Here is a 115,343-nt window from a genome sequence, read left to right as displayed (position 1 = left end):
CGAGGTCGTAGCAGGTGACGTTGCGCGCCTCGAACACCACTTCGCCGGGCGTGCGTTCGAGCGTCGGATACATCTGGCTCATTTCGCGGCCCACCATCTGGGCGATGATCTGGTTGACGTCCATGCGGTCCATCGGCGTGGTGGCGATGTGCTTGCCGTCGCGGATCACCACGATGGTGTCGCAGATCGCTTCCACTTCGTCGAGCTTGTGCGAGATGTACACGCACGCCACGCCCTTGGCTTTCAGGCCGCGCACGATGTCGAGCAGTACCTTGATTTCGTTGGCGGTGAGCGACGACGACGGCTCGTCGAGGATCAGCACGCGGGCGTTCTTGTTGAGCGCCTTGGCGATCTCGATCAGCTGCTGGTGGCCGCCGCCATAGGTGGAGACCGGCAGCACCACGTTGACGTCGTGCAGATTGAGTTCCTTGAGCAGCGCTTCGGCGCGCTGGTTCATGGCGGGATAATCCATGCGCCCGCCGGGCAGCGTGATCTCGTTGCCGAGGAAGAGGTTTTCGGTCACCGACAGCTCGGGCACCAGCATCAGTTCCTGGTGGATGATGACGATGCCGGCGGCCTCGCTCTCGCGGATCGACTGCGCTTCGAGCGGTTTGCCGTCCATCAGGATCTGGCCGTCCCAGGTGCCATGAGGGTACACGGCGGACAGCACTTTCATCAGCGTCGATTTGCCGGCGCCGTTCTCGCCGCACAAGCCGATGCACTCGCCTGCCTTCAAGGTCAGGTCGATGCCGTCGAGCGCGGGGACACCGCCAAATTTTTTGGCGATGCCCTTCATTTCTAGCAAATAGCCGGACATACAAAGTTCTCGCAGAGGTGGTGATGGGAAGGCATGCGGCGCATGCCCTCCGGGCGCAGGCAGCGCCCTGTGGTTGCTACAGGTAGTGACTGCGGCTTACTTGGCGGCCAGCTGGGCCTTGGTGTAGAAGCCGTCGGTGACGACGGTATCCACGTTGGCTTTGGTCAGCAGCGTTGGTTCCAGCAAACGGGTATCGACCTGCTTGAAGCCGTTGTTGATCTTGGCGTTGAAGGCCGGCTTCTCGCCGCGCACCAGCTGGATCGACAGGTTGGCCGCCTCGGTGGCGATCAATTTCAACGGCTTGTAGACGGTCATGGTCTGGGTACCGGCGATCACGCGGCGCACGCCGGCCAGATCGGCATCCTGGCCCGATACTGCCACCTTGCCGTCGAGCTTTTGCGAGGCCAGCGCCTGCACCGCGCCGCCGGCGGTGGCGTCGTTGGACGCAACCACGGCATCGAGCTTGTTGCCGTTGGCGGTGAGCGCATTTTCGATGATCGACATCGCCTCGGACGGGCTCCAGTCCTTCACCCACTGCTTGCCGATGACCTTGATGTCGCCCTTGTCGATCAGCGGCTGCAGCACGGCCAACTGGCCTTCGCGCAGCATCTTGGCGTTGTTGTCGGTGGGCGCGCCACCGAGCAGGTAGTAGTTACCCTTCGGTTTGACCGCCAGCACGCCCTTCGCTTGCAGCTCGCCGACCTTCTTGTTGTCGAACGAGATGTAGGCGTCGACATCGGCGTTGAGGATCAGGCGGTCGTACGACACCACCTTGATCTTGGCTTTTTTCGCTTCGCGGATGGCGTTGTTGAGCACAGTGGCGTTGTACGGCACGATCACCAGCACATCGACACCGCGCGAGATCAGGTTCTCGATCTGGGCGATCTGGCGCTGTTCGCTGGCGTCGGCCGATTGCACGAACACCTTGGCGCCCTGCTTCTCGGCGGCGGCGACGAAGTAGTCGCGGTCGCGCGCCCAGCGCTCGAGGCGCAGGTCGTCGATCGAGAAGCCGATTTTGGGATTCTTGGCGTCGGCCATGGCGTTGCCGCCTGCGCACACCAGCATGACCGCGACAGCGGCGGAAGTAAGCAGTTTTTTCATTGTTTCGTCTCCTGTGAATATTCGGTAAGTGCCGGGTCTCTGCCCGGCTGAATTACTTAATGGTTATGGCGCGGCAGCGTATCGGCCACCGCCCGGTATGGTACGGCCAGTTCCATCACCGCGCCATGCTCCATCTGGCCTACCGTGCTGCGGTAGATTTCCTGCCACGGCGTCTGGCTGGCCGGATAGGCTGGAATCGGTCCTTTCTTGCGCTCTTCCCATTCCGCTTCCGGCACCAGCGCATCGCACTGGCCGGCGTTCAGATCGACGCGAATGCGGTCGCCGGTGCGCAGCCAGGCCAGGCCGCCGCCCACCGCGCTCTCGGGCGAGGCGTTGAGGATCGACGGGCTGTCCGAAGTGCCGGACTGGCGACCGTCGCCCAGCGTGGGCAACCAGTTGATGCCGCGCTTGACCAGCGCATCGGGCGGCTGCATGTTGACCACTTCGGCCGAACCGGGCCAGCCCACCGGGCCCGCGCCACGGATGACCAGGATGCAGTCTTCGTCGATAGCCAAGGATGGATCGTTGATGCGGGCGTGGTAGTCGCCGGAACCGTCGAACACGATGGCGCGGCATTCGAAAACGTTTTCGCGACCAGGCTCGCTAAGATAGCGTGCGCGGAACGCTTCCGAAATCACGGACGTCTTCATGATGGCGAAGTCGAACAGGTTGCCCTTCAAGACGAAGAAGCCGGCGTCGGTTTTCAGCGGCGCGTTGAACGGATAGATCACTTCGCGGTCCACGGTTTCGCGGCCAGCGAGGTTTTCGCGCATGGTGCGGCCGGTGACGGTGGCGCGGTCCGAGCGCAGCATGCCCTGCTGCTCCAGTTCCCACATCACGGCCGGCACGCCGCCGGCGCGGTGGAAACGCTCGCCGAGGAATTTACCGGCTGGCTGCATATTGAGCAGCAGCGGTACTTCGTGGCCGTATTCCATCCAGTCGCTCGATTTGAGTTCCACGCCCGCGTGGCGCGCCATGGCCACGATGTGCTGCTGGGCGTTGGTGGAGCCGCCGATCGCCGCATTGGTGACGATGGCGTCGAGGAAGGCGTCGCGCGTGAGGATGCTCGACGGCTTGATGTCGCGCTTGGCCATCTCCACGATGCGGCGGCCGGTCTCGTAGGCCATCTGGCCGCGCTCGCGGTACGGCGCGGGAATGGCCGAGCAGCCGGTCAGCGACAGGCCCAGCGCTTCGGCAATCGCGTTCATGGTCGATGCCGTGCCCATGGTGTTGCAGTGGCCGGCCGACGGCGCCGAAGCCGCCGCGATCTGCAGGAATTTTTCGTTGTCGATGGTGCCGGCAGCGAGCTGGCGGCGGCCCTTCCAGATCGCCGCGCCCGAACCTGCCAGTTCGCCCTCGAACCAGCCGTCGAGCATCGGCCCGCCGGACAGCACGATGGCGGGAATATCGACGGTCGATGCGGCCATCACCTGTGCCGGCGTGGTCTTGTCGCAGCCGGTGGTCAGCACCACGGCATCGATCGGGTAGCCATGCAGGATTTCGACCAGGCCAAGATAGGCCAGGTTGCGGTCGATGGCGGCTGTCGGGCGGCGGCAGTTTTCGAAGATCGGATGGAGCGGAAACTCCATGGCGATGCCGCCGGCGTCACGGATGCCGTCGCGCACGCGCTTGGCCAGTTCCAGGTGGATGCGATTGCACGGGCTGATGTCGCTGCCGCTCTGGGCGATGCCGATGATCGGGCGGCCCGAGCGCAGTTCTTCCGGCGTGATGCCGTAGTTCATGAAGCGCTCGAGGTACAGCGCGGTCATGTCGATATGATCGGGATTGTCGAACCAGTCCTGCGAGCGGTAGCGGCGCGGCGCTTCGCCCACGGTCCGCTGGCTCATGTCGTTCATGTCATTCAGGTCGCTCATTTGATTGCTAGTCTGATTGCTCATCGTGTTCAGGCTCCGTACCAGCCGGCATCGACATAGTAATCGCGGCCGCTGCAACGGCGCGCACTGTCGGACGCCAGGAACAACGCCAGCGCCGCCACGTCATCGACTTCCACGCGCGCCTTCAGGCATTGGCCGGCCAGGATACGTGCTTCCTCTTCCGGCGTGTGCCACAGCGCTTCCTGGCGCGGCGTACGCACGCCGCCGGGCACGATGCAGTTCACGCGCACATTGTGCTGGCCCAGGTCGCGGGCCAGGCCGCGCGTCATGCCTTCGATGGCCGCCTTGGCGGTCATGTACAGCGTCAGGTCCGGCAGCGCCAGGTGCCACGAGATCGAACCGAAGTTCAGGATCACGCCGTCGCCCTGCGCCTGCATGCCCGGCGCCACGGCCTGGGCGCAGAAGTACTGGTGGCGCAGGTTGACGGCCATGCGGTTTTCCCAGTACTGCGGGGTGACTTCGGCGAGCGAATGACGATCGTCGTTGGCGGCGTTGTTGATCAGGACATCGACCGGGCCGATGTCGGCGAATACTTTCGCCACGGTGGCGAGGTTGGTCAGGTCGCACGGCACGAACAGGGGCGGCACGGCCAGGCCGGCCAGCTTGGCCTGCAGCGCCTGCGAATCGGCTTCCGCGATGTCGAGGAAGTGTACGCGCGCACCCTGGCGGGCGAATGCCTCGACCATGCCGGCGCCGATGCCGCTGCCGCCACCGGTGACGACCACGCGCTTGCCGGCCAGGCTCGGGTAGATCGGCTGCTCGAAGGTGGTGTCGGGTTTCGGTTGCGCTGCGCTTGGCGTGGCAACCTCGGTACCCCGAGCCCGGTTCAGCAGCGCGCGGGTGCCGTAGGTCCACGGCGCGATCTGGTCGCTGCGCTGCACGGTGTTGACCAGCGCGCCCAGCGACGGCGTGGCGATGGTGACGCGGTCGCCCAGGTGGTGGGTAAAGCCGCCGCCGGCCGCATCGCGGTCCTTGATCGGCGAGAACATCGTCCCCAGGAACAGCATGAAGCCGTCCGGGTACTGGTGGTGCGGGCCGCAGGTCTGGGCGACCAGGTCGAGCGGATCGCGGCTAATTTCGCGCATGCGGCTGCTGCCTTCGAGGCGGAAGTCGTCGTCCTGGCCTTCGATCAGCATCCGCACTTCGGCGTTGCGCACAGTGTCGATGGTGAAGTGTTCGTCGAACAAACGGATGAACGGGCCGATCGCGCACGAGCCGTTGTTGTCCTTGGCCTTGCCCAGCAACAGGGCGCTGCGACCCTCGATGTCGCGCAGGTTGACGTCGTTGCCGAGCGTGGCGCCGCGCACCTGGGCGCGGCTATTGACCGCCAAAACGATTTCCGGCTCGGGGTTGTTCCATTTCGAATCCGGGTGCAGGCCGACGTCGGCGCCGCTGGCAACTGAGGCCATCGGCTGCGACTTGGAGAACACTTCGGCATCCTTGCCGATGCCGACTTCCATATATTGCGACCAGATGCCGCGCGCGATCAGGCTTTCCTTGAGCTTTTGGGCTTCGTCGGAGCCGGGGCGAATCGCCGACAGGTCGGAACCGATGATGGTCTGGATCTCGGCGCGCAGTTCGGCGGCGCGGGCAGGCACGCCCTTGGCCTGCTCTTCGATCACGCGCTCGAGCAGGCTCACGGCAAAGGTCACGCCGCAGGCCTTGACGGCCTGCAGGTCGCAGGGTGCCAGCAGTTTGGGGGTATCGTCATCGGCGTTGCGGGCCATCGCATCGGCCAGCAGCTGCTGCACCGGGCCGAGCGAGGCGCCCGGCGCGCTGCGCGCGATCTCGAGGGCGTCGTCGCGCTCGAGCAAATCGGACATGGTGGGTGCATGGGCCGAGATGTCGAACACCTCGCCGTTGCGTACCGCGACCACGCAGGGGCCATCTATACACCACACGCGGCCTACCATCACTGCCCGGCTCAAGTCGTCCGGCAGCATTGCTTTAATATTATTTTCCAAGGTCTCTCTCTCTCCAGGCATGCAGGCAAACTGCGAGAGGATTTTGACCCGATTCCCCGGGGGCGGCAATTATGAAACTCACCAAGCGCGGTCATGATTTACGCGCAGGCTTGCTCCCGGCCAGCCTTGGCCTGATCCTTGGCTTGATCCTTCGCCTTATCTTGGTAAGCGCGCGGCGTACACCCGAGCTCCCGCTTGAACACCGCGTGCATGTACTGCACCGACGTGAAGCCGCAGCTGAGCGCCACGTCCGAGATGGTGCGGTCGCCCTGCGCCAGCATCTCGGTGGCCGCATCGAGCTTGAAGCGCAGGATCACGTCGTGCACGCTGCAATCGAGCTCCTGGCGGAAGTACGACTCCAGCGACGAGCGCGAAATGCCCACGTATTCGGCCACCTGGTGGGTCTTGATGCCCTGGCACGCGTACTGGCGGATGAAGTGCCGGGCGCGCATCACGTGCGGGTGCTTGGCCGCTTCGTGGCGGGTGGAGGTCTGGATATTGATGCCGATTGGCGGCACCAGCACGCGCGTGCCCTGCAGGCGGGCGCCGTGCAGCATCTGGTCGAGCAACTGGGCGGCGGTGCGCCCCATCTCCTGCGCGCCCTGGATCACGGAACTCAGTGGTATGCGGGTGAGCATGCGCGCCAGCGGGTCGTTGTCGATGCCGATCAGGGCCACCTGTTCCGGCACCTCGATGCCGGCGATGATACAGGCCTGCATCAGCTGGCGCGCGCGGGCGTCGGTCACGGCGATGATGCCGACCGGCTTGGGCAGGCTGTGCAGCCACTGGATCTGCTGCTCCACCGCTTCGTCCCAGGCGGCGGCACTGGTGCCGAGGCCGCGATACACCTGCGCCTCCATCTTGTCTTCGGCCATCAAGGTGCGGAACGCCTTTTCGCGCTCCTGGGCCCAGCGGTTTTCCTGCGCCTCCGGCAGGCTGAACATGGCGAAATTACGCAGTCCGGCCTCGATCAGGTGGTCGCGCGCCAGCTTGATCAGTTTGAAATTGTCGGTGGCCACGTAGGGCACGCCGTCGGGATAGCTGCTGTCGTCGGCATACGAGCCGCCCACGGCCACGACCGGGATACGGCTGCGCGACAGGGCTGCCGCCACGGCAGGGTCGTCGAAGTCGGCAATGATGCCGTCGCCGTGCCAGCTCTCCAGGCCCGACAGGCGCAGGCGAAAATCCTCTTCCAGGAACAAATCCCAGGCGGCACGGGTACTGCCGAGGTAAGCGGCGACGCCCGCGATGATCTCGCGGTCGAAAATCTTGTTTGCGTTAAATAACAGTGCGATACGATGAGACTTCATCTGCATCTTCAACCACCTCTATCGGGACGACACAATCCAGCACGCCAGATTTTTGGCGCGACGAGTATTGTGACATGGTTCCGTCACGAACTGAGGAATTCAGGCGAAATCTTGTTACTTTTAGTACTTTTGTTACTTTGCACAAGCGCCTGGTGCAGGAGTCAGTTGGCTGGGGGCGGTTCTCCCTTGGCTAAAGGCCGGCCGAAGACGATGCCCCGGCCGGCAGTGCTCATGTAGACCACGCCGAAGGTATTGGCGTCGCCAATGACGAACTGGGCGTCGCCCGGGCCGCCGTACTGGTGCTGGTCGTCGTTGATGCGCAGCCAGGTCGCGCCGGTGTCGGTCGAGCGGAACACGCCGCGCACCCCGCCCACCGTGCCCCAGATGTACACCGTGGGATAGCTGGCGCCCGGCGCCGCCTTGCCGAAACCGACGGCGGCCGCGTAGCTCACGCCGGGCAGGCCCGCAAAGGAAACGCCGGCGTCGGTGGTGCGCGCCAGGCCGCCATCGTACAGCGGCACCCAGACGTCACCCGAGCGTCCCGGCGCCGCGCGCACCACGGCCCGCGCTTGCGTAGCCGATGCCAGCGTGGCAGCCGGTGCGAACGAGGCGCCGCCGTCGCGGCTGACCAGGAAGCTGGCGCCCCGCACCGCGTAAAACCGTCTGGCATCGATTGGATCGGCCACCGGCCGCGCGCCATTCAGGCCTGCTACCGGCAACCAGCTGTCGCCGCCGTCGCGGCTGTAGTAGCTGGTTGCGGACTTTTCCGGGCTGTGGACGATGGTGGCGCCGTCGCTGCCCAGCGCCAGCTGGCCCTTTTCGCCATGCAGTCTGGCGGTCTTTGTCCACGTCACGCCCATGTCGCGCGAGACGTACATGGCGCTGCCCACGCGCGCCACCACGTTGGGGTTTTGCGCCGCAAAATCCAGCCCCCAGGTGGTGCCCATGCTCGGCGTATGGATCGGCGAGTACTGCGTAACGTCGCTGTGGCGGAAGCCGTCGTAGTCGCCGATGGCCGAAATCACCGGGCCGCCAGGGATGCTGACCAGGTTGAGCGGTACCGACTCCTCGATACCATCATCGTCGAACTTCCAGACCGCGGGACTGGCGTGAATATCGGTGGACTTGAACAGGCCATTGCCCGAGACGACCATCAGCGAACGCGCATCGAACGGGTCGAACTCGATGCTGGCCGCCCAGTGCATGAAGCTGCCGCCGATCCAGCTCACGCCGTTCGGGTCGATTTTCACGCCCTGGTCGACGATGCTCTTCCAGCTGTTGCCGCCGTCGAGCGTCTCGAAGTACTGGTCGCCCATGCGGCCCTTGGAGTAGCGGTAGTAATTGATGGTCGTGACGATCATGCGCCGGGGATTGCCTGGATCGACCGTGATGCCGGCATAGGCGCGGTTGAGCGGCGGCGAGATGTCGCGCCAGGTGCCGGCGGCGATATCGTAGCGCCACACGCCGCCCTCTTCCAGCCCCTCGCCCTTGGCGACGTCGCCCCACGGACCGGCGCCCTTGGCAAACGTGACCACCAGGGCGCCATCGGCCAGCACCGCGCGGTGCGGCATCAGGTGCGCCGGGCCACCCGCCATCGGCTGAAAGGTGCGGCCGGCGTCGTCGGAGACGTACATGTTCGGACCGTTCTTGCCGAAGCGCGAGACGCCGGCGAACAGGCGCTGGGTGGCCCCGTCTTTTTTGCTGGCCGGCTTAGCGGACGAATCGAGCACCACGAAGCTCACGCCATTGTTGTTGGGCGGCGTGGTGGTCACGTCCAGGCCGGGCAGGTGCTGCCACGTCAAGCCCTCATCGACGCTCTTGAACATGCCGTTGGCGCGGGTACCGATGTAGAGGATTTTGCCGTTGGCCGGATCGACCTGCAGCTTTTCGCCATTGCCGCGCCCCATGCCGTTGCCGTGGATCTTGAACTGGCTGGTGACGTCGATTTTTTTGAAGGTATTACCGTAGTCGTCGGACTTGAGGATGGCGCTGGCGCCGCCGTTCAGGTACTCGACGCCGGTGGACAGATACAGCTTGTTGGGCGCGGCAGGATCGGTGGCGATCGACTCCACGCCGAGGATGCCGGTTTCCTGGTCCGACACCCAGTCCGTCAGCGCCACCCAGCGGCCGTTGGCGGTGTCGCGGCGGTAGGCGCCGCCGACGTCGGTGCGCAGGTAGATCAGGTCTTTTCGGGTTTTGCTGGGGATGATGCCGGAGATGAAGCCGCTGCCGCCGATGGCGACCGGGCGCCAGGCGTAGCTGGATCCGGCGCCAGGAGCCGCATTGGGGCTGGCGCCTTGCCCGCCCAGCAGCCGGTCGAGCGTCGGCGCCATTTCCCGCGCCCAGATCTCGTAACCGTTCTGGTTCGGGTGCAGCAGGTCGGGCATGATGTCTTTCGACAGCGCGCCATCGGGCTGTAAGAAAGACCGGCCGATATCGAGGTAGAACACGTGGCGGTTGTCGGCAAAGCCGGCGATGATGGCGTTGACCTGGTCGTTCAGCCGCCGCGCCGGATCGTCGGCAGTGGCGCCGCGCGGGAAGATCGCCAGCAGCAGGATCTTGGTGTCCGGCAGGCGCTGGCGCAGTTCCTCGATATTGCGCTTGATGCCGGCCGCCGTGGTCACCGGATTTTCCTTGCGGTGGCCGGTGTTGTTGGTGCCGAACATGAGCACCGCGACTTTGGGCGCGATGGCATCGACTTCGCCGTGCTGCAGGCGCCACAAGACGTTTTCGGTGCGGTCGCCGCCGAAGCCCAGCGCCAGCGCATCGAGTCGCTTGTAGTACTGCTGGAAGACCGGAGCGCCGCTCTTTTCCCAGCCTTCGGTGATCGAGTCGCCGATGAACACTACCTGCGCCTTCTTGCCCAGCGCGGCGGCCTCCTTGAGCTTTTGCTCATGGCGGCCAGTCCACCACCCGACCGACCACGACTCGTTGAGTTTATCGGGCGTGACCGACGCGGTGCGGTAGTCGGGGCACGCCAGCGTCGGCTTTGCCGAGCGCAGCAAGCGCACATTGGAGATGGAGACCTTGCCGGCGCCAGTGGCCTCCAGCGCGAACGGCAGCTTCACAGCGGTGAAATCGGCGCCATCGCGCACAAAGCAGCTCAGCGCATACGACAGCTTTTGCCAGCCCTTGCCCTGCGCCGCGCGGGCCGGCACTACGTACGACACGGCGCGTTCGCACTGGTCGCCGCAACCGACCTTGAAGGCCAGGCCGCCGCTGGCCAGTTCATCGACCTTCACGTCCAGCGCCAGCACACCGCTTGCCATATACGGCCGGAGATCGAGCGGTTGGCCGCCGTCGACACGCAGCGCCGCGTACCAGGCGTTTTTCCATTGCAGCGACAGCTCCTTGCCGGTGCGGGTAGCGATGACCTGGCGCGTGGGCGTGCCGGGCGGCGGCGTGACCGAGGCGGTGGCGCCAGCGAGCACGGTGCTCGATTCGGAATCGGCGACAGTGACGTGGAAGCCGGCCGGCGGCGCGCCGTTGTAGAGCGTCAGTTGGCGGGCGACGGCAGCAAAGCCAGGGGTGGCGCAGGCGAACGCGCATGCCAGCGCGGTCGCAGCCAAGGCGCGCGCGCGGCGGGGGGAATACGTCATCGATTGTCTCGCTGGGTTTTATTTTGCGTTCATTCTGCAAGCAGCAAACAGCTGCCGCAATTGCGAAATTCACCAAGCGGACGAATGATATTGGCCGCGCCGCGTATCACGCGAGGCGGCCATGAAAGTTCAAGGGTTGATCGAAGCGATCACCAGCACGTCCGATGGATCGTTGCGGCCATTGGTGGCCAAGGTGAACGCCGCCACGCCGGCCGGTCCCGCACCGCCGCTGCCGGAGAGCAGGTTGAAGTCGCCGGCGCCGCCCTGCGCGTCGGGTGTGCCGTAGGCCAGGGCGCCGTCGCTGCCGGTCTGGCCGATCAGCGGCTGGCTGAAGTCGAGCGGGAAGCTGGCGTAAAACTGCACGGCATTGAAGTCGTCCTTGCCGAAGGTGCCGTTGCCGGCGCGGGCGCCCTGCACCGTCACGGTCAGATCCTGGACCTGGGCGATGGGGATGGTGTTGCCAGGGGCGGTGGTCACCAGGTCGGTGTCGAGCGTGATGACGGCGGTGGCGCTGCCAACGCTGCCGATGCCGGCGGTCCAGGTGGCGGTGAGCGTGCGGATGGCCATGGTAGTCCTTTCTTGAGACGCGCCGGGTGGCGAAGACTTATCAATATAGTATTTTCACCGTGGCTTGTAAATGCAGATTCGATACGAATTCTGCGAAGCTGCCGACATCATTTTGGCGAATTTCGTAAGCGCGAAAACGCATTTTCAATGTTGCAGCTGGCAGGCGTCTCTTTCAGAATGGTGCACCCCATGGACATGGTGCTACCAATGGAGAGAGACAAATGCAAACCAAAAAAATCGCACAGCTGATAGGTCAACTATCGCTGACCGCCGCCATGCTGGCGCCGGCCTGCGCCACCGCCCAGGACCGCGTCATCGACGTCAACGTCAGCCAGGTTGCCGGCCCGCTGCCGGCCACCTTCAATTTTGCTGTGGGCGCCGGCCGCGCCAACGAGGGCCTGCGCGCCGACTGGCAGCAGCAGCTCGCCGAGATCAAGCGCGACGCTGGCTTCAAGTACATCCGCATGCACGGCCTGCTCAGCGACGACATGGCCGTGTACCACGTCGATGCGCAAGGCAAGGAGCACTACAACTTCCAGTACATCGACGCGCTGTACGACTACCTGCTGAGCATCAAGATCAAGCCGTTCGTGGAGCTGGGCTTCATGCCGTCCCAAATGGCCAGCGGCGACAAGACCATTTTCTGGTGGCGCGGGAATGTCACGCCGCCCAAGAACTACGAGGCGTGGGAGCAGCTGGTAAAAGCGCTCACCGCGCACTGGACCGAACGCTATGGCGCCGACGAAGTGGCCAGCTGGTACTTCGAAGTGTGGAACGAACCTAACCTGGACGGGTTCTGGGCCGGCACCCAGGACGATTACTTCAAGCTGTATGCGCACGCCGCGCGCGCCATCAAGAGCGTCGATGCGCGCTACCGCGTGGGCGGCCCCGCCACCGCCGGCGCCGCGTGGATCCCCGAGACCATCGCCTACGCCGACAAGAACCGCGTGCCGCTCGATTTCATCAGCACCCATACCTATGGCGTGAGCCAGGGCTTCCTCGACGAATTCGGCAAGAAAGGCACGGTGCTCAACAAGGATGAAGGCGCGATCAGCGCCGACGTGCTGCGCAACCGCCGTGAAATCGGCGCGTCCGCCATGCCCACGCTGCCGCTGCACTACACCGAGTGGAGCTCGTCGTACACGCCGTCCGATCCAAGCCACGACAGCTACCACCAGGCCGCGTACATCCTGCAAAAACTCAAGCAGGTGGGCACTGCGGCGCAGTCGATGTCTTACTGGGTGTTTACCGATATTTTCGAGGAAGCGGGACCGCGCTTCGAGGCGTTCCACGGCGGCTTCGGCCTGATGAACACCCAGGGCATCAAGAAACCCGCCTATTTCGCTTACCAGTTCCTCAACCAGCTGGCGCCCAATGAATTGAAAAACACTGACGCCCGCTCGTACGCCACCACCGACGGCCAGGGCAATGCGCAAGTGCTGCTGTGGGATTACACCCATACCCTGCCCGAGAAGATCAACAACCAGCAGTACTTCATCCAGGACTTGCCGGCCAGGGACAAGGGCAAGGTAGCGGTCAAGGTCGCCGGCCTGAAACCGGGCGCGTACACGCTGACCGTCTCGCAAGTGGGCTACAAGCAGAACGACGCCTACACCGGTTTCATTGGCATGGGTTCGCCCAGGCAGCTGACCAGGCCGCAGGTGACGGCGCTGAAAGACATGGCCACCGGCAAGCCATCGGCGCAGAAAACGGTGCGGGTGGGCGCGGACGGGCGCTTTTCCACCAGCCTGCCGCTGAGGGAGAACGATGTGTATTTGCTCAATTTGCAGCAATCCCAACGTTGAGAAAATGGCTCCGCGTGCACAGCGCGGGGCATACAGACTCATCCATTTCTTGTCACCTGGAAATTAACTGTGTAAAGTGAGGCACACCAAGTAATTACCAGGCGCCCCAACCCGCCTCTGGCTTTGCATCACGCTGCCGTCCCCTCGCCCCCGGGATCTCGAACTTTTGATTTCCAACGGCGAACAATATGAATATCTCGAATCTCAAAATCGGTACCCGGCTGGCTGTCGGCTTCGGCATCGTGCTGCTGTTGCTCATTGCAGTGGCCTCCATCGCCATCACCCGCATCCATTCCATCAACGAGGACACGGACAATATCCTCGAGGACCGCTATGTGAAGGTGATGCTGACCAAGTCGATTGTGGACGAAGTCAACGCCCAGGCCAGGTTCCTCCGCAATGCCACCATCGGCGCCAATGACCCGGCCGAGGTTTCGTCGTCGCTGGCCAAGCTCGACGACTCGGTGCAGAAGAACAGCAAGCTGCTGGAGCAACTCAAGGGCATGATCAACAGCGAAACTGGCAGGACCGCATTCGCCAGCCTGGTCGAAGCGCGCACCGGTTACGGCCAGGCACGCGACATTGCCGCCAAGCTGCTGCGCGATGGCCAGGCCGAGGCGGCCGGCAAATACGTGTTGAAAGACTTGCGCCCGCCACAGAACAAATTCTTGGAGGCCCTCAAGGGCATGGTGTCGGTGCAGGAAAAGCTGATGCAGGCCTCGGGTGTCAAAGCCCACGAAGATGGCAAGGCTGCCATTGTGACCACGCTGGTACTGTCGGCCCTTGCCGCGCTGGCTGCCATCGTCATCGGCGTGATCATCACCCGCTCGATCACCATCCCTGTCAACCGCGCGCTGGAAGTGGCGCGCACCGTGGCGGCAGGCGACCTGACCAGCCGCATCACGGTCACCACCAAAGACGAGATCGGCATGTTGCTGGCCTCGCTGGCGGAGATGAACGACAACCTCAAGAAAATCGTCGGCGAAGTACGCTACGGCACCGAGGAAATCGCCACCGCCACCACCGAGGTTGCGAGCGGCAATATGGACCTGTCGTCGCGCACCGAGGAACAGGCCAGTGCGCTGGAAGAAACCGCCTCGTCGATGGAGGAACTGACGTCTACCGTCAAGCAGAACAGCGAGAATGCGCGCCAGGCCAATCAGTTGGCGCAGTCTGCGGCGGCGGTGGCCTTGCGGGGCGGCGACGTGGTGTCGCAGGTTGTCGACACGATGGATTCGATTAACACGTCCGCCAACAAGATCGTCGACATCATCTCGGTGATCGACGGCATCGCTTTCCAGACCAACATCCTGGCGCTGAACGCCGCGGTGGAAGCGGCGCGCGCCGGCGAGCAGGGCCGGGGCTTCGCGGTCGTGGCGTCGGAAGTGCGCAACCTGGCGCAGCGCTCGGCCAGCGCCGCCAAGGAAATCAAGGTGCTGATCGGCGACTCTGTGAGCAAGGTGGAAGCCGGTAACAAGCTGGTGGGCACCGCCGGCGTCACCATGAGCGAAGTGGTCGCGAGTGTCCAGAAGCTGACCTCCATCGTCGGTGAAATTACGACCGCCAGCCGCGAGCAGGAAATGGGGATCGAACAGATCAACGAAGCGATCACCTCCATGGACACCGTGACCCAGCAGAATGCCGCGCTGGTGGAAGAAGCGGCAGCCGCCACGTCTGCCCTGCAGGAACAGGCCGGCCGGCTGGCGCAGGCGGTGAGCGTGTTCAAGCTCGACGAGATGGCATCGCCATCGGCAGCACCGGTACGCACGATGGCGCGGCCGGTGGCGGCCGTCAAGCCGGCCGGCAAAGCGCCGGTGCGGCAATTGGCCAGCGTGCCCAGATCGGCGCCGGCTGCGTCGGCGGTAAAGGCTTCCGCCAAGGCCAACGAAACCGAGTGGGAAGAGTTTTAACTAATTTTTTAACTGACGTTTTAACTGATTCATGCCGCGCGGCGCCCGCCGCTGCGGCTTTTTTTTCGTTCCGGGCCCGGCTCCGAAAAAACAATATACAATTCAATATATTGTTTTTCCTGGAGATCCACGGTGTCCACCATTACCCCACCTGCCGCTATCGATCCGCAGGCCATGCAGGCGGCAGCGGCGCGTGCCTCGGCCTTGCTGAAGGCGCTGGCCAACCCGGACCGCCTGCTGCTGCTCTGCCAGCTCTCGCAAGGCGAGTACTGCGTGAGTGAACTGGCCGACGCGCTTGCCATCTTGCAGCCCACCTTGTCGCAGCAATTGTGCGTGCTGCGCGCTGAGCAACTGGTCGATACCCGGCGCGAGGGCAAGCAGATCTATTACCGCCTGGCGAGCGCGGAAGCGGCCGCCGTCCTGCGCGTGCTGTACACCTTGTATTGCCCCACTCCCCTCGAAAGCCCGACATGACCATCGACTGGATCAACTTCGCCCCCTGGACCGCGCTGGCCGGCGGCCTGCTGATCGGCACGGCCTGCGCCGCGCTGATTTTATTCAATGGCAAAATCGCCGGCATCAGCGGTGTGCTGGGCGGCTTGCTCGGCGGACTGCTGGGCGGCTTGCCTGGCACCAGGCGGTCATCGACCGGCGGCGACCTTGGCTGGCGCGTCGCCTTCATCGGCGGCCTGGTCATCGCGCCCCTGGTTTATGGGCTGGCCGCCTCGCTGCCCGCCGTTACGCTTGAAGCGGACACCACCGTGCTGGTCGTGGCCGGCCTGCTGGTGGGCATCGGCACCCGCTACGGCGCCGGCTGCACCAGCGGCCACGGCGTGTGCGGCCTGTCGCGCCGCGCGCCGCGCTCGATGGTGGCCACGGCCACCTTCATGCTGGCCGGCTTTGCCACGGTGTACGTCGTGCGCCACCTGCTGGCTTGAGGAGCACACCATGCAAAGTCTGATTGCACTATTGGTGGGCCTGGTATTCGGACTGGGCCTGATCGTCTCCGGCATGACCGACCCGGCGCGGGTGCTGGGCTTTCTCGACCTGGCCGGATCGTGGAACCCGTCGCTGGCGTTCGTGATGGGCGGCGCCATCGTCGTCGCGTTGCCGGCGTTTGCGCTTGCCGCCAGGCGCCAGCGCACGCTGACCGGGGCGCCACTGCAACTGCCCACCGCCACCCGCATCGACCGCCGCCTGGTACTGGGCGCGCTGGCCTTCGGCGTCGGCTGGGGGCTGGCCGGCCTGTGCCCTGGGCCGGCGCTGGCCTTGCTTGTCACGGGTAATGGCAAGGTGCTGGTGTTTGTGGCGAGTATGTTGGTGGGGATGGGGGTCTTCGAGGTGGTTGAGCGGTGGCGCCAATCGAACGGGAGGCCAGGAGGATGAACCGAATCGATCCCGAAAAAACCCAGCTGACGGTGGGCGACGTCGCCAGCCGCAGCGGCGTGGCGGTGTCCACCGTGCATTTTTACGAATCGAAGGGCCTGATCAAGGGCTGGCGCACAGAAGGCAACCAGCGCCGCTACGGGCGCAGCGTGCTGCGGCAAATCGCCGTGATCAAGGTGGCGCAACGCACCGGCATCCCGCTAGAAACCATCAGCGCATATCTGCAAAAGCTGCCGCAAGACCGCATCGTCAGCGCCAGGGAGTGGCGCAAGCTGGGCGAGAGTTTTCGCGCCGAGCTCGACGAACGCATCGCCCGCCTGACGCGGTTGCGCGACGAGCTCGATGGCTGTATCGGTTGTGGATGCTTGTCCACCACTGAATGCCCGCTGCGTAATGGCGGCGATGCCCTGGGTGCGAATGGGACGGGGGCGGTGTTGCTGGACCGGCCGTTCGAGAAATGACCATGCGCCGCCTACCCCGTTCGCTGCCGGTGCTGGAGACGAAGCGTTTGCTGCTACGCTCGGTAAAACTGGGCGATATCGCCGACCTGACCGCAATTTATGGTGATCCCGAGGTGATGCGCTACGCTTCGGACCCGGCCTTCACGATCGACGACGAGTATCTGCAAACAGTCGCCAGCATCGAGCGCAACCTGGTTGAAGACGTGGCGATCGAATGGGGCGTGGTGCTCAAGTCGAACGGCGTAATGATCGGCGTGGTCGGCCTGCATAATTTTGCAGGAGACCAGGCGGAGATTGGGTGTTTGCTGGCCAAGGCGTATTGGGGACGCGGATTGATGCGGGAGGCATTGCTGGCAGTGCTCGATGTTGCGCCGGGCGTTGGATTGGCAAGGCTGGGCGCGGACATCGATGTGGGGAATGGGCGGTCAGAGCGGTTGTTTTCGGGGTTGGGGTTTGTGCACATTGGAGGGGATGGAGAGTCGGCAGTCTGGATCAAGACTTTGTAGTCATCTTTATCTACGGCCGATATCGGCCTTGGTCTGCACCGCCATTCTCCCCTTGTCGGATCCGAATTACCCCAGCCCGAACTGCTTCCTCAAACTCGCATCCACCGGACCCGCCGGCATAAATCGGCGCAACTTGCTGAGCAGCGAAGCCGGACCGGGCGGCGTTTTGCGCATCTGCCACTTACCCAGAGCCGCCTCGACGATGGTCGCCGCCACGTTATCGGGCGGAGGCGCCTGGTTAATTTCACGCACCACCGCCGCCGCAGACGCCGTGCGCTCGCGGTCGTAGGCAGCGATGGTGGCTTGGGCGGTCGGCGAATTGGCCTCCAGGCTGGTCTTGGCATACGCCGGCTCGACCAGCGTGACGCGAATGCCGAACTGGCGCACTTCGTGATCGAGCGATTCGGACAGGCCTTCGAGCGCATGTTTCGACGCCGAATACAGTCCCATGTACGGCGCTGGCAAAAATCCGAGGACCGAACTGATGTTGACGATCCGCCCCGCCCGCTGCTGGCGCATCTGCGGCAGCACCGCCTGGATGGTGCGCATGGCGCCAAACACATTGGTCTCGAACATCACGTGCGCTTCCGCGATGCTGGTCTCCTCCACGGCACCGGTCATGTTCATGCCAGCGTTGTTGACCAGCACGTCGATGCGGCCGGCGCGGCTGATGATGTCGGTCACGGCGCGCTGCACCGAGTCGGTGTCGCGCACGTCCATCGCCACCAGGGTAACGCCCGGCAATGGCGCTGCCGTGGCCAGATTGCGCACGGTGCCGTACACCTCGCAGCCGCGCCGGGCGAATTGCTCGGCGGTCGTGCGGCCGATGCCGGATGAGACGCCGGTGACCAGTACAACTGTGGGGGTCGTCATAACATTTCCTTCTGATTGGATGAATTGAGGTCAACACAGAAATATGACGATCATCATATTTTTATGTCAAAAAAAGTGAGGATGCACTGCGCCTCACTTAAAATATGACGATCATCATATAATAGTTTTTGTTTCCGTGTATACCGAAATCTGGAGAGAGCGTGGACGGCGCCGACACCTCGCAGCCGCGTCGGACAAGCGCACTGCGGCGGCGGCGTTATGCGACGGCGCCAGCGGCAACATTCAACGTCAGCGAGAAGGTGCTGCCCTGCCCTGCTCCAGCGCTGTACGCCGCCACCTGGCCGCCGTGCAGGGCGACGATTTCCCGCACCAGCGCCAGGCCTATGCCCAGCCCACCCTGGGACCGGTCAGCCGACCGCTCGGCCTGGACGAACAGGTCGAAAACCTGGGGCAGCAGCTGCGCATCGATGCCGATGCCGTTGTCGCGCACCTCGATCGAGACGACCTCGCCATGCCGCGCAATGGTCACCTCGATACGGCCGCCGGGCGGCGTATATTTCGCGGCATTGTTGAGCAGATTGACGAGCACTTGCGTCAGCCGCACCGGGTCGCCGACGATGGCCGCGCCGCCGGCGTCGCCGCTGGTTGTCAGCACGTGCTGGTGGGCGGCGATCAGCGGCTGCGACTGCTCCACGGCGGCAGCCACGATGCCCATCGGGTCGATCACTGCGGTCGCGAGCTCGATCAGTCCGTGCGTCACGCGCGAGACGTCGAGCAAACTGTCCACCAGCGACGTCAGGTGGCGCACCTGCCGGCCGATCATCTGGCCCGACCTGCGCACCAGGGCTTCATCGGACGCCTTCAGGTGCAGCAGGTGCGCAGCGGAGGTGATCGGCGCCAGCGGATTGCGCAGCTCGTGGGCCAGCATGGCCAGGAATTCATCCTTGCGACGATCCTGCTCCTGCAATGAACAGTAGAGCCGGGCGTTCTCGAACCCGGTCGCGGCGATCGATGCCAGTTGCACCAGGATGGCCTCGTCCTCGACCGTGAAAGCGCCATCGATCTTGTCCACCGCTTCGATCATGCCCAGGTGATTGCCGGCACGGTCGATCAGCGGCACCGCCAGCCGACCGGCCGCCGGCACCGGCGCAGTCGGCGCGTAATGCGCCGATTCCGAGACGGCATGGACCGCCATCACGCCGGTGCCGGCATCGGCCAGCGCGACGATGGCCTGGTGCGCCTGGAGAATGTCGCGCACTTCCGCCACCAGCGTCTTGGCGATCTCCTCGGTCGAGAGGATCTTGTGCAAGGTGCGCGCCGCCTGCGCCACCTTGCCAAGCAGCGCGCTGGTGCGCTGCTCGCGATCGAGCCGCTGCGCCAGCGCCAGCTCGGCCATGACCATGTCGTGGATATCGGTGTTGGCGCCGATCCATTCCCGCACCGAACCGTCGGCCGCCAGGATGGGCACACCCTTGACGGCGGTCCAGCGGTAGCTGCCATCGGTGCAGCGTATGCGGTAATTGGTCTCGAACACGGCGCGCGCCGCGACGCAAGTGTGCCACAGCGCCTCGGTGGGCGCGCGGTCATCGGGATGCAGGGCGTCGAGCCAGCCGAATTCCTTCCACTGGTCGTAGGTCTGCCCCGTGAACGCGCGCCACGACGGCGAATCTTCGAGCACCCGGCCATCCGGCGTGTTGGTCCAGACGATTTGCGAGGTCGCCATCACGAGCGAGCGGAACCGTTCTTCGCGCAGCCGCAGCGCATTCTCGCTTTCCACCCGCTGGGTGATGTCTTCATGCATCAGCATCACCTCGACGATATTGCCCTCGCCATCCTTGATCGGATGCGCGCGCGCCGTCACCCACCGCGCCGGCCCCTCGCCGCCGAGCGCACTGACGTCATAGCGGGCCGATGGAATCTCGACCGACTCGCCTTCGAATGCACGCCGAAGCAGTGCCGCGATGCCGCTCTCGAGCAGTTGCGGATCGGTCAGCACGTTGTAGTCGGCGCTGAAAACGAAGTCCCGCAAGGCCGTGCCTTCGTGAATTTGCCAGAGGTTTTCCCATGCCTTGTTTACCCGGACGGTACGCCCGTCCGGCGCCAGGATCTGGATGCTGACCGGGGCTTGTTCGAAAAGCTCCTGGTAACGGCGCAAGGTAAATTGGGGCGTGGTGGTGGGCATGGTGCGCGGCTTCTAGGGTGGGGGTGCATGATGTCACAGATTGGGTGTTGGGGTATCAGGTTCAGCGTAACGCCGCTCACATAAGCTTCGATACGGTGTAGCGTCACGCCTCCGTAATCTCGGCAATTGTGGTGCGCAGTACAGCGATCTCCGGCCGCGAGTAGCGGAACGTCTGCAACGGAAGTTTTGCTCTACACTTCCCAACGCCCCTGTAGACCAACAGCGCCGGCGCAAATGGCATACTGTTCGCGCCAACAACCTGGCATCAATCCGCAAATGGAGATCTGGAAAACATGAATTTGAACATGATCGGCATTGCCACCACTTTCTCGCTCACCCTGCTCGCCTTGACCGCCCCGGCAGCCGCGAACGCACGGGCCAGCACATCCGCAACCGGCGGCCTGCCTTTCGAGGTCAAGCCGGTAGGCACATTCAAGAACCCGTGGGCCATGGCATTTCTGCCCAACGGCCACGTGCTGGTGACGCAAAAGGAAGGGACGTTGATCCTGTTCGATCCCGCAACCGGTACCAGGCGAACAGTGTCCGGCACACCCGCCGTCAGCAGCAAGGGCCAGGGCGCGCTCATGGACATCGTGCCCGCTCCCGATTTCGCGGCCAGCAAGCTGCTCTACTTCAGCTACTCCGAGGCGGGCAGCGGCGACAGCAGCCGGGTCGTGCTCGCCACCGCGACACTGGATCAGGCAGGCGGCACGCTCAAGGATACAAAGGCCATTTTCCGCGGCCAGGATGCTTCGACAGGCGGGCACTATTCGGGCCGCATCGGTTTTTCGCAGGATGGCAAGTATCTGTTCTTCACCAGTGGCGACCGCCAGCTTCTCGAGCCGGCACAGGATCCCAAGTCGACACTGGGCAAGGTGCTGCGCCTGAACCTCGACGGCACGCCGGCCGCCGGCAACCCGCTCGCGGCCAAGGGCTTCAATGCAGCCGTGTGGTCGTACGGCCACCGCAACCTGCTGGGCATCGCTTTCGACAAGCAAGGGCGCCTGTGGGAAATGGAAATGGGGCCGCGCCATGGCGACGAGATCAACCTGATCAAGCCAGGCCTCAACTATGGCTGGCCGAAGGTATCGAATGGCAGCCATTATGACGGCAGGGACATCCCCGACCACGCGCCTGGCGACGGCTTCGAGGCCCCGAAAGTATCCTGGAATCCGGCCATTTCACCGGGTGGCCTGGCCTATTACGATGCGGACCTGTTCCCGAAGTGGAAAAACTCCCTGTTCATCACCGGTCTCTCGGGCAAGTCGCTGGACCGCATCGCCCTCGACGGCGAGAACGCGACCAAGCAGGAACATTGGGACATGGGCGAACGGATTCGTGCCGTGCGCACCGGGCCGGATGGCGCGCTGTGGTTGCTGGAAGACGGTGCGAGTGGGCGGTTGCTGATGCTCACGCCGAAGAAGTAGGCCAGCGGACTTCAGATCGAAAAGCCTGATCGGGTGCACGCCGCGCACCCATAGCGCGCGAGGCCGCCGCTCGCGCGGCGGCAGATGGGCGATTCGAAGAGGCATGCCCGTGCACAGGGCGAGGCCTTCGAAGAAGGCTTGCCACGCTTGGATTCCTGCCTGAAAGCTCTGAAAATATGCCTTAATTATGCCCCGATAGGTTATCCGGGTCAGTTTTCGGTCAGCGCCAACAACACGGGATAAAAGGAAAGCCAAGCCAATCCGGCCGGGCCGGCTTTTCATTAACACGGTTTCCGTCCCATTGCTGCGAGTCGCCATACGGCGGTTGCGCCTTGTGCTACCATGTAATTACGTTGTAACACATAGGAGCAAGGGCATGAGCGAAGCAACTTTTACCTTCCGGGTCGATGAAAACCTGAAAGTCCAGTTCACGACAGCCGCCAAGGGGCGCGACCGTACCGGCGCCCAGTTGCTGCGCGACTTCATGCGTGACTTCGTTCGGCAGCAGCAGGAAGCGGCAGAACATGACGCCTGGTTCCGTCGCCAGGTGCAGAGCGGTCTGGACTCGGCCAATGCCGGCAACCTGATCCCGGCCGCTGAGGTTGAAGCCAAGTTCGCCGCCAAGCGCGCCGCCACACGTCGCCGACTGGACGCCGATGAATAATGGAATTGTTCTGGACACCAGAGGCGATTCGAGACCGCGATGACATCTACGAATACATCGAGGCCGACAACCCGGCCGCCGCGCTCGCCATCGATGAGCTGTTTGCAGAAAAGGCGAACCGCCTGGTCGATCATCCCGGCTTGGGCAAGCCTGGCCGTGCTGCCGGCACTCGTGAGCTGGTAGCGCACCAGAATTACATCCTCGTCTATGACACTGCCGGTGACGTGGTGCGCGTGCTGCGCGTACTGCACGCCGCCCGCCAGTGGCCCCCTTCCAGCGCTGACTCACAGAGCCTATACCTCGCAAAGAGGACTTGATTTAGAAGTAAAGACAAATGTTGCCAAGCCGTTGAGGGTGGCGGATCGCCTTTTGTTTGCGAATCACCCTAATCAGACTTGGGCGATTATCACAGCTATCATTGTCAGGAGAACACCAACCACGCCACCGAACACAGCAATATTCGATAGCGTTGTACGCGCTTTCTCCGGGGTTTCAAGGCGGTCGCCTATCTAGGCTTTTAAGGTTGTCATTTTACGCTCCCGTCGCGTGATCAATTTGGGATACGAAGGCAAGATTTATAGCGTTCGGACTCCAACAGTACCATAATGAACAAGCCCGAACAACACTGCGCTGGCAATCGTCAAGCCAACCGACTTAATGAGAATCTGATAATGCGTTCGCCAAGTAGCGCCAGTTGGCATTGGGTAGGCAACCGGCAGCATGGTTCCCACTGCTGCAATTACGCTTGAGGCCGCCAAGAAGACAATCGCCGCGCCGATGGCATACCCAGCCCCCGCCTCCATCGACATCGCTTTGCCTGCGCCGGGCTCAAAAATCTCGTAGAGCGTTGAACATGCAAAGCCAGCACCGACCCAACCAAGCTGGTCGTCTTTAATCAGTTGAATAACTTTCGGGGCACTAGGAAAAGCAAAGCCTTCAGCACCAAATAAAACAAAAAGGGAGAAAATATGGGCAGGAAAAGCGAAATGATTACCCAGCCCAAAATATCCTCGCAAAAATAAGTTGTCCGAGCTATGGAGACCCTGCATTTTCCTCACCTGTTACCCCACTTCCAAGCCATGCAGACCTGGAAACAGTCGACGTCATGCGTGACGGAGATATGGCGAAATCGAGTTGGGCTCTTCATATATGACAGACATGGCAGCCCGAAGTTCCGTCGGAGTTAACAGTCGGATAGAGCCCACTGCCGTCAACCAGTTTGCGCGGCCGGTCGCCGGGCAGATTCTGCTCTACCTGCTGCTCCGTCAGAGGTAAGATGATTTTTGGCATGGTAGTCTCCTCCGTCAGAACGTCGAAAACTACTTTAGATCTGGATATGGGGGCAAGGTTCCTGCGTGGGGGAGAGGCTGATCTGTATCAGGCCCCTAAAAAACCTGGATGCCCTCGCACAGCCCAGAACGCCACAAAACAAAAAAGCCGCTCTAGCAAGGGCTAAAGCGGCTTTTTGAGGGATTTCCCGGGACTTGCTGGGATCGCCTGATATGTATCCTTGGCGGAGAGAGGGGGATTCGAACCCCCGATAGGTTTGACCCTATACACGCTTTCCAGGCGTGCGACTTCAACCGCTCATCCACCTCTCCTGCAACTCTTCCCCTCTCGGAGAAGCCGCGAATTATAGCAAACAATCCACACAGCACCAACTTTATTTGGCAACTCCTTCAGTGCTAGTGATTTCATCAGCTACAATTACCCGGTCTCTGCCCGATGCCGCCCTGCGGCCCAAATTGCGCGGCTGCGACCCCGACCTCTGCCTGGTCCCTGATCCCGCCCTGGCTTACCGCTTGTCCGCGTTCCACCGCGCAAGCACGCTGCACCCAATACTTCTTACAACGTGACCGCGCGCCTTCGCTGGCGCCGGAGAACCTCGGGTTTCACTGATCAGATATGACGAGTTCGCTTTCCTTCCTCGATAACGGCGGCCACATGGGCGCCTTGATGCGTGCCCATGACTGGGCCGGCACTGCAATGGGCGATCCCCGCACGTGGCCGCAATCGCTGCGTTCTTCCCTCTCGGCCTGCCTCAACTCGCCCATTCTGGGCGCGGTGCTGTGGGGGCCGGAGTTGCGCATGTTCTATAACGATGCCTATGCCGAATCGCTGGTCGATCGCCATCCGGGCGCCCTCGGTCAGCCGGTCGCCGGCGTGTGGGGCAGTACCTGGGACAAGGTGGCGCCCGATTTTGACCGGGCCATGGCCACCGGCCTGGGCTTCTCGCACAACTATGTCGAGCTGATGGTACTGCGCCACGGCCAGCTTGAAAAAACTTTCTGGAACTTTTCCGCCACGCCCATCGTCGGCGAGGATGGTTCGGTGGTCGGCCTGCTCAACCAGGGCCAGGAAATTACCGAGCAGGTGCGCAAGGACCGCGAGGCGCACACGGCCCAGGCCACGCTGGTGCGCACTGTCGATGAGCGCACACGCGACCGCAACCGGCTGTGGGAACTGTCGGCGGACATCATGCTGCGCTGCAGTTTCCGTGGCCTGATCGACACCGTCAATCCGGCGTGGCTCGATGTGCTGGGGCTCGGTGAGAGCGAGCTGGTCGGCACCAACGTGCTCGATCACCTTCACCCGGACGATATCAAACGCACCGCCGATGCCGCGCGACTGCTGTCTGAAGGACGTGCGCTCACGCGCTTCGACAACCGCTACCGCCACAAGAATGGCACCTATCGCTGGATCTCGTGGTCGATCCGGCCCGATGCGGAGAGCATCTACGCGGTCGGCCGTGATATCACTGCGGAGAAGGAGCAATCCGAGGCGCTGCGCTCGGCAGAAGATGCGCTGCGCCAGGCGCAGAAGATGGAGGCGGTCGGCCAGCTTACCGGCGGGCTGGCGCATGATTTCAACAACCTGCTGGCCGGCATCCAGGGCAGCCTCGACATGATCGCCCAGCGCATTGGCCAGGGCCGCTATGGCGACATCAAGCGCTATGTCGAGGTGGGCAACGATGCGGCCAAACGCGCAGCCGCCGTCACCCACCGGCTGCTGGCCTTTTCGCGCCAGCAAACGCTCGATCCCAGGCCCACCGACGTCAACCGCCTGGTGCGTGGCATGGAAGACCTGGTGCGGCGCACCGTCGGCCCGGCCGTGCAGGTGGAGGCGCATGGACCCGACGACCTGTGGACTGCGCTGGTCGATGCGTCGCAGCTGGAAAATTCGCTGCTCAACCTGTGCATCAACGCGCGCGACGCCATGCCGGGCGGCGGCCAGATCCGCATTACCACCGCCAACCACTGGCTCGACGGCGAGGTGGCCGGGGCCGAAGCCGATGATTTGCCGGCCGGCGAATACCTGTCGCTCAGCGTGCAGGATACCGGCACCGGCATCGCGCCGGAACTGATCGCGCGCGTGTTCGAGCCGTTCTTCACCACCAAGCAACCGGGTGAAGGTACCGGGCTCGGCTTGTCGATGGTCTATGGCTTTGCCAAGCAGTCGGGCGGCCACGTGCGCATCTATTCGGAGCATGGCGCGGGCACTACCGTGTGCCTCTACCTGCCGCGCCACGACGGCGTGGCCGATGGTGCCGACATCCGCGAGAAGACCAGCACGGTTGCGCGCGACATCCGCAGCGCCACCGTGCTGGTGGTCGATGACGAGCCGAGCGTGCGTCTGCTGATCGCCGACATCCTGGACGACCTCGGCTGCACGGTATTACAGGCAGGCGACGGCGCCGCCGGCCTGGCAGTGCTGGAGTCGGGCGCGCCGGTCGATCTGCTGGTCAGCGATATCGGCCTGCCGGGCGGCATGAACGGGCGCCAGATGGCCGAGCTGGGCATGCGGCTCAAGCCGCGCCTGCGTGTGCTGTTCCTGACCGGGTATGCGGAAGCTGCCGTGCTGGGCAGCGGCAAATTGGCCGAAGGCATGGCCGTGATGACCAAGCCGTTCGATATCGATGTGCTCTCGGAGCGGGTGGCGGACATGCTCGCTGCGGTGGACGCGCCACCGCAGCGATAAAGCTTACGAAGCTTCTTTCAGTTGCTCCAGGATGGCCGGGTTTTCCAGCGTGGAGACGTCCTGGGTAATGGTCTCACCCTTGGCCAGCACGCGCAGCAGGCGGCGCATGATCTTGCCCGAGCGGGTTTTCGGCAGGTTGTCGCCAAAGCGGATTTCCTTCGGCTTGGCGATCGGACCGATCTCCTTGCCCACCCAGTTGCGCAGCTCCAGCGCCAGCTTCTTGGCGTCGTCGCCGGTCGGGCGCGCCTGCTTGAGCACCACGAACGCGCAGATCGATTCGCCGGTGGTGTCGTCGGGACGGCCGACCACGGCAGCCTCGGCCACCAGCGGATTGGCCACCAGCGCCGATTCGATTTCCATCGTGCCCATGCGGTGACCGGAAACGTTGAGCACGTCGTCGATGCGGCCGGTGATGGTGAAGTAGCCGGTGTCCTTGTTGCGGATGGCGCCGTCGCCAGCGAGGTACATCTTGCCGCCCAGTTCATCCGGGAAGTAGCTGGTTTTAAAACGGTCCGGGTTGTTCCAGATGGTGCGGATCATCGACGGCCATGGACGCTTGACGACCAGAATACCCCCCTGCCCGTTCGGCACGTCGGCGCCCGCTTCATCGACGATGGCTGCCATGATGCCCGGCAGCGGCAAGGTGCACGAACCCGGCACCATCGGCGTGGCGCCCGGCAGCGGGGTGATCATGTGGCCGCCGGTCTCGGTTTGCCAGAAGGTGTCCACGATCGGGCAGCGCTCGCCGCCCACCTGCGTGTAGTACCACATCCAGGCTTCCGGATTGATCGGCTCGCCCACCGTGCCCAGCAGGCGCAGCGACGACAGGTCGTAGTTTTTCGGATGCACTTTCGGATCGACGTCCGACGCCTTGATCAGCGAACGGATCGCCGTTGGCGCGGTGTAGAAGATGCTGACCTTGTGCTTGGCCACGGTGTCCCAGAAGCGGCCGGCGTTCGGGTAGGTGGGCACGCCTTCGAAGATCACCTGGGTGGCGCCCACGGCGGTGGGACCGTAGGCGATATAGCTGTGGCCGGTTACCCAGCCGATGTCGGCGGTGCACCAGTACACGTCGGCGGGCTTGATGTCGAACGACCATTTCATGGTCAGTGCAGCCCACAGCAGGTAGCCGCCGCTCGAATGCTGCACGCCTTTCGGGGTGCCGGTGGAGCCGGACGTGTACAGGATGAACAGCGGATGCTCGGCATCGACCCATTCCGGCTCGCAGTCGGCCGACTGGTCGGCCACCAGGTCGTGCAGCCACAGGTCGCGGCCTTCGTTGAAGGCAACGTTGCCGCCGGTGCGCTTATAGACGATCACGTCCTTGATGGTGTCGCAGCCGCCCAGCGCCAGCGCTTCGTCGACGATGGATTTCAACGGCAGTTGCTTGCCGCCGCGCAGTTGTTCGTCGGCGGTGATGACGGCCACGGCGCCGGCGTCGATAATGCGCTCCTGCAGCGACTTGGCGGAGAAGCCGCCAAACACCACCGAGTGGGTGGCGCCGATGCGGGCGCACGCCTGCATGGCCGCCACGCCTTCGACCGACATCGACATGTAGATGATGACGCGGTCGCCCTTTTTGATGCCGCGCGACTTGAGTCCGTTGGCGAACTTGCACACTTTTTCGTGCAGTTCCTTATAGCTGACATTGACCGCCTTGCCGTCGTCCGCTTCGAAGATGATGGCGGTCTTGTCGGCGTTGCCGTTGGTCAGGTTGCGGTCGAGGCAGTTGTACGAGACGTTGAGCTTGCCGCCTTCGAACCATTTGTAGAACGGCGCGTCGTCTTCGTTCAGGGTGCGGGTGAACGGCGTTTGCCAGGCCAGGTGTTCGTTGGCCAGGCGCGCCCAGAAGCCTTCGTAGTCGGCTTCGGCCTCCGCGCACAGCGCGTTGTAGCCGTCCATGCCCGAGACGGTGGCCTGGGCCACGAAGGCCTCGGGCGGGTTGAAGACGCGGGTTTCCTGTGGGCCTTGCTGGGTGGTAGTGCTGCTCATACTAGTCTCCGTTGTTGTATTCGTTTGCCACAAACATAAACGCCATCGCTTACTGCGCCCTTACATGCCGACACCGCATAGTTCAGATGATTCTATCAATATTTCTGCCATGGCATGACAGCCTCACGCAGCGGTGCCACAGCCGGGCTGCGCGTGTAGAATGTCGCCATCTTATAGTCTGCACCATTTTCCGGAGTCCCGCCTACATGTCCGAGCACAAGCCCAAGCTGCGTCCTCTACCCCACTTCATTTTCATGTCGCGCTGGCTGCAATTGCCGCTGTACGTGGGTCTGATCCTGGCCCAGTGCGTGTACGTTTTCCACTTTTGGGTCGAACTGAAAGACCTGATCGGCGCGGCCATGGGCAACGACGCCGCCCTGCAGCACATCATCCAGGCCGTGGCCGTCCCTAACGCCGTCGCCCCTACCCGCCTCAACGAAACCACCATCATGCTGGTGGTGCTGGGCCTGATCGACGTGGTCATGATCTCCAACCTGCTGGTGATGGTGATCATCGGCGGCTATGAAACCTTTGTGTCGCGCATGAACCTCGAAGGCCACCCGGACCAGCCCGAGTGGCTGTCGCACGTGAATGCGTCCGTGCTGAAAACCAAGCTGGCCATGGCGATTATCGGCATCTCGTCGATCCACCTGCTGAAAACCTTTATTAACGCCAATGCGTACGATGCCAAGGTGCTCATTGCGCAAACAACGATCCACATCGCTTTCCTGCTCTCGGCCCTGGCAATTGCCTACACCGACCGCCTGACCACGATGACGCACCACGACTCCAAGTCGCACTGATTCAAAAAACATCCCATCCACCACGCGAGAACATCATGACCATCATAAAGCAAGAAGACCTGATCGAATCGGTTGCCGCCGCCCTCCAGTACATCAGCTATTACCATCCAGCCGATTACATCGAGCACCTGGCGCGCGCGTATGACTCCGAGCAGAGCCCGGCCGCCAAGGACGCCATCGCGCAGATCCTGACCAACTCGCGCATGTGCGCGGAAGGCAAGCGCCCGATCTGCCAGGACACCGGCATCGTCAACGTCTTCCTGAAGATTGGCATGGGTGTGCGCTTCGAAGGCTTTAGCGGCACCGTCACCGACGCCGTCAACGAAGGCGTGCGCCGCGCGTACAACTTCGACGACAACAAGCTGCGCGCATCGATCGTGGCCGACCCGCACTTCGACCGCAAGAACACCAAGGACAACACGCCAGCCGTGGTCCACATGGAACTGGTCGAAGGTAACACCGTGGACGTCAAGGTCGCAGCCAAGGGCGGCGGCTCGGAAAACAAGTCCAAGATGATCATGATGAACCCGTCCGATTCGCTGGTGGACTGGGTACTGAAAACCGTGCCGACCATGGGCGCCGGCTGGTGCCCGCCAGGCATGCTGGGCATCGGCATCGGCGGCACTGCCGAGAAAGCCATGCTGATGGCCAAGGAAGTGCTGATGGAAGACATCGACATGTTCGAGCTGAAGCAGCGCGGCCCGCAGAACAAGCTCGAAGAACTGCGTATCGAACTGTGCGACAAGGTCAACGCGCTGGGCATCGGCGCCCAGGGCCTGGGCGGCCTGACCACCGTGCTCGACGTCAAAATCATGATGCACCCGACCCACGCGGCGTCGAAGCCAGTGGCCATGATCCCGAACTGCGCGGCCACCCGCCACGGCCACTTCGTGCTCGACGGCTCCGGCCCTGCCTACATGACGCCGCCACCGCTGTCCACCTGGCCTGATGTGTCGTGGGCGCCGGACACCGAAAAATCGAAACGCGTCGACCTCAACACGCTGACGAAAGAAGAAGTCGCCTCGTGGAAGCCGGGCCAGACCCTGCTGCTCAACGGCAAAATGCTGACCGGCCGCGATGCTGCCCACAAGCGCATCCAGGACATGCTGGCCAAGGGCGAAGAACTGCCGGTGGACTTCAAGAACCGCGTGATCTACTACGTCGGTCCGGTCGATCCGGTGCGTGACGAAGTGGTCGGCCCAGCCGGCCCAACGACTGCCACCCGCATGGACAAGTTCACCGACATGATGCTCGAGAAAACCGGCCTGATCGCCATGATCGGCAAGGCCGAGCGCGGCCCGATCGCGATCGAGTCGATCAAGAAGCACCAGTCGGCCTACCTGATGGCGGTTGGCGGTTCGGCCTACCTGGTCTCGAAGGCGATCAAGGGCGCCAAGGTGCTGGGCTTTGCCGACATGGGCATGGAAGCGATCTACGAGTTCGACGTGGAAGACATGCCGGTCACGGTAGCAGTCGACTCGGCCGGCACCTCGGTGCACAACACCGGTCCGGCGGAATGGAAAGCCAAGATCGAGCAACTGAACGTGGCCATCGTCACTGCCTGATGAACGCCCCGCGCCCACAGCCAGCCGAGTGCCCGATCGGCGTGTTCGACTCGGGTGTGGGCGGCCTGTCGGTGCTGCGCCATATCCGCGCGCAGCTACCGCACGAACACCTGCTGTACTTTGCCGATTCCGGCCACGCACCGTACGGCGAAAAAACCGAAGAGTTCGTGGTCGAGCGTGCATTGGCGGTGACAGCCTTCCTGCTGGACCACGGCGCCAAGGCGCTGGTCGTCGCCTGCAACACGGCCACCGTGGCCGCCATCAAGGCGGTACGCGCACGCTACCCGGAATTACCCGTGGTGGGCGTGGAGCCGGGCCTGAAACCCGCAGCGGCCGCCACCCGCAACGGCAAAGTGGGCGTGCTGGCCACGGCCCGCACGCTCAAGGGCGAAAAATTCCTGCAACTGCGCGAACAGATCAGCGCCACCACCCACGCCGAATTCCTGCTGCAGGCGGCCGTGGGCCTGGTGGACCAGATCGAACTGGGCGACCTGCAAGCACCGAAGATCGGCGCCATGCTGGAGCAGTACGTGGCGCCGCTGCTCGACCAGGGCGCCGACACCCTGGTACTCGGCTGCACCCACTACCCGTTCGTGCGCGACGGTATCGAACAGGTGCTGGCCGCGCACGACCGCGCCGACGTGGTGCTGATCGACACCGGCGACGCCGTAGCGCGCCAACTGGGGCGCTTGCTGGACACCGGCGCGCTGCTGCGTGCGGCAGCGCCGGATGCGCCCGCGACCTTGCGCGGCTTCACGACCGCCAGGCCGGCCGCCTTGTCGGCAGCGTTCCGCGCCCTGCTCGACCTCGATCCGGTGGTTGCAGCGGCCGACATCTAGAAACAACGGTCATTTCCAAAAAAACCTCGCATTTAGATTTGCAGGTTTCCAAAGTGGCTTGTATAATGCGGCACCTGCCCAGCAAACCGCAAAGCAGGCGCAGTTAGTAAGACAGTGGTGGCTGTAGCTCAGTTGGTAGAGTCCAGGATTGTGATTCCTGTTGTCGTGGGTTCGAGCCCCATCAGCCACCCCAAAGAATTCGTTATTGAAAAAATGCTTGATTGCCCAGGGAATCAGGCATTTTTTTCGTCATCACGTTTCTCCTCGAAGACGCACGTCTCCCTCTCCAGCCCGAATAATAGCCGCCAAAATCCGCTGCTGCGATCACCGCTATCAGCTATGCGGTCCCAGGACCTCGCTGAACTGCTGCTTCTCTTCGGCCGAAGCGCCGGGGCGCTTGACGGCAGTGGTCAACGCCGCACGCAAGTTGGGCGTGAGTTCCACGTCGCCGCTATTTACCGAGCTCAGGGTTTCCCGAACCAGGTCACCGTATGCCCCTTTTGACAACTGCGTAATGGCGATGTTCGAAGCCTCGGCAGGAGAATTGAGGCGATAGAGCTTCTGGACGGCCAGCGCGCGCACCAGATCACTGCCCTGGCTCTGCGCAGTCTGGTTCAACAGTTGGACGGCATCGCTGCGCAGATTGGCGACATCGCCACTTTTCTGTTCCGCCAGTGTGCCGATGAAATTGAGCCGCGCCACAGCGGTGCGCTCATCGGTTTTGGTTCCTGCCTTGACATCGGCCAGCGCCCGGACGATGACGTCCTGCGGTGCCTGGCCGGGCAAGTTGAAGTACGTCTCGTACATCTCGGCAAACTTGTTCTCGCTCTGCCCTTGCCAGATCGCATTCGCCTCGTGCAAGACAATACTGCGGCCGGCCGGCGTTACGACTAGCAACGACCGCAACATGTCACGCTCCATACCCTGCTCGGCCGGCATGTCGTGATAAAACTGCTGCACGGTTTTGACAACGTCGATGTCGTTCTCGATCGATTCCAGCAGACTCGTCTGGAATTCCTCGATTTCTTTCGACGACAGGTCCTCGCGCTTGAGAATCTTGTCGACGAGGGCGCGAAGACCGTCGCCAGCCTGCCGGGGCGTCAACGGCTTGACCGCAGCGCTGGCCGACTCATCCGCCGCCACAGCCGCGACGCCATGCGCGGCACCGCCCGCGGCCGCTCGCGCACCGCGCGCAGCCTGCGCTGGCGCTGGCTGTACGCCGGAACCGGCGAAATGGGGCGCATCGACCTTGTCGGTCCGTTGCTCGCGGCCCGACATAACAAAGAACCCGGTCGCGATCAGAACGGCAGCGCCGATGACGGCTGCTGCGGACCAGCGGGTCAAGGAAAAAGATAGTTTGGTGGACATGACATTCCCAGGAAATGGTGACTTTGAACTGGGCAATCCGCCGGACCGGCAGCCGCCCAGATGACGTGCGCCTTAAATCCGCTGATAGTCGCAACTGCTGCCGCGCCACTCGGGAAGATAACCATCGACCGTATATGCGCCGCCCACGTAGGTGCAGCGCCAGCTGGTGCCGCCCAGCCAGTCTGCGCGCCACTTGTCCGGGCAGTCGTTATCAATGGTCAGGAAATTATTTCCGCCGAGCACGCGCATTCTCCCAAACCTTTCGCTGAAGTTAATCACGGCGCGGCCCCTATAACCCTTGTTGGGGCTGCAGGTGATGGTTTCACTCCGAATGTTGCAGGCCGTCCAGGACCGGTTGGCCGAAGCGTTGATTTCCATTCCACCGATTCTGGTAGGTATCGCCCATTTACCCCCGATGTTGAACCCTGTCGTACGGCAGGACGAATGGCCAGTCGTCAAGGCTACCGAGCCGCAGCTCCCCCCAGCATTGTTGAAGCAATAATGCCACTCTGAACCGTCCAGGAAATACCCATGCTGGTTCTTGCCCAGCCACCCTCCAAACTGGGTATTCAGGGTTTGCGCTGAGGTCACTCCGGAGAAGGCTGTCATCCACAGAAACAAAAGAGCTATCTTTAGAAATTTCATGATGGTTTCCTGAAACGGGTTTCGGATTATGAAAAATTAACAACGCACGCTGGTTGTGATCGGGCTATTTCCTTTCAATCAACAACTCAGGCGGAAGCGTAGCGAATTTTTATGACTACCCTGTTACAGCATGAAACTATATGTATGGATTGCCGCGCACGCGGTGGCGGCCAAAGCGATGCTGGTGACGCACGACAACGCTTTTTCTCTGGTCCAGGTGGGGTTCTCGCAGTCGAGGATTGAACCGTCATGAGGTGACCATGCCAGCGAGCCATCCTCCGCACGCTACAGCAACCTTGCCTCATTGCTGCGCGGTAAGTGTTAGACTGGCAGTCCTTTATTAATAATCAACATTTCATGCGCACTATTACCTCTACCCTCGCCCTCGTCACTACCACACTGCTGACCTTGTCCTCAGCCCACGCGGCCACCACGCCCACCATCGAGCAAATCCAGTCTGCCGTCGATGCCGGCGTGGCCAAATCGGCGTCGCCGGTGCCGATGGCGTTCCGGATCACCAGCCTGGTCGGCTGCCGGCCATCACCGGAAGTGAAAGAAGAGACCGTATGCCTGGTGGGGATGAGCGCCGGCATGCGCGACGGCTTCACAGTCCTGCCGCTGCGCCAGGATGGCGCAACGTGGGTTGGCGTGGAGCGCAAGAACGCCGAGTTCCCCGGCCCCACGACCGATGAGGTCAAGGCGGCCATGACCGCCCTGGCGGCCGAGAAGGTGGCGGCCGATCCGGCGGCAGCCAACGATCCGCAAGTGAAGGCGCTGCCCGGCATGGTGGTCAAGAGTGTCGATCAATGCAAGGTCGAACGCAAAACCGGCAATCTGCTGTGCGCCGCCAAGGTCACTGTTCCAGGCCAGGGCGACGTCAAGGCCGATATGCGGTTCGTACTGGGCAGCCAGGGCTGGCATATGGCCCCGCGCTAAACAGCGCCGGGGCTCACGCTGACTAGAACTGCTCCCACTCCCCCGCTTCAGCTTTCGAGACATCTTTCGCCGGGCGCGCAGGCGCCGGCTTGGCGATGGCAATGCGCCGTGCGGCAGGCGGCGGGGTGGCCGGACGTGCTGCGGGGTGTTGTGCGGGACGCGGTGCAGCCTGGCTGGCCTGCTGCTGCCCCACATTGAACACGCTGACTACCTGCGACAGGATACTGGCCTGCTCCTGCATCGAGTTGGCGGCAGCCGCAGCCTGTTCCACCAGCGCGGCATTTTGCTGGGTCACCTCGTCCATTTGCGCAATCGCCGAATTGACTTGCTCGATGCCGGTGGTCTGCTCCAGGCTGGCCGAGGCGATTTCGCTCATGATGTCGGTCACGCGGGTAATCGATTGCACGATGTCGGCCATGGTCACGCCGGCGTCGTCCACCAGTTTGCCGCCGGTATCGACCTTGGTGACGGAGTCGTCGATCAGGATCTTGATTTCCTTGGCGGCGGCGGCGGAACGGTGCGCCAGGTTGCGCACCTCGGTGGCGACGACGGCAAAACCGCGGCCCTGCTCGCCGGCCCTGGCTGCTTCGACGGCGGCATTCAGGGCCAGGATATTGGTCTGGAACGCGATGCCGTCGATGACACCGATGATGTCCACGATTTTTTTGGACGACTGGTTAATCGAGGCCATGGTCTCCACCACCTGCGACACCACGGCGCCACCGCGCACCGCCACTTCCGAGGCAGACACGGCCAGCTGATTGGCCTGGCGCGCATTGTCGGCATTCTGCTTGACGGTGCCGGTCAGTTCTTCCATCGACGCGGCGGTTTCTTCCAGTGAGCTGGCCTGCTCTTCCGTGCGCGAAGACAGGTCGAGATTACCTGCGGCGATTTGCGCCGAGGCGGTGGCAATGGTGTCGGTCCCTACGCGCACGCGGCCGACGATATCGGCCAACTGGTCGCGCATCTGCCGCATCGAGTACATCAGGCTGCGGCTGTCGCCGGCGGCAAGCACGATATCGGTATAGAGCTTGCCGCCGGCGATCTGCTCGGCGACCTGCATGGCATAGGCAGGCTCGCCACCGAGCTGTTTCAGGATGCTGCGCGTGATGATCACACTGGCGCCGATCGACAGTAACACGCCAACCAGCGACACGGCGAGGATCAGTGCCCGGCTCTTTTCGTAATCGGCGTGGGCCTGGGCCGCGGTGTCGTTGCTGGTTTTGATCTCGTAATCGCGGAATTCGATCAGCGTATTGGTCCATTTATCGAGCGCCGGCCCGGTCTCGCCCATCAGCACGTCGGGCGCGCCGGGATCGTTCTTGAGCCCCAGCTCGGCAGCCTTGTTAATCGCCGGCAGCGCGGACTTTTTGACTTCCTCTATTTTTACCAGGTAGGCTTTTTCTTCAGCGCTGGCATTGGGATCGCTGGCAAATAATTTTTCCAGGTCGGCGATCACCTTGTCGTAGTTGCGCAGGCTGGTATCGAACGCCTGCTTCTGCGCCGTCATCCTGGGCACGTCACTGAGCACGATCAGGTTGCGCATCGCAGCAGAGGCTTTTTGCGCCTCGCCGGAGGCGATGGCGATCATATTCGATTCTTGCGCGTTGAAGTCAACGGTGACGACCAGCGACTCGTTCAGCGCAGCCAGCTTGGTAATGCCCAGCGCCGCAATGATGATGGAGACCACCAATAAGAGGCCGAAGCCTGTCGCCAGACGCGTGCTGACCTTGAGTTCGTGAAAAGACATGTTTTTCCCTCAATCTATGAGTGCATCCTGAGCGAGTATCGCCACTGACAATCGGTTGCATTGCTGATTTTACTAGCCTTAGGGAAACATATGGCAAATTGACACGCAAGTGTGGCAATCACGCCGCATCGTTAGAGTTACAATATTTCTTGCAAGTCTATTTCCATAGGGAACGAGAATAGCGCTACAATGAAGCTGTGTCGCCCAACGAACGCGACGTCACACTCTCCCCCATCATGTCCGAAGAAAAATCCATCACTGAAGTTTCCACCTACAGCAAAGATACGCCTGTAGGACGTCCCGATACGGACGGTCGCGCCGGCGTGTTCGTGCCCTCCGAACTGTTCGATCCATCGGCCAACGCGGCCATCCGCAGCGGTTCCGGCATTGTCGGCTTTGGCAATCCGGACGGCTCGCTGACCGTGTATTTCGAAGCCAACCGCTTCGACGAATCCGGCCTGCACAAGTGGGAGAACAAGGCGCGCAAGGCCTACGAGCGCCTGGTCATGGCCGCGCCTACCGTCTCCAAGGCCAAGATCGATGCGCGCTACATGGAACAGGTCGGCATCATCGACGGCATGGGCATCACGCTCAAGCAGCCGGACCGGCTGACCCAGTGGCTTGCCCTGTGCGACAAGCTCGACACCGCGCCCGCCGCACCCGTCACGATCTGGAAGACCAGATAAAAGTTGACTGACGGATAGGGTCAAGCTGTTGTCCTACAGAACGTCGGACATTTGGCTGATCCCTCCTACGCTGAGTCTGGCTTATCCTTTAGTCATCCGGCAACCCTGTCGGAAACTACTTTCAACAGGAGCCGGTCATGGCACGCTTTTTCCCCCACGCAGTCGGTACCTTGCTTATCACGCTGGCAGTTGCCTCGACGTTTGTGCTGGTATCGGAAAACACGCTGATGAACCAGTCGGCTTCGGTGTACCACCTGCGCTGAATGCTGCCGGGTGACCGCGTTGCCCACGCGTAGAAAAAAATCCCGCAGCGCCGTTATGGCACTGCGGGATTTTTTGGTACGGGACTGAGAAACGTCTAACGGCGCCAGCCGCCGCGGCCGCCGCCGTAGTAACCACGGCCGCCGCCGCCCCAGTACCGGTTGAAGCCGAAGTTCAGGCCGATCGATACCGGTGGATAGTAATACGACGGCGCCGGCTGGTAATACACGGGCGCCGGCTGATAAATCACCGTGGACGGCTGGGTGATGTACGTGGTGGTGGTCACCGGTTGCTCGGTATAGACCACGCGCGAGCTCGACTGCGGCGGCAGCTCTTCGGTGGTGTACACCGGCCCGGAAGCCTGCCCCGGCGCGCGGTCCGACGGGGTGACCGACACCGTGCGCCACTGGTAGGGGTCTTGCACCACGCGGGTGCTGGTGTAATAAGGTTGCTGGGTAGCGCATCCCGTCAGCGCCGCCATCACGCCGACCACTGCAAAGATCGATTTCATCGCCAATTCTCCTTGTTCAGAATCACACTATAAAAGCAAGTGTAGCGCGAAAGCAGTGTCATTACAGCTTGTTACACGGAGCTGCGCCCTGCAACGAAAAAGGGAGCCGCGAACGGCTCCCTCTTCTACGCAACAACTATCCATCGAGTGGGTAGAATCAATCGAGCTTCCAGGCGTAATCGACCTTGGTCCAGGTTTCGGCTGGCGCGCCGTCCTTGGTGCCTGGTTTGAACTTGCAGGCGGACAGGGCCTTGATGGCGGCCTTGTCCAGGTTCTTGAAGCCGCTGGTCTTGTCGACCTTGGAGTCGGCCACCGAACCGTCCGGTTTGACCAGGAACGACATCGAGGTCGTGCCCTGCTCTTCGTTCATCAGCGACGCTTTAGGATATTCGGCCCTGCAGTTCTTGGAGTCGAAGCTGGCTGGCACTTCGGCGGCAAATACGGCTGGTGCGCTCGCTACGAGAACCGCTGCAACCAGACCCAACATACGCTTGTTCGTCATCATGATTTTCCCCTATGGATAAAATTGTGGCGGTTCAGGTGTTACAGCTTCCAGCTATAGTCCACTTTGGCCCAGGTCTGCGCCACGGCGCCGTCCTTCGTGCCCGGCTTGAACTTGCAGGCCGACAGTGCTTTCATGGCGGCCTTGTCGAGGTTCTTGAAGCCGCTCGATTTTTCCAGTTTGGAATCAACAACGTTACCGTCCGTGCCGACCAGGAAGGCCATCTTGACATCGCCCTGCTCTTCGTTGATCAGCGACGCTTTTGGATATTCAGCCTTGCAGTTCTTGGCGTCGATGGAAGCCGGTACTTCTGCAGCGAAGGCGGCAGCGGAGGTGGCGGACAGCAGGAAGGCGGCGATTACGGTCGAAAACTTGGTCATTTAATTTCTCTCAATTATTTTTAACATCGTTAAAGGTTCGGATTCCCGGTCCGCCTTGGCGTTTCCACCATCACGCAACAACGTGACAGCGGCCCGGGCAATACTTGAAGTCGTTAAAACTCTTCCCACTCGTCAGCGCTGGCGGTACTGGTCGCGACGACTTTCTTCGGCTTGGCTGCCGGTGCGGGCGCTGGCCTGGAGGCCAGTTTCTTCACCGGAGCGCGAGGTGCCGCAGCGATCGGCTTGACTGCCGCCTTCGCTACAGCTTTCGGGGCTGGCACATACACTGGAGCAGTTGCGCGCTCCTCGCCTTCCACCAGCTTGAAGATGCTGACGACGCGGGATAACTCGTCGGCCTGGTCTTGCAAGCTCTTTGCTGCGGCGGCGGATTCTTCCACCAGCGCGGCGTTTTGCTGGGTCATGCTGTCCATCTCGATGATCGACAGGTTGACTTGTTCGATGCCGGCGCTCTGCTCCTGGCTGGCGTTAGCGATCTCGCTCATGATGTCGGTTACGCGGCGCACCGAGGACACCACTTCGTCCATGGTCACACCGGCCTGGCCGACCAGCTTGGTGCCGGCGCCAACTTTTTCCACCGAGTCATCGATGAGCATCTTGATTTCTTTGGCGGCGCCAGCGGAACGCTGGGCCAGGTTGCGCACTTCGGACGCCACCACCGCGAAGCCACGGCCTTGTTCGCCGGCACGGGCTGCTTCCACGGCAGCGTTCAGCGCCAGGATGTTGGTCTGGAAAGCAATGCCATCGATCACGCCGATAATGTCGACGATCTTCTTGGCCGATGCGTCGATCGAGCTCATGGTGTTGACCACTTCCGAGACCACCTTGCCGCCCTTGATCGCCACATCCGAAGCGGCCGAGGCCAGCTGGTTGGCTTCACGGGCGTTGTCGGCGTTCTGTTTCACGGTCGAGGTCAGCTCTTCCATGGCGGTCGCGGTTTTTTCCAGCGAGCTCGCCTGCATTTCGGTACGGGCCGACAGGTCGGTGTTGCCGGCGGCGATTTCGCGGGTGGCGGTGCCGATGGTTTCGGTGCCGGAGCGAACCTGGCCCACGATATCGACCAGGCTGTCGCGCATTTCACGCATTTCGTACAGCAGGCTATCCTTGTCAGTGCTGCTGGTGTTGATCGACACCGCCAGGTCGCCGTTGGCGATGCTGCTGGCAATGGCCGAGGTGTACGCCGGTTCGGCGCCCAGCTGTTTCAGCAGGCCACGGGTAATCACCACGGCGGCGGCTACCGAGATCACCACGGCCAGCAGGCCCATGATGATCATGAAGGTACGGCCGCTGGCGAAGCCCTTGGCGGCTTCCACTTGCATCTCGGCGTTGAGCTTGTCTTCCAGGGTGCCCAGTTGGTCCAGCGCGGCCATCCACTTGACTTGTGCCGGACGGATTTCCTTGATCAGCACGCGGGTGGCGGCTTCAGCCTGACCACTGACCCACAGGTCGGTCGCCTTGGCGATGGCCGGCATGGCGATCGCTTCCTGTTCCTTGATGGTGGCCAGCAGGGCCTTCTCTTCAGGCAGGGCTTCGGCGGCGAACTTGGCGCTCAGCTTGTTTTGTGCATCGGCGTAGGCGCCAGCCAGGACTTTGACGTTGTTCAGATCCTTGGCCATGTCGTCCGGGTCGCTCAACAGGGTCAGGATGCGCAGCGTGCTGACGCGGGTGGCAACGTTGGTTCGCATGTCGGTTACCAGGCGGGTGACCACGTTGTTGACGCTGATGACGTGATCGAGGCGATCCTGGATCTGTGCCATGCGGAAGATGCCGACCGTGGTGACCGCGATCAGGAACACCAGGACCAGGGCAAATCCGAGGCCCAAGCGCATGCCAACTTTCATTTTTGCTAAATTCATTTCGTCTCTTCGTAAGTGACACTGTTGATAAGAATTTGCCTTGGATGGCCTGTCGGGGGTAGGGACACCGACCACCCAAAAATTTCTACTGAGCAAGTAAACATGACATTAGCAAACAATGACTGCGAATGCAAAATTTGGCGCCCCACCGGCGTCGCGTTCTCGTTTCTGCCTCGCATTACACACACGAAAGACGGTAGACAGGTGTGTAAGAATGCAAATTATAGATGCAAATTTTTCCGTAGGGCAAGGAAAAAACATCTAGATCGCGTGGAAACATAATTTCTGAGTGGAAATTCCAACACTTGAAAATTGTGCTTGCTAGTTACTTCAATAGTTGGATGAAAGTATCACGGGGAGCGCGGCGCCCGCAGGCGCCGGAGGTGGTGCGGAAAAGCGCGGGAGATTTACGCGTAAGCGAGGCGGGCTGCGGCCTGGCGCACCAGGGTGGCGTCGCCAGCGGCCAGCTGTTTCGAGTCCGACAAGGTCTGGCGGAACGATTTGGCGCCAGGCAGACCTTGCATCAGGCCCAGCATGTGTCGTGTAATCGAATTCATCTTCAGGCCGAGCGGACCGTACTGCGCCAGCTGCGCCTGGATGTAGGGGATCATTGCTTCGAGCACCTCGGCGCGGGACTTCGGCTCGGTGGTAGCGCCGTAATAGCGCTGGTCGAACGTGGCCATCAGGAACGGGTTGTGGTACGCCTCGCGGCCCAGCATCACGCCATCGACATGGCGCAAGTGCTCGTCGATCTCGGCCTCGGTCTTGATGCCGCCGTTGATGATGATTTCAAACTGCGGAAAGTCACGCTTGAGGCGGTAGGCGAAGTCGTACTTGAGCGGCGGGATTTCGCGGTTTTCCTTCGGCGACAGCCCTTTTAATATGGCATTGCGCGCGTGCACGATGAAGGTGGTGCAACCGGCGTCGGCCACGGTGCCGACGAAATCACGCACGAAGTCGTAGCTCTCTGTCTTGTCGATGCCGATCCGGTGCTTGACGGTGACGTCAATGTCCACCGCGTCGCGCATGGCTTTCACGCAATCGGCCACCAGTCGCGGCTCGGCCATCAGGCAGGCGCCGAAAGCGCCCTTCTGCACCCGCTCGGACGGGCAGCCGCAATTGAGGTTGATTTCATCGTAGCCCCACTTTTCGCCCAGCCTGGCGCTGGTGGCCAGGTCGGCCGGATCGCTGCCGCCCAGTTGCAGCGCAACCGGGTGTTCCTCGTCGTTGAAGCGCAGGTGGCGCTCAACGTCGCCATAGACCAGCGCGCCGGTGGTAACCATCTCGGTGTACAGCCAGGTGTGTTGGCTGATGTGGCGATGGAACACGCGGCAATGGCGGTCGGTCCAGTCCATCATCGGCGCCACGGACAGGCGGCGGCCCGGCACAGGTGCGCTGTCGGCGGCGGTGTCGGCTATATGTGGGGCGGAGATGGTCATGGCGGCAACTGCTGGTGGGGTGTGGGGGTCGTCATTATACCGTCAAACGCCAAGCGTCCGCCCCGGCGCCACTTGCTCGAAAGTTGCCAAAAAAAGCAAAATTCATCGCTATTCGCGCATATTCACCTTCTCATTCCAGCATGAATCCCGAAGAATACGTTCCATACAACAACCAGGGACAACCATGAACTTCGGCACCAGGCTCAAGCAGATCAGGACAGAGAAGAACCTTACGCAACCGCAGTTTGCCGAGTTGATCGGCATCGAGCAGTCTTACCTGTCCAAGCTGGAAAACGACAAGTCGCAGCCGTCGGCTGAGATGTTCGGCAACATCATCAAGGCGCTGGGGATGGCGCCCGACATCTTCCTGGCCGACCTCGACCAGCATACCCAGGCTACGCTGCGCCATATTCCGGAAGTGAGTCAGTTTCGTGAAGGCGTGAAAGCCCGGCGCGTGCACCATGCGCGGCGCTATATCTTTGGCGCGGCGGCAGCGGCAGCACTCGGTTTTGCGATGATGCTGGGGGCGAACAATGGCATCTTTTTCCCAAACAACCAGTACAAATACGTGTCGAAGGGCGTCATCGCCCCGGGTGAGGGCGAGAATATTTTCGACCAGTACAGCCAGATTCAGGTCAATCGCATGGGGGCCAAGCTGATCACCATGGAAGAGATGATGCGCTTGACTGCCGAGTTCGAATCCACCCGAAAGCGGCGCCTGACGGTCGAGTCCTGGCGCGACCGTGGCAGCGTGTATTTCGAACAGGTGCCCGGCGGGCGCCGCATGTTCGAGCTGGCCGACAAGCGCTACGTGCAGTCGGAGCAAAACCGGATCTTGCAATACATGGGCGCCCTGCTCGCTTTCTGCGCACCGCTGGTGCTGGTCGTGGAATGGCGGCTACGGGCAGCAGCCCGCCGCATTACCCATACTTCCGATAAATAAAACCAGGAGACACCATGTCGCAACTCAAAACTTTTTTTGCCGGCGCTACCACCATGGCCAGCGCGCTGGCCGCCGTCTTCGTCCTCACTGGCGCGAACGATCCCGGCAGGAAGGCGAATTTTGACGAGATCACGGTCGGCCGCATCAATATCGTCGAGCCCGATGGGACGAAGCGCCTGATCATTTCCAACCGTGCCCAGTTCCCCGGCACCTTCCAGAACGGCAAGGAAATCGAGCGCCCCGATCGCCGCACGTTTGCCGGCATGCTGTTTGTCGACCAGGAAGGCACGGAAAACGGCGGTTTCCTGCAACGGGGCAGTATCGATGCCAATGGCAAGATCGATTCGGGACTGTCGCTGACGTTCGACCGCTTCCGCCAGGACCAGGCGCTGCAATTGCTGAACACCGACAGCGAGAAGAGTCACAGAACAGCCATCATGATCAACGATGTGCCGAGCTTCAAAGTAACGCCGATGGAAGACCATGCGCGCTTCCGCGAAGAATCCAGCAAACTGGACAAAGACGGGCGCAAAGCCTACTGGGACAAGCTGACCGCGGAAGGCAGGTTGAGCGTCAACCGCATCTGGCTCGGCAATACGACCGAGAAGGGCTCATCGCTGCAGCTCAAGGATGCCAAGGGCCGCGTGCGCATGTTGCTGCAGGTAGGCGGGGATGGCAAGGCCGAGATCCAGATGCTCGACGAAACCGGCAAGGTCACGAAATCGATCACGCCGGCGTCAGCCGGATGAATCCGCAGCAGGTCCGGGTGGCTAGCGCCTGAAATACAGCCGGGCGGCACAACCAAACGCGATGACGAAGACGATCAGCGCCACGCCGGCGCTGGCGCCCAGCGCGCCAAAGCCGCAGCCGCCCTCGAAGGCGGAGCCGAACCAGCGGCACGGCATGTTCTCGAGTGCGACGTAGGCGACGGCGACGGCCAGCACCGCCGACCCGAGCAGCATGGCCAGCAATGCGAACACGGTCTGCAGCGCGCTTGGTGAAGTCTGTTGTGTAGTCATATTTTCAATGATAGCGCGTCCCGCTAGCCTGGTCCATGGGCTACGACCGGCAGCGTCACAAGCCCCACCAGCCCCACCAGGTAGCGCGCTGGCTGCGGACCAGGATTGGCATCACTGATGGGATGGTCTTCGCGGATCGCCAGGCAATCGCCGGCCTGGCGTTGGTGGGCTCTCGCGCAGGGGCGGCGATCGGGTATTGTCGAATTGCTGGGGCTTGGCGATGGGTGCGCGGGCTGCGCTACGAAATTGGATCCCCGCCTGCGCGGGGATGACGGATTTCAGGCAGCGGGCTGACGGCACGATGCCGTATCGCTGCCCTGGTAGGCTGGCGGTACGATGCCGCGCCGCTGGCCTGGCGGCTGACGGCGCTACGCGGCATCGCTGGCCTGGCGGGCTGGCGGCGCTACGCGGCATCGCTGTCCTGGCGGGCTGGCGGCGTTTTATGCCGCGCCGCTGGCCTGGCGGGCTGGCGGCGTTTTATACCGCGCCGCTGGCCTGGCGGGTTGGCGGCGTTATGCCGCGCCGCTGGCCTGCTTCTTCTTGCGCACCACCGCCAGCTTGGGTCCGAACATCGCCGCCACGCGCTCGAGGCGCTGGGCGGCGTCGCCGGTGACGGTGCCGGTGGCGCCCACCACCTGGCGCACGATGCCCAGCGCGGTCGCGCGCGCTTCCGGGTCGTCCGGCAGCAGCAGCGGCAAGTCGCGCATCGCCGCTTCTTCTGCCACCTGCAACATCAGATACTGCTCGCGCACGATGGTCTTGAAGTGCGTGACGCTCAGCTCTTCATCGGTGGACGTGCGCAGGCGCAACTGGCGGATGGTGGCGAAGGCGCGCTCGTCGGCCGCGCTCATCTCCGGGCTGCGGTAGATGTACAGCAGGCCGCGGATGATTGCCTCCGTGGTGCCGCCCTCGGCAGTTTTGCCGGCGGCAGCAGTACGGTACGCGTCGAGCGCTGCTTCGCGCGACAGGTCGCGGCCGATGCGGCGCAGGGCACCGTTCTCGGCACGCAAGCCCACCATCGCCTGCAGCACGGGCGAGCCGTACACGTCGAGGAAGAATTTCTCGGTGGCCTGGTCGCGCGCGTCGCGATACATATCGAGTCCCGCGACGATCTGCTTGGACATCGCTTCCTGCATCTGCAGGAAGATGTTGTCCTTGGCGACCGGACGGCGTTGCGCCCTCACCTTCTCGGCCAGGGCCGGGATGCCGTCGAGCAGCTTGTTCTTGTTCGAGAACGCCGTGTAGCGCAGGCGCATCGGGTGCGACTCGCGCAGCTGTTTGGCGCTCTGCTCGGTCACCATGCTCTTGACCACCGGGCTGACAAAGGTGCGGTACAGGCCCTGGTTGATTTCCGACACGCGCGCCACGGTGGCAAAGCGGCGCTCGTCCTCTTCGTCGTTGCCGCCCAGCGCGCGCAATGAGTCGAGCGTGCGGCGCTCGAAGCGCATCACGAAGTCGCCGCCCATCATGTCGCCGGCTGCAAGTTCTTCCTGCAGCATTTCCTCGTCCTTTTCCAGGAACACCGCCTCGTACAGGCCCGGCGGCATGATGTCGATCATGTCCATCGCGGCCGTGAATTCCTCGTGTTCCTTGTTGGCTACCGAAGCAGACACGAAGATGCCGAGGTGGCCGATACTCTGGTGCATCGAGTAGATGATGGTCTGGCCGCCGGCGACCAGCGCTTCGTCATTCTCGTACAGGTCGAGCACCCAGCCCAGCGCTTGCTGCGGCGGCGTGATGTCGTCGCCCCACGAGCAGAACACCACGATCGGCGACTTGATGTTGCGCAGGTCGATGCGGTGGCCGTCGCTGTCGAGCAGCGCCGCTTCGCTCAGGCGGTTGCCGACGAATAGCGAGTCGGCGATGTACTGCATCTCGCCGGCGTTGAGCAGCACCGGGTTGCCCCACCACTTTTCAAATTCCAGGAAGCGCGGCGCCTCGGTGTCGATCTTGGAATAGACGTTGTAGTTCTTGCTCCACAAGGTATTCGACGGATTCATCTTCTCGAAGTTGGCGACCAGCTGGGCGCCATCGAAGATGCCGTTGCCGAGGTCGCCAGCTAGCGAGGTCATCCAGGTGCCGCCCAGCGCGCCACCGAGGTAGCGCAGCGGATTCTTGCCGCGCACGCCTGCCCAGTACGACAGCGGCGCCCCGGCCAGCACCAGCGGACCGACCAGGTCGGGCTTCAGGGCGGCGGTCATCATGATTTGCCAGCCGGCCTGGCAGTTGCCGATCAGGGCCGGCTTGCCGTCCGCTTGCGGATGGCGCTCGGCCACGTGGGCGATGAAGGCCGCTTCGGCGCGGCACACGTCTTCGATGGTCTGGCCGGGCACCGGCACCGGCGTAAAGCCGACGAAATAGCACGGGTGGCCGGCTTTGAGCACCACGCCGATTTCGCTGTCGTGCTTCATGCCGCCGATGCCGGGACCGTGACCGGCGCGCGGGTCGAACACGATGAACGGGCGCTTGGTAGGGTCGGGCTCGATGCCGTCGGGCGGTGCGATGTAGCACAGGCCGTAATTCACGGGGCGCTCGAGCGTGCGGCCGTCCATGATGATCTCGAACGGGAAACTCAACACGTGCGGCGCCGTCTTGGCAGCGCGGGCGTTGGTATCGGTGCCGCGCTGGCGCAGCACGTCGAGGAACAGGATCGAACGCTGGCAAGCGTCCACCCAGTAATCGAGCCCTTGTTGGGCGACATTGAACGGACTGCCGGGCCAATTCATCAAACCAGCCCAGGGGTTATGCTTTTCTTCACTCACAGAATTCCTCCATGCTTTGGGTCATGCTGCCATGCACCAAAGTACTCCAGTGCCGTCAAAAACGCAAACGAATCCGGACCATGGAAATGCCGCCAAAGCCAGTCTTGATTCATCAACAGATGATTTTGGTCAAAGAAAAAGCCGCCCGAAGGCGGCTTTCTTGACCGGCAGACGCGTGATTACGCTTCGCGCGATGCCTTTTTACGCTCGTGCTCTTTCAGGAAGCGCTTGCGCAGGCGGATCGATTTCGGGGTGATTTCCACCAGTTCGTCATCGTCGATGAACTCGACTGCGTATTCCAGCGACATCTGGATCGGCGGCACCAGGCGCACGGCTTCGTCGGTACCCGACGAACGCACGTTGGTCAGCTGCTTGCCCTTGATCGGGTTAACCACCAGGTCGTTGTCGCGCGAGTGGATACCGATGATCATGCCTTCGTACACCGGGTCGTTGTGGACCACGAACATGCGGCCGCGATCTTGCAGTTTCCAGATAGCGTAGGCAACGGCAGCGCCGTCATCCTGCGAAATCAGCACGCCGTTGCGACGGCCGCCCAGCTCGCCCTTGGTGTTGTCCACCGGAGCGTAAGCGTCGAACACGTGGCTCATCAGGCCGGTACCACGGGTCAGGGTCATGAATTCGCCCTGGAAGCCGATCAGGCCACGTGCTGGAATACGGTATTCCAGGCGCACACGACCTTTGCCGTCCGATTCCATGTTCTGCAGGTCGCCACGACGACGGCCCAGTTCTTCCATCACGCCGCCCTGGTTGGCTTCTTCAACGTCAACCGACAGTTGTTCGAACGGCTCGTGGCGCACGCCATCGACCATTTTGAACACGACGCGTGGACGCGATACAGCCATCTCGAAACCTTCGCGACGCATGTTTTCGATCAGGATGGTCAGGTGCAGCTCGCCACGGCCCGATACTTCGAACGTGGTGTCGTCGTCGGTTGGCGCCACGCGCAGTGCGACGTTGGCTTTCAGTTCCTTGTCCAGGCGGTCGCGCAGTTGACGCGAGGTCACGAACTTGCCTTCGCGGCCAGCCAGCGGCGAGTTGTTGACCATGAAGTTCATGGTCAGGGTAGGCTCGTCGACGGTCAGCATCGGCAGCGCTTCCGGGGTGTCCGGTGCGCACACGGTCGAACCGATGCCGATGTCTTCGATACCGTTGATCAGCACGATGTCGCCGGCGACAGCGTCGTCAACCAGCACGCGCTCGAGGCCCTTGAAGTTCAGCACCTGGTTGATGCGGCCCTTGATCGGAGTGGCGCCTGGGCCATTCAGGACGATGACGTCCTGGCCGGTCTTGACGCGGCCACGGTTGATACGGCCGATACCGATTTTACCCACGTACGACGAGTAGTCGAGCGAGGTGATCTGCATTTGCAGCGGACCGTCCGGGTTGTCGTCACGTACTGGTACGTGTTGCAGGATGGCGTCGAACAGCGGCTTCATGTCGCCGTCGCGTACGTCTTCGGTCAGGCCGGCATAGCCGTTCAGACCGGAAGCGTAAACGATCGGGAAGTCCAGTTGTTCGTCGGTTGCGCCGAGCTTGTCGAACAGTTCGAAGGTCTGGTTGATCGCCCATTCAGGACGTGCACCTGGACGGTCGACCTTGTTGACGACGACGATAGGCTTGAGGCCCAGCGCCAGTGCCTTGCGGGTCACGAAGCGGGTCTGTGGCATCGGGCCTTCCTGGGCATCGATCAGCAGCAGGACCGAGTCAACCATCGACAGTACACGTTCCACTTCGCCGCCGAAGTCGGCGTGGCCTGGGGTGTCAACGATGTTGATGTGGGTGCCTTCGTACTCGACTGCGCAATTCTTGGACAGAATCGTGATGCCGCGCTCTTTTTCGAGATCGTTCGAGTCCATGACACGGTTATCGACCGCTTGGTTCTCGCGGAAGGTGCCGGACTGGCGGAGCAGTTGGTCAACCAGGGTGGTTTTACCGTGGTCAACGTGGGCGATGATTGCAATGTTGCGAATTGCGCGTTTAGTAGTGGACATAGTCGTATATTTTGCGGAGAAACTGCGGGGTACGTACAAAAAGCTGTACGGAAAGCCGGCTAGTATAGCATGTTGCGTTGCAACTCTATCGCCGGGATCTGTTTATTTTCAATGAGTTGCTTATACGTATCTCATTGAGGTGTGAAGGCAATCAACCGCTCGGGCGCCAGGATGCTGTATTCGCCAAGCATGGCCGTGCCCAGCAACTTGTCGCCCAGGTACACGCGGACCCTGCCCTCTTCGGCGGGCACCGTGACCGGTTCCTTGCCCAGCGCCAAGCGCTGGCCGTTGAGGAACCGTTTCGCCAGTTCGGCGTTCAGCTGTATGGCCGGAAAGCTGGCCAGCAGCGCATCGACCGGCGCCAGCAGGCTCAACGGCTCGGGGTGCGCGATCAGCGCGTCGAGCGTGATCATGTTCTCCATGGTCAACGGCCCCACCTGGGTGCGGCGCAGTGCATTTAAATGCGCGCCACAACCGAGTGCTGCGCCGATATCCTGGCCCAGCACGCGGATGTAGGTGCCCTTGCTGCACGTGACCGACAGCTTGAGCATCGGCGCCTCGTACGCGATCAGCTCCAGCTTGTGGATGGTGACGTTGCGCGCTTCGCGCTCGAGCGTGATGCCGGCGCGGGCGTATTCGTACAACGGCTTGCCGTCGCGCTTTAACGCCGAGTACATCGGCGGCACTTGCGCAATCGGCCCACGGAACTGTTCCAATACGGCGTGGATCTGTTCGAGCGTGACGTTGACGTCGCGGGTGTCGATGACTTCGCCTTCGGTGTCGCCGGTGTCGGTGGTCTGGCCCAGGTGCACCACGGTGTCGTAGGTTTTATCGGCTTCCAATAAATCCTGCGAGAACTTGGTCGCCTCGCCAAAGCACAGCGGCAGCAGGCCGGTGGCGAATGGATCGAGCGTGCCGGTGTGGCCGGCCTTCTTGGCGTTCAATACGCGCTTGGCCTTGATCAGCGCATCGTTGCTGGAAAAGCCGACCGGCTTGTCGAGCAAGAGCACGCCGTCGACCAGGTCGCGTACGCGTTTGACTTTGTTCTGATTCATTCGTCCTTGCCGTCTTCCACGCCGTCATCCAGCGAGCGGGTAGCGTTGGCCTGGTCGATCAGTGCCGACATGGCCATGCCGCGCGCCACCGACGTGTCGTGCACGAAGTGCAGCGCCGGCAGGGTGTGGATGTGCAGGCGCTTGCCCAGCATATTGCGCAGGTAGCCAGACGCCGCCTGCAGGCCGGCCAGGGTGTTCTTCACGGTCTCGGGATCGTCCTTGAGCATGGTGAAGTAGATCTTGGCGTGGGCGTAATCGGGGGTGATCTGCACTTCGGCCAGCGTGATCATGCCTACGCGGGGATCTTTCAATTCGAATGCGATCAGTTCCGACAGGTCTTTCTGGATTTGATCGGCCACGCGCAAGCCGCGCTGCGGGATGGTTTTACTGTGTTTTGCCATGATGATATTCCATAAACGGCAAAGTGGACGGGCCCCAAAAGCACCCGTCCACTTCACCTATTACTACATTGATCGCCTGTGAATTACAGGGTACGGGCGATTTCCTGCACTTCGAACACTTCCAGGGAGTCGCCCACCTGGATGTCGTTGTAGTTCTTCAGCGACAGGCCGCATTCCAGGCCGGCGCGTACTTCTTTCGCATCGTCCTTGAAGCGCTTGAGCGAGTCGATTTCGCCAGTCCACACCACGATGTTGTTGCGCAGCAGGCGCACCGACGACGAACGCTTGACCACACCATCGGTGACCAGGCAACCGGCAACGGCGCCGACTTTCGAGACCAGGATAACCTGGCGAATCTCGACCTGGCCGGTAACGGTTTCGCGTTTTTCCGGTGCCAGCATGCCCGACAACGCCGATTTGATCTCGTCGATCGCATCGTAAATGATGTTGTAGTAGCGAATGTCCACACCATTGGACTCGGCCAGCTTGCGGGCCTGGGCGTCGGCACGGGCGTTGAAGCCGATGATGACGGCCTTCGAGGCCACTGCCAGGTTGACGTCCGATTCCGTGATGCCACCGACGGCTGCGTGGACAACTTGTACGCGCACTTCGGAGGTGGACAGTTTCTGCAACGACGACACCAGCGCTTCTTGCGAACCTTGCACGTCGGTCTTGATGATCAACGGCAGGTTTTTGACTTCGCCTTCGGCCATCTGGTCGAACATGTTTTCCAGCTTCGCGGCTTGCTGCTTGGCCAGTTTCACGTCGCGGAACTTACCTTGACGGAACAGACCAATTTCACGCGCCTTGCGCTCGTCGGCCATGACCATGACTTCTTCACCGGCTTGCGGCACTTCGGTCAGGCCCTGGATTTCGACCGGGATCGATGGACCAGCTTCGGTGATCGGCTTGCCGTTTTCGTCCAGCATGGCGCGCACGCGGCCGAACGAGGAACCAGCCAAAATCACGTCGCCGCGACGCAGCGTACCGGACTGCACCAGGATGGTGGCAACCGGGCCCTTGCCCTTGTCGAGGCGGCCTTCGACCACCAGGCCACGGGCCGGCGCATCGATCGGTGCTTTCAGTTCCAGTACCTCGGCCTGCAGCAGCACTTGCTCGAGCAGCGCATCGATACCTTCACCGGTCTTGGCCGATACCGGCACGAATGGCGAATCGCCACCGTATTCTTCCGGCACCACGCTCTCGGCAACCAGCTCTTGCGTCACACGGTCAACGTTGCCGCCTGGTTTGTCGATCTTGTTGATCGCCACCACCAGTGGTACGCCAGCCGCTTTCGCGTGAGCGATCGCCTCTTTGGTTTGCGGCATCACGCCGTCGTCCGCCGCCACCACCAGGATGACGATGTCGGTGGCTTTCGCACCGCGGGCACGCATGGCCGTAAAGGCTTCGTGACCCGGGGTATCGAGGAAGGTGATCATGCCGCGTGGCGTATCGACGTGGTAAGCGCCGATGTGCTGGGTAATCCCGCCGGCTTCTCCCGACGCGACCTTGGCGCGACGGATGTAGTCCAGCAGCGAGGTTTTACCGTGGTCGACGTGACCCATGACGGTGACAACCGGTGCGCGTGGCTTGGACTCGAAGTGAGCGTGCTCACCCTGGTCGGCCAGGATCGCTTCCGGATCGTCTTCCTCGGCGGCGTGGGCTTTGTGGCCCATTTCTTCGACGACGATCATCGCGGTTTCCTGGTCCAGCACCTGGTTAATGGTGCACATCTGGCCCAGCTTCATCAGTTGCTTGATGACCTCGGACGCCTTGACCGACATCTTGTGGGCCAGTTCGGCCACGGTGATGGTTTCCGGTACGTGCACGTCTTTGACCACGGCTTCAGTCGGGGCCTGGAAGTTGGTTTCGCGGTCATCCGATTGCGAATGACGACGGCCACCCTTGCCACCGCGCCAGCTGTCGCGGCCGGTCGATGGGCCCGATGGGGCGCCACGGCCTTTGCCGCCGCCTGGAGCGCCGCGCTTCTTGTCGTCGGACCAGGTCGAGGCCACGTTGGCCGACTTGATCGATTTCTTGTCCGCTGGCTTCTTGTCGCCTGGCTTGTCGCCCGGCTTGGCGGTCGTGGCCGTGGTCGCTGGCTTGTGCAGCGTGCCTTCGGCAACTTTTGGCTTGACCGGGACCGGTACTGGTTCCGGTGCCTTGATGGCGCGACGCGGCGCGTTCATCATGGCCTTGATCTGGGCTACTTCATCGGCCACGGCCTTGCGTGCGCGGTCGGTGGCAGCAGCTTTTTCAGCGGCTTCCTTGGCGGCAGCGTCAAGCTTCTTCTTGGCTTCTTCGGCAGCAGCTTTCTTTTGCGCGTCGGCAGCAGCAGCGGCAGCGGCCGCAGCGGCGCTGGCAGCAGCATCGGTTGCGCTAGCGCTGGCATTGGCGTTGCTGTTGGCGGCGTTCAGGGCCGAAGCGGCAGCCTTGGCGGCAGCTTGCTCGGCATCGCGCTTGGCTTCCGCGTCGGCTTCCTTCTTGGCGCGGGCTTCGGCGTCGGCGGTTGCTTTCGCTTGCGCTTCCTTCTCGGCGTCGAGCTTGGCCAGATGCTCCTGCTTCTCGCGCAGGTCGGCTTCCTGACGTGCAATCAGTTCGGCTTGCTTGCGCACTTCTTCTTCGCGACGAGCGACTTCAGCCGGATCGATCACTGGCGCCACGGGGGCGGCAGGAGCGGTCGTGACCGGTTCGTCGCGCTGGACGAAGGTACGCGTTTTCTTGACGGCGACCTGGATCGTGCGGGCCTTGCCATTGGCGTCGGCCTGCTTGATTTCAGTCGTTTCCTTGCGCGTCAGCGTGATTTTCTTCTTTTCCACGTCGGCTGCAGCGCCGTGGGTGCGACGCAGATGATCGAGCAGCTTATCCTTATCATCTTTCGACAATGGATCTGACGTCGAACTTTTTTCGACGCCGGCAGAACGCAGCTGCGTCAGCAGCAAGTCTGCAGGCATCTTCAGTTCGGTGGCAAATTGGGCTACGTTGTTACTCGCCATTCAGTCCTCTTTTCTATGTGTCGCGGAGATGATAAAGATACTCAAATTAAGCCTTTGCCGATTCTGCCAGGGTCCAGGCCTTCGCTTGCAGGCCCTTCGCTCGGTCGTCGTACTTCGAATCGACCAGTTTCATCTCATCGTCGGTCACATCTTCAAATTCATTCGAAATCAGCGCGCGGGCACGGTCGGACGAGAAGGCCAGAATGGCGCCAAATTCGTCGTAGGCCAGGCCTGCAAATGCTTCAACAGTCTTGATACCTGCCAGGCCCAGCTTACCGGCGGTGATGCGGTCCATGCCTTCCAGACCGACCAGTGCCTCTTCCATGCCTTCCAGGCCTTCTTCCGAAGCAATCGCTTCGGTCACCAGGGCGTCACGGGCACGGGTACGCAGTTCGTTGACGGTATCTTCGTCAAACGATTCGATTTCCAGCATTTCGGAGATCGGCACGTAAGCGATTTCTTCCAGGCTGGCAAAGCCCTCTTCTACCAGGATGTCGGCGACTTCCTGGTCAACGTCCAGTTTTTCCATGAACAGTGCACGCACTGCCGCGGTTTCCTGGGCTGCCTTGTCGGCCGATTCCTCGGCCGTCATGATGTTGATCTTCCAGCCGGTCAGATCGGACGCCAGGCGTACGTTCTGGCCCGAGCGGCCGATGGCGATGGCGAGGTTTTCCTCGTCCACGACCACGTCCATGGCGTGTTTTTCTTCATCGACCATGATCGACGAAACATTGGCCGGCGCCAGCGCGCCGATCACGAACTGGGCCGGATCTTCGGACCACAGCACGATGTCCACGCGCTCGCCACCGAGCTCGCCGGTAACGGCCTGGACGCGCGAACCGCGCATGCCGACGCAAGTACCGATCGGGTCGATGCGCTTGTCAGCGGTGTACACGGCGATCTTGGCGCGCACGCCGGCGTCGCGGGCAGCCGATTTAATTTCCAGCATGCCTTGTTCGATTTCCGGCACTTCCAGCTCGAACAGCTTGGCGATGAAGTCAGGCGCGGTGCGCGACAGGATCACTTGCGGGCCGCGCATATTGCGGTCCACGCGCAGGATGAAAGCACGTACGCGGTCGCCGATACGCAGATTTTCCTTCGGGATCATCTGGTCGCGCGGCAGGCGGGCTTCGATCTTGCCGGACTCGACGATTGCATCGCCGCGTTCCATGCGCTTGATGGTGCCGGTCACGAGCGAGTCGCCACGCTCGAGGAAGTCGGCCAGGATCTGTTCGCGCTCGGCGTCACGCACGCGCTGCAGCACAACTTGCTTGGTGTCTTGCGCAAAGCGGCGGCCGAATTCCACGGATTCGATCGGCTCTTCGATGTGGTCATCCACTTCGATGTCGGCGATTTGTTCCTTGGCTTCGAAGTGCAGGATTTCCTGGTCCGGCAGTTGCAGGCCGGCTTCATCGGGTACCACGTGCCAGCGGCGGAACGATTCGAATTCGCCCGACTCGCGGTCGATCGAAACGCGGATGTCTACTTCACCCTCATACCGTTTCTTCGTGGCTTGCGCCAATGCGAATTCGAGGGCGCCGAAAACGACATCCTTATCGACGTTCTTTTCACGCGCCAGCGCGTCTACCAATAACAAAACTTCGCGACTCATGCTTTGCGTCCCTTAAAAACCACCTGCGGCACCAAGCGTGCCTTATCCATATCGGCGAGCGTAAACTCCAACAGCGCCGGACCATCATTGCTTTCAAATTCCAACGACAAATTCTCGCCCTGGGGCTCTTGCAAGATCCCCTGGAACGATTTACGGTTGTTCGTACCCGGCATTGCGGTGCGCAGTTTGACGATTGCTTCGCAACCGGCAAAACGCACGAAGTCTTCCAGCTTGCGCACCGGGCGATCGAGCCCTGGCGACGAAATCTCGAGACGCTCGTAACTCACGTTCTCGACCGTCAGCACGTGCGACAGCTGGTGACTGACCGTGGCGCAATCTTCCACGGTAATCGGACCTTTTTCTTCAGCGTCGGCCGCGGTGAAATCGATAAACACGCGCAGCACTCCGCGCTCGGCCCGTTCGACATCAACCAGCTCATAGCCCAGACCGGTGACGGTCGTTTCAATTAACTGCGGCAGCTGCAAGAAATTCTCCAGATTAAGGCCTGTTTCCTCGCTTTCAGAAAGCGTGGTGACAAACCCGTTCAACAAAAAAAAAATGGGCAAGTGCCCATCTTCCAGTAATACCAACCCGAGCAAAGGTTTCCTGCGGTTTTATCCGGACAAGAACTTTTACCAGGCTGGTTATTATAACCTTATTCGGTCGGCGCTGCAATCAGCGCACGCGGGAAAACCGCCCTACTGCGGCACTACAACAGCCAAAATAAGGCTTTTGCGGGTAAAAACAACCCCGCAGCGAACGCGGGTTTAACCCTTGCGACGACGCGGCATGCCGTGATCGCTGGCGCCGCCACGCGGCTGCTGCTGGCCACGACGCGGCGCACCGCTGCTGTTACCGAAACCGAACGTGGTTTGCAGCGGATCGGGTTGGCGCGGACCTTTGCCGGCCGGCTTGGCCTGCTGACCACGACCCTGGCCTTGACCACCCTGGCCGCCCTGCCCTTGCGGACGCGGACCACCGGCACGGGCCGGCGCGGCATCGCCGAGCGGACGACCGCCGGCATACGCACCGATACCCTGCGGACGACCACCCGGGCGGCTCGAACCCTGGGCGCCACCGGCACGGCCATTGCCGCCACCCGAGCGTCCACCCTGGCCGCCCTGACCACCTTGACCGCCGCCCTGGCCGCCGAAGCCACCCTGGCCGCCTGCGGCCCGACCTTGCCCGCCACCGTTCGGACGACCCTGACCGCCACCGAAGCCGCCCTGACCACGGCCCTGGCCGCGTGGCGGCTTGGCGAATGGCAGCGCGTTGTCATTGCTGACGTCGGCACGGTTGAAGTTCGGTTCGTCGATATCGTCCTCGTCGTCGTCATCGCGGTCGTCGTATTCCGCACGGCCACGCTGCGGACGTTTTTCCGGACCCTTGTTCTGGGCCGGCTTGGCCGCCTGCGGCCCCTTGCCGGTACGCGCTGGTGCGGAAGCAGCGGCAACACCATCGGCGCCGCCCTTTTTCTCGACGCCGTACACGGCCAGCATGTCGCGCACCTGGTTTTCTTCCAGCTCTTCCCAGCGGCCACGTTTCAGGCTGCTCGGAAGGGTCATGGCACCGTAGCGGGTACGGATCAGGCGCGAGACGGTCAGGCCGATCGCTTCGAACATGCGGCGCACTTCGCGGTTACGGCCTTCGCCGATGATCACGCGGTACCACTTGTTGATGCCCTCGCCGCCACCGTCGGCAATTTTCGAGAACTGCGCCAGGCCGTCTTCGAGCTCGACGCCAGCCAGCAGCTTTTGACGCATGCCTTCTTCCAGCACGCCCAGGGTGCGCACCGCGTATTCACGATCGATGCCGTAGCGCGGGTGCATCAGGCGGTTGGCCAGGTCACCGGAGGTGGTGAACAGCAGCAGGCCTTCGGTGTTGAAGTCGAGGCGGCCGACGGCCAGCCACTTGCCGGCTTTCATGGTCGGCAGGCGCGAGAACACCGATGGACGGCCTTCCGGATCGTCGGTCGAGACAATTTCGCCGGCCGGCTTGTGGTACACCAGCACGCGTGGCGGCTTCTTGCTCACGCGGCGCTGGATCAGCTTGCCGTTGATGCGGACTGCGTCGGTCGGCAGGATGCGCTGGCCGATGTGGGCTGGCTCGCCGTTGACCGACACGCGGCCGGCGACGATCAGGTCTTCCATGTCGCGGCGCGAACCGAGACCGGCTTCGGCCAGCACCTTGTGCAGCTTCGGTGCGTCGTCGTCGGCGGTCAGGTCGCGGCGCGCAGCTTTTTGCGGCTGGCGGCCACGGCCACCTTCTTCGCTGTCGAAAGCGTCGGACGTGACGAACGAGAACACGGCGTCGGCGTCGCTCGGCTTGTCGCCGGGCTGGCCACGGCCTTTGCCGTTCTTGCCTTTGGCGTTCTTGCCGTTACGGCCATTCTGTGGCTGGCCGGCCTGGCGGCCGTTGCGCTGGCCGCGCTCGTTCGGCTGGCGTGCGTCGCCTTCGACGGCTGCAACGCCCTCGGCGCCTTCGACCGGTGCGGCAGCTTCCACCGCTGGCTCGACCTTCGGCATCAGCGCTTCGCGCACGGCGCGCTGTTCGCGCATCTGGCGCGGGCCGCGCGGACGCTGGCCACGGTCGATGCGCGGAACGCCATCGGCTGGCGCGGCATCGCCGGCGGCAGCAACTACCGCAGCTTCAGCGGCTGGCGCATCGGTCGATTCGACCGCTGCGGCAGTGGCAGCGGCCTTGCGGCCACGCGGCGCGCGGGCCGGCTTGGCAGGGGCATCGGCAGAAACAGCAACGCCGGCGGCGCGTTCGGCTGCTGGCGCAGCAACAGCTGGTGCAGCAGCAGCAGTGCCAGGGGCAGAGGCGGCCGCCACATCACCGGCAACCTTGGCAGCCGGCTTGGCGCGCGGCTTTTTCACGGCGGCAGGCGCGTCGGCGGCAACCGCCGCGACGGCTGCTGGCGCCGGGGCTGCTGGGGCTGGGGCTGGCGCTGGGGCTGCTGGTGCCGGGGCTGCTGCGGCGGCTACCGGCGCATCGGCCTTGGCCTTGCGCTTCGGCTTGGCCGCTGGCGCGGCGGCGTCCGCCACTGCTGCGGCGGCAGCTGCAGGCGCCGCATCGGCAACACCGCCGGCTTCCGCTGCGATCTGGGCCTTGGTACGGCGCTTGGGCTTGGCGACCGCTACTTCGGCGGCGTCGTTGACTGTCTCTGGGGATTTAGGTTTGTTCATTATTCGTTTCTTGCTTGTGCTCGTCGACCGTGACATCGGGACGATGCACAGGATCTTGATTAACTTCTTGGCCGGAGTCCGGGCTAGTCGCGGCTGCTGTAGCCACCGGCACCACCGTGCCATCGTCTGCTTGCGCGGCACGGTCATCGTGCGCGGCTTTTTCAAAGTTCTGTTGCAAGGCCGCTTCCAGCGCGGCCATATCGGGACCACCGCCCTGCGTTTCGCTCATTTGCTGCAACGGCGGCAACTGCGACAGCGAATTCAGTCCCAGGTCGTCGAGGAACTGGCGCGTAGTGCCCAGCAACGACGGTCGGCCCACCACGTCGCGGTGGCCCACCACGTCGACCCAACCACGGTCTTCCAGCATCTTGATCGTTTGCGAGTTCACGGCAACGCCGCGGATTTCCTCGATATCGCCACGCGTGACAGGCTGGCGGTAGGCGATGATGGCCAGCGTTTCCAGCGTGGCCCGCGAGTAGCGCGGCGGCTTTTCGGGGCTCAGGCGGTCGAGATAGTGCTTCATCTCGGGCCGACTCTGGAAGCGCCAGCCACTCGACAGGCTGACCACTTCCACGCCCTTGCCGGCCCAATCTCCGGCCAGCTCTTCCAGCAATTGCCTGATCTGTTCGGCGCCGACCACGGCGTCGTTTGGGCCCGGCGGTTGCTCGTCGTCGACAAACAGTTTTTTCAGACTGTGGAGGGTCAACGGCTCACGGGCGCACAGCAAGGCGGTTTCGAGGACTTTTTTGGCCTCAGCATTATCCATAGCAATCTTATGGCTGCATGCTCTACACATGCACAGAATGACATCAATTACATTCAGTGAGTCGTTGAGGAAGGCGCCGCATCCATGATGCCGCCTGCCGGAGTAGTCGCTGAAGCTGTTTTTCCGACGCCGAAGCGAGTCGCCTGGCGGGAGAGAGAGAATTGCCGCGACCGCCGAAGCGATCGCATTTACATGAAACACCAGCATCTCGGCGCCGTTTTCGAGCGAAAACAAGCATGACCTGTCCAGGAAGTTTCATCCAACGTTTGAATTGTACCTGATAAAACCACAAAACGCGCAGTCAGCGCAGCGAAATGTAACGTGACTTACACGGAGGCTAGCCTTTCGGACAAGATTGCAGAAACTCCAACGAAGGCCGGGTACTGCGCCGTGATCACCCAGGTAGGCACTTGCGCCAGGTACTGGAAGAAGCGGCCCTTGTGCTCGAAACGGTTGCGGAAGCCGGAGCGGTGAAAGCGGTCGCCGAGTTTCGGCACGATGCCGCCGCCGATATAAATACCGCCCTGCGCGCCCAGCGTGACCACCAGGTTGCTGGCGATGGTGCCGAGCATGCAGCAAAATACTTCGATCACCTCGTCGCACAGCGCGCACTCGCCGGACAGCGCGCGGCGCGAGATGTCGGCCGCAACCAGCGGCTGGGCCACCACGCCGTGCCGCTTTGCCAGCGCGCGGTAAATCAGTTCGATACCGGCGCCGGACATCAGGCGCTCGGCCGAGACGTGTTCGAATTCGGTCCACGCATATTGCAGGATTGCCACTTCAACCGGGTTGGCTGGCGAAAACGTCACGTGGCCGCCTTCGCTGAGCAAGGCAGTCCAGCCGTCCTTGCCGGGAATCAGGCCCGACACCCCGAGGCCGGTACCGGCGCCGATCAGGCCCAGCGGCGTGCCCGGCACGGCCGCGCCCCCGCCCACCTGGCGCTTCTGTTCGGATGACAGGAAGGGCAGCGCGCTGGCCAGCGCGGTGAAGTCGTTCACCACCAGCAAGGTGTCGAAAGCGACTTCGCAGCGCAGCGCCTCGATCGAGAACGCCCAGTGGTGATTGGTCATGCGCACCATGTCGCCGATCACCGGGTTGGCAATCGCAATCGCGCCGTGGCGGATGCTGCCCGGCTCCACCCCGGTGACCTCTGCCACCAGGGGCGAGCCCAGGTAGGACAACAGGGCCGCAGCCAGGGTTGGGTAGTCGGCGCATGGCAGCACGTCGATCGCCACGATCTGGCCCGGGGCGGTTTCCAGTGCGAAGCGCGCATTGGTGCCGCCGACATCGGCCAGCAGACGCGGCCCACCTGGGAAATCGTTGATCGGAGAGGATGGCGATGAGGTAGCTGTCATGGTCGGCGAAAAATAGTTGAAGCCTAAGCTTAAGGTATTTTTACCAAGACTGGCAAGAAATTTGTAGTTTTAGTACAGTGAGGCGTGTAACTCCCGGGCCTACCCCATTTTTTGCTCGTAGTATGACTACCCCAGCCTATGCCGTTGCGGCGTGCTCATCGACCACCGGCCGTACGCCGAACGCCGCGTTCCAGGCGTCTAGTCCGCCGTGCAGCGGACGCGCCAGGGTGAAGCCATGCTGCTTGAGCTCCTTGGCGACCTGGGCAGCGGTCACATCGTTGGGGCAGCTGCAGTAGACGATCACGTGGCGGTCGCGGTCCACCGCGATCAGCTCCGGCGCTGGCTGGCCGCCGTTGAACAGCAAGGCGCCAGGCACCGCCGGCTCCAGCAACTGCGCCGTGACGCTGCGGGCATCGACCAGCACGGGCGCAGCGCCCTGTTCGAGCAGCTGCTTGATTTCGTCGATGGTCACGCGGTCGATCTGCACCGACTGGCGGAAGCGCTTGCGCTCGAGGTACTTGTAGCCGATAAACAGCGCCAGCAAGATCAGCAGCACGGCCAGCGCGGTACTGCCCATGGTGCTGAGCGCAGTGAGCACGGTATCGATACTGGCGTGGAAGAAGGCGCCGATGGCAATCCCGGTGCCGGCCCACAAGATGGCGCCGAGCATGCTGTAACCGACAAAAGTGCGGCTGTGCACGCCCATCGCGCCTGACAGCGGTGCGGCGATGGTATTAAAACCGGGAATGAACTTGGAGACGATCAGCATGCGCGGACCCCAGCGCGTAAAACTGTCCTCGGTCTGGCTTACGCAATAATCGGGCGACAGCGAAATGCGGCACAGCAGCTTGAGGATGCGCTTGCCGTACATGCGCCCCATGCGGAACCAGAAGCCGTCGCTGAGCATGCACGCGCACACGGCTACCGCCAGCACGGCGGGCCAGCTGAAATCGCCATCGACGGACAAGGCACCGGCGACGATCAGGACGGGATAGGCGGGAATTGGCAGGCCGATCTGTTCGATCAGCACGATCGCAAACACGATCAGCACGCCATATTCCTGCAGCAGGTGGATAAAGTTCGGCATACGGATATCTTAACGTAAAAACCGCATGCCCACGCCGTGGCAATCGCGTTGCACCATCCCCTGCGCAAAACGAACATTCGCTGCCACAAACGCGCTTTTGTCGTCAAACCGTCACAGAAGTGGCGATGGTTACAGTTTATTTTTGATCAGATTTTGGGCTTTTTCCATATTTTACACCGTTGACTTTTTGATATATGAAATATGGCTTTACAAGCATCTTTGCCGACGTTATTTGCATTTAGCGCGACGATCTGGTCGGCCATGTCCGCCGCCCTGCCTTGTTGCAGACGTCGGCAACAGCATCTGCTGCCCCGCCCGGTAAATATTGGTCACATTGACACAGGTACTGCTGGAATGTTTTTATAAAAAGCAGGGAGGCCAAGACGCCCCTGCCAAGCCGTTCAACCAGCATAGCCAGTTCAGTGGAGAGTTTCAGCATGATGATGGAAAGAGTATTGTCCCGTTCGGTTCGCCTGATGTTCTCGGGCAGCGTTGCCGCAGCCAGCCTGCTGGCCGTGCCAGCCATGGCGCAAAACACCCAGGACCAGTCGGCCGCGCCGATCCAGCGGGTGGAGATCACCGGTTCCAGCATCAAGCGCGCCAGCGCCGAGACGGCATCGCCGGTGCAAGTCATCAGCCGCGACGACCTGATGAAATCGGGCAAGGGCACGGTAGCCGAATACCTGCAAACCCTGACCGCCGACGGCGCCGGCTCGCTGCCGACCGGCTTCGGCAACGGTTTCGCCGCCGGCTCCACCGCGATTTCGCTGCGCGGCCTGGGCGCGACATCGACCCTGGTGCTGCTCAATGGCCGTCGCATGGCGCCGTTCGCCCGTGCCGACGATGGTCAGAAAAGCTTTACCGACCTGTCCACCGTGCCGATGCAGATCGTCGAGCGGATCGAGATCCTGAAGGACGGCGCTTCGTCCACCTACGGCGCCGATGCGATTGCCGGCGTGGTCAACATCATCCTGCGCAAGGACTTCGAGGGCCTGCAACTGAAAGCCGACACCGGTTTCTCGCGCTACAGCGATGCCAAGCAGAACAAGGCCGCCGTTACCTGGGGCAAGGGCAATCTCGATGAAGACAAGTTCAACGTCGTCTTCAACGCCGAATATTTCCAGTCCGACAGCCTGAAAAACAGCGACCGCAAGGACCGCGCCTATATTGGCAAATCCGACCTGCGCGCCTATGGCTACCCGGTAGGCACCCAGTTTGCCGCCGGCTACATCGCTGGCAACAACACTGCCAGCCCGAGCCCGACCGGTTCGATCCGTAACCCGCTGACCAACGACTACGTCTCCCTGCCAGGCTGCTCGACGCTGTCGGCCACCACCGACCAGACCGGTTCGGGCGGTGGTTGCCTGTGGCATAACGACCAGTTCCGCGACATGCAGCCGGAAATCGAGTCGATCAACCTGTACACGCGCGGCACCTGGCAGATCAATGACGACACCCAGGCTTACGCCGAACTGGGCTACTCGAAGCGCGACACGTCGTTCATGATGATTCCACCATCGGTGACCCCGACCGTGGCATTCCCGCCCAACGCCACCACGCCACAGGGCTTCATCAACTACGGCAACCTGCCGCTGCTGGCCGCTACCCATCCGCAGAACCCGTACGGCGTGGCCACCCGCCTGCGCTACTCGGCGTTCGACGTCGGCCCGAGCACCCGCAGCGCCAACAACACTTTCAAGCGCGCGGTCATCGGCCTCAAGGGTTCGGCCATGGGCTGGGATTACGACACCGGCATTACCCACTCCGAGTCGGCACTGGACCTGGGCTACAGCAATATGCTGAACATGAACGTGCTGCGTGCGGCCCTGAGCGACCGTACCTCGCAGTACTTCCCGTACTACATCGGCGACCAGGCCTTCCGCAATCCGGCGTCGCTGTATGCGGCATTGCGCGTGAACGCCGGCTCGCACTCGACCACCAAGCTCGACATCGTCGACTTCAAGGCATCGCGTGAACTGTTCGAGCTGCCAGGCGGCAAAATGGGCCTGGCGCTGGGCGGTGAATACCGCAAAGAGCAATTGTCCAACCCGTCGCTGGCCGGTTCCGAAAACGGTTCGATCAACTCGAGCTACGTGGCCGCCTTCGGCGACTCCAAGGTCAAGGCCGTATTTGCCGAGATCCTGGCGCCGATCGTGAAAACCGTCGAGCTGTCGGCTGCGCTGCGCTACGACAAATACGACCGCTTCAGCTCGTCCACGCCAAAAGCCGGCATCAAGTGGACCCCGGTCAAGACCTTCGCCTTGCGCGGCACCTACACCGAGGGCTTCCGCGCTCCGGGCGCGGCCGAGAGCAACGTCGGTTCACAATCGACCGGCTCGGCACCAGTACGCGATCCGGTACGCTGCCCGGGCGGCGTGCCAGCTGCCGGCGGCGCCACCTCCACCGACTGCGCGATCACCATCGCCGCCGTCAAAGTGGGCGACCCCAACCTGAAGCCGGAAGAGTCGAAAGGCAAAACCCTGGGCCTGGTCTGGGATCCGCTGGAGGGCACCAGCCTGTCGCTGGACGCCTGGAAAATCAAGCGTACCAACGAAATCAACTCGCTGCCGTACGACCAGGCCGCAGCACTGCCAACGGCTGTACGTAACGATAACAACCTGGTCGTCAACGGCGCCGCCATTGCGAACACCGGCACCCTGGTGCTGACCCAGGCGCCTTACCGCAACTCCAGCTTCACGGAAGTGTCGGGTGTGGACCTGGACGTCAAACAGCGCCTGCGCCTGGGCGAGTACGGCCGTGCAGTGATCGGCCTGAACTGGACCCACGTGGCGTCGTGGGTACGCAGCGAGTCGGCTACCGTGCGTTACCAGTACGCTGGCACCCACGGCAACTGCGACACCTCGAACTGCGCCGGTACGCCTAAAAACAAGATCAACCTCAATGCATCGTGGGATCTGGGCGACCTGAACGTAACCGGCAACGTCAACTTCCGCAGCAAGATGGACAACACCGCGTACGCCGGCGCACTGTGCGCAAGCACCTTCACCGCCGCTTTCGGCGGTGGCAACGCGCCAAACGCCAAGTGCGAAATCTCGTCGTTCACCACGCTGGACCTGTCGACCCGCTACAACATCAGCAAGCAGCTGACCCTGTTCGCGTCGATGAACAATGTGTTCGACAAGCTGGCGCCACTCGATCCGCAAACTTACGGCGCCATGAGCTACAACCCGATGGACGCTTCCGGCGCCATCGGCCGCTACATGAAACTGGGCGCGAGCTACAAGTTTTTCTAAGCATCTGACGATGTAATACAACAAAGCCGGGCCTGCTTGACAAGCAGCCCGGCTTTTTCAACTTTACTAATTGCAATAATGATTCCCTGAGGCTAGCATATTGATTTTTAAATAATCAGGAACATCACCATGTACCAGGGTCGGAACAATGCGGTTTGGACGGGCGGCTTGCTCGCAACTTTAATTCTTGCGGGTTGTGGCGGCGGCGGTAGTGACTCGGTAACGCCAGCACCGGCCCCTGCCACGCCTGCTGCGCCTACCAACCCCACTACCCCGACCGCGCCACCGGCTGCGACCATGACGGTACAGTCCGGAACCATCGCGCGCGTGATGGCCAGCAACGTGGGCGTCAACCTGGTGGTGACTGCCCAGGCCGCCAATTTCACGCCAACCGGCACCGTGTATGCCAGCGCCAGCGACGCTGCCGGCGTGTTGCAAGCTTCGGTGCAAGTGACGGCAGGCGCCAACGGCCTGTACACCTTCTCGCTCGACACTGCCACTGGCGTGGCGCCGGGATGCTACAAGGGCAATGCCACCATCAAGCTGTGCAGCGATCAGGCCTGTACGACCGCGCAGTCGGTAGCGTCCATCAGTGTGCCATACGACATCACCATCGTCGGTGCCACGACAACCTGGCCTGGCGACAACCTCACCGCGCTGTCGGCCATGACAGGCGCCAACGACTGGTCTACCTTCCAGGGCAACAACGCCCATACCGGCTATGTGCCGATCGACATCAAACCCGATCAGATTACCTTGCGCTGGAAACGTGGCCTGCTGAACAACCCGTCCGGTTCGAGCAGCACCGCGCTGGCGTCGCAAGTGACCGCCAACGGCCTGCTGTACATGACCGACACCACCTCGCTGTACGCCTACAAGGAAACCGACGGCGCCCGTGCCTGGAAATATGACTTCGGTGCCAGCTCTGGCTACCCTGGCAACCCGCCGGCAATCGCCAACGGCGTGGTCTATGCCGTGGGCAGCGTGTCCGATGGCAGCTATATGTTCGCCTTCGACGCGGCCACCGGCTCCGTGCGGTTCCGTGCGCGCGTAGGTTCGTCTTATTATGACCGGCTGTCCGCACCGGTCATCCAGGATGGCGTGATCTACACCAACGGCAGTTCGTACGCTGGCCTCTACGGCTTCAGCACCACCGGCGAAACGCTGTTCAACACCACCGCCATCTCGTCGGCGGCGCAATGGGCGCCTGCGGCAGATGCCAACGGTGTATATATGTATGCCGGCGACGCGATTGTCGTCGTCAAACCAAAAACCGGTGACAAGCTGGCGACCATCCGTGACAGCAGCAACAATGGCAGCTTCTACAACCAGGGCAGCGGCGCGCCCGTCATTGGCGCCAACGGCGTGTATGCCACCACCCCCATCTATAACAGCAATACCGGTAGCACCAGCTTTGGCCTGACCCGGTTCGATATCGCCAAAAGCTTCGTCGATTGGCGCGTCACCGGCGGCTATGGCATCTCGCCTGCCTACGCCAGCGGCGTGCTGTACGCGCTCAACACCAATCCGTTCCGGGTAGAAGCGCGCGCCGAAGCCGATGGCGCACTGCAGTGGTCGTGGACACCGCAGCTGAGCACCGAGTCGGTCTTCTACGGCCCTGCCGTGGTGACCAGGAACCTGCTGTTCGTCAGCACCAACCGCGTCACTTACGCCATCGACCTGGCCACGCGCAAAACCGTGTGGAGCTATCCGATGGCAGGCCTGCTGTCGATCAGCCAGAATGGCGTGCTGTACATCCAAGGGGCAGACGCCACTGTAGCCGTCAACCTCAAGTAAGCCGCACAGCGCAGTAACGAGCCGGGCCGCCTTGCAGTGGCCCGGCTTTTTTTGTCGCAAAAAAGTCACCAGGGCCACAGCCCTTGTACTTGTTTCATGCATTCGAATACAGCAACAGTGTGGCAGCAACACCACAGCAAGGCCATCCTATCAGCGGTGATTCAGCATTCCCAGCCAGCATTCCCATCCCCGGATCCAGGGACGACCAAATATCCGCCTGACTTGTCATACAGATGTCATCCGACAAACCAGGCACAAAGCTGCCCAAATCGCACGATTTCCAAACTTCCAACGTTGACAGGAATTTCATGCCAATGATTTGATGAACGCAGTGCAAGTCCTTTACAAAACGCAGGGTTCATTTGGGAGAGTGAAATGATGGTTGTAAAAGTGTTGGCTGGCAGCATACGCGCAGGCTTCGCCGGCGGCGTACTGGGACTGGGACTGATCGGCACTGTGCAGGCGCAAACCACGGAGCAGCCGATGCAGCGCGTGGAAGTGACGGGATCGTCGATCAAGCGGCTGGTGTCGGAGACGGCCAATCCACTGACCGTGTTTCGCGCCGACGACTTCGTCAAGCAGGGCCTGACCACGGCCCAGGAAGTGCTGGACCGTATCCCTTCGAACAGCTCGAGCTTTGGCGCCGGCAACGCCGTGGGCGGCAACAGTTCCGGCCTGCCCACCGGCGGCCAGGCCAGCGCCGACTTGCGCGGCCTGGGCGGCGACAAGACCCTGGTGCTGCTCAACGGCCGCCGCATCGCCAACCATCCTTACGACGGCGCCAGCGTCGATCTGAACATCATTCCCGTCACCGCGCTCGAACGCGTGGAAGTGCTGCGCGACGGCGCCTCGGCCATTTACGGCACCGACGCCATCGGCGGCGTGATCAACTTCATCACCAAGCGCAACGTCAAGACCACCACCATCACCGCCGAGGCGATCGCGCCGCGCAAGCCGGGCGCCGATGAAAAGCGCTTCAATATCTCGAGCGGCTTCGGCGACCTGGAACAAGACGGCTACAACGTGTTCGGCGTGTTCGATTATCACAAGACCGATATCCTCAACTCGCAAATGCGCGAGTTTTCCAAGACCGGCGTGATCCCGTCGCGGGGCCTGAACCTCACTTCCGGCACCACCTTCCCCGGCAACTACTTCGACCCAGGTTCGGGCGCCACCGGCAACCCCGGCTTTGCCACCGGTTGCGACGCCCCGCTGTCGGTGCCGCGCGCCAGCAACGGCACCTGCCGCCAGGACTACACCCGGCAAATCGACAACCTGCCCGAGCAGGAACAGAAAACCTTCTTCGGCAAGGCCACCTTCAAGATCAACAACGACCACCAGGCCTCGGTCGAATACCTGCACGCCGAAAACGACGTGCTGTCGCACACGGCGCCGCCGCCGCAGGCCAACCTGGTCTTGCCCAACACCAGCAAATACTATCCGGGCAATGCCGGCGGCACGCCGGCCATGCCGGGCCTGTCGGGCCAGCCGCTGTCGGTGAACTGGCGCCCCACCGAGGCGGGACAGCGCGAAATCGTCTCCAAGGGCCAGGCCGACCGCCTGTCGATCTCGGTCGAGGGCTTGCTGCGCGGCTGGGATTACAAGACCGGCTTCACGCTGTCGGAAAGCCGGTCGGCCGAATACTTCACCGGCGGCTATGTGCGCGACGCGTCGTTCGCGGCCGGCGTACGCGACGGCATCCTCAATCCGTTCGCGGCGCAGGACGCGGCCGGCAAGGCGTACCTGGAGAGCACCGCCCTGCGCGGCCAGGTTCAGAAAGGCAAAACCCGCAACACCGGCATCGACGCCAAGGCCAGCCGCGAGCTGTGGGATATGCAAGGCGGCAAGGCGGCAGTGGCCATCGGCGGCGAACTGCGCCGCGAGGAAGCGGACTTCTTCGTCAATCGCGAGATCGCCAGCCAGGCCGCCAGCTCGGGCCTGTCCGGTTCGCAATCGACCGACGGTTCGCGCACCATCAAGGCCATTTTCGGCGAACTGAACCTGCCACTGCTGCAGGACCTGGAAGTGCAACTGGCCACCCGCTACGACAAGTACAGCGACGCTGGCAACACCACCAATCCGAAAATCGGCGTACGTTACCAGCCGACCAAACAGCTGCTGCTGCGTGGTTCGGCCTCGACCGGCTTCCGCGCGCCGACGTTGTTCGAGAAGAACGCACCACTGTCGCGCAACGATACCAACAACTCGTACAACGATCCGATCCTGTGCCCGGGCGGCACCATCGCCGACAGCCCGATCGCCAATCCGCTGCGCGACTGCGACCTGCAGCAGTACAAGCTGCAAGGTGGCAATCCAGCGCTGAAGCCGGAAAAATCGAAGACCTTCGCCTTTGGCGTGGTGCTCGAGCCGGTCTCGCAGCTGACCGTCTCGGCCGACTATTTCAATATCCGCCTCAAGGACAAGATCAATGCGCTGCCCGAGGAAACCATCTACGGCAACTTCGAGAAATACCGCGAGCGCTTCCTGCGCAACGCCGACGGCACGCCGAACGCGATCCTGGACCTGAAGGAGAACCTCGGCAAGGTCAACACCGATGGCGTCGACTTGAGCCTGACGTTGCGCTCGAGCGCCAGCGCCTACGGCAACCTGACGCTGACCGTCGATGGCACCTGGGTGCACAAGTATGAATACCAGGATGAGCGCGGCGGCGCCTACACCCAGAACGTGGCCCGCTACGCCGCCAACAACCCGGTGTTCCGCTGGAAGCACAATGCCGCCCTGAACTGGCGCCTGGCCAGCTGGAGCGCCACCCTGGCGCAGTCGTACAAGTCCGGCTACATCGACCAGAATCTCGACATCGAGGACGCCTTCCTCAACCGCGTGCCGTCGTACAGCCTGTGGAACCTGTCGGGCACGTACAGCGGCTTCACCGGCCTGGCGCTGACGGCCGGCGTGAAAAACCTGCTGGACAAGGAGCCGCCGTTCTCCAACCAGGGCACGCTGTTCCAGAAGGGTTACGATCCACGTTACACGGACCCGGTGGGTCGGGCCCTGTATGTGCGGGGTAGTTACACGTTCTGATAGCAAGGTCCGGACGCCAGCACTGGCGCCTGATCAACCTGCAAGCCGCATTGCGCCCGCGATGCGGCTTTTTTTTTCGTACTGTCTGACCGACGCCACGGTTATGTTCGTTACCTCACACAATCCGGAATTGCGACTTGAGGCATTGCTCTTTTTAAAATACTGTTAATTTTTAGGAACTACAAAAAGAGGAATTTATCATGAGCATCAAACCTTGGATAGCAATCGTCATCATCGGATCGGCAGTGTCGGGTTGCGTGGTGGACGGCGGGGAAGTGACGGGTCTGTCGGATCCGGCGTACGCCGCGCCAGCCGAGGTGGCCGATGGTGCCGACCCCGGCGTTCTATATGTCAAGGTTGCCGGCAATGGCCAGGTTCAGCTGGCGCCGGCGCTGGCCGCTGCGACAGCCAACGGCAAGGTCGCGCTGGCACCAGCGGTCGATTTCGCTCCGGAACAGCATTATGGCAACGTCACCATGAAGCTGTGCGGCGCCGACTGCTGACCCGACCGGCGCTGCGTCCAGGCGATTGACTTACTTGGCAGCGGCTTCCGCCGCCTGCGTCGCCAAGCGGCGCTGGCGCACAGCGGCGGCCAGGCCCTGCAGTACCTGCACGCTGCTTTCCCAGTCGATGCAGCCGTCGGTGACCGACTGGCCGTAGGTCAGTTCCTTGCCCGGTTCGAGATCCTGGCGGCCGCCCACCAGGTGCGACTCCACCATCACGCCCACGATGCGGGTGTCGCCACCAGCGACCTGGCCGGCAATGTCGGCGCAGACCGGGACCTGGTTTTCCGGCCTCTTGGAGCTGTTGGCGTGCGATGCGTCGATCATCACGCGCGGCGCCAGGCCCTGCGCGCCGATCGCCTTGCACGCTTCATCGACGCTGGCAGCATCGTAGTTGGGCGCCTTGCCGCCGCGCAGGATGATGTGGCAGTCCTCGTTGCCGGCGGTGGAGACGATGGCCGAGTGGCCGCCCTTGGTCACCGACAGGAAATGGTGCGGCTGCGAAGCCGCCTTGATGGCATCGACCGCGATCTTGACATTGCCGTCGGTACCGTTCTTGAAACCGACCGGACAGGACAGACCGGACGCCAGCTCGCGGTGCACCTGCGACTCCGTGGTGCGCGCGCCGATCGCGCCCCAGCTGATCAGGTCGGCGATGTATTGCGGGCTGATCACATCGAGGTACTCGGTGCCGGCTGGCAAGCCCAACTCGTTGATGTCGCGCAGCAGTTCGCGCGCCATGCGCAGGCCGTCGTTGATGCGGAAGCTGCTGTCCATGAACGGGTCGTTGATCAGGCCCTTCCAGCCCACGGTCGTGCGCGGCTTTTCGAAGTACACGCGCATGACGATTTCCAGGTCGCCCTTGAGCTCGTTACGCAGCTGCACCAGGCGGTGCGCGTATTCCATCGCCGCGCGGGTGTCGTGGATCGAGCATGGGCCCACCACCACCATCAGGCGGTCGTCCTGGCCGTGCAGAATGCGGTGCAGCGCGATGCGCGCGTTGGCGGCCGTGTTGGCAGCCGTTTCCGTGCACGCATACTCGCGAATCAGGTGGGACGGTGGCGTCAATTCCTTCATTTCGCGGATCCGTAAATCATCGGTGCGGGGCATGCTGTTCTCCATTGTTTCAAAAAAGTCGGGGTAAAAAAAAACCGCCTGGGGAGGCGGTTTTTTCAGGATTTGCTGGAACTCGTTTGACTGCTACGTGCACCGGCCGCTACTCCACCGCCTTGGGGTTGGAATTGCTAAAGTAAAAGTAGCCGGTAAAGAAGAAGCAGGTCATGGAACGAATTCGTGGTGTGTTGGGTAGTGTGTTTTAAAAACAGTGGATTGACTATACGCCGATCAATGCACGCTTGGCAAGCCCTGCCCTGCAAAAATTTACACCTGCCCATTTCTCTTTACATCGCGCGCAATGTGTCCAGATGTAAGACCAGCGCATGCGGCCTGCCGGCCCACTGCCGCCTTTTAACGCAGAAAACTGCCTTTACAGCTGTGATGGTTGGTGACTGTTGGTAATTTGCAGTCTTAGCTAAACCGCATTGTTTCCACCTGCCGCCAGGTGATTTGATGGGTCGTCTTCACGACAAACCCACCCATCTCATGCACAGCAGGAGCAAATAAAAATGATGATTGAAAGAGCGATGTCCCGGGCCCTGCGCCTGGTGTTTGCCGGTACCCTGGCAACTGGCATGCACGGCGCCATTGCGCAGACCGACGACGCTGCGATCCAGCGCGTGGAAGTGACCGGCTCGAGCATCAAGCGCCTGGCCAGCGAAACGGCACTGCCGATCACGTCGATCAAGGCCAGCGACTTCGTCAAGCAGGGCCTGACCACCGCAGCAGAAGTCCTCAACACCATCTCGATGAACCAGAGCTCGACCGGCAGCAGCCAGTCGGTGGGCTCGGGCACCGGCGGCATTGCCACTGCCGACTTGCGCGGCCTGGGCAGCAACAAGACGCTGGTGCTGCTCAATGGCCGCCGCATTGCCAACCATCCGTTCAACGGTTCCAGCGTGGACTTGAACATCATTCCGCTGTCGGCGCTCGACCGGGTGGAAGTGCTGCGCGACGGCGCCTCGGCCATCTATGGCACCGACGCCATCGGCGGCGTGATCAATTTCATCACCAGGCGCGAAGTACAAGGCGCTACCGTGAGCGTGGAGCGCTACCAGCCGCAGGCCAGCGGCTCGGGCGGCGAATCGCGCCTGAACCTGGCGGGGGGCTTTGGCGACCTCGACAAGGATGGCTACAACTTCTTCGGCGTGGTGGACTGGCACAAGCAGACCGCGCTGGCTGCCACCGAACGCGATTTCTCCAGTACCAGCGTGCGTCCGGACCGTGGCATCAACAACAGCAGCGGCACCTCGCAGCCAGGCGATTTCTTCTCCGACAACGGTATCACCGGCAACCCGTACTATGCCAGCGGTTGCGTGGGCAAAGGGCTGCTTACCACCACCAACGGCACCTGCCGCACCGACACCACCGCCTACATCCAGGCCATACCGACGACGCAGCAGGAATCGTTCCTCGGCAAGGCCACCTTCAGGCTCGGTGGCGAGAACCTGGGCACGGTCGAATACCTGCACAGCCGTAGCACCAATACCAGCGCAATCGCGCCGTCGCCGCTCACCGGCATCACCATGAACGCCACCAGCCCGTACTATCCTGGCGGCAGCGCCGGCGTGCCGGCCGTCGCGGGTCTGACCGGTGAAGACCTCACCGTCAACTGGCGCACCGTCGCTGCCGGCAACCGCGTCGGTTACGACACCAGTATTTCCGATCGCTTAGTGCTCGGTTCCGAAGGCGTGGTGGCCGGCTGGGACTACAACGTGGGCCTGACCTACGCTACCAGCAAGGCCACCAGCGCGTTTGTCGAAGGCTACACCAACGACTCGCTGATGAAAGCCGGTGTACTGAACGGCATTTTGAATCCCTTCGGCGAACAGTCGGCCGACGGCGCGGCATACCTCGATGCGGCCCAGCTGCGTGGCGAGTACCTGTCGGCGCGCATGACCAGCGTCGGCGTCGACGCCAAGGTGAGCCGCGAAATGTTCACCGTGCCGGCCGGCCCGGTGGGCTTTGCGGTCGGTACCGAATTCCGCCACGACAAGGCCACCTACGACGTCAACACCGACCTCGCCTCGCAGGCCTCGAGCTCCGGTTACGCGGACGCCCAGGACCAGTCGGGCCAGCGCAATATCGCCGCGCTGTACTCCGAGCTGAGCGCACCGCTGACCAGGGACGTGGAACTGTCGGTGGCCGCCCGCTACGACCACTACAACGACGTCGGCGGCAGCTTCAATCCCAAGATCGGCCTGCGCTGGCAGCCGAGCAAGCAGGTAATGTTGCGCACCTCGTACAACACCGGCTTCCGTGCGCCCACGCTGTACGACCTGCACGGCCCGGCCACGTCCACCTTCACCGGCAACTCGTACGATGACCCGGTGCTGTGCCCGGGCGGCACCGTGGCCGCTGGCGCCAATCCCAACGTGGCCTGCAACCAGCAGCAGACCATCCGCAGCGGCGGCAACCTGAACCTCAAACCGGAGAAATCGAAGACCTTCGCGCTGGGCGCCGTGTTCGAGCCGACCAATGCGGTGAGCATGTCGCTCGACTACTTCAACATCAAGATCCGCAACAAGATCGGCACGGTGTCGGAAACCACCATCTTCAACGACTACGACAAGTACGCCAGCTACTTCGTGTACTCGGCCGACGGCAAGACGCTGCAATACGTCAACGCCGTGCTCGACAACCTCGGCGAAGTGCACACGTCGGGCATCGACACGACCTTGCGCTGGAAGCTGCCCCGCAGCGCGGCCGGCGACTTCGCTTTCGTGTTCGACGGCACCTGGGTGCACAGCTACAAGTACCAGAACGAGGCCGGCGGCGTTTTTGTTGAAAACGTCGGCGTGTACGCCGACGACAACCCGGTATTCCGCTGGAAGCATAACGCCACGCTCAACTGGAAGAACGGCGCGTGGAGCGCCAGCCTGTCGAACAAGTTCATGAGCGGTTACGTGGACCAGAACGACGTGGCCGATGAATACGTCCACAAGGTGCGCGCGTATTCGACGTTCTCGCTGTCGGGCAGCTATGCCGGCTTCAAGAACACGGATTTGACGGTGGGCGTGAAAAACCTGTTCGATACGGCGCCGCCGTACACCAACCAGGGCACGACGTTCCAGAGCGGTTACGATCCCCGCTACACGGACCCGCTGGGCCGCACGTTCTACGTGAAGGCGACGTATAAATTTTAAACTACGTTAGCCGTAAAACCGTCATCCCCGCGCAGGCGAGGATGACGGGGTCAACTGTCAGCAACGTTGGCCATTAAGCCGTGCCGCCGACGGTCACGCCGTCGATGCGCAACGTGGGCTGCCCCACGCCCACCGGCACGCTCTGCCCTTCCTTGCCGCACACACCCACGCCCGGGTCGAGCCGCATGTCGTTGCCGATCATCGACACGCGATGGAGCACCTCCGGACCATTGCCGATCAGCGTGGCGCCCTTGACCGGGTAAGTCACCTTGCCGTTTTCGATCATGTAAGCCTCGCTGGCCGAGAACACGAACTTGCCGTTGGTGATATCGACCTGGCCGCCGCCGAAATTGACCGCATACAGACCGTTTTTCACCGACGCCAGGATCTCGCCCGGATCTTGGTCGCCGCCGAGCATATACGTGTTGGTCATGCGCGGCATCGGCAGGTGGGCGAACGATTCGCGGCGGGCGTTGCCGGTGACCGGCATCTTCATCAGGCGCGCATTCATGGTGTCCTGCAGGTAGCCGGTCAGGATGCCGTCCTCGATCAGGGTGGTGCACTGGGTGGGATTGCCCTCGTCGTCGATGTTGAGCGAACCACGGCGGTCGGGCAAGGTGCCGTCGTCCACCACGGTGACGCCCCTGGCTGCCACCCGTTCGCCGATCATGCCGGAGAAGGTGGACGAACCCTTGCGGTTGAAGTCGCCTTCGAGGCCGTGGCCGATCGCCTCGTGCAGCAGGATGCCGGGCCAGCCCGGTCCCAGCACCACGGTCATGGGACCGGCCGGCGCCGGCCGCGCATCAAGGTTGATCACGGCGCCATCGACCGCCTCGGCCGCATACGATTCCAGCAAGGCATCGCTGAAGTAGTCGTAGCTGTAACGCCCGCCGCCGCCCGACGAACCGGTTTCGCGGCGGCCGTTCTGCTCGACGATGACGGTGAGCGACAGCCGTACCAGCGGCCGGATGTCGGCCGCCAGCACGCCGTCGCTGCGCGCGACCAGCACCACGTCGTATTCGCCGGCCAGGCCCGCCATCACTTGCACCACGCGCGGGTCGCGCGCGCGCGCCATCTTTTCCACGCGCTCGAGCAGCGCCACCTTGGCGGTCGCATCGAGCGAGGCCAGCGGATCGTGCGGCAGGTACAGCGCGCGGCCACCGACCGGCGTGATGGCGCCGGCCACCTTGATCTTGCCGTTGCCCGCGCGGGCAATGGTGCGGGTGGCAGCGGCCGCCTCGCGCAGCGCCACCTCGGAGATATCGTCCGAATACGAGAACGCCGTCTTGTCGCCGGAAATGGCGCGCACACCCACGCCCTGGTCGATGGCGAAGCTGCCGGTCTTGACGATGCCCTCTTCCAGGCTCCAGCCTTCGCTCTTGGTGAATTGAAAATACAGGTCGGCGTAATCGACCTTGTGGGTGAACATCGACCCCAGCGTTCTCAACAGCTTGTCCTCGTCCAGGCCGAACGGCGTGAGCAGGATGTCGCGGGCGACCGCCAGGGTGGCGAGGTTGGCTTCGAATGGCTTCATGATGGTTCTCGTACTAGCAATGGATTACATGGTCCGGTGTTTTAGCGCCGGCAGACTCTGACGCACGCCTTCCATGAAGGCCGGGTCGATCTCGCCGGCCACCACGCCTTCGCCCTCGGCCAGCACCGACTTGACCGTGCCCCACGGGTCGATCAGCATACTGTGGCCCCAGGTGCGGCGCCCGTTCGGGTGCATGCCGCCTTGCGCAGCGGCCAGCACATAGCACTGGTTTTCGATAGCGCGCGCGCGCAGCAGGATTTCCCAGTGGGCCTGTCCGGTAGTGTAGGTAAACGCCGCCGGCAGCACGATCAGCGACACTGGCCCCATGGCGCGGAACAGTTCGGGAAAACGCAGGTCGTAGCAGACCGACATGCCCACCTTGCCGAACGGCGCGTCGAGCACGCCGATATGCTTGCCCGGCACAATGGTCTTCGATTCGTTGTACGACTCGGCGCCCTGGCTGAAGCCGAACAAATGGATCTTGTCGTAACGGCCGGCCGACTCGCCTTGCGGGTTATAGACCAGCGTGGTGTTGACCACCTTGAGCGGGTCATCGGACGCCAGCGGCAGCGTACCGCCGATCAGCCAGATGCCCAGCTCGCGCGCCAGCTTTGCCATGAAGTCCTGGATCGGGCCCTGGCCCAGCGGCTCGGCCACGGCCACCTTGTCGCTGTCCTTGACGCCCATGATGGCCCAGTACTCGGGCAGTAGCACCAGTTGCGCGCCGTCGGCGGCAGCCTGGCGCACCAGCCGTTCGGCGGTGGCGATATTGTCCGTGACGGACGGCGAGGAAATCATCTGGATGGCGGCGACGGTATGGCGCATGGCAAGTCTCCCTGTCTTGGTTATTTTGCGCTCCTGGCCGCTGGCGGATCAGCCTTGGCGGCGTCGAGCTTGGTGACAACCGGCGCCTTCCACGGCCCGGTCACCTGCATATGATAGGTCAATGCCTTCATGACGGGGGCGCTGAGGAATAATTGCGCCAAAAAACTGCCCAGGCCGATCACGGGATTGACGGCCAGCGCGTACACCAGCGGCGCCGTACCGAGGTTCACTTCCGGTATCACCACCACGTGCAAATTGGTCAGCTCGTTGGCGATGTCGGCGCTGCCGTCCATCAGCACGGTAGCGGCCATGCCGTGCATTTTCAGGTTATCGGTGCGCACGATGCCGTGCTCGATGCTGGCATTGGCGGTCAGGCCGTCGAAGGCCAGGCCTTCGGAAAACACGTCGTGGAAATCGAGCTTGAGCAGGCGCGGCAGCGCTTGCAGGCTGAGCACACCGAGCAGCTTGGCTGCGCCCGGGTCCTGCTTGATGAACTGGCCCTTCTCCACGTTCATGACGATCTGGCCCGACAGGCTGGGCAAGTCCATCGCGTACGGCAACCCGTTCCACACGACGTCGCCCTTGAGCGACCCTTTGCCATTGCGCACGGTGCCGACAAAACCGAAACGGTCGAGCAGCTTGCCGGCATCAAAAATGTCGAGGTTGAAATTGAGATCGGTGGTGTGGGCATTGCCGCGCGTTGTCCACTTGCCGGTGCCGGTCAGTTCGCCGTCGGCGTTGGCCAGCGACAGCTTGCTGATGCGCCACACGCGCGAATCGGGCAACTGCACATTGCTCGCTTGCAGGTCGAGCTGGCCCAGCGGCTTGTTGAACAGCTCGAAGCGGTCGATCTTGATGTCCAGCGCCGGAATGGTGGCGGCGGCGCTGCTCTTGCCATCGAGCAGGTCGGCCACTTCGTTCGAGGCCGAGGCCGGTATCACCAGCGACGACAGGCGCGCCGTCACCTTGCCCAGGCCGTGGCCGGTGGACGGCTCGCTCCAGGTCAGGTGGCCATTGGCCTGGGTGGAATCGATATTGGCTTGCCAGATGCTTTGACGGCGCGTCACGCCCACCACCACGTTTTGCAACTTGCGCGCGCCGATCAACAGTTCGCCGGTACGCGCGGCAATCGCGTCGGGCACCACGTACTGGCTGAAGTCGGCGCTGTCGGCGTCGCCCGTGAGGGCAGCCGCAGTGCTGTCGGTCTTGTTGCCAGGCCCGTCACCAGCGACGGCCTTGCCGAAGTCGAGCCAGGCGTCGGCATTGAACACGGGCAGGCTGATGTTGAGGGTCAGGCCGCTCTCCGGTTCCGGCGCCGGGGCATTGATGCCGATACCGCCGCGCACCAGTTGCCACGGCGTCTTGCCGCTGGCGGTCGTCAGTTTCTGGCGCTGGTAGTGGGCGGCCATGCCCGAGCCGAGCGCGATACGGATGTCGTCGTGCAGCGCGCCGCCTGCATCGGCCGTCAGGCCGCTATTGAGCACGAAACGCAGCGGCATATTATCGAGCGCCGGCTTACTCAGCGGCGCTGGCAGGTCCAGTGCCAGCCCGGACAGGCTGGAATCAACGGCAACAACGAGCTGATGGTCGCGCACGGTGACGGTGCCGGTGTACTTGGCCGTGCCCGAGAAATGGCTGGCCAGGCGCTGCATCACCGGGGCGGTATAAGTCTTGCGGAAGCCGTCGGCGGTCAGCATGCCGCCAAGCTTGATGACGATGGCATTGTCGCGCTGGGTGCCGCCGGTAATCGAGACCGGACCGTCGAGGAAGGTGCCGGACAGCTGGTTGAGGTTGACGCCGCGCTCGTTGAATTCGATCTTGCCCTGGACCGCCTGCACCACCGGCAAATCCTTCAACAGCACGATGTCGTTGTTATTGAGTTGCAGCGTGCCGTCCACCTTGGCATCGAGCAGATGCGCCAGCGGCAGGCGCAGCTTGAGCGCCAGGGTGGCGTTGCCGGTCGCTTCGGTGTCGTCGGTAAAGTGCGAAATCCATTCCAGCACCGGGCTGTGGTCGACGTACCGGAGGAATTCCTGCATCGGGCCGGCGGCATTGCCGTCGATTTCCAGCACCGAATCGTGGATCGTCAAATCGGGAATCACGGCCTTGACGTTGGTGAGCGCCACGCCGGCGGTGGTGGCGGTGTCGCCGCGAATTTCCATGCGGCCGCGCTCGAACACGAAGCTGCCCTTGATGTGTTCGGCCTGCGGCCACTCGGGCAGCGGCTGGCCGTCCTTGCCCAGCTCTTTCCCCCCGCGCAGGTAATGGCCGGGCGCGTAATTGAGCTTACCCTCGGTCAGCTTGCCGGCCACCTTGAATTCGCCGTGCGGCGCGTGCTCGCCCTGGAACGGGAAATGCGCCAGGTCGCCGCGCACCCGCACGCTGACATCGCTGGCGGTGCCGCCCTCGAGCGCGCCGGTCAGCCAGGTGTAAAGATCATGCGGGGTCTGGAGCGGCAGGTAGCGGTTGATGCGGTTGATCTGGAAACCGTCGAGCGTGCCGGTCAGGTCCACCGTGCCAGCGCCCTTTCCCGACAGCGGCATGGTGTGGCTGCCGCTCAGCGTACCGGCCAGTCCTTCCTGCAGGAAGTCCATGCTGTCGATCTTGAGCAGCAATTGGTCCTTGGGCAGGAACGACCAGCGCGCCTTGAGATTGAGGCGGTCGAACGGCATGGCCGGATCGGTGAAATAGCCGGGCAGTTGCAACACCAGGTTTTCCGAAGCCAGCGCGAAGCTGCCGCCCTGGTCGGTGGCGTCGATCGCGCCGGTCAGGTTGTCGAAGCCCGGGATCGCCGGCACTGCAGCCGTGGCCGGGATCTTGCCGTTTTTGGGCTGGGCCAGGCGCGCCGGCTGCGGTTTCAGGCCCAGGCCCACCAGGTCGCCTTTGACCCGGTACGATTGCAGTGCCGGAAACTTGCCCTGCCACTCGGCCGAGAAATTGCGCAGCAAGCCGCTCGGCGAGGTATCGGCCAGCAGCGTGCGCTGCTGCGGCGTGAGCGGCAGGCGCGAGGCGATGCCGGCCAGCGTGCGCAGGTCCAGTTGCGGTGCGCGCACTGCGTACTTTTCCGGCCGCGGGCCGGCAGCAGCGGTGAATTTTTCCGACAGCGAGGTTGGCGCCATCACCAGGCCGTCGCTGGTGGTGAGCGTGAGGCTGGTGATCTCGAGGCTGTGGCCACGGGCGCCGAATTTTCCGGCGTCGGGGCTGGCGCCGGTTACTGGGCGAGCGTGGTTGGACACCAACGGCGGCAACTCCTCGCGCGCGGCAATGCGGCCGGTCAGCTGTTGCAGGTCGAGCACAGGTAAATCTTTGGCCAGCACGGCCGAGACGTCGCGCAGGCCGAGGTCGGCGGTAAAGCCGGTCAGGCGCTGCTGGTCGAAACTGAGCCAGGTGCGCAGCGAACCGCCACCGGAATTCAACGCGAACGGAAAATCGAGCCACGCCTTCCAGGCCGCGACATCGGTATCGCGCAGGTCGGCGTACAGTTCGCCCTTCCACATCGACGTGTTCGATACCCGGGCGCCAAAGGCCGGGTGGGCAAAGTCGGCGCGCACGTCGAGCGGACCGGCCAGCGTGGCCGGCGGCGTGGCCTTGACCGCCAGTTGGTGATGCAGCCACTCATTGCGCAACCGGGCGGTGACGCCGGTGAGCGCCAGCGGAGGCGCACCGCGCTGGTCGTCGGTCCAGCGCACGCGGCCGTCGCGGATGACGATCTCGCGCTGCGCCAGCAGCCATTCCAGGCCACGGCCATCGGACGGCCGGCCGGGATCGAGATACAGGCCCGCCACGACCAGCTTGCCGTCGGCGGTGCGGCGGATATCGAGGTCGGGTTGTTTGAGCGCCAAGGCGTGGAAGCGCGGCTCGGCAGTGACCACGGTCATCCACGACAGCGTGGCGGCCACCTCGGGCAGGCGCAGCGCGGCCTGGCCCTGGCGGTCGTGCAGCACCACGTCGCCCAGGGTGAGCGTGGGACGAAAGCCGGTCCAGGAAGCGTCAATGCGGGCGATGGTGACCGGGTTGCCGGCGGCGCGGCTGGCCAGCCGTTCGATGTCGTCGCGGTAATGCTCGATATTGGGTAGCACCGCGTAGCGCAGCACCAGGAACAGGATGGCAAACGCGAAATAGCCGAGCAGCGCCAGCTTGACGGTGAAGGCGAGGACGTGATGGGTGGCCACGTTGCAGACCCGATAGGCGGCGCGCAGCCGGTGCCAGCGCACGGCCAACGGCCCTTCGGCTGTCGCGGTCTCCTCTTCTGTTTTCTGCATCTAGTAATTAAAAATTCGGTTCAAAGCCTGGCCAGGCATACAATTATCGCTAAATCACTGCCACATCGGGTTCAAGCCGGTCGTGCTTGCAGGGATTCTACCGCATCGGGGAGACCGCACAGCGGCGGCAGGCCGCGCGAACCGGTGTTTTTACACGCATTTTCCCGATTAATTTCCAACGGAGCCATTGCCAGTCCATGATCGCCCCTACCGTTTCCCGTTTTTACCAGCGCTGGCTGGCCGCGGCCCCGGACCGCGCCGCCAAGTCGGACGCCATCGCCCTGCTGAACCTGGCTGAAATCGACCTCGACGCTTACCTGGCGCAGGAAGCCGTGGCCGGTGTGGGTACCAGTGCGGAGGGTGCGCCGCCGCTGCCGCTGGTTCGCGCCATGCGGCGCCTGCGCAACCTGCTGGTGTGCGGCCTGATCCGGCGCGACCTCGAAGGCCGCGCCGACCTCGGCGAAGTGGTCGAGGCGATGACCCGCTTTGCCGACTTCGCCATCGCAAAACACGTGGCGGAAATCGACGCCGAATTGCGCGCCAACCACGGTGTGCCGATGGGCCGCGAGTCGGGCGTGCCGCAGGAACTGATGGTGCTGGCCATGGGCAAGCAAGGCGGACGCGAACTCAATGTCTCGTCCGACATCGACCTGATCTTCGTGTATCCCGAAGATGGCGACACGGCTGCCGGGCCCGGCCAGCGCGGTTTGTCCAACCACGAGTATTTCATTCGCCTGGGCAAGAAGCTGATCGCCGCGCTGGCGGAGATCACCGAAGATGGCTACACGTTCCGCGTCGATATGGCGTTGCGGCCAAACGGCGGCTCCGGCCCGCTGGCCGCCAGCCTGTCGATGGTGGAGAACTACCTGATCGTCCAGGGCCGCGAATGGGAGCGTTACGCGTGGGTGAAAGCGCGCGCCGTCACTGGCCGCGCCGAGGACATCGACGCGCTCGACGCCATCGTGCGGCCGTTCGTGTTCCGCCGCTACCTCGACTTTGGCGTGATCGACGCCATCCGCACCATGCACGCCCAGATCCGCGCCGAAGTGAACCGCCAGGAGCGCCTGCACCCGGACCGCAGCAACAACGTCAAGCTGGGCCGCGGCGGCATCCGCGAAATCGAATTCCTCACACAGGTGTTCCAGCTGATCCGCGGTGGCCGGGACGCTGCCCTGCGCGAGCGTTCCACCCGCAGCACCTTGCGCATCGTCGCCGAAAAAGGGCTGTTGTCGCACACGATCGTCTATCAACTGCTCGCTTCCTACACGTTCCTGCGCAACCTCGAACACCGCCTGCAATACCTCGACGACGCCCAGACCCATACCCTGCCCGCCAGCGACGCCGATCGCCAGCTGGTCGCCGACATGATGGGCGCGGCCGACGTGCCGGCCCTGCTGGCGCAGCTCGAGGCGCACCGCCAGTTCGTCGCCGGCCAGTTCGACGAGATGTTTGCCGACAAGACCAGCGAGAACGAGCACCAGATCGAACTGCAATCGAGCAACGACTGCGCCGATCCCGACAATTTCGAAGCCATGGTGGCGCAGTTCACCGCGCTCGGCTTCGCCGATGCTGCCGGCGCGGCCAAGCGCCTGGTGGCCACCTGGCAGGCGCCGCGCCTGCAATCGCTGCCCGAGGCGAGCCGCAACCGCCTGCAGGCGCTGATCAATACGGCGGCGCCGCTGATCGTCGCCTGCGCGCGCGAGTCCGGCGGCGACCAGCACGCCACGCTGGGCCGGCTGCTCGACTTCCTCGAGGCCATCGCCCGCCGCTCGGCCTACCTGTCGCTGCTGACCGAGTACCCGCACACGCTGGTGCGCGTGATCCGCATGGTGCATGCGAGCGGCTGGGCCGCCAAGTTCCTCAGCCAGCACCCGATCCTGCTCGACGAACTGCTCGACGACCGCGTGCGCAACGCCGTGTTCGATCCGGTCAGCCTGGCCGCCGACCTGCGTTTGCAACTCGACGCCGCCGCCGGCGACACCGAGCGGCAGATGGACATCCTGCGCGAAATCCACCACGCCCAGCTGTTCCACCTGCTGGCCCAGGACCTGGCCGGCGACCTGACCGTGGAACGGCTGGCCGACCACCTGTCGGCGCTGGCCGACACCATCGTCGATGCATCGATCCAGGCGATCTGGCAGACCGTGGCCACGCGCCATCGCGAGGTACCGCAGTTCGCGGTAATCGCCTACGGCAAGCTGGGCGGCAAGGAGCTCGGCTACGTGTCCGACCTCGACGTGATCTTCCTGTTCGACGACACCGACCAGGACGCGCCGGCCCAGTACGCCAAGCTGGCGCAACGCTTCATCACCTGGATGACTTCGTACACCTCGGCCGGCATCCTGTTCGACATCGACACCGCGCTGCGCCCCGACGGCGCCTCCGGCATGCTGGTCTCGAGCGTGGGTGCGTTTGAAAAATACCAGACCAGCTCGGCCTGGATCTGGGAACACCAGGCGCTCACGCGCGCGCGCTTTTGCGCCGGCGACACCGCCATCGGCCAGCGCTTCGACCAGATCCGCGACACCGTGCTGCGCAAGGAGCGCCCGGCCGACAGTCCGCTGCGCACCGAAGTGGTGGCCATGCGCAAGCGCATGGTCGACGCCAAGCCCAACACCACCGCCCTGTTCGACCTCAAGCAGGACGCCGGCGGCATGATCGACATCGAGTTCATGGTGCAGTACCTGGTGCTGCAATATGCGCACACCTATCCGGAACTGACCGTCAACATGGGCAATATCGGCCTGCTGAAAATGATGGCCGGCCTCGGCCTGATCGACACCGACCTGGCGGCCGAAGTGGGCAATGCCTACCGCAAGCTGCGCAAGCTGCAGCACCAGTTACGGCTGCAGGGCCAGGACCTGGCGCGGGTCGAGCCGGCGCTGGTGGCGGGTGAAGTACGGCATGTCCTGACCTTGTGGGAGCAGCTGTTCGGTCCGCGTATGGCGACTTGATCCCACCTGCAAACCAGCGCCGCAGCCGGGACTTTTCCCGGCTTTTTTTCGCCTGTTGCAGCCATTGTTCAGCTAACTCTGCTGTAAAAATAACATTGTTGCTTTTTTGAGAATCCTGGCGTGTGCTCGTTTACACAGCCGTACTCCGGTGCGAAATTAGTTGATCACGCCGGGCGGTTTGCCGCCAGCGGCCACCGCCAGGCGGTGTCAACCACTCACGAGGAGTCGCAATGTTCACAGAGAAAAAGCTGTACCGTTTGCTTCGATTCATCCCCTGCGGCGCTGCCCTGGCGCTGCCGCTGATTCATGCCCATGCGCAGGACCAGCCTGCCCCGGCCGGGCCGGTGCAGCAGGTGCTCGTCACCGGCTCGCGCATCGCCTCGCCCGGCGCCGAATCGCCGTCGCCGCTGCAAGTGCTGGGCGCGGCCGACATTGCCGCATCGGGCGCCACCAACCTGCAGGAGCTGCTGCAAAAAAATCCCACCATGGGCACGCCTGCGCTCAGCCGCACCAACTCCAACTTCCTCACCTCGGGCGGCGGCGTCACCACCGTCAACCTGCGCAACATGGGCGACTCGCGCACGCTGGTGCTGGTCAACGGCCGCCGTTTCGTTTCCGGCGTGCCCGGCGACACGGCGGTCGATCTCAACACCATCCCCACCGACTTCATCGAGCGGGTCGAACTGCTCACCGGCGGCGCTTCGGCCACGTACGGGTCCGACGCCGTGGCCGGCGTGGTCAACATCATCCTCAAGCGCAATTTCGAGGGACTGGTGATCGACGCCCAGGCCGGCCAGAGCCACGAGAGCGACGACGACAAACGCAAGCTGTCGATCACCTTCGGCACCACCAGCGCCGACGGCGCCAGCAACCTGATGGGCCACTTTGGCTATACCAGGCAGGGCGCGGTGTACTCGCGCGACCGGCCGTTCGCGGCGGTGGACCAGACCTCGGCCATTACCCGTGGCCGGCCCGACCTGGCCTTCACGCCGATCCGCCCCTACTACTCCGGCTTTGCACCGGCCGGCCGTTTCATCGGCGACGGCGACACCGATTTTACCTACGACGCCAATGGCAACGTCATCCCCTGGGACACCAACGGCGAGAACGGCCCGGCCACCGGCTACAACCGCTCGGCGCTGCGCGCCATTGCCGTGCCCACCGAGCGCTACCTGTTTGCCCTCAACGGCACCCGCGCCCTGAACGAAAACCTCAGCGCCTTCTTCGAGGGCACGTATGCCGCCACCAAGACCACCACCAATATCGAGTCGTTCCCGCTCGGCGCGGACGACGTGTTCAAGGGCAGCGGCCAGGTGCCGGCCGGGGCGCTGGTCAACGGCGCGCTGGTGAAAAATCCGCTGGTGCCGCAGTACCTGTGGGATCGCATCAGCGACAACGACGGCGACGGCATTCCCGATTACTACTTCCAGCGCCGCCTGTCCGAGTTCGGTCCGCGCCGCGCCCAGGCCGACCGCGACACCTTCCGCCTGGCCACCGGCCTCAAGGGCAATGTCCGGGACTGGAACTACGAGGCGTTCGTCAGCTACGGCCGCACCAAGGAAGCGCAAAACTCCACCGGCCAGGTCAACGTGCCCAACCTGCGCTACGCGCTCGACGCCATCCCCGGCAGCGGCGCCAACGGCGCACCGGTGTGCCGCGATGTCAACGCGGTGGCCGAGGGCTGCGTGCCGATCAACATTTTCGGCCTCAACACCATCACGCCAGACGCTCTCAAGTACGTCACCGCGCCCGGTTCGCTGCTCACGTCGGTCACCCAGAAACTGGCCGGCGCCTCGGTCAACGGCGAGTTGTGGCAACTGCCGGCCGGCAGAATCGGCCTGGCGGCCGGCTTCGAGTGGCGCAGCGAAGAATCGGAAGCGGTGCCCGATCCACTGACCCAGGCGGGTCTGAACGCCGGCAACGCCACGCCGCCCACCTACGGCAAGTACCAGGTGCGCGAGGTATTCGTTGAAACCCGGGTGCCGCTGCTCAAGGACCGGCCGTTTGCGCGCGACCTGTCGCTGCTGGCCACGTTCCGCCACGGCGACTACTCCACCGTGGGCAGCACCAACAGCTGGAACGCGGGCGGCGAATGGACGGTGACGCCCGACATCAAGTTGCGCGCCACCCGCGCCCAGTCCACCCGCGCGCCCAATATCAACGAGTTGTACCAGTCACCCACGCAGGACTTCCCCACCGGCCTGGTCGACCCGTGCGAAGGCGTCACTGCCGGCATGACCTCGCCACTGGCGGTCAACTGCATGGCCGCGCTCGGCGTGCAGGCCAACATGGCTGCCAATGGCGGCGTGTTCACCTTGCAGCAGGCCGACCGCCAGGGCATCAGCGGCTACAACTCGGGCAACCCTGACCTGAAGGCGGAAAAAGGCCGCTCCACCACCGTCGGCCTGGTGCTTACACCGCGCTCGATCCCGGCACTGGCCGGTACTACCTTCACCGTCGATTACTTCAAGATCGACATCGCCGACGCCATCGTCTCCACTGAGCGCCAGTACGCGCTGGACCAGTGCTACAACGCCGGCAACCCGGTATTCTGCTCGTTCGTCACGCGCCGCCCGGTGGCCGTGGGCAACCTGGCGGCCGGTTCGATCGAGTACAGCGACACGGCGGTCACCAATAGCGGCGGCCTTGGCACCGAAGGCATCGACCTCACCGCCGCGTGGGCCGGGCGCGTGGGTCCGAGCCGGCTGAGCACGCGGCTGGCCTATACCCGTCTGCGCGAACTGTGGACCCAGGCCACGCCCGGCCCCGAAGACCAGCGCAACAATGACGTCGGCGAAGTCACGTCCAGCCAGGTCAACGCGCCGCGCAACAAGGCCGTACTGAACGCCGCCTACAAGTGGGGCGACTTCGGCCTGAACTGGAGCGCCACCTACAACGGCCCGGTCGCGCTCGACGACCAGTTCCTCAAGAGCCTGGACATCGCACCCGGCGCGGTCAAGATCGGTTCGCGCACCTACAACGATTTCCAGTTCACCTACGACCTGCGCAAGTCGGTGCAGTTCTACCTGGGCCTGGACAACGCCTTCAACGCCAAGCCGCCGCCAATCATCAGCGGCCTGCCCGGCAACACCACCGGCGCCGAAACCGATGCGTCCACCTACGACCCGATCGGACGGCGTTACTACCTGGGCTTGCGGGTCAGCTTGTAGGCACTGGTTTGGTGCATAAAAACAACGATTGCCGTTAGAACATTACAGTTAGGAAAGGAAATAGTGTTGTATTTGCATGACTTTTCATTCAACTAATCGCGGCGCTCCTATACTAAAAATGCACTGCACGGACAACACTTGCAGGCATCCTAAAAAAACATACCCGGGAGTTGCAATGAAGAAGATTGCTTTAAAAGCCGGCGTGACTGCAGTTGCGCTCACGCTGGCCTCGTCTCACGTCGTCGCGCAGGAAGACAGCGCCAGGTCCATGGAAAAGGTCGTCATCACTGGTTCCAACATCAAGCGTCTCGACGTCGAGACGGCAACCCCGGTCGAGATCCTGCGCCGTGAAGATATCACCCGGCTTGGCGTCAATTCAGTGAAGGAAGCGTTGGAAACGCTGACCTCCTCCACCGGCGCGTTGTCCGACATCGGCGGCTCCAACTCATTCGCCAGCGGCGCTTCGGCCGTTTCGCTGCGCAATCTCGGCAAGCAGTCGACCCTGGTCCTGCTCAACTCGCGCCGCGTGGCGCCGTATGCGTTGGCCGACTACAACGAAGTCTTCACCAATCTCGATTCGCTGCCGATCGACGCCATTGAACGTATCGAAGTGCTGCGCAACGGCGGCTCGTCGATCTACGGTTCCGACGCCGTGGCCGGCGTCATCAACATCATCACCCGCTCCGACTTCCAGGGCGTGCAGGCCAGCGCCAGCTATGACCAGTCGGTCAAAAATGAACAATTCAAAACCAAGAAAGCCAGCATCACGGCAGGCTTCGGCGACTGGGTCAACGACAAATACAATGTGCTGGCCAACGTCGAAGTCTTCAAGCGCGGCGAAGTGCTGTGGCGCGACGTGGTGGACGATATCAACCCTGGCTATGGCAAGCAGTTCTCGGCGGTGGCCCCGGGCAGCGGCCTGATGTTCGGCAACCTTGGTGCGCCGTCCACGTATTCCTATCCGGGCAACCTGATCGGCCAGGGTGCGGTACCCGGCTGCGCCACGGTCAACTCCGCCGGCCTGTGTGTGTATGACCGTTTCAGCCGCTTCGAAGCTGTGCCCAAGGCGGATCGGGTCAATGGTCTGCTGTCCGCCAAATTCGACCTGGGCGGCGGCACCGAAGCATTTGGCGAGGCGCTTTACTCGCACACCAAGACCAGCTACACCAGTGCGTTTGGCACCTATGGCTCCACCAATCCCAACACGGTCTGGGGCGCCGGCCAGACCTTCATTTACCACAGCCTGCCAGCCACGCATCCACTGAACACCACGGGCGATAATGTCGAATTGCGCTATCGCTGGGCCGATGCGCCGTCCTACCAAGATGCGACCAGCGACCAGTACCGCGTGCTCGGTGGCCTCAAGGGCAACTGGCGCAGTTTCGACTGGGAATCGGCTGCTGGCGTGATGGGCAGCAAGACCAAGCTGCGCAGTGCTGGTGCGCTCAGCCGTAGCGGCTTCAAGCAGCAGGTGGGCGACTACGATAACTACACCACCGACCGCGAGACCGGCATCGTCACCGTCAACGACCCCAATTTTTTTAACCGCGGCTACCAGATCGGCAAGGTCAACAGCCCGGAAGTGCTGAACTCGCTGTTCCCGGTCAACGGCTATGACGGCAAGATCACCCAGTACTTTGTCGATGCCAAGCTCACCGGCGAAGTGGGCAAGATCGCCGATCGCGCCATCAACGTTGCTGCGGGCGCGGAACTGCGTCATGAAAAATTCAAGATCATGCCGACCGACAATCTGCTGCAAGGCGATATCGTCGGCTACGGCTCGGCCACGGCCGATGCCTCGCGTAGCACCCAGGCTGCGTTTGCCGAAGTGAGCTTGCCCGTGACGTCCACGCTCGATGTTACCGCCGCAGCGCGCATCGACAAATTCCCCGGCTTCAAGGCGCACACGTCGCCCAAGCTGGCAGCGATCTGGAAGGCAACGCCAGCGTTCGCACTGCGCGGCACCCTGGAATCGGGCTTCCGCGCGCCCAACCTGACCGAGAGCGCACAGTCGAACAAATTCGCCTTCGACAACGGCGTCGTCGATCTGAAGCGCTGTCCGCAGGCCCGCGCCCTGGCCGATGCCTTGCGTGCCCAATCCGACGCGCTGCCCGACAGCGATCCCAACAAAGCTTTGGGGCTGGCGCGCGCCGATACGGTCGAGGGTAACGAATGTGCTGCCGGCGTGCCCAGCGTCGTGCGCAACAACCCCAACCTGAAGCCCGAAACCACCCACATGGGCACGGTCGGTTTCGTGATCGAGCCGGTCAAGAACACCAATTTCTCGCTCGACTACTGGCGTATCGAGCGCAAGGACGAAATCGGCATCAAGACTACCGCCGAGCTGCTGGCAGCGGAAGCCGATCAGGCGCCAGGTACGATCGGGCGCGCCGACCTGAGTGCCGACAAGACCTTCACCGCTGCCGAACGACAAACCTATGGCGTGACTGCTGGCGCCCTGACGTCCACCAACGGTTCGTTCCTGAACGTTGCCCGCACCAAGACCAGCGGCGTGGACGTCTCGGCCAACACGCGCTTCAATACCGGTATCGGCCGCCTCGACCTGGGCGCGAACGCCACGTACCTGCTTGAATTGAAAAACTTCAGCAGCTCGCTCAATCGTTACGGCGATAACCTGGCCGGCCGTTATGGCTATTCCAAAACCGTTGCCAACGTGACGGCCGCGCTCAAGACGGGCGACTTCAGCAACAGCCTGCGCCTGATTTACCAGAGCAAGACCGCGCTCAACGGCGATTACTTCGACGAGACTTACACCGCTGCGGGGTGCGCCGACCTCGGCTGGTCGGCCGACGAGTGCCGCATCAAGGCCTATGGCCGCCTGGACTGGAACGTCAGTTACACCGGCGTCCGCGACCTCACCGTCAGCATGTTCGTCCGCAATATCACCAACCGCCGGCCGCCGCTGGACTTGCGTGACTTCGACTCCGCAGGCGGCGTGATTCCTCAAAACACCGCCGATGTTACCGGCCGCTCGGTCCGCATCACCGCCGAGTACAAGTTCCGCTAACCCGGCTCAGTTTTGGCAGGCGTAAAAAAACCCGGCAAGCCGGGTTTTTTTACGTGCAACGAATTACTTGGCGTTCATCAGCGCGACGGTGGTGTCGAGCATGCGGTTCGAGAAGCCCCACTCGTTGTCGTACCACGACGAGACTTTGACCAGGCGGCCCGAGACCTTGGTCAGGGTCGAATCGAAGTTCGACGACGCCGGATTGTGGTTGAAGTCGATCGAAACCAGTGGTTCGGTCTGGTAGGTCAGCACTTCTTTCAGCGCGCCTTCGGCAGCCGCTTTCATCAGCGCGTTGACTTCGTCAACGGTGGTGTCGCGCTTGGCGATGAAGGTGAGGTCCACCAGCGAGACGTTGATGGTCGGAACGCGGATCGCGAAACCGTCGAGCTTGCCGTTCAGTTCCGGCAGCACCAGGCCAACCGCAGCGGCAGCGCCGGTCTTGGTCGGGATCATGCTCATGGTGGCCGAACGGGCGCGGCGCAGGTCTTCGTGCATCACGTCCGACAGTACCTGGTCGTTGGTGTAAGCGTGCACGGTGGTCATCAGGCCGGTTTCCACGCCGATGGCGTCGTTCAGTGGCTTGACCAGCGGCGCGAGGCAGTTGGTGGTGCACGAAGCGTTCGAGATCACCGTGTCGGTGGACTTGAGCACGTCCTGGTTCACGCCGTACACGATGGTGGCGTCAACGTCCTTGCCGCCTGGTGCCGAGATGATGACTTTCTTGGCGCCGCCCTTCAGGTGGGCCGAAGCTTTTTCCTTGGTGGTGAAGAAGCCGGTGCACTCGAGCACCACGTCCACGCCCAGATCGCCCCATGGGATTTCTGCCGGGTTACGCTGCGCGAACACGCGAATCACGTCGCCGTTCACGATCATGTTGTCGCCGTCAACTTCCACGGTGCCAGGGAACTTGCCATGGGCGGTGTCGTAGCGGGTCAGGTGGGCGTTCGACTTGGCGTCGCCCAGGTCGTTGATCGCAACGATCTGGATATCCTGCTTTTTACCGCCTTCGTAGAAAGCGCGCAGTACATTGCGGCCGATGCGGCCATAGCCGTTAATTGCAACTTTGATCGTCATACTCTGCTCCTGATTAGAAAAAATTTTGTACTAAACAAGCAATTATAGATTAAGCAATGACCAGTTTGGCTTTCGCGACAACATTTTCCACGGTGAAGCCGAAGTGCTTGAACAGCACGCTCGCTGGCGCGGACTCGCCAAAACTGTCGATACCGACCACGGCGCCTTCCAGGCCCACGTACTTGTACCAGAAATCGGTGACGCCGGCTTCAATCGCCACGCGTGGCACGCCCTTGGTCAATACGCTGGCTTTGTACGCTGCGTCCTGGCGGTCGAATACGTCGGTCGACGGCATCGACACCACGCGTGCAGCGATGCCTTCAGCGTTCAGCGCGGAGGCAGCAGCGACGGCCAGTTCCACTTCGGAACCGGTGGCGATCAGGGTTACCTTGGCGTCGATCACTTCCTGCAGCACGTAGCCGCCCCGGGCAATCGCCGCCACGGTTTCGGGCTTGCGCTCCTGGTACGGCAGGTTCTGGCGCGAGAAGATCAGGGTCGATGGACCGTTCTTGCGCTTGACCGCCTCGCCCCACGCCACCATCGATTCGGTGGTGTCGCATGGACGCCAGTTGTCGAGGTTCGGAATCAGGCGCATCGACGAGATGTGCTCGACCGACTGGTGGGTAGGACCGTCTTCACCGAGGCCGATCGAGTCGTGGGTGAACACGGACAGCGAACGCTGTTTCATCAGCGCGGCCATGCGCAGCGCATTGCGGCTGTAATCGGAGAAGGTCAGGAAGGTGGCGCCGAACGGGATGTAACCGCCGTGCAGGGCCACGCCGTTCATGATGGCAGCCATGCCGAACTCGCGCACGCCGTAGTTGACGTGGTTGCCCGGCTTGCCCGAACGCACGGCCACCGATTCTTTCCAGTTGGTCAGGTTCGAGCTGGTCAGGTCGGCCGAGCCGCCCAAAAATTCCGGCAGCACCGGCGCCAGCGCCTGGATGGCGTTCTGGCTGGCCTTGCGGGTGGCGATGGTTTCTTTTTTCTCGACGGTGGCGGCAATCGCAGCAGCCAGGGTCGATTCGAACGCGGCTGGCAGGTCGCCGGCCATGCGGCGCGTCAGTTCGGCAGCTTCGGCCGGGAACTGGGCGGTATAGTCGTTGAACAGCTTGGTCCAGGCGGCTTCCTGCGCGGCGCCCGCTTCTTTGGCGTCCCACGCGGTGTACACGTCGGCCGGGATCTCGAACGGCGCGGCGGACCAGCCGAGGTACTCGCGCACATTGGCCACTTCCTTGTCGCCGAGCGCCGCGCCGTGCACCTTGTCGCCGCCTTGCAGGTTTGGCGAGCCCTTGCCGATCACGGTCTTGCAGCAGACCAGGGTAGGCTTGGTGGCGGTCTTGGCAGCGGCAATCGCGGCCGAAACGGCAGCCACGTCATGGCCATCGACGTCGCGGATCACGTTCCAGCCATAAGCTTCGAAACGGGCCGGGGTGTCGTCGGTGAACCAGCCTTCCACTTTACCGTCGATCGAGATGCCGTTGTCGTCGTACAGCGCGATCAGCTTGGACAGGCCCAGGGTGCCGGCCAGCGCGCACACTTCGTGCGAAATACCTTCCATCAGGCAGCCGTCGCCGAGGAACGCATAGGTGTAATGGTCGACGACTTCCAGGCCCGGCTTGTTGAATTCGCTTGCCAGCAGCCATTCGGCCAGCGCCATGCCGACCGCGTTGGCCAGGCCCTGGCCCAGCGGACCGGTGGTGGTTTCCACGCCGGGCGTGATATCGACTTCGGGGTGGCCCGGGGTTTTCGAATGCATCTGGCGGAAATCGCGGATGTCATCCATGGTCACGGCATAACCGGACAGGTGCAGCAGCGCGTAGTGCAGCATCGAGCCGTGGCCATTGGACAACAGGAAACGGTCGCGATTGACCCATTTCGGATTGGCCGGGTTGTGGCTGTAATGCCCACTCCACAGCGCAACGGCGATCTCTGCCATGCCCATCGGCATGCCTGGGTGGCCGGAGTTGGCCTTCTGGACGGCGTCCATTGCCAGCGCGCGGATCGCGTTGGCCATCTTGGTGGTGGGGAGCGTAGAAGTCATCGTAGGTCAATCGCGAAAGTATGAAAACTGAGTGCAAGGTGTGCACTAACCAGACGCGCACGACGCTTGCTGAGCCCATTATTTTACCAGACGATGACACCCACCATTTAAAATTGCGCTTTTATCCCACTCCCGACGGTTGCCATGCCCCGCTTCTTTTGCCCCCAGCCACTGGCCATCGGCCAGATTATTTCCCTGCCCGACGCCGTGGCCCACCATGTGCAGGTGCTGCGCCTGGCCCAGGGCGACCTGGTCACCCTGTTCAACGGCGAAGGCGGCGAATATACGGCCGCGCTGACCGAGCTGGGGCGTCGCGCCGCCAGCGCCGAAGTGCGCGGCCATGCGCCGCGCGAGGCCGAGCTGCCGTTCGCGCTGACCCTGGTCCAGGGCGTGCCGGAGGGCAGCAAAATGGACTGGATCGTGGAAAAGGCGGTGGAACTGGGTGTCACGGCCATCGTCCCGCTGACGGCGCGCCGCTCGGTGGTGCGGCTGTCCGGCGAGCGGGCGGAAAAGCGCCTGGCGCACTGGCAGGGCGTGGTGGTGAGCGCGTCCGAGCAATGCGGACGTAACCGGCTGGCCACGGTGGCGCCGGTGCAGGAGTTCAACCGCTGGCTGGCGGCGCCCGCCAACGGCCCACGGCGTATCCTGCTCAGTCCGCGCGCGGAGCAATCGCTGGCACAGTGGGCGCGCGACACGCCGCCACACGCCGTGGATTTGCTGGTGGGCCCGGAAGGCGGCTACAGCGACGAAGAGGAAGCGGCGGCAATCGCCGCCGGGGCCGTATCGCTGTCGATGGGCCCGCGCGTGCTGCGCACCGAAACGGCAGGACTGGCGGCGCTGGCGATCCTGGCGGCCGCCTGGGGCGGCATGTAATTTCCGCCGCGCCCAATAACAAAAGGGCAGGATGACGACGTCATCCTGCCCTTTTTACGTGGGCGGCATCGCTGCCGCCCCGTGCCTTCTATTAGAAGGTGTAGCCCAGACCCAGGCTGAAGAAGCGGCCAACAGCACCTGCCTGGTGCAGCGAAGCATTGTAGGCGGTCTGTACACCCGAGTTGCCGTAGGTGCCGACGTCGATCGGCGGCGCCTTGTCGAACACGTTCAGGATCGTGCCTTTCAGGGTCAGGTTCGGCGTGACCTTGTATTGCAGGTTCAGGTTGGTCGTCGTGAACGAAGCAACGCGGCAATAGCTGTCAGGCTGGGTCGTGTTGGCGAAGTAGTTACGGCCGCCAACATCGGTACCGGTCGATGCGCAATCGGTGCCGCCCACGGATGGGTCAAGCGACGAGAACGAGCTGGTGTAGTTGACACTGGTGGTGACATCCAGCGGACCACGGGCCCAGGTCAGCGAGAACTGCGCGCGATTTTTCGGATTGCCGGTAGCACCGCCAACGCCCGACGGACCTTGCGTGCCAGCCAGCTGGTAGCTGACGCCATTGACGCTCTGGGTGTAGTCGAAGGTGTGCGCAGCGCTCAGGTCGGTACGCAGGGAACCCATGCCGTCTGGGAGGTTAAAGCGGTAGTTGATGGCCGCTTCGATACCGCTGGTGGTGGTTTTACCGGCATTGATATAACCCGAGGTTGCATACAGTGCCGGGCCGACTGGCGACAGTACCGAAGCAATCGAGCCGTCAGCTTGCACGGTATCCATCTGGACCGGTGCGCCACGAACGAAAGATGGCACATAGTTAGGATCGCTGGTAGCAGCGCTGACGATCTGATTGCTCAGTTCAATCTTGTAGTAATCGAACGTGATGCCCAGGCCCTGGATCGGTGCCAGCACGATACCCAGGTCATACGACTTGGATTTTTCCGGCGACAGGTTTTTACTGGTCTGTTGCACGAACACTGGCGTGAAGCTGCAATAGATCGGTACGCTGCCAACTGCCTTGGTGTCGCCGGTTGGGCACAGGACAGGATCGTTAATCGCGTTGTACGAGAAGAACGAACCTGCGCTGCCCGATTCCGCCGGGTTCGGTGCACGGAAGCCGCGTGCGAAGTTACCGCGCAGGGCGAACTGCTTCGATGGCGTCCACTTGAAGTTGGCAGCCGGGGTGAACGAGTGACCGTAGGTGTCGAAGCGGTCATAACGACCGGAGATGCTGGTTTCGACGTTCTTGATCAGGGTCGCTTGCAACTCAGCAAATGCTGCGGTATTGGTTTCCGATCCGAACACGAACGGCGAGGTACTGGCGACCTGACCGTTGGCGGTCAGGGCCGACGGTGGCGCATCCCATTCACGTTTGTGCCAGTGCAGACCGGCTGCGAAGATCAGCGGACCGGCGCCGAGCTGGGTCAGCTCGCGGCTGGCAGTCGCGTCGGCGTAGTTGAGCTTGGACGTGTTGGTGTTCGAGAAGCGTGGCGAGATGGTGTCGGTCAGCGCTTGCGAGTTACCGCCCAGCACGTTGAACGTACCGCTGCGCAGCGAGTTGTACAGTGCATTGCGGTCGATGTAACCGCTGTAGTCGATCTCGACTTTCGATTCAGTCAGACCACCGGCCAGGCGCATGTCCCAACCGTATGCCGTACCGTTCAGATCCAGCGCCAAGCGGGTAGCCGTGGCGGTGTTGTCCGAGGTGCTGGCTGCGGCCGTGCCTGGTACGTAACCGTACAGACGTGCGGTACCCGGCAGATTATTGGTGATGCCTGCGCCCACAGCCGAACCGGCAGGGAACGTAGTGGCGCCAAGGGCCCCCACGCGAGGGGTCAGGGTGCCGTCCGGGCTCAGCGCAGTGTTACCCGCAAAGCTGGTGGGCGAGAACACTGGTGGCACGCCGCGGTTGTTGGAGCTTTCACGACGGAAATACGAGCCCTTGACGCCCATTTCCCAGTCGCCAGCGAGCTTCTTGGTAAAGCCGGCCAGCACGTTGACGTTTTCGGTTTTTGGCTGGATGAACGACGAATTGTCGGCCACTGCGCACTGCCCTGCACGGTACCTGGTGAAATCGCAGTTCGAATTCAGGAATTGGTAGTTGACAGGGTTATCGGTAGCGCTGTACGGCTGATTGGTCGCAGGATTGGTACCTGGCAAGGCCGGTCCCGACGGATTGAACAGGTACGGCGTGTTAGCCTGCGTCAACATGTTATTCAACGACGTCGGCACGCCCAGGGTCAGGTTGTTACCGCCACGGGCGGTCCAGTCGCGGTCATTCCAGTCATTGCCCAGACGGTCGGAAATCTTGATACCGCCTTGACGGCGATATTCTGCGGTCACGAAGGCGTTGTAACCGTCGGCATCGAGGTCACCAAAGCCGGTCGAGAACGACGCGCGCTTGGTGGTGCCGCCGCCGTGCTGGGTGGTGCCGCCTTCAGCAGACAGGCGCGTACCGTTGTAGCTCTTTTTCAATTTGATGTTGACCACGCCGGCCACAGCATCCGAGCCGTACAGCGACGATGCGCCAGCTTTCAGGACTTCGATGCTTTCAATGGCATCGAATGGAATGTTCGAGACGTCGACGAACGAGCGCTGGGCATCGTCACCGATCGCGTAAGGGGCCACGCGGTGGCCGTCGAGCAGTACCAGGGTCGCGCCGACGCTCAGGCCGCGCAGCGAAATGCCCGAAGCGCCGTTGGCGAATGCGCCGGAGAAGCCGGTGCCCAGGGTGCCAGCGCCGTTGGAAGCCAGATCGCTGAGCAGTTCAGCTACCGAGGTTTTACCGCTGCGCTGGATATCAGCGGCGGTGATCACCTGCACCGGCGTTGCGGTTTCGGTATCGGTGCGGCTGATCAGCGAACCGGTCACAACGACGCGTTGTACGGGCTCGGTGCCGCTGGCCTGCTGGGCCATCGCTGGAGTGAGTGCTGCAACGGAGAATGCACCGCTTGCAATCACTTGCAAGATCGCGACAGGCATAGGTTTGATACGCAACTTCATGAAAAAAACTCCTTCTGGGTGTGTATCTGAATTTTTTTATGGATCCGCCGGGTAAGGTGATCCTGATCAGTGTGTCAACAATTACAAATGTGACTCAACGGTTACATAAAACCATGCCGGCTTGAATCATGTCAATTCAACTGCATGTAGATATCACCGTAAAACAACACATTAATTTTTCTAATATTATTTTTCGCCATAGCTTATTCGGAAACGGTGCGCAAACCTCCCACTTTAGTGCGGGGCCGCCCATTTTTGGTGCAACAACATTTTTACGGCGGCGCAACAACACTATTCGAATGCCCGGTACGCAAACCGGTCAGCGCCACTGTGTGGCATGGCAATTGTGCTAACGCAGCAAAATTCTGTGTATAAAAAAACCCGCGGTGCACATGATGCAGACGCGGGTTTTTTGTGGCCCTGCCAGGCCAGGAGCCTTGCCCGTAAGTTCAGCTTAGAACTTCAGGTTGGCGCCGAAGGTGACGTAACGGCCAATGGCATCGTAGGCGCTCGGGAAGGTGTTACCACTATCCATGGCGGTGGTCGAGACGTTGGCACCAACGATTGGTGGTTTCTTGTTGGCAGCGTTGTTCACGCTGACGTTGAAACGCAGGTTCTTGCTGAAGTTCCACACACCCGACAGGTCCACGTAGCTGTGGGCCTTGATATGCGAGAATTCCGGCAGGTAGGTGCCCGAACCTGGCTCGACATCGGTCGAGCTCAGGTAGCGCCAGTTGTAGCCGAGCGCGAAGTCGCCCACGTTCCAGGTCAGGCGCTGGTTGAACTTGCGCTTGTACACCGGTGCGGTGCTGCCGTTGATGCTGTTACATGCCACCGAGTAGTAACCGAGGCAATCGCGCTCGCCCAGTTTGAACGATTGCACCTGGGTCAGGGCGAAGCCCAGGTCGAACATGCCGAACTTCGGATCGAGGTTGATCTGGCTGGCGCCGAGCTTGTAGTTCACGTTCAGGTCGTAGCCGCTGGTCGATTGGCGGCTCGAGTTCGACAGTGGCGTGGCAACACCGCTCGAACCGGCGCCGTTGAAGGTGCCGTTGGCAGGATTGCGGCCGATGGCGGCGCACGAGTCGTTAAAGGCCAACGATGGATTGAACTGGGTCTGGTAGCAGCGATCCAGGATATCGGTCGTGCTCAGGCTGGCAATTGCCTTCTCGAGCTTGATCGAATAGTAATCCACCGAGATGGCCAGTTTTGCAACTGGTTCCCAGACGAAGCCCAATGTCTTGGTCTTGGCTTCTTCAGGCCCCAGGGCTGGGTTGCCGCCGGTGAGGTTGTTGATCTGGCCCGACGATGGTGCCGGCAACGAACCGATTTCGCTGACCGGTACCCCGGTCAGGCGGCACAGGTTCGACAAGGTTCCTGCGGTATTGGCTTGACCCTGGTTGATCAGTGCGAGCTGGCATGGATCGACCGCGACGTTGGACAGGCCGGTGATCAGCGGCTGGAACAATTCGTTCACGTTCGGCGCGCGGGTAGCCTTCTGGACAGAAGCACGGAAGCGCAGCGATTTGACTGGCGACCAGTCGCCGCCACCTTTCCAGCTGCCGTAGCTCTTTTCTGCCCCGGCGACACTGAATTCGGTGCGGCGGTAGCCGAGCTCACCGTTCAGTTCGCGTACGAACGGCAGGTTGCGGATCAGTGGTACTTGCGCTTCGGTGTAGTACTCACGCATGCGGAAGCTGCCGCTGCTGTCCGGGGTCGGCGCGCCCGTACCGAGCACTTCGGCCTGGATTTGCGAGGCGGCGTCCGACTGGGTGCCGGCGGTCACTTTGCGCTGCTCGGCGCCGATCGCCATGGTGATCGGTTCGCTGGCAAACGGGCTCACAAACGTGCTGCCCAGGCTGCCCGAGAAGTTCACCGACGCGACGTCTTGCTTGACATTTTGCAGCAGCAGCGCGCTGGAATTGATGAAGCCAAGTTGCGCGGGGGTAATGCTACCGGCGGCGCCGAACACATTGAGCGGCACGCAGTTGTTGGCGGTGTTGACGCAAGTGGTGGTGTTCAATGCGTTGAGCGCCTGGGTCACTTTCGACAGCGAACCCCAGTTCTGGCGGGTCTGGGTCTGGTCGGCCGAACCACGGGTCCAGTTGGCGTCGTAGGTCCAGTCGAAGGCGACGTCGCCTTTTACGCCCAGCGTGTATTGCAGGCTCTTGTTGTCGAAGTTGTTGAGGCGCGGTCCCAGTTCGACGAAGCGGCGGTTGACGGTCATCGGCACCATGGTGGCGTTGCCAGGCACGCAATTGGCCGCAGTAATGCCACGGCGTTCGCAGATCTGCTGGCGCGCGGCGGCAGGAATGTACGGGTTGCCGATCGGTACGTTGAAGACGTTGCCGAAAGTACCCGTTTCCGCCAGCGTGGAGCCGACTTTGCTGGTGGTGTAGAACAGCTCGGCATACACGTCGGCATGGTCATTCACACGGTAGTTGGCCAGCGAGGTCGCTTGCGTGCGTTCCAGGCCAGTCGCGTAGTAATTGAGCGGATTGGTGTTGTATTGCACCAGCGGCTGCACCAGGCGGCCGCTGGCAGGATCGATCTGCCAGTTGCCGGACAGCGTGCCGGTACCGCCAGGGCCCTGCGAGACAGCGAAACCGCTCGGAACGGTGGTGCTGGAGCCGGTTGGACGGCCGGTTACCGAGCTCAGGCTGGTAACGCCGTAAGGACGCGAACCCTGGGTGACCGGATCGGCACTGGTTTTGCCGATGCTCAGGACCACGTTGCCGCGGCCTTCGTCCAGGCTGGCGCCCATGGTCAAATCGGTGCGCTTGCGCTTGCCGTCACGGTCGCCGGTGGTGCCGCCGTACGAGGTCGATACGTCGAGACCGGTGAAGTTACGCTTGAGGTTGAAGTTGACCACGCCGGCGACCGCATCGGCGCCGTACGACACCGACGCGCCACCGGTCAGCAGATCGACGCGGTTGAGCAGCGCCAGCGGGATCGAGTTGGTATCGACCGCGCCGCTCAGGTTGAACGGCACCAGGCGGCGACCGTTGATCATGACCAGCGAGCGGTTCGGGCCCAGGCCGCGCAAGTCGATGGTGGCGCCGCCACCGGAACCGTTGTTGACGCCAGCGCCGATGGCAGGCACCGCTGCAGGCAGGCTCTTGAAGAATTCTTCGACGGCCACAGGCTGGGAAGCGCGAATTTCTTCCGAGTTCACCGACGAGATCGGGCTGGTCGAGGTCGTGCCAGGCGTGGTGATACGGGTACCCGTCACCTGCACCTGTTCGATCCTGACAGGCGCGGCTTCTTGCGCTACCGCGTTGTGCATGACCGCCGACGCGCCTACCAGCATGCCGCTGGCGAACACGGCACGCATGGCCAGTGACATCTTTTTCTCTTGAATCATTCTGAAGCTCCCGTAGTTGAATTCCCGTTGCCGGGAAATACCTGAATTACGCCGCTTTTCGAGGCGCTTATTACCATCTTTCGCAGGCACCCGGCCGGACGCCTACGTTTGTAACGTTCTGTATCTGAGTCCACAGCATCAAAACATTTGGCGTTTGCTTTGTCTATATACGGGTGGAAATTTCTGCCCTGACCAGGCCCATCCCAAAATGGTGCGACGCGAAACGGGTTGGTGCATCGGGTGCCGGAATAAATCCTGCAAGAGCCATTGGCGTCAAGCCAGGTAGATGACAAATATGGAATTTTATTCGTTGAAATTTATTTTTTCCAAAATAAATATTGATGAAAGAACTTTTTTTTTGCTTTCATGCTGCAATGCAGCGGCTGAGCGCTGGCCAAGAAAAAACGATTCTCATTAATCGGCGCCACCGTCCTGCACAATAAATGAACATTTAAGCTGCTCGATCGGTTTAAAGACGAACTCAATATTGTTTTCACCCTGCGTGGTTCGTTGTTCCGTAACAACGCGAATGCCAGCGATATTTATTACACAAATAAATAACTCATCTATTTAATGGCGCGTTTTCGTGTCGATGGCGATACCGGCAGCTGGATGCGTTGCTGTCAGGAAGGGTAAAATAGCGGCCTGCGTTCGCGCCATGCGCGGCCGCACCGCTCTCCGCTAGATACGGAGCCCTGCACTTTTCGGAACTACACCATGTTGCGTCTCAATGAAGTCAAACTCCCCCTGAACCACACCGAAGCCGAGTTGCCGGCCGCCATCCTGGCGCGGCTCGACATCGCAGCCGAAGACCTGCTCGGCTTTACCGTCTTCAAGCGCAGTTACGATGCCCGTAAAAAATCGGCCATCGTCCTCATTTATTCGCTCGACATCGAGGTCGCGGACGAAGCCGCCGTGCTCGCCCATCGCCGCCACGACACCCACCTGATGCCGTCGCCGGACATGGCCTACAAATTCGTTGCCGACGGCGCACAGCTGGCGGCGCACCCGGACTTCCAGCGCCCGGTCGTGATCGGCATCGGCCCGTGCGGCCTGCTGGCGGCGCTGCTGCTGGCGCAAATGGGCTTGCGGCCCATCATTCTCGAGCGCGGCAAGGTGGTGCGTGAGCGCACCGTGGACACCTTCGGTTTCTGGCGCCAGCGCAAGCTCAATCCCGAGTCGAACGTGCAGTTCGGCGAAGGCGGCGCCGGCACTTTCTCGGACGGCAAGCTGTACAGCCAGATCAAGGATCCCAAGCACTACGGCCGCAAGGTGCTCACCGAGTTCGTCAAGGCCGGTGCTCCCGAGGAAATCGTCTACGTCAGCAAGCCGCACATCGGCACCTTCCGCCTGGTCAAGATGGTGGAAGCGATGCGTGAAACCATCGAGGCGCTGGGCGGCGAATACCGCTTCGACAGCAAGGTCACCGACATCGATATCGAAGAAACCGCCAACGGCCGCCAGGTGCGCGCGGTGATGCTGGAAAGCGGCGAAAAGGTCGTTACCGACCACGTGGTGCTGGCGATCGGCCACAGCGCGCGCGATACCTTCCAGATGCTGTACGACCGTGGTGTCTATATAGAAGCGAAGCCGTTCTCGATCGGCTTCCGGGTGGAGCACCCGCAATCGCTGATCGACGCCTGCCGCTTCGGCCCCAATGCCGGCCACCCGATCCTCGGCGCGGCCGATTACAAGCTGGTGCATCACGCGTCCAACGGTCGCGCCGTGTACAGCTTCTGCATGTGCCCGGGCGGCACGGTGGTGGCGGCCGCATCCGAGCCTGGCCGCCTGGTCACCAACGGCATGAGCCAGTATTCGCGCAACGAGCGCAATGCCAACAGCGCCATCGTGGTCAGTATTTCGCCCGAGGTCGACTATCCGGACCACCCGCTGGCCGGCATGGAGTTGCAGCGCCGGCTGGAAGAAAAGGCGTTCGAGCTCGGCGGTGGAACCTATGATGCGCCGGGCCAGCTGATGGGCGACTTCGTCGCCGGCCGTGCCTCGACCAAGTTCGGCGCCGTGGTGCCGTCGTACAAGCCGGGGGTGCACCTGACCGACCTGGCGCAGATCCTGCCGGAATACGCGGTGACGGCCCTGCGCGAGGCCTTCCCCGCGTTCGACAAGCAACTCAAGGGTTATTTCCGCCACGACGCGGTGCTGACCGGGCTGGAAACACGCACGTCGTCGCCGATCCGCATCAAGCGCCGCGACGACACCCTGCAAAGCCTGAACACGGCGGGCCTGTTCCCGGCGGGCGAAGGCGCCGGCTATGCCGGTGGCATCCTGTCGGCAGGCGTCGATGGCATCAAGGTGGCGGAAGCGGTGGCGCTGTCGATGGCGGCGGCGCAGGCGAAAGCCTGACCTCTGCCACGCATAGGCGATGTATCTTACGTCGCCCCTTGCCAGCTTTTCTATATCGATAGGCAGAAATTCTGCGGCGTTAGCACAACTGAGCAATAACTTCTAAAAACTTTTGTATTTGTTTGTAAGAAAATCGGTTTTTGTTTTAAATACCGAGAAAAGTGTTGTTTATTTCAAAGTTGTTACAGTGCTCGTATTGACCACACTGGACAGCGATGGTTACATACTCGCCTCCGGTCAATCTGTGCATTGATTAGCCGAACGAGCATTTTTCGAAAAAAAGTAACAAATCCTGGGAGTTGTAACAATGATGATGGAAACCGTGATTTCGCGTTCACTGCGTGTGATGTTTGCAGGCGGTGCTGCGATCGTGCTGGCACAACCAGCCCTGGCCCAACAAGCCGACGCGCCGATCCAGCGCGTGGAAATTACTGGTTCGGCAATCAAGCGTATCGACGCTGAAACTGCCGTACCAGTGACCGTTCTACGCATGGACGACCTGAAAAAAGAAGGCATCACCACCATTGAACAGGTGATGTCCAACCTGAGCGTTTCGCAGTCAAGCCAAGGCACCAGCCAGACCGTAGGTTCCGGCACCGGCGGCGCGTCGTTCGCGGACATGCGCGGTATCGGCGCCAACAAGACCCTGATCCTGCTGAATGGCCGTCGCCTGGCAAACAACGCCTTCGACAGCTCGGCTCCCGACCTGAACATGATTCCCTTCGCGGCCCTCGAGCGCGTCGAAGTGCTGCGTGACGGTGCCTCGTCGCTGTACGGTTCCGACGCAGTCGGCGGCGTAATCAACTTCATCACCAAAAAAGACTACCGTGGTGGCACCGTTACCGTGGGCGCGGATTCGTCGCAACACGGCGGTGGCTCCTCCAACAACGCCAACATCGGCGTCGGCTTTGGCGACTTGAGCGAAGACGGCTACAACGTTTTCGCCATGGTCGACCACCAGGCGCAGAAAGCCCTGACCGGCACCAACCGCGACTACAACAAGCGCTACGCTGGCGGCCTGTCGGCATCAACCAGCCCAGCCAACTATTTCCAGGGCGACATTAGCGGCAACCAGGCAGCGCCAAGCTGCACCAATGGTACCTTCTTGATCCCTGACGGCAACGGCGGCTGCCTAATGACCACCTCGGCCTTCGTGGACTACATTCCAAAAACGGAACGTACCACCGGACTGGTCAAGGGCACCCTGAACCTGAACGCCAACCACCAACTCGCGCTGGAATTGCTCTCGACCGAGAGCAAGGTTGAAACCACGATCGCACCGGTGCCGTACGGTGGTTTGTACATCAATCGTCTGCGTCCGGACGGCTCACTGAATCCTTACTTCCCAGGCAACGGCTCGACCCCTGGCGTCGCCGGCCTGTCGCCAACCTATATGGATGCAGTCGGCAGCCAGACCGCTGGCGTACGCCCAGGCTTCGTGCGCGCTCGCTGGCGCGATCTGCCACATGGCCCACGTCAGGATGAAAACATCAACAAGCAACAGCGCGCAGTGCTGTCGCTGGAAGGCAACGTCGGCGGCTGGGACTACAAATCGGCTCTGACCTGGAACGAAAACAAGGTCAAGCAAAACCTGTCGGGCTACAGCGACGGCGGCCTGATTACCGCCGGCGTGCGCGATGGCGTGATCAACGTCTTCGGCGACCAGGATGCTGCTGGCACCGCGCTGATCAACAGCTCCGCTCTGGCCGGCAACATCATGAACGCCAAGGGCACCAACAAGGGCGCGGACGTACAGTTCTCGCGGGAAGTGGGCGACTGGTTCAAGACCGGCCACCAGGCTGGCCTGGCATTGGGCGCGCAATACGAACACCAGGAGTTCCGTAGCGCGGCCAATACCGAATTCGCCGAGCGCGTCGTCGCCTCGACCGGTATCGACCCGAACACCCTGAGCGTGGGCAAGCGTAACGTGTCGGCGTTTTACAGCGAGCTGAACCTGCCGGTGCTGAAAAACCTGGACGTCACCGCTGCTGTGCGTTACGACAAGTACAGCGATTTTGGTCACACCACCAACCCGAAGTTCTCTTTCACCTACAAGCCGGTCAACACCGTGCTGTTCCGTGGTTCGTATTCGAAAGGTTTCCGTGCCCCGTCGCTGTATGAAATCAACGCACAGAACACCTACACCAACTCTGCCAACACGCTGAACGACCCGATCAACTGCCCTGGCGGAACCCCGATCCCTGGTAAAACTGCCGGCTCCAATTGCCGCCAGCAGTTCCAGGTACTCAACGGTGGTAACGCCGCGCTGCAGCCTGAACGTTCAAAAACCGGCACCCTGGGTATCGTCTGGGAAGGCGTGCCTAACCTGACGCTGTCGGCAGACTACTGGAACATCCGCCTGACCCAGCAAATCAGCACCCTGCAAGACGCTGACGTGCTGCGTGATCCAGTCAAGTTCGCTTCCGCTTATCGCCGCAACCCACAGGGCGACCTGGCAACCGATGGTTCGCAGTGCCCTAACCCGCTCACCTGCGGCTACCTGGATCTGCGTAACCAGAATCTGGGCGACGTGAACACCAACGGTGTCGATCTGGCGGCCAACTACCGTCTGCGTACTTCGGGCTATGGCAACTTCAACTTCGCAATGAACAGCACCTGGGTACACAAGTATGAGTACCAGAACTTCATTGGCGACCAACTGAACAACAAGCTGGGCACCTTCAACGGTGATGGCGTGATCTTCCGCTGGCAGAACACCATGAACCTGTCCTGGAACAAGGACAAGTTCGGTGCCGGCCTGACCGCACGCTACAAGTCCGGCTATCTGGACCAGGAAAACGAAGAGGTGGAAAACCATCGCGTTGCTTCGTACACCACGGTCGACGGCTACGGCTCGTGGCAGGCCATCAAAGGTCTGACCCTGACGTTTGGCGTACGCAACATCTTCGACCGCGATCCACCGCTGTCGTACCAGTCGGGCACCTTCCAGGCTGGCTACGATCCGCGCTACGCCGATCCAATGGGCCGTACGTTCTACGCACGCGGTACCTACAACTTCTAACTTCTCATCAGTTAGACAGTTGAAAAAAATCCCCGGGTTTTGCGACCCGGGGATTTTTTATTTGGGATAGCCGGTTACAACCACCCGGCCCGCTTGAAGCGCCGATGCAATATCCAGCACACAAAGATCATGATGGAGAGCGCCATCGGATAGCCGTACTTCCACTCCAGCTCGGGCATGAACTTGAAATTCATCCCCCACACGCCGGCAAACGCGGTGACGATCGCGAAGATCGCCGCCCAGGCCGCCAGCCGCTTGTTCACTTCGCTCTCTTCGATCGCTGTCATCGACAGGTTGACCTGGATGGCGGTGGCGATGGTGTCGCGGATGGTGTCGAGCGCGGCGCTGATGCGGTGCAGGTGGTCGTGGACGTCGCGGAAATAATCCTGGGTGTCGAGGCACATCGACGGCACGCGGCCGCCGTACAGGCGCCCTACCGCTTCCATCATCGGCACCACGGCGTGGCGCACGGTGGTGACTTTTCCCTTGAGTTCATACAGCCGTTCGATATTGTCGCGCTGCTTGCCTTCGCTGAAGATCAGTTCCTCGATTTTTTCCAGCTCGGTTTCCAGCATTTCCAGCACCGGGAAATAGCGGTCGACAATCGCATCCATCAGCGCATACAGCACGAAGGCCGGGCCCTTGCGCAACATGTGCGGTTCGCGCTCGGCACGTGCCCGCACGCCGAGGAAACCCTTGGTGCTCTGGCCGTCGCGCGAGGACAGCACGTAGTTCTGGCCGACGAAAATATCGACCTCGCCCAGCACCACCTCCTCTTCACGCCATTCGACGGTCTTGACGACCACGAACAGCGAGTCGCCGTATTCCTCGATCTTGGGGCGCTGGTGGCCTCGGCTGGCGTCTTCCACGGCCAGCTCGTGCAGGCCGAATTCGTGCTGCATCACCGCCAGTTCTTCGGGCGTGGATTCGTGCAGGGCCACCCAGACAAAGGTCTCGGGCTTTTCCATGTAATCACTGATTTCTTCGACCGGGATATCGGCCAGTTTTTGCCCATCCTCATAGGCGACACAATTGAGCAGCATACGTCTTCCATAAAAAAAATAAGCCCTTGGCTTTGCAGCCGAGAGCTTACCTGAAAGTAGCACAACAGTACGTGCGACCGGCGCGTGAGACCGCGCGTGTGGCCGCCCTGTCAGTCGTCCTTGGCGCCGTCGATGCCGAGTTCGGCGATCTTGCGGGTGATGGTGTTGCGGCCGATGCCCAGGCGCACCGCCGCGTCGTTCTTGCGGCCGTGCGTGTGCTTGAGCGCGGTGCGGATCAGCGCCGATTCGAATTGCCGGCCCAGCACCGCCATCACTTCCTGCTGGCCGCCGCTGAGCATGGACGCGGCCTGCATTTCCAGCAGGCCCAGCCAGGCTTCCGGCGTGGCCGGCGCCGCTGCAGCCGAAGCTGCCGCTGCGGCCTCCTGCACGGCCATCGGCATCACGGTGCCGTGGTGCTGGATGGCGCTGTAGCCCTCGAGCGGCGCCGGCTGTCCAGCGGAGGCCGGCTGCTCCTGGGTCAACTCCAGCGGCAAGTCCTTGACCTCGACGGTCTGGCCCGGCGCCATCACGGTAATCCAGTTGCACAGGTTTTCCAGTTGTCGCACGTTGCCCGGCAATTCAAGGCCGCACAGGAACGTCAAGGCAGCGTCGCTCATGCGCTTGGCTTCCACGCCCAGCTGCTTGGCGCTCTGCACCAGGAAGTGGCGCACCAAAATGGGGATGTCTTCGCGCCGTTCCCTCAAACTGGGCAGGCGCAGGCGGATCACGTTGAGGCGGTGGTACAAGTCCTCGCGGAACAGGCCTTCGCGCACGCGCTGTTCGAGGTTCTGGTGGGTGGCGGTAATTACCCGCACGTTGGCCTTGATCGGCTGGTGGCCGCCGACGCGGTAGAAATGGCCGTCGGACAGCACCCGCAGCAGCCGGGTTTGCAGGTCGAACGGCATGTCGCCGATTTCATCGAGGAACAGGGTGCCGTTCTCGGCCTGCTCGAAGCGGCCGCGCCGGGTGGTCTGGGCGCCGGTAAAGGCGCCGCGCTCGTGGCCGAACAGTTCGGATTCGAGCAAGTCTTTCGGAATCGCCGCCGTATTCAACGCGATGAACGGCTGCGCCGCCCGCGGGCTGTGCTTGTGCAGTGCGCGCGCGACCAGTTCCTTGCCGGAACCCGATTCGCCGGTGATCAGCACCGTCACGTTCGACTGCGACAGGCGGCCGATGGCGCGGAACACTTCCTGCATCGCCGGCGCCTGGCCGAGGATTTCCGGGGTTTCCGCCGGGCCCGATTCAACGCTGGTCTCGCGCAGGCTCTCGTCGAGCGCGCGCCGTATCAGTTCGACCGCCTTGTCGATATCGAACGGCTTGGCCAGGTATTCGAAGGCGCCGCCCTGGAAGGCCGCCACCGCCGAATCGAGGTCGGAAAACGCCGTGATGATGATGACCGGCAGGCCGGGGAAGCGTGACTTCACTAGTTGCAGCAGGTCCAGGCCCGAGTCGCCCGGCATGCGGATGTCGGACACCAGTACTTGCGGTGTCTCGTACTCGAGTGCGGCGATGGCATCGCGCGCATTGGCAAAACTCTTGGTGGCCAGGTTTTCCCGGGCCAGCGCTTTTTCCAGTACCCAGCGGATCGATTCGTCGTCGTCTACTATCCAGATTGGCTTCATGTGTTGTATGTTTCCCGCGTGGATCGTCTATCGAGGGAAGTCGCACCTGACTGCCACGGCTTATGGCAATGGCAGCAGGATGCGGAAATCCGTGTATCCAGGCCGGCTATCGCATTCGATCACGCCCATGTGCTGTTGCACGAAGGTTTGCGCCAATGTCAGTCCCAGTCCGCTGCCGCCTTCCCTGCCCGACACCAGCGGGTAGAAAATGCGGTCACGAATCTGGGGTGCGATGCCCGGCCCATTGTCGATGATATGCAAGTCTAATGCCAGCCCGTAGCGAACCTTGGCCAGGGTCACCTGGCGCGCCACCCGCGTCTTCAAAATAATCTGCGCGTCGCCCTCTTCCATCTGCGCCGCCAGCGCTTGCGCAGCGTTGTGGGCGATGTTGAGCACGGTCTGGATCAGCTGCTCCTTGTCACCGCGGAACTCGGGGATCGAGGCGTCGTAGTCGCGCAAGATGGTCAGGCCGGACGGGAACTCGGCCAGCATCAGGCTGCGCACGCGTTCCAGCACCTCGTGGATGTTGACGTCGCCGACGATGTGCGGACGGCGGTGCGGCGCCAGCAGGCGGTCCACCAGCGTTTGCAGGCGGTCCGCTTCCTTGATGATCACCTGCGTGTATTCGCGCAGCTGCACCGCGTGCAGCGCCGGCAGTTCCATTTCCAGCAATTGCGCGGCGCCGCGGATGCCGCCGAGCGGGTTCTTGATTTCGTGCGCCAGGTTGCGGATCAGTTCCTTGTTGACCTGGCTCTGGTCGAGGATGCGCTCCTCGCGGTCGAGTTTTAAATGCTGCAAGTGTTCGCGCAGCTCGATCAGGATGTGGCCGGGCGGCTCGTCGAGCGCGGAGACGATGCTGTGCACGTGCAGCGGATCGCGGCCGGCGCGCTCGAGCGTCAGGTCCTGGCGCAGGTCGGAGAACTTGTGTTCGCGTGCCTGGGCGCAGATGTGGTCGAGTTCATCGGGGTTGAGGAACTGGGCGGAGAGCTTTTGCCGCGAGAGCGCTTTGAGAGAGCTGGCCAGCAGGTTTTCGGCGGCCGCGTTGGCGTAGGCAATATGGCCAGTGGCGTCGAGCATGACGACGGCCGAGGCCAGTAATTCCAGCCCGGCCAGCGTGGCCGGGCGCAGGGACGTCGTGGGGGTGACAGGACTCATCTCAAACTCATCGGAAGGGGGTTGGGTTAGCGAATATTGCCGATTTCACGTTTCAGCGCTTCGACATTCTTTTCAGTGCGGCCCACGCTGTCGCGCAGCGCGGCCGTGCGCTCCTGGTACTTGGCATAGTTGCGCTCGTCGCCGCGCCGCTCGGGTACACCGTTGTTGTACTCGGCGCGCAACGCGGCCAGCTTTTGCTGCTCGCTTCTCAGCTCGTCTTCGAGGATGGCGCGGCGGTCGGCGTCACGCGCGCGCTGCTCGGCATTGTCCACGCGCGGGAAGGCGCCCGGCACCGCGGTGGCAGTGGCGGGCTGAGCTGCCTGCGGACGGGCGGCCCCAGGTGCGGTGCGGCGCGGCGGCGCGGCGATCACCGTGCCCGGCAAGTCCATCGCCGTGCAGTAGTTGCCGCGCTTGATGTCGGTGTACTCGACACTGCCGCCCGGTGGCGTGCACTTGTAGATCACGCCCTGGGCGGCAGCCGTGGCGCTCGCCAGCGCCAGCACGACCGCTGCCAGCAAGCGTTGCAAACTCAAAATCATTGTCATTCCGTGGGTGGTGGATCCATCCGACTATACAACACCACAAACAAAAACGCGGGGAAAGCCTGCGCCTTCTTCCGCGTTTTTTATGAAGGGCGCCGGCAACCGGCACCCTGCTTGTTGCTATTACAGCGAGTAGTACATGTCGAACTCTGCAGGGTGAGTCGTCATGCGCATGCGCTGAACGTCCTGCATTTTCAGTTCGATGTAGGCATCGATCATCGAATCGGAGAACACGCCGCCACGGGTCAGGAACTCGCGGTCCTTGTCCAGGTTTTCCAGCGCTTCTTCCAGCGAAGCGCACACGGTCGGGATCAGTGCGTCTTCTTCCGGCGGCAGGTGGTACAGGTCTTTCGACGCTGCTTCACCCGGGTGGATCTTGTTGGCGATACCGTCCAGGCCGGCCATCAGCAGCGCGGCGAAGCACAGGTACACGTTGGCCAGTGGATCCGGGAAACGGGTCTCGATACGACGGCCTTTTGGATTGGCCACGTGCGGGATGCGGATCGATGCCGAACGGTTTTTAGCCGAGTACGCCAGCTTGACCGGGGCTTCGAAGCCTGGCACCAGGCGCTTGTACGAGTTGGTGCCTGGGTTGGTGATCGCGTTCAGCGCCTTGGCGTGCTTGATGATGCCGCCGATGTAGAACAGCGCGGTGTCCGACAGGCCGGCATAGCCGTCACCGGCGAACAGGTTGACGCCGTCTTTCCAGATCGACTGGTGCACGTGCATGCCCGAACCGTTGTCGCCAACGATAGGTTTCGGCATGAAGGTGGCGGTTTTGCCGTAGCTGTGGGCCACGTTCCAGACCACGTATTTCAGGTTCTGGGTCCAGTCGGCGCGCTCGACCAGGGTCGAGAACTTGGTGCCGATTTCGTTCTGGCCGGCGCCGGCCACTTCGTGGTGGTGCACTTCGACCGGGATGCCCAGCGATTCGAGGATCAGGCACATTTCCGAACGCATGTCCTGGAAGCTGTCCACTGGCGGCACCGGGAAGTAGCCGCCCTTGACGGTTGGACGATGGCCGCTGTTGCCGCCTTCGATTTTTTCGCCGGTGGACCACGATGCTTCATCGGAATCGATCTTGACGAAGCAACCGGACATGTCGATCTTCCAGCGCACGCTGTCGAAGATGAAGAATTCTGGCTCGGGACCGAAGTAGGCGGTGTCGCCCAGGCCCGACGATTTCAGGTAGGCTTCAGCGCGCTTGGCGATGGAGCGTGGATCGCGGTCGTAGCCCTTGCCGTCGGCAGGCTCGATCACGTCGCATTGCATGAACAGCGTGGTCTCTTCCATGAAGGGATCGATGTTCGCGGTGTTTGGATCAGGCATCAGGATCATGTCCGATGCTTCAATACCTTTCCAGCCGGCGATCGAGGAACCGTCGAAGGCGTGACCCGATTCGAACTTGTCGATGTCGAAGTGCGACACTGGCACGGTGACGTGCTGTTCTTTACCACGGGTATCAGCGAAACGGAAATCAACGAATTTTACTTCGTTTTCCTGGACCATTTTCAGAACTTCTGCGGCTGTCATTGCCATGCGTCTCTCCTAAGATAATTTGCGGAACTGGTGCACCTACACTAAGCAGTATCCATGCCAGCCGATCTGGCGTTGCGATTATGTTGATAGCGTCCTTGAACTTGCCGCCAAGTGCGTCCAAAATCGGGCGCGCGGTGGCACAACACAAATCTGACGCCAGTCAACATAGCACCACAACGGTGCATTATCAAGAAATCGCACCATGTTTGTGCAATTCGGAATTTCTGCTTAAAAATGCCTCGCTTTGGTGCGCACCGCCTTCGGCCCGCACAGGAGGCCTATAATAATCGCAAACGTCTACGGGAACATGACATGAGCAAAATTGATGAGATCCTGGCCACCGCGTGCGGCCGCAACAAGGAGTGGACCTACGCCGGCGCGGTCACGCCCGAGGAAGCGTTCGAGCTGCTGTCGCTCGACAACGCCGTCAAGCTGGTGGATGTGCGCACCAACGCCGAGCGCGACTGGGTGGGGCGGGTCAAAATCCCCGAGGCCCAACATGGTGCGGTACAGTGGACGACTTACCCTGGCGGCAACACCAACCAGGAATTTATCGAGCAATTGAACTCGGTGGCGCGCAAGGACCAGGTGTTGCTGTTCCTGTGCCGCTCCGGCGTGCGCTCGCGTGGTGCAGCCAAACTGGCAGCCGAACACGGCTACCAGCACTGCTTCGATATCCTCGAGGGCTTCGAGGGCGAGAAGGATGAGCACACTCACCGCAAGAATTTGAATGGGTGGTGCAAGGCGGGATTGCCGTGGACCGGCGCCTAGGCCGGGACCGCCTCCGCCCCCTCCACCATCAAGAACTGTATCCGCTTGCGCACAAACTGTATGTGCGAGCGCAGGCCATACAAACCGTCGGCAAACGACAGCGGGATCGAGATCTGGTTGACCAGTTCCTCGATCTCGTCGAGCCGGCGCAACTGCGCTTCATACACCTGCATGCGCGCGCCTTCGGGCGCCTCTTCCACCTTCTGCTCCACCGTCCGCAACTGGCCATACCATTTGTACACGCGCGAGCGGATGCGCCACACGTACAGCGGCGGCACGATCTTCGATAACGGCAGGATCAGGGCGCTCAGCGCCAGCATCACCACCCACATGCGGTCGAGGAAGTTGGCGGCCCAGAACGGCATGTAACGCTGCAGCAGCGGCGGACCATTCTTGTAGAACTTGGCTGCCTCGGCATCGACCGGAATTTCGGTGTACTTGGCCGACGGGAACTGGCCCTGCTGCTGGAACCAGCCGGCGCCGTTATGGATGGTGCTGGCGCCCTGCACGAACAAATCGATCAGCGCCGGATGCATGTCCTCGCGCGCCACCAGCGTAGCGGTGGGCGCAATCAGGCTGTACTCGCGTGCCGGAATGTCGCGGCCCAGGTCAACGATGCCCTGCGGCAGCGTCACGTGGGTGAGGAACGGCAGCTTGCGCGCATAGGCCTCGGCCTGGGTGAAGTCGAACAATTGTATGCCCGGCGTTTGCAGCAGCATCTGGATCAGCGGCGCTTCCGGCGCGGACGTAAATACCAGGCCATCGATGCGCCCTTCCAGCAGTTCCACCACGGCTGGCGTATTGGCCAGCGAAAAGCGCTCGACATCGCCCTTCTCCAGGCCATTCAATTCCAGCACCTGGTGCAGCAGGCGCGGCGCGCCGGCGCCCTTGGGACCGTAATTGATCTTCATGCCGCGCAGCTGGCTCAGCTGGGTGATCGGCTTCTTGTCCTTGGCCTCGCGCAGAAACAGCCACAGCGGTTCCACGAACAGGCTGCCCAGCGACGTCAACTGTTCGCGGTCGGCCGCTTCTTCATTGGTGCTGCCGCTTTGCACAAAGGCGATATCGACCTTGCCGTCGCGCAGGTTGCGCAGGTTTTCGCCGGACCCGGCCGATGGCACCAGGGTGACCTTGACGCCGTGCTTGGCGAGGACTGCCGCGTATTTTTTGCCGAACTCCTCGTAGGCGCTGTTTTCCTGGCCGGTGCCGAGGCGCACCGTGCGCGGCGGCGCCGGATCGACCAGCCAGTACGCCAGCAGGCACACGCCGACGATCAGCAATACGGTGGGCGCGGTGGACGCGAGCAGGTCACGCAGCGAGAACTGCGTGAACTTGAGGATTTTGGACATGTGATGGCGCATCGGTTTCATGGGGTGCTACAGTGCCAACAATTGGCGCTGCTTGCAAGTGAAACCCGATGCAGACGGGGTCTTTTACCCCCGAGACCCATGGGGTCGGACCCCGTACGGGCGCTTTTTACCCCTGACACCCATGGGGTCGAACCCCGTACGGGGTCCGACCCCAGTGCTGTGGGGGTAAGGATCAGCCGCCGCAGGCCCGCAGCGGCGCTGGCGCAACCGGCTTGGGCTGCGCGGCCGCCACTTCCGGCGCCGTGCCCGGCACCGCTGCCGGCGCCACCACCGGTTTCGCGACCGGATGCGGATCGATCAAGGGCATCAAATGCGGCGCCAGCACCACCAGCAGCTGCACCGGCAGCGCGCTGGTGAAGTCATAGTTCTTCGACTCCGGCCCGTGCACGTACGCGGTCATGCTGCCGAAGAAACGCTCGCCGATATTGAACACGAACGTGGCCGACCGGTTCACGTAGCGCGACTCGATCAGGCGCCCGCCGCCGCCATACACGTCAAAACGCTGGTCGCCGGTACCGGTCTTGCCGCCCACCGGCAGCAAAGTGCCGTCGGACGTGGTGAAGGCCCCGCGTGCGCGCTTGGCGGTGCCGTCCGACACCACGCCACGGATCGCTTCGGCCACCACCTGCGCCACTTCCGGCGCCAGCACTTGCTCGTTGCTGACGGGCTTGGCGCGGCTGACGGTGGTGTCGTACGGGGTGTTCTTGGCAAAGTGCAGCGAGGTCACGCGCTGGCTGGTCTTGCGCACGCCGCCGTTGACGATGATGCCCATCAGCTCAGCCAGCGCGGCCGGCCGGTCGGCCGAGGCGCCCAGCGTGGTCGCGTACGACGGCACCAGCGAATCGAACGGGTAACCCATCTTCTTCCACTGCTTGTGCACTTCCATGAAGCCTTCCACTTCCAGGAGGCCGGCAATGCGGCGGTCTTGGGCGTGCTTGCGCTTGGTTTTCAGCAGCCACTCGTACACCTCCTGGCGCTCCTTCTCGCTGGCCGCGTTCATCTGCGTGAGCGTGGCGCCCGGGTTAGCGTGCAGGTAGGCCACCATCCACAATTCCAGCGGGTGCACGCTGGCCAGGTAGCCACGGTCGGCCAGCGACCACTGGTCGATGGCGTACTGGTCGTACAGCTTGGCCACGCGTTCGTCCGACACCTCGTTTTGCGACGACAGGTTGGCGCGCAGGAACGAGGCAAACTCCTGCTGGCTCGCTTTCGGATACACGGTGCGGTGGATCACGGCCAGGCGCACCGGCGTGCGGCGCAGGTTGGCCAGCATGATGTTGTCGAACTCGGAGACCGGCTTGCCCTTGTACTTGGCCCAGAAGCGCGCCAGGAACTCCTTGCCTTCCTTGTCCGCGAAGCGCGCCAGGTACTGGGCGCGGCGCGGATCGTCGGCGTCGGCCAGCAGCGAGGCGGACGAGCCCGGCGTCTGGAACATGTAGAACTTGGCGACGTCACGCATCAGGCGCACGAACACCAGGTTGGTTGAACGGCGCAGCGCCTCGGTCACGGTCAGGATCTTGCCGTTGTCTTCCTTGGAGAAGTTGCCGAAGTAATGCAGGCCGCCACCCGTGAAGAAGCCTTCGCCCGGGTTGCCCGAATACTTGCGCTCCATGGCCGCGTGCAGCATCGGCGTCAGGGCGCGCGCTTCGCCGCCCACCGGCAAGCCCTTGAAGTAATCGATGGCCCACAGCGACAGCTTGTCCTGCGGATCGACCACCGCCTTGCCAAGCTCGGCGGCACCCATGCCCGCGTACTTCTTGTGCAGCTGGTCCATGATG

77 protein-coding genes, 2 tRNA genes and 2 pseudogenes (2 of these 81 only partly in view) are annotated in these 115,343 nt (G+C 62.5%); 32 read left to right on the top strand and 49 right to left on the bottom strand.

The features are described from left to right. From xylG to J2X54_RS15980, 8 genes and pseudogenes are all read right to left on the bottom strand, one after another. On the bottom strand, positions 1-817 hold the 5' portion of the coding sequence (gene xylG / locus J2X54_RS16015) for a D-xylose ABC transporter ATP-binding protein (RefSeq protein WP_310181979.1). The gene continues 704 nt to the left of window position 1, outside the view; 817 of the gene's 1,521 nt are visible here — the first part of the coding sequence; its start codon is at positions 815-817; its stop codon lies off the left edge, out of view. A 96-nt stretch (positions 818-913) separates the two neighbouring features. Beyond that, a complete protein-coding gene (gene xylF, locus J2X54_RS16010; RefSeq protein ID WP_056137435.1) occupies positions 914-1,918 on the bottom strand; it encodes a D-xylose ABC transporter substrate-binding protein in 1,005 nt (334 codons plus the stop codon). A gap of 56 nt (positions 1,919-1,974) precedes the next feature. Further along, entirely contained in the window at positions 1,975-3,765 is a 1,791-nt protein-coding gene (locus J2X54_RS16005) for an IlvD/Edd family dehydratase (protein ID WP_070252369.1), read from the bottom strand. A gap of 56 nt (positions 3,766-3,821) precedes the next feature. Beyond that, a pseudogene (locus J2X54_RS16000) lies at positions 3,822-4,532 on the bottom strand (SDR family NAD(P)-dependent oxidoreductase); the annotation flags it as partial. Positions 4,533-4,643: 111 nt separating this feature from the next. Continuing rightward, positions 4,644-5,798, bottom strand: a pseudogene (locus J2X54_RS15995) (fumarylacetoacetate hydrolase family protein); the annotation flags it as partial. Between the two features lie 77 nt (positions 5,799-5,875). Continuing rightward, entirely contained in the window at positions 5,876-7,087 is a 1,212-nt protein-coding gene (locus J2X54_RS15990) for a DNA-binding transcriptional regulator (protein ID WP_070252335.1), read from the bottom strand. Between the two features lie 161 nt (positions 7,088-7,248). Then, the gene (locus J2X54_RS15985) at positions 7,249-10,686 is read right to left on the bottom strand and encodes a GDSL-type esterase/lipase family protein (protein ID WP_310181973.1); all 3,438 of its coding nucleotides are present in this window, start codon (positions 10,684-10,686) and stop codon (positions 7,249-7,251) included. Positions 10,687-10,815: 129 nt separating this feature from the next. Further along, positions 10,816-11,253, bottom strand: a complete 438-nt coding sequence (locus J2X54_RS15980) for a hypothetical protein (protein WP_310181971.1) — start codon at positions 11,251-11,253, stop codon at positions 10,816-10,818. A 221-nt stretch (positions 11,254-11,474) separates the two neighbouring features. Here J2X54_RS15980 and J2X54_RS15975 point away from each other — a divergent pair, with 221 nt between their 5' ends. The 7 genes from J2X54_RS15975 to J2X54_RS15945 all read left to right on the top strand — a co-directional run bounded on the left by J2X54_RS15975 (position 11,475) and on the right by J2X54_RS15945 (position 17,321). Then, positions 11,475-13,058 (top strand): GH39 family glycosyl hydrolase, encoded by a 1,584-nt coding sequence (locus J2X54_RS15975; RefSeq protein ID WP_310181969.1) that lies wholly within the window; start codon positions 11,475-11,477, stop codon positions 13,056-13,058. Between the two features lie 188 nt (positions 13,059-13,246). Further along, a complete protein-coding gene (locus J2X54_RS15970) occupies positions 13,247-14,968 on the top strand; it encodes a methyl-accepting chemotaxis protein (protein ID WP_310181967.1) in 1,722 nt (573 codons plus the stop codon). A 132-nt stretch (positions 14,969-15,100) separates the two neighbouring features. Continuing rightward, positions 15,101-15,442: a metalloregulator ArsR/SmtB family transcription factor gene (locus J2X54_RS15965; protein WP_310181964.1), complete on the top strand. Its 342-nt coding sequence runs from the start codon at positions 15,101-15,103 to the stop codon at positions 15,440-15,442. Continuing rightward, complete coding sequence (locus J2X54_RS15960) at positions 15,439-15,906, top strand: YeeE/YedE family protein (protein ID WP_310181962.1); 468 nt, start codon at positions 15,439-15,441, stop codon at positions 15,904-15,906. The genes J2X54_RS15965 and J2X54_RS15960 overlap by 4 nt, the downstream gene beginning before the upstream one ends. A gap of 10 nt (positions 15,907-15,916) precedes the next feature. Beyond that, entirely contained in the window at positions 15,917-16,354 is a 438-nt protein-coding gene (locus J2X54_RS15955; RefSeq protein WP_310181961.1) for a YeeE/YedE family protein, read from the top strand. Further along, entirely contained in the window at positions 16,351-16,815 is a 465-nt protein-coding gene (gene soxR, locus J2X54_RS15950; RefSeq protein WP_070252321.1) for a redox-sensitive transcriptional activator SoxR, read from the top strand. The genes J2X54_RS15955 and soxR overlap by 4 nt, the downstream gene beginning before the upstream one ends. Positions 16,816-16,817: 2 nt before the next feature. Beyond that, positions 16,818-17,321 carry a GNAT family N-acetyltransferase gene (locus J2X54_RS15945; protein WP_310181955.1) on the top strand — a complete coding sequence of 168 codons (504 nt, stop codon included), beginning with the start codon at positions 16,818-16,820 and terminating at the stop codon, positions 17,319-17,321. Between the two features lie 66 nt (positions 17,322-17,387). Here the strand turns inward: J2X54_RS15945 and J2X54_RS15940 are convergent, their stop codons facing one another. Then, positions 17,388-18,194 carry an oxidoreductase gene (locus J2X54_RS15940; protein WP_310181953.1) on the bottom strand — a complete coding sequence of 269 codons (807 nt, stop codon included), beginning with the start codon at positions 18,192-18,194 and terminating at the stop codon, positions 17,388-17,390. A 217-nt stretch (positions 18,195-18,411) separates the two neighbouring features. Continuing rightward, positions 18,412-20,337, bottom strand: a complete 1,926-nt coding sequence (locus tag J2X54_RS15935) for an ATP-binding protein (protein ID WP_310181950.1) — start codon at positions 20,335-20,337, stop codon at positions 18,412-18,414. Positions 20,338-20,630: 293 nt separating this feature from the next. Between J2X54_RS15935 and J2X54_RS15930 the strand changes: the two genes are divergently transcribed. The 3 genes from J2X54_RS15930 (at position 20,631) to J2X54_RS15920 (ending at position 22,745) form a co-directional block, all read left to right on the top strand. Continuing rightward, positions 20,631-21,764 carry a PQQ-dependent sugar dehydrogenase gene (locus J2X54_RS15930; protein WP_310181948.1) on the top strand — a complete coding sequence of 378 codons (1,134 nt, stop codon included), beginning with the start codon at positions 20,631-20,633 and terminating at the stop codon, positions 21,762-21,764. 376 nt (positions 21,765-22,140) lie between these two features. After that, positions 22,141-22,428, top strand: a complete 288-nt coding sequence (locus tag J2X54_RS15925) for a hypothetical protein (RefSeq protein ID WP_310181945.1) — start codon at positions 22,141-22,143, stop codon at positions 22,426-22,428. Further along, positions 22,428-22,745, top strand: coding sequence for a type II toxin-antitoxin system RelE/ParE family toxin (locus tag J2X54_RS15920; protein WP_310181944.1), 318 nt, complete (start codon positions 22,428-22,430; stop codon positions 22,743-22,745). Before J2X54_RS15925 ends, J2X54_RS15920 begins: the two co-directional genes overlap by 1 nt. 258 nt (positions 22,746-23,003) lie before the next feature. On the opposite strand, the gene J2X54_RS15915 is transcribed toward J2X54_RS15920, so the two are convergent. The 3 genes from J2X54_RS15915 to J2X54_RS15905 form a co-directional block, all read right to left on the bottom strand. Further along, entirely contained in the window at positions 23,004-23,477 is a 474-nt protein-coding gene (locus J2X54_RS15915; protein ID WP_310181941.1) for a hypothetical protein, read from the bottom strand. A 94-nt stretch (positions 23,478-23,571) separates the two neighbouring features. Further along, on the bottom strand, positions 23,572-23,718 hold the full coding sequence (locus tag J2X54_RS15910; protein ID WP_310181939.1) for a hypothetical protein: 147 nt from the start codon (positions 23,716-23,718) through the stop codon (positions 23,572-23,574). A 221-nt stretch (positions 23,719-23,939) separates the two neighbouring features. After that, positions 23,940-24,029, bottom strand: a tRNA-Ser gene (locus J2X54_RS15905). Positions 24,030-24,333: 304 nt separating this feature from the next. Between J2X54_RS15905 and J2X54_RS15900 the strand changes: the two genes are divergently transcribed. Next, positions 24,334-26,406: an ATP-binding protein gene (locus J2X54_RS15900; RefSeq protein ID WP_310181937.1), complete on the top strand. Its 2,073-nt coding sequence runs from the start codon at positions 24,334-24,336 to the stop codon at positions 26,404-26,406. Positions 26,407-26,409: 3 nt separating this feature from the next. On the opposite strand, the gene acs is transcribed toward J2X54_RS15900, so the two are convergent. Further along, positions 26,410-28,398 carry an acetate--CoA ligase gene (gene acs, locus J2X54_RS15895; protein ID WP_310181934.1) on the bottom strand — a complete coding sequence of 663 codons (1,989 nt, stop codon included), beginning with the start codon at positions 28,396-28,398 and terminating at the stop codon, positions 26,410-26,412. A 206-nt stretch (positions 28,399-28,604) separates the two neighbouring features. On the opposite strand from acs, the gene J2X54_RS15890 reads away from it, so the two are divergent. The 4 genes from J2X54_RS15890 (at position 28,605) to J2X54_RS15875 (ending at position 31,798) form a co-directional block, all read left to right on the top strand. Continuing rightward, positions 28,605-29,201 carry a TIGR00645 family protein gene (locus tag J2X54_RS15890; RefSeq protein ID WP_070252211.1) on the top strand — a complete coding sequence of 199 codons (597 nt, stop codon included), beginning with the start codon at positions 28,605-28,607 and terminating at the stop codon, positions 29,199-29,201. A 35-nt stretch (positions 29,202-29,236) separates the two neighbouring features. Then, entirely contained in the window at positions 29,237-30,766 is a 1,530-nt protein-coding gene (locus tag J2X54_RS15885) for a fumarate hydratase (RefSeq protein WP_070252209.1), read from the top strand. Further along, positions 30,766-31,605 (top strand): glutamate racemase, encoded by an 840-nt coding sequence (gene murI, locus J2X54_RS15880; protein WP_310181929.1) that lies wholly within the window; start codon positions 30,766-30,768, stop codon positions 31,603-31,605. The genes J2X54_RS15885 and murI overlap by 1 nt, the downstream gene beginning before the upstream one ends. 117 nt (positions 31,606-31,722) lie before the next feature. Further along, positions 31,723-31,798 (top strand) — tRNA-His (locus tag J2X54_RS15875). 140 nt (positions 31,799-31,938) lie between these two features. Here the strand turns inward: J2X54_RS15875 and J2X54_RS15870 are convergent. Next, entirely contained in the window at positions 31,939-32,973 is a 1,035-nt protein-coding gene (locus tag J2X54_RS15870) for a hypothetical protein (protein ID WP_310181926.1), read from the bottom strand. 72 nt (positions 32,974-33,045) lie between these two features. Then, a complete protein-coding gene (locus J2X54_RS15865) occupies positions 33,046-33,618 on the bottom strand; it encodes a hypothetical protein (RefSeq protein ID WP_310181924.1) in 573 nt (190 codons plus the stop codon). Between the two features lie 357 nt (positions 33,619-33,975). On the opposite strand from J2X54_RS15865, the gene J2X54_RS15860 reads away from it, so the two are divergent. Beyond that, complete coding sequence (locus J2X54_RS15860; protein ID WP_310181921.1) at positions 33,976-34,554, top strand: hypothetical protein; 579 nt, start codon at positions 33,976-33,978, stop codon at positions 34,552-34,554. 22 nt (positions 34,555-34,576) lie between these two features. Here J2X54_RS15860 and J2X54_RS15855 read toward each other — a convergent pair whose 3' ends face one another. Then, positions 34,577-36,304 carry a methyl-accepting chemotaxis protein gene (locus tag J2X54_RS15855; protein ID WP_310181920.1) on the bottom strand — a complete coding sequence of 576 codons (1,728 nt, stop codon included), beginning with the start codon at positions 36,302-36,304 and terminating at the stop codon, positions 34,577-34,579. A gap of 197 nt (positions 36,305-36,501) precedes the next feature. Here J2X54_RS15855 and J2X54_RS15850 point away from each other — a divergent pair, with 197 nt between their 5' ends. Both J2X54_RS15850 and J2X54_RS15845 read left to right on the top strand, forming a co-directional pair. After that, entirely contained in the window at positions 36,502-36,990 is a 489-nt protein-coding gene (locus J2X54_RS15850) for a hypothetical protein (protein ID WP_229255520.1), read from the top strand. A 137-nt stretch (positions 36,991-37,127) separates the two neighbouring features. Further along, the gene (locus J2X54_RS15845; RefSeq protein ID WP_267875849.1) at positions 37,128-37,253 is read left to right on the top strand and encodes a hypothetical protein; all 126 of its coding nucleotides are present in this window, start codon (positions 37,128-37,130) and stop codon (positions 37,251-37,253) included. Positions 37,254-37,348: 95 nt separating this feature from the next. On the opposite strand, the gene J2X54_RS15840 is transcribed toward J2X54_RS15845, so the two are convergent. From J2X54_RS15840 to dusA, 5 genes are all read right to left on the bottom strand, one after another. Next, the gene (locus J2X54_RS15840; RefSeq protein WP_070252202.1) at positions 37,349-37,762 is read right to left on the bottom strand and encodes a hypothetical protein; all 414 of its coding nucleotides are present in this window, start codon (positions 37,760-37,762) and stop codon (positions 37,349-37,351) included. Between the two features lie 157 nt (positions 37,763-37,919). Further along, complete coding sequence (locus tag J2X54_RS15835) at positions 37,920-38,249, bottom strand: energy transducer TonB (RefSeq protein WP_310181914.1); 330 nt, start codon at positions 38,247-38,249, stop codon at positions 37,920-37,922. 56 nt (positions 38,250-38,305) lie between these two features. Further along, positions 38,306-38,644, bottom strand: coding sequence for an energy transducer TonB (locus tag J2X54_RS15830; protein ID WP_070252201.1), 339 nt, complete (start codon positions 38,642-38,644; stop codon positions 38,306-38,308). A gap of 113 nt (positions 38,645-38,757) precedes the next feature. Continuing rightward, a complete protein-coding gene (locus tag J2X54_RS15825; protein ID WP_310181912.1) occupies positions 38,758-40,518 on the bottom strand; it encodes a methyl-accepting chemotaxis protein in 1,761 nt (586 codons plus the stop codon). A 407-nt stretch (positions 40,519-40,925) separates the two neighbouring features. Further along, entirely contained in the window at positions 40,926-41,957 is a 1,032-nt protein-coding gene (gene dusA / locus J2X54_RS15820; protein WP_310181911.1) for a tRNA dihydrouridine(20/20a) synthase DusA, read from the bottom strand. Here dusA and J2X54_RS15815 point away from each other — a divergent pair. Both J2X54_RS15815 and J2X54_RS15810 read left to right on the top strand, forming a co-directional pair. After that, positions 41,956-42,900: a helix-turn-helix transcriptional regulator gene (locus J2X54_RS15815; RefSeq protein ID WP_310181910.1), complete on the top strand. Its 945-nt coding sequence runs from the start codon at positions 41,956-41,958 to the stop codon at positions 42,898-42,900. The genes dusA and J2X54_RS15815 overlap by 2 nt on opposite strands. 14 nt (positions 42,901-42,914) lie before the next feature. Continuing rightward, on the top strand, positions 42,915-43,649 hold the full coding sequence (locus J2X54_RS15810) for a hypothetical protein (protein ID WP_310181909.1): 735 nt from the start codon (positions 42,915-42,917) through the stop codon (positions 43,647-43,649). A gap of 21 nt (positions 43,650-43,670) precedes the next feature. Here J2X54_RS15810 and J2X54_RS15805 read toward each other — a convergent pair whose 3' ends face one another. The 12 genes from J2X54_RS15805 to J2X54_RS15750 all read right to left on the bottom strand — a co-directional run bounded on the left by J2X54_RS15805 (position 43,671) and on the right by J2X54_RS15750 (position 61,153). Further along, positions 43,671-43,919, bottom strand: a complete 249-nt coding sequence (locus J2X54_RS15805; RefSeq protein ID WP_310181908.1) for a hypothetical protein — start codon at positions 43,917-43,919, stop codon at positions 43,671-43,673. A 512-nt stretch (positions 43,920-44,431) separates the two neighbouring features. After that, positions 44,432-46,645 (bottom strand): DUF3141 domain-containing protein, encoded by a 2,214-nt coding sequence (locus J2X54_RS15800; protein ID WP_310181907.1) that lies wholly within the window; start codon positions 46,643-46,645, stop codon positions 44,432-44,434. A gap of 215 nt (positions 46,646-46,860) precedes the next feature. After that, the gene (gene typA, locus J2X54_RS15795; RefSeq protein ID WP_070252185.1) at positions 46,861-48,693 is read right to left on the bottom strand and encodes a translational GTPase TypA; all 1,833 of its coding nucleotides are present in this window, start codon (positions 48,691-48,693) and stop codon (positions 46,861-46,863) included. A gap of 131 nt (positions 48,694-48,824) precedes the next feature. Beyond that, entirely contained in the window at positions 48,825-49,748 is a 924-nt protein-coding gene (gene truB / locus J2X54_RS15790; RefSeq protein WP_070252183.1) for a tRNA pseudouridine(55) synthase TruB, read from the bottom strand. Beyond that, complete coding sequence (gene rbfA, locus J2X54_RS15785) at positions 49,745-50,149, bottom strand: 30S ribosome-binding factor RbfA (RefSeq protein WP_070252181.1); 405 nt, start codon at positions 50,147-50,149, stop codon at positions 49,745-49,747. Before rbfA ends, truB begins: the two co-directional genes overlap by 4 nt. An 83-nt stretch (positions 50,150-50,232) precedes the next feature. After that, positions 50,233-53,145, bottom strand: a complete 2,913-nt coding sequence (gene infB / locus J2X54_RS15780; protein WP_310181902.1) for a translation initiation factor IF-2 — start codon at positions 53,143-53,145, stop codon at positions 50,233-50,235. A gap of 46 nt (positions 53,146-53,191) precedes the next feature. Continuing rightward, positions 53,192-54,757, bottom strand: coding sequence for a transcription termination factor NusA (nusA, locus tag J2X54_RS15775; RefSeq protein WP_070252177.1), 1,566 nt, complete (start codon positions 54,755-54,757; stop codon positions 53,192-53,194). Beyond that, on the bottom strand, positions 54,754-55,242 hold the full coding sequence (rimP, locus tag J2X54_RS15770) for a ribosome maturation factor RimP (protein WP_019921609.1): 489 nt from the start codon (positions 55,240-55,242) through the stop codon (positions 54,754-54,756). The genes nusA and rimP overlap by 4 nt, the downstream gene beginning before the upstream one ends. 282 nt (positions 55,243-55,524) lie before the next feature. Beyond that, entirely contained in the window at positions 55,525-57,945 is a 2,421-nt protein-coding gene (locus tag J2X54_RS15765; RefSeq protein ID WP_310181898.1) for a pseudouridine synthase, read from the bottom strand. After that, positions 57,932-58,711, bottom strand: a complete 780-nt coding sequence (scpB, locus tag J2X54_RS15760) for an SMC-Scp complex subunit ScpB (protein ID WP_310181896.1) — start codon at positions 58,709-58,711, stop codon at positions 57,932-57,934. The genes J2X54_RS15765 and scpB overlap by 14 nt, the downstream gene beginning before the upstream one ends. Positions 58,712-59,037: 326 nt before the next feature. Continuing rightward, a complete protein-coding gene (locus J2X54_RS15755) occupies positions 59,038-60,066 on the bottom strand; it encodes a glucokinase (RefSeq protein WP_310181895.1) in 1,029 nt (342 codons plus the stop codon). A 136-nt stretch (positions 60,067-60,202) separates the two neighbouring features. After that, on the bottom strand, positions 60,203-61,153 hold the full coding sequence (locus J2X54_RS15750) for a VTT domain-containing protein (RefSeq protein ID WP_310181893.1): 951 nt from the start codon (positions 61,151-61,153) through the stop codon (positions 60,203-60,205). Positions 61,154-61,608: 455 nt separating this feature from the next. Between J2X54_RS15750 and J2X54_RS15745 the strand changes: the two genes are divergently transcribed. From J2X54_RS15745 to J2X54_RS15730, 4 genes are all read left to right on the top strand, one after another. Beyond that, positions 61,609-64,407, top strand: coding sequence for a TonB-dependent receptor (locus J2X54_RS15745; RefSeq protein ID WP_310181889.1), 2,799 nt, complete (start codon positions 61,609-61,611; stop codon positions 64,405-64,407). A 297-nt stretch (positions 64,408-64,704) separates the two neighbouring features. Beyond that, positions 64,705-66,204: a PQQ-binding-like beta-propeller repeat protein gene (locus tag J2X54_RS15740; RefSeq protein ID WP_310181887.1), complete on the top strand. Its 1,500-nt coding sequence runs from the start codon at positions 64,705-64,707 to the stop codon at positions 66,202-66,204. A gap of 375 nt (positions 66,205-66,579) precedes the next feature. Next, positions 66,580-69,246, top strand: coding sequence for a TonB-dependent receptor (locus J2X54_RS15735; RefSeq protein ID WP_310181884.1), 2,667 nt, complete (start codon positions 66,580-66,582; stop codon positions 69,244-69,246). A gap of 200 nt (positions 69,247-69,446) precedes the next feature. Next, on the top strand, positions 69,447-69,749 hold the full coding sequence (locus J2X54_RS15730) for a hypothetical protein (protein WP_070250535.1): 303 nt from the start codon (positions 69,447-69,449) through the stop codon (positions 69,747-69,749). A gap of 30 nt (positions 69,750-69,779) precedes the next feature. On the opposite strand, the gene aroG is transcribed toward J2X54_RS15730, so the two are convergent. After that, positions 69,780-70,859, bottom strand: a complete 1,080-nt coding sequence (aroG, locus tag J2X54_RS15725) for a 3-deoxy-7-phosphoheptulonate synthase AroG (protein WP_310181882.1) — start codon at positions 70,857-70,859, stop codon at positions 69,780-69,782. Positions 70,860-71,374: 515 nt separating this feature from the next. On the opposite strand from aroG, the gene J2X54_RS15720 reads away from it, so the two are divergent. Next, entirely contained in the window at positions 71,375-74,011 is a 2,637-nt protein-coding gene (locus J2X54_RS15720; RefSeq protein ID WP_310181880.1) for a TonB-dependent receptor, read from the top strand. A gap of 73 nt (positions 74,012-74,084) precedes the next feature. Here J2X54_RS15720 and tldD read toward each other — a convergent pair whose 3' ends face one another. The 3 genes from tldD to J2X54_RS15705 are packed head-to-tail and all read right to left on the bottom strand — an operon-like array spanning position 74,085 to position 80,632. After that, positions 74,085-75,545 carry a metalloprotease TldD gene (tldD, locus tag J2X54_RS15715; protein ID WP_310181878.1) on the bottom strand — a complete coding sequence of 487 codons (1,461 nt, stop codon included), beginning with the start codon at positions 75,543-75,545 and terminating at the stop codon, positions 74,085-74,087. A gap of 24 nt (positions 75,546-75,569) precedes the next feature. Further along, complete coding sequence (locus J2X54_RS15710; protein ID WP_310181877.1) at positions 75,570-76,370, bottom strand: carbon-nitrogen hydrolase family protein; 801 nt, start codon at positions 76,368-76,370, stop codon at positions 75,570-75,572. Positions 76,371-76,390: 20 nt separating this feature from the next. Continuing rightward, positions 76,391-80,632, bottom strand: coding sequence for a YhdP family protein (locus J2X54_RS15705; RefSeq protein ID WP_310181876.1), 4,242 nt, complete (start codon positions 80,630-80,632; stop codon positions 76,391-76,393). A gap of 167 nt (positions 80,633-80,799) precedes the next feature. On the opposite strand from J2X54_RS15705, the gene glnE reads away from it, so the two are divergent. The 3 genes from glnE (at position 80,800) to J2X54_RS15690 (ending at position 89,784) form a co-directional block, all read left to right on the top strand. Further along, positions 80,800-83,586: a bifunctional [glutamate--ammonia ligase]-adenylyl-L-tyrosine phosphorylase/[glutamate--ammonia-ligase] adenylyltransferase gene (gene glnE, locus J2X54_RS15700; protein ID WP_310182084.1), complete on the top strand. Its 2,787-nt coding sequence runs from the start codon at positions 80,800-80,802 to the stop codon at positions 83,584-83,586. A 230-nt stretch (positions 83,587-83,816) separates the two neighbouring features. Continuing rightward, positions 83,817-86,756 (top strand): TonB-dependent receptor domain-containing protein, encoded by a 2,940-nt coding sequence (locus J2X54_RS15695; RefSeq protein WP_310181874.1) that lies wholly within the window; start codon positions 83,817-83,819, stop codon positions 86,754-86,756. Between the two features lie 175 nt (positions 86,757-86,931). After that, a complete protein-coding gene (locus tag J2X54_RS15690) occupies positions 86,932-89,784 on the top strand; it encodes a TonB-dependent receptor domain-containing protein (RefSeq protein WP_310181872.1) in 2,853 nt (950 codons plus the stop codon). 63 nt (positions 89,785-89,847) lie between these two features. Here the strand turns inward: J2X54_RS15690 and gap are convergent, their stop codons facing one another. Together gap and tkt are read right to left on the bottom strand one after the other, a co-directional pair. After that, complete coding sequence (gene gap / locus J2X54_RS15685) at positions 89,848-90,858, bottom strand: type I glyceraldehyde-3-phosphate dehydrogenase (protein ID WP_070250547.1); 1,011 nt, start codon at positions 90,856-90,858, stop codon at positions 89,848-89,850. A gap of 49 nt (positions 90,859-90,907) precedes the next feature. Continuing rightward, positions 90,908-92,902 carry a transketolase gene (gene tkt, locus J2X54_RS15680; protein ID WP_310181869.1) on the bottom strand — a complete coding sequence of 665 codons (1,995 nt, stop codon included), beginning with the start codon at positions 92,900-92,902 and terminating at the stop codon, positions 90,908-90,910. Positions 92,903-93,046: 144 nt separating this feature from the next. Here tkt and J2X54_RS15675 point away from each other — a divergent pair, with 144 nt between their 5' ends. Continuing rightward, positions 93,047-93,775, top strand: a complete 729-nt coding sequence (locus J2X54_RS15675) for a 16S rRNA (uracil(1498)-N(3))-methyltransferase (RefSeq protein ID WP_310181868.1) — start codon at positions 93,047-93,049, stop codon at positions 93,773-93,775. Positions 93,776-93,866: 91 nt separating this feature from the next. Here J2X54_RS15675 and J2X54_RS15670 read toward each other — a convergent pair whose 3' ends face one another. Together J2X54_RS15670 and J2X54_RS15665 are read right to left on the bottom strand one after the other, a co-directional pair. Continuing rightward, positions 93,867-96,776, bottom strand: a complete 2,910-nt coding sequence (locus J2X54_RS15670) for a TonB-dependent receptor domain-containing protein (protein ID WP_310181866.1) — start codon at positions 96,774-96,776, stop codon at positions 93,867-93,869. Between the two features lie 454 nt (positions 96,777-97,230). After that, entirely contained in the window at positions 97,231-100,140 is a 2,910-nt protein-coding gene (locus J2X54_RS15665) for a TonB-dependent receptor domain-containing protein (RefSeq protein WP_310181864.1), read from the bottom strand. Between the two features lie 717 nt (positions 100,141-100,857). Here J2X54_RS15665 and J2X54_RS15660 point away from each other — a divergent pair. Together J2X54_RS15660 and J2X54_RS15655 are read left to right on the top strand one after the other, a co-directional pair. After that, positions 100,858-102,501, top strand: a complete 1,644-nt coding sequence (locus tag J2X54_RS15660; protein WP_310181862.1) for an NAD(P)/FAD-dependent oxidoreductase — start codon at positions 100,858-100,860, stop codon at positions 102,499-102,501. 307 nt (positions 102,502-102,808) lie between these two features. Beyond that, positions 102,809-105,523 carry a TonB-dependent receptor gene (locus J2X54_RS15655; protein WP_310181860.1) on the top strand — a complete coding sequence of 905 codons (2,715 nt, stop codon included), beginning with the start codon at positions 102,809-102,811 and terminating at the stop codon, positions 105,521-105,523. Positions 105,524-105,597: 74 nt separating this feature from the next. On the opposite strand, the gene corA is transcribed toward J2X54_RS15655, so the two are convergent. The 5 genes from corA to glnA form a co-directional block, all read right to left on the bottom strand. Then, a complete protein-coding gene (gene corA / locus J2X54_RS15650; RefSeq protein WP_070250558.1) occupies positions 105,598-106,566 on the bottom strand; it encodes a magnesium/cobalt transporter CorA in 969 nt (322 codons plus the stop codon). 110 nt (positions 106,567-106,676) lie between these two features. After that, positions 106,677-108,188 carry a nitrogen regulation protein NR(I) gene (gene ntrC, locus J2X54_RS15645; RefSeq protein WP_070250560.1) on the bottom strand — a complete coding sequence of 504 codons (1,512 nt, stop codon included), beginning with the start codon at positions 108,186-108,188 and terminating at the stop codon, positions 106,677-106,679. A 60-nt stretch (positions 108,189-108,248) separates the two neighbouring features. Beyond that, positions 108,249-109,343: a nitrogen regulation protein NR(II) gene (gene glnL / locus J2X54_RS15640; RefSeq protein WP_310181855.1), complete on the bottom strand. Its 1,095-nt coding sequence runs from the start codon at positions 109,341-109,343 to the stop codon at positions 108,249-108,251. A 26-nt stretch (positions 109,344-109,369) separates the two neighbouring features. After that, positions 109,370-109,882, bottom strand: coding sequence for a DUF4124 domain-containing protein (locus J2X54_RS15635; protein ID WP_310181854.1), 513 nt, complete (start codon positions 109,880-109,882; stop codon positions 109,370-109,372). Positions 109,883-110,008: 126 nt separating this feature from the next. After that, positions 110,009-111,424: a type I glutamate--ammonia ligase gene (gene glnA, locus J2X54_RS15630; RefSeq protein WP_070250565.1), complete on the bottom strand. Its 1,416-nt coding sequence runs from the start codon at positions 111,422-111,424 to the stop codon at positions 110,009-110,011. Positions 111,425-111,736: 312 nt separating this feature from the next. Here glnA and J2X54_RS15625 point away from each other — a divergent pair, with 312 nt between their 5' ends. Then, entirely contained in the window at positions 111,737-112,195 is a 459-nt protein-coding gene (locus J2X54_RS15625) for a rhodanese-like domain-containing protein (protein ID WP_310181851.1), read from the top strand. Here J2X54_RS15625 and J2X54_RS15620 read toward each other — a convergent pair. Then, positions 112,192-113,544, bottom strand: coding sequence for a TAXI family TRAP transporter solute-binding subunit (locus tag J2X54_RS15620; protein WP_310181850.1), 1,353 nt, complete (start codon positions 113,542-113,544; stop codon positions 112,192-112,194). The genes J2X54_RS15625 and J2X54_RS15620 overlap by 4 nt on opposite strands. A gap of 193 nt (positions 113,545-113,737) precedes the next feature. Further along, a protein-coding gene (locus tag J2X54_RS15615) for a transglycosylase domain-containing protein (RefSeq protein WP_310181849.1) crosses the window boundary here: on the bottom strand, positions 113,738-115,343 show its 3' portion. It continues 1,571 nt past the right edge of the window; 1,606 of the gene's 3,177 nt are visible here — the last part of the coding sequence; its start codon lies beyond the right edge, outside the window; the stop codon is at positions 113,738-113,740.

Origin of the sequence: Duganella sp. 3397, from assembly GCF_031456625.1 — a bacterium.
Taxonomy (GTDB): domain Bacteria; phylum Pseudomonadota; class Gammaproteobacteria; order Burkholderiales; family Burkholderiaceae_D; genus Rugamonas; species Rugamonas phyllosphaerae.
The sequence above is the reverse complement of the archived record's forward strand: the minus strand, read 5'-3'. Positions and strand labels throughout refer to the sequence as shown.

Excerpts from the sequence above, each read along its gene's own strand:
- aroG (WP_310181882.1), bottom strand. The coding sequence starts at position 70,859 with ATGCCCCGCACCGATGATTTACGGATCCGCGAAATGAAGGAATTGACG.
- J2X54_RS15765 (WP_310181898.1), bottom strand. The coding sequence starts at position 57,945 with ATGAACAAACCTAAATCCCCAGAGACAGTCAACGACGCCGCCGAAGTA.
- J2X54_RS15915 (WP_310181941.1), bottom strand. The coding sequence starts at position 23,477 with ATGCAGGGTCTCCATAGCTCGGACAACTTATTTTTGCGAGGATATTTT.
- J2X54_RS15705 (WP_310181876.1), bottom strand. The coding sequence starts at position 80,632 with ATGCAGAAAACAGAAGAGGAGACCGCGACAGCCGAAGGGCCGTTGGCC.
- J2X54_RS15930 (WP_310181948.1), top strand. The coding sequence starts at position 20,631 with ATGAATTTGAACATGATCGGCATTGCCACCACTTTCTCGCTCACCCTG.
- J2X54_RS15900 (WP_310181937.1), top strand. The coding sequence starts at position 24,334 with ATGACGAGTTCGCTTTCCTTCCTCGATAACGGCGGCCACATGGGCGCC.
- glnL (WP_310181855.1), bottom strand. The coding sequence starts at position 109,343 with ATGAGTCCTGTCACCCCCACGACGTCCCTGCGCCCGGCCACGCTGGCC.
- J2X54_RS15885 (WP_070252209.1), top strand. The coding sequence starts at position 29,237 with ATGACCATCATAAAGCAAGAAGACCTGATCGAATCGGTTGCCGCCGCC.
- J2X54_RS15660 (WP_310181862.1), top strand. The coding sequence starts at position 100,858 with ATGTTGCGTCTCAATGAAGTCAAACTCCCCCTGAACCACACCGAAGCC.
- J2X54_RS15945 (WP_310181955.1), top strand. The coding sequence starts at position 16,818 with ATGCGCCGCCTACCCCGTTCGCTGCCGGTGCTGGAGACGAAGCGTTTG.
- J2X54_RS15940 (WP_310181953.1), bottom strand. The coding sequence starts at position 18,194 with ATGACGACCCCCACAGTTGTACTGGTCACCGGCGTCTCATCCGGCATC.
- J2X54_RS15740 (WP_310181887.1), top strand. The coding sequence starts at position 64,705 with ATGACGGTACAGTCCGGAACCATCGCGCGCGTGATGGCCAGCAACGTG.
- acs (WP_310181934.1), bottom strand. The coding sequence starts at position 28,398 with ATGAGCAGCACTACCACCCAGCAAGGCCCACAGGAAACCCGCGTCTTC.
- J2X54_RS15750 (WP_310181893.1), bottom strand. The coding sequence starts at position 61,153 with ATGCCGAACTTTATCCACCTGCTGCAGGAATATGGCGTGCTGATCGTG.
- ntrC (WP_070250560.1), bottom strand. The coding sequence starts at position 108,188 with ATGAAGCCAATCTGGATAGTAGACGACGACGAATCGATCCGCTGGGTA.
- J2X54_RS15675 (WP_310181868.1), top strand. The coding sequence starts at position 93,047 with ATGCCCCGCTTCTTTTGCCCCCAGCCACTGGCCATCGGCCAGATTATT.
- J2X54_RS15730 (WP_070250535.1), top strand. The coding sequence starts at position 69,447 with ATGAGCATCAAACCTTGGATAGCAATCGTCATCATCGGATCGGCAGTG.
- murI (WP_310181929.1), top strand. The coding sequence starts at position 30,766 with ATGAACGCCCCGCGCCCACAGCCAGCCGAGTGCCCGATCGGCGTGTTC.
- J2X54_RS15830 (WP_070252201.1), bottom strand. The coding sequence starts at position 38,644 with ATGACCAAGTTTTCGACCGTAATCGCCGCCTTCCTGCTGTCCGCCACC.
- J2X54_RS15970 (WP_310181967.1), top strand. The coding sequence starts at position 13,247 with ATGAATATCTCGAATCTCAAAATCGGTACCCGGCTGGCTGTCGGCTTC.
- J2X54_RS15710 (WP_310181877.1), bottom strand. The coding sequence starts at position 76,370 with ATGCGCCATACCGTCGCCGCCATCCAGATGATTTCCTCGCCGTCCGTC.
- nusA (WP_070252177.1), bottom strand. The coding sequence starts at position 54,757 with ATGAGTCGCGAAGTTTTGTTATTGGTAGACGCGCTGGCGCGTGAAAAG.
- soxR (WP_070252321.1), top strand. The coding sequence starts at position 16,351 with ATGAACCGAATCGATCCCGAAAAAACCCAGCTGACGGTGGGCGACGTC.
- J2X54_RS15695 (WP_310181874.1), top strand. The coding sequence starts at position 83,817 with ATGTTCACAGAGAAAAAGCTGTACCGTTTGCTTCGATTCATCCCCTGC.
- J2X54_RS15755 (WP_310181895.1), bottom strand. The coding sequence starts at position 60,066 with ATGACAGCTACCTCATCGCCATCCTCTCCGATCAACGATTTCCCAGGT.
- J2X54_RS15655 (WP_310181860.1), top strand. The coding sequence starts at position 102,809 with ATGATGATGGAAACCGTGATTTCGCGTTCACTGCGTGTGATGTTTGCA.
- J2X54_RS15985 (WP_310181973.1), bottom strand. The coding sequence starts at position 10,686 with ATGACGTATTCCCCCCGCCGCGCGCGCGCCTTGGCTGCGACCGCGCTG.
- J2X54_RS15805 (WP_310181908.1), bottom strand. The coding sequence starts at position 43,919 with ATGACTACACAACAGACTTCACCAAGCGCGCTGCAGACCGTGTTCGCA.
- J2X54_RS15855 (WP_310181920.1), bottom strand. The coding sequence starts at position 36,304 with ATGTCTTTTCACGAACTCAAGGTCAGCACGCGTCTGGCGACAGGCTTC.
- J2X54_RS15625 (WP_310181851.1), top strand. The coding sequence starts at position 111,737 with ATGAGCAAAATTGATGAGATCCTGGCCACCGCGTGCGGCCGCAACAAG.
- J2X54_RS15825 (WP_310181912.1), bottom strand. The coding sequence starts at position 40,518 with ATGAATTTAGCAAAAATGAAAGTTGGCATGCGCTTGGGCCTCGGATTT.
- xylF (WP_056137435.1), bottom strand. The coding sequence starts at position 1,918 with ATGAAAAAACTGCTTACTTCCGCCGCTGTCGCGGTCATGCTGGTGTGC.
- J2X54_RS15980 (WP_310181971.1), bottom strand. The coding sequence starts at position 11,253 with ATGGCCATCCGCACGCTCACCGCCACCTGGACCGCCGGCATCGGCAGC.
- J2X54_RS15815 (WP_310181910.1), top strand. The coding sequence starts at position 41,956 with ATGGCGGCAACTGCTGGTGGGGTGTGGGGGTCGTCATTATACCGTCAA.
- J2X54_RS15800 (WP_310181907.1), bottom strand. The coding sequence starts at position 46,645 with ATGAATTGGCCCGGCAGTCCGTTCAATGTCGCCCAACAAGGGCTCGAT.
- J2X54_RS15635 (WP_310181854.1), bottom strand. The coding sequence starts at position 109,882 with ATGATTTTGAGTTTGCAACGCTTGCTGGCAGCGGTCGTGCTGGCGCTG.
- J2X54_RS16005 (WP_070252369.1), bottom strand. The coding sequence starts at position 3,765 with ATGAGCCAGCGGACCGTGGGCGAAGCGCCGCGCCGCTACCGCTCGCAG.
- J2X54_RS15960 (WP_310181962.1), top strand. The coding sequence starts at position 15,439 with ATGACCATCGACTGGATCAACTTCGCCCCCTGGACCGCGCTGGCCGGC.
- J2X54_RS15690 (WP_310181872.1), top strand. The coding sequence starts at position 86,932 with ATGAAGAAGATTGCTTTAAAAGCCGGCGTGACTGCAGTTGCGCTCACG.
- tldD (WP_310181878.1), bottom strand. The coding sequence starts at position 75,545 with ATGAAGCCATTCGAAGCCAACCTCGCCACCCTGGCGGTCGCCCGCGAC.
- J2X54_RS15935 (WP_310181950.1), bottom strand. The coding sequence starts at position 20,337 with ATGCCCACCACCACGCCCCAATTTACCTTGCGCCGTTACCAGGAGCTT.
- rbfA (WP_070252181.1), bottom strand. The coding sequence starts at position 50,149 with ATGGCAAAACACAGTAAAACCATCCCGCAGCGCGGCTTGCGCGTGGCC.
- J2X54_RS15920 (WP_310181944.1), top strand. The coding sequence starts at position 22,428 with ATGGAATTGTTCTGGACACCAGAGGCGATTCGAGACCGCGATGACATC.
- J2X54_RS15665 (WP_310181864.1), bottom strand. The coding sequence starts at position 100,140 with ATGATTCAAGAGAAAAAGATGTCACTGGCCATGCGTGCCGTGTTCGCC.
- J2X54_RS15860 (WP_310181921.1), top strand. The coding sequence starts at position 33,976 with ATGCGCACTATTACCTCTACCCTCGCCCTCGTCACTACCACACTGCTG.
- glnA (WP_070250565.1), bottom strand. The coding sequence starts at position 111,424 with ATGGCAATGACAGCCGCAGAAGTTCTGAAAATGGTCCAGGAAAACGAA.
- truB (WP_070252183.1), bottom strand. The coding sequence starts at position 49,748 with ATGAATCAGAACAAAGTCAAACGCGTACGCGACCTGGTCGACGGCGTG.
- J2X54_RS15810 (WP_310181909.1), top strand. The coding sequence starts at position 42,915 with ATGTCGCAACTCAAAACTTTTTTTGCCGGCGCTACCACCATGGCCAGC.
- J2X54_RS15865 (WP_310181924.1), bottom strand. The coding sequence starts at position 33,618 with ATGAAATTTCTAAAGATAGCTCTTTTGTTTCTGTGGATGACAGCCTTC.
- J2X54_RS15990 (WP_070252335.1), bottom strand. The coding sequence starts at position 7,087 with ATGAAGTCTCATCGTATCGCACTGTTATTTAACGCAAACAAGATTTTC.
- J2X54_RS15735 (WP_310181884.1), top strand. The coding sequence starts at position 66,580 with ATGATGGTTGTAAAAGTGTTGGCTGGCAGCATACGCGCAGGCTTCGCC.
- typA (WP_070252185.1), bottom strand. The coding sequence starts at position 48,693 with ATGTCCACTACTAAACGCGCAATTCGCAACATTGCAATCATCGCCCAC.
- J2X54_RS15620 (WP_310181850.1), bottom strand. The coding sequence starts at position 113,544 with ATGTCCAAAATCCTCAAGTTCACGCAGTTCTCGCTGCGTGACCTGCTC.
- J2X54_RS15975 (WP_310181969.1), top strand. The coding sequence starts at position 11,475 with ATGCAAACCAAAAAAATCGCACAGCTGATAGGTCAACTATCGCTGACC.
- J2X54_RS15720 (WP_310181880.1), top strand. The coding sequence starts at position 71,375 with ATGATGATTGAAAGAGCGATGTCCCGGGCCCTGCGCCTGGTGTTTGCC.
- dusA (WP_310181911.1), bottom strand. The coding sequence starts at position 41,957 with ATGACCATCTCCGCCCCACATATAGCCGACACCGCCGCCGACAGCGCA.
- J2X54_RS15955 (WP_310181961.1), top strand. The coding sequence starts at position 15,917 with ATGCAAAGTCTGATTGCACTATTGGTGGGCCTGGTATTCGGACTGGGC.
- J2X54_RS15835 (WP_310181914.1), bottom strand. The coding sequence starts at position 38,249 with ATGTTGGGTCTGGTTGCAGCGGTTCTCGTAGCGAGCGCACCAGCCGTA.
- J2X54_RS15840 (WP_070252202.1), bottom strand. The coding sequence starts at position 37,762 with ATGAAATCGATCTTTGCAGTGGTCGGCGTGATGGCGGCGCTGACGGGA.
- J2X54_RS15670 (WP_310181866.1), bottom strand. The coding sequence starts at position 96,776 with ATGAAGTTGCGTATCAAACCTATGCCTGTCGCGATCTTGCAAGTGATT.
- infB (WP_310181902.1), bottom strand. The coding sequence starts at position 53,145 with ATGGCGAGTAACAACGTAGCCCAATTTGCCACCGAACTGAAGATGCCT.
- scpB (WP_310181896.1), bottom strand. The coding sequence starts at position 58,711 with ATGGATAATGCTGAGGCCAAAAAAGTCCTCGAAACCGCCTTGCTGTGC.
- J2X54_RS15845 (WP_267875849.1), top strand. The coding sequence starts at position 37,128 with ATGGCACGCTTTTTCCCCCACGCAGTCGGTACCTTGCTTATCACGCTG.
- gap (WP_070250547.1), bottom strand. The coding sequence starts at position 90,858 with ATGACGATCAAAGTTGCAATTAACGGCTATGGCCGCATCGGCCGCAAT.
- J2X54_RS15870 (WP_310181926.1), bottom strand. The coding sequence starts at position 32,973 with ATGTCCACCAAACTATCTTTTTCCTTGACCCGCTGGTCCGCAGCAGCC.
- corA (WP_070250558.1), bottom strand. The coding sequence starts at position 106,566 with ATGCTGCTCAATTGTGTCGCCTATGAGGATGGGCAAAAACTGGCCGAT.
- J2X54_RS15925 (WP_310181945.1), top strand. The coding sequence starts at position 22,141 with ATGAGCGAAGCAACTTTTACCTTCCGGGTCGATGAAAACCTGAAAGTC.
- J2X54_RS15890 (WP_070252211.1), top strand. The coding sequence starts at position 28,605 with ATGTCCGAGCACAAGCCCAAGCTGCGTCCTCTACCCCACTTCATTTTC.
- J2X54_RS15910 (WP_310181939.1), bottom strand. The coding sequence starts at position 23,718 with ATGCCAAAAATCATCTTACCTCTGACGGAGCAGCAGGTAGAGCAGAAT.
- tkt (WP_310181869.1), bottom strand. The coding sequence starts at position 92,902 with ATGACTTCTACGCTCCCCACCACCAAGATGGCCAACGCGATCCGCGCG.